Source organism: Streptomyces sp. MGP-P1, from assembly GCF_057766565.1.
In genome coordinates, this window is record NZ_JBYMEM010000007.1 from 2,164,788 (window position 1) to 2,280,130 (window position 115,343).

88 protein-coding genes, 3 rRNA genes, 5 pseudogenes and 2 riboswitches (2 of these 98 cut by a window edge) are annotated in these 115,343 nt (G+C 71.5%); of the genes and pseudogenes, 67 read left to right on the forward strand and 29 right to left on the reverse strand.

Features of this window, described 5'->3' with window-relative positions:
- From pyrF to AC3CH1_RS31310, 7 genes and pseudogenes are all read left to right on the forward strand, one after another.
- Window positions 1-301: the end of an orotidine-5'-phosphate decarboxylase gene (gene pyrF / locus AC3CH1_RS31280; protein WP_488465944.1), read on the forward strand. It extends 539 nt beyond the left edge of the window; only the last 301 of its 840 coding nucleotides appear in the window; its start codon lies off the left edge, out of view; it ends in the stop codon at window positions 299-301.
- Between the two features lie 244 nt (window positions 302-545).
- Window positions 546-869, forward strand: coding sequence for an integration host factor (locus AC3CH1_RS31285; RefSeq protein WP_003970367.1), 324 nt, complete (start codon window positions 546-548; stop codon window positions 867-869).
- Window positions 870-907: 38 nt separating this feature from the next.
- Window positions 908-1,501 (forward strand): guanylate kinase, encoded by a 594-nt coding sequence (gene gmk / locus AC3CH1_RS31290; protein ID WP_026290991.1) that lies wholly within the window; start codon window positions 908-910, stop codon window positions 1,499-1,501.
- Between the two features lie 61 nt (window positions 1,502-1,562).
- The gene (gene rpoZ / locus AC3CH1_RS31295; RefSeq protein WP_003970369.1) at window positions 1,563-1,835 is read left to right on the forward strand and encodes a DNA-directed RNA polymerase subunit omega; all 273 of its coding nucleotides are present in this window, start codon (window positions 1,563-1,565) and stop codon (window positions 1,833-1,835) included.
- 162 nt (window positions 1,836-1,997) lie between these two features.
- Window positions 1,998-3,242 (forward strand): bifunctional phosphopantothenoylcysteine decarboxylase/phosphopantothenate--cysteine ligase CoaBC, encoded by a 1,245-nt coding sequence (coaBC, locus tag AC3CH1_RS31300; RefSeq protein WP_488465945.1) that lies wholly within the window; start codon window positions 1,998-2,000, stop codon window positions 3,240-3,242.
- 199 nt (window positions 3,243-3,441) lie between these two features.
- Window positions 3,442-4,650 carry a methionine adenosyltransferase gene (gene metK, locus AC3CH1_RS31305; RefSeq protein WP_381765343.1) on the forward strand — a complete coding sequence of 403 codons (1,209 nt, stop codon included), beginning with the start codon at window positions 3,442-3,444 and terminating at the stop codon, window positions 4,648-4,650.
- A 133-nt stretch (window positions 4,651-4,783) separates the two neighbouring features.
- Window positions 4,784-6,927, forward strand: a pseudogene (locus AC3CH1_RS31310) (primosomal protein N').
- A gap of 112 nt (window positions 6,928-7,039) precedes the next feature.
- Here AC3CH1_RS31310 and AC3CH1_RS31315 read toward each other — a convergent pair.
- Window positions 7,040-7,603: a hypothetical protein gene (locus AC3CH1_RS31315; RefSeq protein ID WP_488465946.1), complete on the reverse strand. Its 564-nt coding sequence runs from the start codon at window positions 7,601-7,603 to the stop codon at window positions 7,040-7,042.
- Between the two features lie 269 nt (window positions 7,604-7,872).
- Here AC3CH1_RS31315 and fmt point away from each other — a divergent pair, with 269 nt between their 5' ends.
- The 4 genes from fmt (at window position 7,873) to AC3CH1_RS31335 (ending at window position 12,399) form a co-directional block, all read left to right on the forward strand.
- On the forward strand, window positions 7,873-8,805 hold the full coding sequence (fmt, locus tag AC3CH1_RS31320; protein ID WP_488465947.1) for a methionyl-tRNA formyltransferase: 933 nt from the start codon (window positions 7,873-7,875) through the stop codon (window positions 8,803-8,805).
- A gap of 133 nt (window positions 8,806-8,938) precedes the next feature.
- Window positions 8,939-10,372, forward strand: coding sequence for an RsmB/NOP family class I SAM-dependent RNA methyltransferase (locus AC3CH1_RS31325; protein WP_488465948.1), 1,434 nt, complete (start codon window positions 8,939-8,941; stop codon window positions 10,370-10,372).
- Between the two features lie 214 nt (window positions 10,373-10,586).
- A complete protein-coding gene (gene rpe / locus AC3CH1_RS31330) occupies window positions 10,587-11,270 on the forward strand; it encodes a ribulose-phosphate 3-epimerase (protein WP_018960548.1) in 684 nt (227 codons plus the stop codon).
- A 133-nt stretch (window positions 11,271-11,403) separates the two neighbouring features.
- Complete coding sequence (locus AC3CH1_RS31335; protein WP_018960549.1) at window positions 11,404-12,399, forward strand: sugar-binding transcriptional regulator; 996 nt, start codon at window positions 11,404-11,406, stop codon at window positions 12,397-12,399.
- 72 nt (window positions 12,400-12,471) lie between these two features.
- Here the strand turns inward: AC3CH1_RS31335 and AC3CH1_RS31340 are convergent, their stop codons facing one another.
- The gene (locus AC3CH1_RS31340; RefSeq protein WP_488465949.1) at window positions 12,472-13,548 is read right to left on the reverse strand and encodes a terpene synthase family protein; all 1,077 of its coding nucleotides are present in this window, start codon (window positions 13,546-13,548) and stop codon (window positions 12,472-12,474) included.
- Window positions 13,549-13,856: 308 nt separating this feature from the next.
- On the opposite strand from AC3CH1_RS31340, the pseudogene AC3CH1_RS31345 reads away from it, so the two are divergent.
- The 5 genes and pseudogenes from AC3CH1_RS31345 (at window position 13,857) to AC3CH1_RS31365 (ending at window position 20,294) form a co-directional block, all read left to right on the forward strand.
- Window positions 13,857-15,322 (forward strand): annotated as a pseudogene (locus tag AC3CH1_RS31345) (GuaB1 family IMP dehydrogenase-related protein).
- Between the two features lie 165 nt (window positions 15,323-15,487).
- Window positions 15,488-16,945 (forward strand): aldehyde dehydrogenase family protein, encoded by a 1,458-nt coding sequence (locus AC3CH1_RS31350; RefSeq protein WP_488465950.1) that lies wholly within the window; start codon window positions 15,488-15,490, stop codon window positions 16,943-16,945.
- Window positions 16,946-17,086: 141 nt separating this feature from the next.
- On the forward strand, window positions 17,087-17,545 hold the full coding sequence (locus AC3CH1_RS31355) for an Lrp/AsnC family transcriptional regulator (RefSeq protein WP_488465951.1): 459 nt from the start codon (window positions 17,087-17,089) through the stop codon (window positions 17,543-17,545).
- Window positions 17,546-17,753: 208 nt separating this feature from the next.
- The gene (locus tag AC3CH1_RS31360; RefSeq protein ID WP_488465952.1) at window positions 17,754-18,551 is read left to right on the forward strand and encodes a carbon-nitrogen hydrolase family protein; all 798 of its coding nucleotides are present in this window, start codon (window positions 17,754-17,756) and stop codon (window positions 18,549-18,551) included.
- Window positions 18,552-18,599: 48 nt separating this feature from the next.
- Entirely contained in the window at window positions 18,600-20,294 is a 1,695-nt protein-coding gene (locus AC3CH1_RS31365) for a flavin monoamine oxidase family protein (RefSeq protein ID WP_488465953.1), read from the forward strand.
- Between the two features lie 96 nt (window positions 20,295-20,390).
- On the opposite strand, the gene AC3CH1_RS31370 is transcribed toward AC3CH1_RS31365, so the two are convergent.
- Window positions 20,391-21,848, reverse strand: coding sequence for a uracil-xanthine permease family protein (locus AC3CH1_RS31370; protein ID WP_488465954.1), 1,458 nt, complete (start codon window positions 21,846-21,848; stop codon window positions 20,391-20,393).
- A 287-nt stretch (window positions 21,849-22,135) separates the two neighbouring features.
- Window positions 22,136-23,365: an MFS transporter gene (locus AC3CH1_RS31375; protein WP_488465955.1), complete on the reverse strand. Its 1,230-nt coding sequence runs from the start codon at window positions 23,363-23,365 to the stop codon at window positions 22,136-22,138.
- Between the two features lie 157 nt (window positions 23,366-23,522).
- Here AC3CH1_RS31375 and AC3CH1_RS31380 point away from each other — a divergent pair, with 157 nt between their 5' ends.
- Window positions 23,523-24,713, forward strand: coding sequence for an ROK family protein (locus AC3CH1_RS31380; RefSeq protein ID WP_488465956.1), 1,191 nt, complete (start codon window positions 23,523-23,525; stop codon window positions 24,711-24,713).
- A gap of 132 nt (window positions 24,714-24,845) precedes the next feature.
- On the opposite strand, the gene AC3CH1_RS31385 is transcribed toward AC3CH1_RS31380, so the two are convergent.
- Together AC3CH1_RS31385 and AC3CH1_RS31390 are read right to left on the reverse strand one after the other, a co-directional pair.
- Window positions 24,846-25,592: an SDR family oxidoreductase gene (locus AC3CH1_RS31385; protein WP_488465957.1), complete on the reverse strand. Its 747-nt coding sequence runs from the start codon at window positions 25,590-25,592 to the stop codon at window positions 24,846-24,848.
- Between the two features lie 198 nt (window positions 25,593-25,790).
- Complete coding sequence (locus AC3CH1_RS31390) at window positions 25,791-28,151, reverse strand: chitinase C-terminal domain-containing protein (protein WP_488465958.1); 2,361 nt, start codon at window positions 28,149-28,151, stop codon at window positions 25,791-25,793.
- Between the two features lie 323 nt (window positions 28,152-28,474).
- A riboswitch (FMN riboswitch) is annotated at window positions 28,475-28,605 on the forward strand.
- 173 nt (window positions 28,606-28,778) lie between these two features.
- Between AC3CH1_RS31390 and ribD the strand changes: the two genes are divergently transcribed.
- The 10 genes from ribD to AC3CH1_RS31440 all read left to right on the forward strand — a co-directional run bounded on the left by ribD (window position 28,779) and on the right by AC3CH1_RS31440 (window position 37,636).
- A complete protein-coding gene (gene ribD / locus AC3CH1_RS31395; protein WP_488465959.1) occupies window positions 28,779-29,879 on the forward strand; it encodes a bifunctional diaminohydroxyphosphoribosylaminopyrimidine deaminase/5-amino-6-(5-phosphoribosylamino)uracil reductase RibD in 1,101 nt (366 codons plus the stop codon).
- Window positions 29,880-30,488, forward strand: a complete 609-nt coding sequence (locus AC3CH1_RS31400; protein ID WP_488465960.1) for a riboflavin synthase — start codon at window positions 29,880-29,882, stop codon at window positions 30,486-30,488.
- Window positions 30,485-31,129 carry a nicotinamide mononucleotide transporter family protein gene (locus AC3CH1_RS31405; RefSeq protein WP_007453190.1) on the forward strand — a complete coding sequence of 215 codons (645 nt, stop codon included), beginning with the start codon at window positions 30,485-30,487 and terminating at the stop codon, window positions 31,127-31,129. Before AC3CH1_RS31400 ends, AC3CH1_RS31405 begins: the two co-directional genes overlap by 4 nt.
- Window positions 31,126-32,424 (forward strand): bifunctional 3,4-dihydroxy-2-butanone-4-phosphate synthase/GTP cyclohydrolase II, encoded by a 1,299-nt coding sequence (locus AC3CH1_RS31410; RefSeq protein ID WP_488465961.1) that lies wholly within the window; start codon window positions 31,126-31,128, stop codon window positions 32,422-32,424. Before AC3CH1_RS31405 ends, AC3CH1_RS31410 begins: the two co-directional genes overlap by 4 nt.
- Window positions 32,425-32,465: 41 nt before the next feature.
- Window positions 32,466-32,951: a 6,7-dimethyl-8-ribityllumazine synthase gene (gene ribH, locus AC3CH1_RS31415; RefSeq protein ID WP_488465962.1), complete on the forward strand. Its 486-nt coding sequence runs from the start codon at window positions 32,466-32,468 to the stop codon at window positions 32,949-32,951.
- Window positions 32,952-32,986: 35 nt separating this feature from the next.
- Window positions 32,987-33,259 carry a phosphoribosyl-ATP diphosphatase gene (locus AC3CH1_RS31420; protein ID WP_018960585.1) on the forward strand — a complete coding sequence of 91 codons (273 nt, stop codon included), beginning with the start codon at window positions 32,987-32,989 and terminating at the stop codon, window positions 33,257-33,259.
- 91 nt (window positions 33,260-33,350) lie between these two features.
- Window positions 33,351-34,199: an ATP phosphoribosyltransferase gene (gene hisG, locus AC3CH1_RS31425; protein WP_488465963.1), complete on the forward strand. Its 849-nt coding sequence runs from the start codon at window positions 33,351-33,353 to the stop codon at window positions 34,197-34,199.
- Between the two features lie 239 nt (window positions 34,200-34,438).
- On the forward strand, window positions 34,439-34,909 hold the full coding sequence (locus AC3CH1_RS31430; protein ID WP_488465964.1) for a PH domain-containing protein: 471 nt from the start codon (window positions 34,439-34,441) through the stop codon (window positions 34,907-34,909).
- Between the two features lie 250 nt (window positions 34,910-35,159).
- Entirely contained in the window at window positions 35,160-36,533 is a 1,374-nt protein-coding gene (locus tag AC3CH1_RS31435) for a hemolysin family protein (RefSeq protein ID WP_488465965.1), read from the forward strand.
- Window positions 36,530-37,636: a hemolysin family protein gene (locus tag AC3CH1_RS31440; protein ID WP_488465966.1), complete on the forward strand. Its 1,107-nt coding sequence runs from the start codon at window positions 36,530-36,532 to the stop codon at window positions 37,634-37,636. The genes AC3CH1_RS31435 and AC3CH1_RS31440 overlap by 4 nt, the downstream gene beginning before the upstream one ends.
- A gap of 43 nt (window positions 37,637-37,679) precedes the next feature.
- Here the strand turns inward: AC3CH1_RS31440 and AC3CH1_RS31445 are convergent, their stop codons facing one another.
- Together AC3CH1_RS31445 and AC3CH1_RS31450 are read right to left on the reverse strand one after the other, a co-directional pair.
- On the reverse strand, window positions 37,680-39,584 hold the full coding sequence (locus AC3CH1_RS31445; protein ID WP_488466781.1) for an AAA family ATPase: 1,905 nt from the start codon (window positions 39,582-39,584) through the stop codon (window positions 37,680-37,682).
- 357 nt (window positions 39,585-39,941) lie between these two features.
- Entirely contained in the window at window positions 39,942-40,571 is a 630-nt protein-coding gene (locus AC3CH1_RS31450; RefSeq protein ID WP_488465967.1) for a uridine kinase family protein, read from the reverse strand.
- Between the two features lie 187 nt (window positions 40,572-40,758).
- Between AC3CH1_RS31450 and AC3CH1_RS31455 the strand changes: the two genes are divergently transcribed.
- The 3 genes from AC3CH1_RS31455 to AC3CH1_RS31465 all read left to right on the forward strand — a co-directional run bounded on the left by AC3CH1_RS31455 (window position 40,759) and on the right by AC3CH1_RS31465 (window position 43,391).
- Complete coding sequence (locus tag AC3CH1_RS31455; RefSeq protein WP_488465968.1) at window positions 40,759-42,123, forward strand: C39 family peptidase; 1,365 nt, start codon at window positions 40,759-40,761, stop codon at window positions 42,121-42,123.
- A gap of 93 nt (window positions 42,124-42,216) precedes the next feature.
- On the forward strand, window positions 42,217-42,999 hold the full coding sequence (locus AC3CH1_RS31460) for an SAM-dependent methyltransferase (protein WP_488465969.1): 783 nt from the start codon (window positions 42,217-42,219) through the stop codon (window positions 42,997-42,999).
- 239 nt (window positions 43,000-43,238) lie between these two features.
- Window positions 43,239-43,391: an SCO1431 family membrane protein gene (locus tag AC3CH1_RS31465; RefSeq protein ID WP_488465970.1), complete on the forward strand. Its 153-nt coding sequence runs from the start codon at window positions 43,239-43,241 to the stop codon at window positions 43,389-43,391.
- Window positions 43,392-43,511: 120 nt separating this feature from the next.
- Here the strand turns inward: AC3CH1_RS31465 and AC3CH1_RS31470 are convergent.
- A pseudogene (locus tag AC3CH1_RS31470) lies at window positions 43,512-43,691 on the reverse strand (chitinase); the annotation flags it as partial.
- A 360-nt stretch (window positions 43,692-44,051) separates the two neighbouring features.
- On the opposite strand from AC3CH1_RS31470, the gene AC3CH1_RS31475 reads away from it, so the two are divergent.
- Window positions 44,052-45,224, forward strand: a complete 1,173-nt coding sequence (locus tag AC3CH1_RS31475) for an acyl-CoA dehydrogenase family protein (RefSeq protein ID WP_488465971.1) — start codon at window positions 44,052-44,054, stop codon at window positions 45,222-45,224.
- A 510-nt stretch (window positions 45,225-45,734) separates the two neighbouring features.
- On the opposite strand, the gene AC3CH1_RS31480 is transcribed toward AC3CH1_RS31475, so the two are convergent.
- Window positions 45,735-46,133: a hypothetical protein gene (locus tag AC3CH1_RS31480; RefSeq protein WP_488465972.1), complete on the reverse strand. Its 399-nt coding sequence runs from the start codon at window positions 46,131-46,133 to the stop codon at window positions 45,735-45,737.
- Between the two features lie 202 nt (window positions 46,134-46,335).
- Between AC3CH1_RS31480 and AC3CH1_RS31485 the strand changes: the two genes are divergently transcribed.
- The 4 genes from AC3CH1_RS31485 (at window position 46,336) to fxsA (ending at window position 50,757) form a co-directional block, all read left to right on the forward strand.
- Window positions 46,336-46,776, forward strand: coding sequence for an Lrp/AsnC family transcriptional regulator (locus AC3CH1_RS31485; protein ID WP_010057405.1), 441 nt, complete (start codon window positions 46,336-46,338; stop codon window positions 46,774-46,776).
- 71 nt (window positions 46,777-46,847) lie between these two features.
- Entirely contained in the window at window positions 46,848-48,494 is a 1,647-nt protein-coding gene (locus tag AC3CH1_RS31490) for an amidohydrolase (protein WP_488465973.1), read from the forward strand.
- A gap of 597 nt (window positions 48,495-49,091) precedes the next feature.
- Entirely contained in the window at window positions 49,092-49,859 is a 768-nt protein-coding gene (locus AC3CH1_RS31495; protein WP_488465974.1) for a polyprenol monophosphomannose synthase, read from the forward strand.
- A gap of 289 nt (window positions 49,860-50,148) precedes the next feature.
- Window positions 50,149-50,757: an FxsA family membrane protein gene (gene fxsA, locus AC3CH1_RS31500; protein WP_488465975.1), complete on the forward strand. Its 609-nt coding sequence runs from the start codon at window positions 50,149-50,151 to the stop codon at window positions 50,755-50,757.
- Between the two features lie 141 nt (window positions 50,758-50,898).
- On the opposite strand, the gene AC3CH1_RS31505 is transcribed toward fxsA, so the two are convergent.
- From AC3CH1_RS31505 to yczE, 4 genes are all read right to left on the reverse strand, one after another.
- Complete coding sequence (locus AC3CH1_RS31505) at window positions 50,899-51,273, reverse strand: RNA polymerase-binding protein RbpA (RefSeq protein WP_003959706.1); 375 nt, start codon at window positions 51,271-51,273, stop codon at window positions 50,899-50,901.
- 266 nt (window positions 51,274-51,539) lie between these two features.
- On the reverse strand, window positions 51,540-52,913 hold the full coding sequence (locus tag AC3CH1_RS31510; protein ID WP_488465976.1) for an MFS transporter: 1,374 nt from the start codon (window positions 52,911-52,913) through the stop codon (window positions 51,540-51,542).
- A gap of 46 nt (window positions 52,914-52,959) precedes the next feature.
- Window positions 52,960-53,721: a glycerophosphodiester phosphodiesterase family protein gene (locus tag AC3CH1_RS31515; RefSeq protein WP_488465977.1), complete on the reverse strand. Its 762-nt coding sequence runs from the start codon at window positions 53,719-53,721 to the stop codon at window positions 52,960-52,962.
- Window positions 53,718-54,437: a membrane protein YczE gene (gene yczE / locus AC3CH1_RS31520; protein ID WP_488465978.1), complete on the reverse strand. Its 720-nt coding sequence runs from the start codon at window positions 54,435-54,437 to the stop codon at window positions 53,718-53,720. Before yczE ends, AC3CH1_RS31515 begins: the two co-directional genes overlap by 4 nt.
- A gap of 102 nt (window positions 54,438-54,539) precedes the next feature.
- Between yczE and AC3CH1_RS31525 the strand changes: the two genes are divergently transcribed.
- Window positions 54,540-56,039: an SCO1417 family PLP biosynthesis transcription factor gene (locus AC3CH1_RS31525; RefSeq protein WP_488465979.1), complete on the forward strand. Its 1,500-nt coding sequence runs from the start codon at window positions 54,540-54,542 to the stop codon at window positions 56,037-56,039.
- 86 nt (window positions 56,040-56,125) lie between these two features.
- On the opposite strand, the gene AC3CH1_RS31530 is transcribed toward AC3CH1_RS31525, so the two are convergent.
- Both AC3CH1_RS31530 and AC3CH1_RS31535 read right to left on the reverse strand, forming a co-directional pair.
- The gene (locus AC3CH1_RS31530) at window positions 56,126-57,805 is read right to left on the reverse strand and encodes a hypothetical protein (RefSeq protein ID WP_488465980.1); all 1,680 of its coding nucleotides are present in this window, start codon (window positions 57,803-57,805) and stop codon (window positions 56,126-56,128) included.
- 37 nt (window positions 57,806-57,842) lie between these two features.
- Window positions 57,843-58,037 carry a hypothetical protein gene (locus AC3CH1_RS31535; RefSeq protein WP_003970432.1) on the reverse strand — a complete coding sequence of 65 codons (195 nt, stop codon included), beginning with the start codon at window positions 58,035-58,037 and terminating at the stop codon, window positions 57,843-57,845.
- A gap of 327 nt (window positions 58,038-58,364) precedes the next feature.
- Between AC3CH1_RS31535 and AC3CH1_RS31540 the strand changes: the two genes are divergently transcribed.
- The 8 genes from AC3CH1_RS31540 to AC3CH1_RS31575 all read left to right on the forward strand — a co-directional run bounded on the left by AC3CH1_RS31540 (window position 58,365) and on the right by AC3CH1_RS31575 (window position 72,518).
- Window positions 58,365-58,757, forward strand: coding sequence for an ankyrin repeat domain-containing protein (locus tag AC3CH1_RS31540; protein ID WP_018960616.1), 393 nt, complete (start codon window positions 58,365-58,367; stop codon window positions 58,755-58,757).
- Between the two features lie 290 nt (window positions 58,758-59,047).
- Complete coding sequence (locus AC3CH1_RS31545; RefSeq protein ID WP_488465981.1) at window positions 59,048-60,466, forward strand: HEAT repeat domain-containing protein; 1,419 nt, start codon at window positions 59,048-59,050, stop codon at window positions 60,464-60,466.
- 70 nt (window positions 60,467-60,536) lie between these two features.
- Entirely contained in the window at window positions 60,537-61,109 is a 573-nt protein-coding gene (locus AC3CH1_RS31550; protein ID WP_488465982.1) for a DUF4240 domain-containing protein, read from the forward strand.
- A 98-nt stretch (window positions 61,110-61,207) separates the two neighbouring features.
- Complete coding sequence (locus tag AC3CH1_RS31555) at window positions 61,208-64,939, forward strand: hydantoinase B/oxoprolinase family protein (protein WP_488465983.1); 3,732 nt, start codon at window positions 61,208-61,210, stop codon at window positions 64,937-64,939.
- A 70-nt stretch (window positions 64,940-65,009) separates the two neighbouring features.
- Window positions 65,010-66,539, forward strand: a complete 1,530-nt coding sequence (locus AC3CH1_RS31560; RefSeq protein ID WP_488465984.1) for a hypothetical protein — start codon at window positions 65,010-65,012, stop codon at window positions 66,537-66,539.
- On the forward strand, window positions 66,536-66,670 hold the full coding sequence (locus tag AC3CH1_RS31565) for a hypothetical protein (RefSeq protein ID WP_488465985.1): 135 nt from the start codon (window positions 66,536-66,538) through the stop codon (window positions 66,668-66,670). The genes AC3CH1_RS31560 and AC3CH1_RS31565 overlap by 4 nt, the downstream gene beginning before the upstream one ends.
- Complete coding sequence (locus AC3CH1_RS31570; RefSeq protein ID WP_488465986.1) at window positions 66,667-67,611, forward strand: hypothetical protein; 945 nt, start codon at window positions 66,667-66,669, stop codon at window positions 67,609-67,611. The genes AC3CH1_RS31565 and AC3CH1_RS31570 overlap by 4 nt, the downstream gene beginning before the upstream one ends.
- A gap of 134 nt (window positions 67,612-67,745) precedes the next feature.
- The gene (locus AC3CH1_RS31575) at window positions 67,746-72,518 is read left to right on the forward strand and encodes a hypothetical protein (protein WP_488465987.1); all 4,773 of its coding nucleotides are present in this window, start codon (window positions 67,746-67,748) and stop codon (window positions 72,516-72,518) included.
- A 213-nt stretch (window positions 72,519-72,731) separates the two neighbouring features.
- Here the strand turns inward: AC3CH1_RS31575 and AC3CH1_RS31580 are convergent, their stop codons facing one another.
- Window positions 72,732-73,085: a hypothetical protein gene (locus AC3CH1_RS31580; RefSeq protein WP_488466782.1), complete on the reverse strand. Its 354-nt coding sequence runs from the start codon at window positions 73,083-73,085 to the stop codon at window positions 72,732-72,734.
- A 622-nt stretch (window positions 73,086-73,707) separates the two neighbouring features.
- Here AC3CH1_RS31580 and AC3CH1_RS31585 point away from each other — a divergent pair.
- Genes AC3CH1_RS31585 through AC3CH1_RS31600 form a run of 4 tightly spaced genes read left to right on the forward strand, consistent with a single transcriptional unit; the run spans window position 73,708 to window position 78,362 of the window.
- Window positions 73,708-76,884: a nitrate- and nitrite sensing domain-containing protein gene (locus AC3CH1_RS31585; protein WP_488465988.1), complete on the forward strand. Its 3,177-nt coding sequence runs from the start codon at window positions 73,708-73,710 to the stop codon at window positions 76,882-76,884.
- Window positions 76,881-77,324, forward strand: coding sequence for a roadblock/LC7 domain-containing protein (locus AC3CH1_RS31590; protein WP_018960626.1), 444 nt, complete (start codon window positions 76,881-76,883; stop codon window positions 77,322-77,324). The genes AC3CH1_RS31585 and AC3CH1_RS31590 overlap by 4 nt, the downstream gene beginning before the upstream one ends.
- Before the next feature lie 11 nt (window positions 77,325-77,335).
- Window positions 77,336-77,773 carry a DUF742 domain-containing protein gene (locus tag AC3CH1_RS31595; protein WP_488465989.1) on the forward strand — a complete coding sequence of 146 codons (438 nt, stop codon included), beginning with the start codon at window positions 77,336-77,338 and terminating at the stop codon, window positions 77,771-77,773.
- Window positions 77,754-78,362, forward strand: a complete 609-nt coding sequence (locus AC3CH1_RS31600) for a GTP-binding protein (RefSeq protein WP_265602816.1) — start codon at window positions 77,754-77,756, stop codon at window positions 78,360-78,362. The genes AC3CH1_RS31595 and AC3CH1_RS31600 overlap by 20 nt, the downstream gene beginning before the upstream one ends.
- Window positions 78,363-78,510: 148 nt before the next feature.
- Here the strand turns inward: AC3CH1_RS31600 and AC3CH1_RS31605 are convergent.
- The 4 genes and pseudogenes from AC3CH1_RS31605 to AC3CH1_RS31620 all read right to left on the reverse strand — a co-directional run.
- Window positions 78,511-78,897, reverse strand: a pseudogene (locus AC3CH1_RS31605) (thiolase C-terminal domain-containing protein); the annotation flags it as partial.
- Window positions 78,898-78,985: 88 nt separating this feature from the next.
- A pseudogene (locus tag AC3CH1_RS31610) lies at window positions 78,986-79,452 on the reverse strand (Zn-ribbon domain-containing OB-fold protein).
- Between the two features lie 125 nt (window positions 79,453-79,577).
- Window positions 79,578-79,964, reverse strand: coding sequence for an Mpo1-like protein (locus AC3CH1_RS31615; protein ID WP_488465990.1), 387 nt, complete (start codon window positions 79,962-79,964; stop codon window positions 79,578-79,580).
- 132 nt (window positions 79,965-80,096) lie between these two features.
- Window positions 80,097-80,894, reverse strand: coding sequence for a M15 family metallopeptidase (locus tag AC3CH1_RS31620; RefSeq protein ID WP_488466783.1), 798 nt, complete (start codon window positions 80,892-80,894; stop codon window positions 80,097-80,099).
- Window positions 80,895-81,047: 153 nt separating this feature from the next.
- Between AC3CH1_RS31620 and AC3CH1_RS31625 the strand changes: the two genes are divergently transcribed.
- Window positions 81,048-81,614 carry an NUDIX domain-containing protein gene (locus tag AC3CH1_RS31625; RefSeq protein ID WP_488465991.1) on the forward strand — a complete coding sequence of 189 codons (567 nt, stop codon included), beginning with the start codon at window positions 81,048-81,050 and terminating at the stop codon, window positions 81,612-81,614.
- Between the two features lie 152 nt (window positions 81,615-81,766).
- On the opposite strand, the gene AC3CH1_RS31630 is transcribed toward AC3CH1_RS31625, so the two are convergent.
- On the reverse strand, window positions 81,767-84,127 hold the full coding sequence (locus tag AC3CH1_RS31630) for a glycoside hydrolase family 31 protein (RefSeq protein ID WP_488465992.1): 2,361 nt from the start codon (window positions 84,125-84,127) through the stop codon (window positions 81,767-81,769).
- Between the two features lie 220 nt (window positions 84,128-84,347).
- On the opposite strand from AC3CH1_RS31630, the gene AC3CH1_RS31635 reads away from it, so the two are divergent.
- Both AC3CH1_RS31635 and AC3CH1_RS31640 read left to right on the forward strand, forming a co-directional pair.
- Window positions 84,348-86,327, forward strand: a complete 1,980-nt coding sequence (locus AC3CH1_RS31635; RefSeq protein WP_488465993.1) for an acetoacetate--CoA ligase — start codon at window positions 84,348-84,350, stop codon at window positions 86,325-86,327.
- A gap of 63 nt (window positions 86,328-86,390) precedes the next feature.
- Window positions 86,391-87,314, forward strand: coding sequence for a hypothetical protein (locus tag AC3CH1_RS31640; protein WP_488465994.1), 924 nt, complete (start codon window positions 86,391-86,393; stop codon window positions 87,312-87,314).
- Window positions 87,315-87,389: 75 nt separating this feature from the next.
- Here the strand turns inward: AC3CH1_RS31640 and ptsP are convergent, their stop codons facing one another.
- On the reverse strand, window positions 87,390-89,057 hold the full coding sequence (ptsP, locus tag AC3CH1_RS31645) for a phosphoenolpyruvate--protein phosphotransferase (protein ID WP_488465995.1): 1,668 nt from the start codon (window positions 89,055-89,057) through the stop codon (window positions 87,390-87,392).
- A gap of 76 nt (window positions 89,058-89,133) precedes the next feature.
- A complete protein-coding gene (locus AC3CH1_RS31650; protein ID WP_018960637.1) occupies window positions 89,134-89,583 on the reverse strand; it encodes a PTS sugar transporter subunit IIA in 450 nt (149 codons plus the stop codon).
- A 712-nt stretch (window positions 89,584-90,295) separates the two neighbouring features.
- Between AC3CH1_RS31650 and AC3CH1_RS31655 the strand changes: the two genes are divergently transcribed.
- The 13 genes from AC3CH1_RS31655 (at window position 90,296) to AC3CH1_RS31715 (ending at window position 105,627) form a co-directional block, all read left to right on the forward strand.
- Window positions 90,296-91,821 (forward strand): 16S ribosomal RNA (locus tag AC3CH1_RS31655).
- A gap of 305 nt (window positions 91,822-92,126) precedes the next feature.
- Window positions 92,127-95,252 (forward strand): 23S ribosomal RNA (locus AC3CH1_RS31660).
- A 79-nt stretch (window positions 95,253-95,331) separates the two neighbouring features.
- Window positions 95,332-95,448: ribosomal RNA gene (rrf, locus tag AC3CH1_RS31665) — 5S ribosomal RNA — on the forward strand.
- Together the 16S, 23S and 5S rRNA genes form the textbook arrangement of a ribosomal RNA operon.
- A gap of 161 nt (window positions 95,449-95,609) precedes the next feature.
- Window positions 95,610-96,218, forward strand: coding sequence for a cardiolipin synthase ClsA (gene clsA, locus AC3CH1_RS31670; RefSeq protein WP_488465996.1), 609 nt, complete (start codon window positions 95,610-95,612; stop codon window positions 96,216-96,218).
- 109 nt (window positions 96,219-96,327) lie between these two features.
- Window positions 96,328-98,823 carry a sugar phosphate nucleotidyltransferase gene (locus tag AC3CH1_RS31675; RefSeq protein ID WP_488465997.1) on the forward strand — a complete coding sequence of 832 codons (2,496 nt, stop codon included), beginning with the start codon at window positions 96,328-96,330 and terminating at the stop codon, window positions 98,821-98,823.
- Between the two features lie 97 nt (window positions 98,824-98,920).
- Complete coding sequence (locus AC3CH1_RS31680) at window positions 98,921-99,835, forward strand: DUF881 domain-containing protein (protein WP_488465998.1); 915 nt, start codon at window positions 98,921-98,923, stop codon at window positions 99,833-99,835.
- Window positions 99,832-100,164, forward strand: coding sequence for a small basic family protein (locus AC3CH1_RS31685; protein WP_003970459.1), 333 nt, complete (start codon window positions 99,832-99,834; stop codon window positions 100,162-100,164). The genes AC3CH1_RS31680 and AC3CH1_RS31685 overlap by 4 nt, the downstream gene beginning before the upstream one ends.
- A 5-nt stretch (window positions 100,165-100,169) precedes the next feature.
- Window positions 100,170-100,979 carry a DUF881 domain-containing protein gene (locus tag AC3CH1_RS31690; RefSeq protein WP_488465999.1) on the forward strand — a complete coding sequence of 270 codons (810 nt, stop codon included), beginning with the start codon at window positions 100,170-100,172 and terminating at the stop codon, window positions 100,977-100,979.
- A gap of 190 nt (window positions 100,980-101,169) precedes the next feature.
- The gene (locus AC3CH1_RS31695; protein WP_078625830.1) at window positions 101,170-101,949 is read left to right on the forward strand and encodes an FHA domain-containing protein; all 780 of its coding nucleotides are present in this window, start codon (window positions 101,170-101,172) and stop codon (window positions 101,947-101,949) included.
- 42 nt (window positions 101,950-101,991) lie between these two features.
- Window positions 101,992-102,735, forward strand: a complete 744-nt coding sequence (gene ftsR, locus AC3CH1_RS31700; protein ID WP_488466000.1) for a transcriptional regulator FtsR — start codon at window positions 101,992-101,994, stop codon at window positions 102,733-102,735.
- A gap of 53 nt (window positions 102,736-102,788) precedes the next feature.
- Window positions 102,789-103,262 (forward strand): bifunctional nuclease family protein, encoded by a 474-nt coding sequence (locus tag AC3CH1_RS31705; RefSeq protein WP_003970463.1) that lies wholly within the window; start codon window positions 102,789-102,791, stop codon window positions 103,260-103,262.
- A 168-nt stretch (window positions 103,263-103,430) separates the two neighbouring features.
- Complete coding sequence (locus AC3CH1_RS31710; RefSeq protein ID WP_488466001.1) at window positions 103,431-104,057, forward strand: MerR family transcriptional regulator; 627 nt, start codon at window positions 103,431-103,433, stop codon at window positions 104,055-104,057.
- Window positions 104,058-104,169: 112 nt separating this feature from the next.
- A complete protein-coding gene (locus tag AC3CH1_RS31715; protein ID WP_488466002.1) occupies window positions 104,170-105,627 on the forward strand; it encodes a DNA polymerase IV in 1,458 nt (485 codons plus the stop codon).
- Here AC3CH1_RS31715 and AC3CH1_RS31720 read toward each other — a convergent pair.
- A complete protein-coding gene (locus tag AC3CH1_RS31720) occupies window positions 105,549-105,920 on the reverse strand; it encodes a PRC-barrel domain-containing protein (protein WP_488466003.1) in 372 nt (123 codons plus the stop codon). The two genes, AC3CH1_RS31715 and AC3CH1_RS31720, sit on opposite strands and share 79 nt — an antisense overlap.
- 132 nt (window positions 105,921-106,052) lie before the next feature.
- Window positions 106,053-106,150: riboswitch (glycine riboswitch) on the forward strand.
- Window positions 106,151-106,343: 193 nt separating this feature from the next.
- Between AC3CH1_RS31720 and gcvP the strand changes: the two genes are divergently transcribed.
- Complete coding sequence (gene gcvP / locus AC3CH1_RS31725; RefSeq protein ID WP_488466004.1) at window positions 106,344-109,229, forward strand: aminomethyl-transferring glycine dehydrogenase; 2,886 nt, start codon at window positions 106,344-106,346, stop codon at window positions 109,227-109,229.
- Window positions 109,230-109,332: 103 nt separating this feature from the next.
- On the opposite strand, the gene AC3CH1_RS31730 is transcribed toward gcvP, so the two are convergent.
- Together AC3CH1_RS31730 and AC3CH1_RS31735 are read right to left on the reverse strand one after the other, a co-directional pair.
- Entirely contained in the window at window positions 109,333-109,539 is a 207-nt protein-coding gene (locus AC3CH1_RS31730; protein WP_488466784.1) for a DUF5999 family protein, read from the reverse strand.
- A 334-nt stretch (window positions 109,540-109,873) separates the two neighbouring features.
- A complete protein-coding gene (locus tag AC3CH1_RS31735; protein ID WP_488466005.1) occupies window positions 109,874-110,458 on the reverse strand; it encodes a hypothetical protein in 585 nt (194 codons plus the stop codon).
- A 484-nt stretch (window positions 110,459-110,942) separates the two neighbouring features.
- Here AC3CH1_RS31735 and AC3CH1_RS31740 point away from each other — a divergent pair, with 484 nt between their 5' ends.
- Window positions 110,943-112,448: a glutamate-cysteine ligase family protein gene (locus AC3CH1_RS31740; protein ID WP_488466006.1), complete on the forward strand. Its 1,506-nt coding sequence runs from the start codon at window positions 110,943-110,945 to the stop codon at window positions 112,446-112,448.
- 404 nt (window positions 112,449-112,852) lie between these two features.
- The gene (locus tag AC3CH1_RS31745) at window positions 112,853-113,632 is read left to right on the forward strand and encodes a CPBP family intramembrane glutamic endopeptidase (RefSeq protein ID WP_488466007.1); all 780 of its coding nucleotides are present in this window, start codon (window positions 112,853-112,855) and stop codon (window positions 113,630-113,632) included.
- A gap of 108 nt (window positions 113,633-113,740) precedes the next feature.
- Here AC3CH1_RS31745 and AC3CH1_RS31750 read toward each other — a convergent pair whose 3' ends face one another.
- Window positions 113,741-114,562 (reverse strand): PhzF family phenazine biosynthesis protein, encoded by an 822-nt coding sequence (locus tag AC3CH1_RS31750; RefSeq protein ID WP_488466008.1) that lies wholly within the window; start codon window positions 114,560-114,562, stop codon window positions 113,741-113,743.
- Window positions 114,563-114,695: 133 nt separating this feature from the next.
- A protein-coding gene (locus AC3CH1_RS31755; protein ID WP_488466009.1) for an MFS transporter crosses the window boundary here: on the reverse strand, window positions 114,696-115,343 show its 3' end. The gene runs 723 nt beyond the window's last position; 648 of the gene's 1,371 nt are visible here — the last part of the coding sequence; its start codon lies off the right edge, out of view — the gene reads right to left on this strand; its stop codon occupies window positions 114,696-114,698.

Here is a 115,343-nt window from a genome sequence, read left to right on the forward strand (position 1 = left end):
CGACCACATGGCCGCCGAGAACGCCGGGGCCGTCCCGCTCGGCTCGGTCGGCGCGGTGGTCGGTGCGACGCTCGGCGACGCCGGGGTGAACCTGGCGATCAACGGGCCGCTCCTCGCGCCCGGCATCGGCGCCCAGGGCGCGACCCCGGCGGATCTTCCGGCGGTGTTCGGCGAAGCGGTGGGCAACGTGGTCCCCAGCGTGAGCCGGGGCGTGCTGCGCCACGGCCCGGACGTGTCCGGGCTGCGCGAAGCAGCCGAACGGTTCGCGGACGAGATCCGCGGGGCCGTATCCGGCAGTTGACCCTGACACGTTTACAGCGTGTTGACGAAATACTGACGAGAAACCTGGTCGATATGTCGCGAAAATCCTGGTCGGCCACAGCTGACCAGGACTTTTCGTCTGTTCTCGCTGACTACAGCGGCCCTTGCCGCTAGTCTCCGTCGAGAGCGGCCGAGCACAGTGTGTTCTCCGCTCACCTGGTGGGTGGCGTCCAGCTTCCCCGCCGGTCCGTATCCGACAGATCGACATCCGAGGTGACGTAGGCGTGGCTCTTCCGCCCCTTACCCCTGAACAGCGCGCAGCCGCGCTCGAAAAGGCCGCCGCGGCTCGCCGGGAGCGGGCCGAGGTCAAGAATCGACTCAAGCACTCCGGCGCTTCCCTCCACGAGGTCATCAAGCAGGGCCAGGAGAACGACGTCATCGGGAAGATGAAGGTCTCCGCACTGCTCGAATCCCTGCCGGGCGTCGGCAAGGTCCGCGCCAAGCAGATCATGGAGCGTCTCGGCATCTCCGAGAGCCGCCGGGTCAGGGGTCTTGGCTCCAATCAGATCGCGTCCTTGGAGCGTGAGTTCGGCGGCAGCCCCGCCTGACGTTCTCAGGCACTCCTGAGAACGGGGATAATCGCCCCATGGCTGCAACATCCCGGGGGACGTCCCCCGTACCCCCGGACGTACGTCCGCGGCTGACCGTGCTCTCCGGCCCCTCAGGGGTCGGCAAGAGCACGGTCGTCGCTCATATGCGCACCGTGCACCCCGAGGTCTGGCTCTCCGTGTCGGCGACGACACGCAAGCCACGCCCCGGGGAGCGCAACGGTGTGCACTACTTCTTCGTGGACGACGAGGAGTTCGACAAGCTCGTCGCCAACGGCGAACTGCTGGAGTGGGCCGAGTTCGCGGGCAACCGCTACGGCACGCCCCGGCGCGCCGTGCTCGACCGCCTGGAGGCCGGTGAACCGGTCCTGCTGGAGATCGACCTCCAGGGCGCCCGGCTGGTCCGCCAGTCGATGTCCGACGCGCGCCTGGTCTTCCTGGCCCCGCCGAGCTGGGAGGAGCTGGTGCGCCGGCTCACCGGCCGGGGCACCGAGGCGCCCGAGGTCATCGAGCGCCGGCTCGCCGCCGCGAAGATCGAACTGGCCGCCGAGGCCGAGTTCGATACGACGCTCGTCAACACCTCCGTCGAGGACGTGGCGCGTGAGCTGCTAACGTTGATGCTTCAGGCCTAGACCCCTGCGATCGCGCAGATCGCTCGGATCTTTGATCTACACCCCCTTCGGAAGGCAGAGAGTGTCCTCTTCCATCACCACGCCCGAGGGCATCATCAACCCGCCGATTGATGAGCTCCTCGAAGCCACCGACTCGAAGTACAGCCTGGTGATCTACGCGGCCAAGCGCGCCCGCCAGATCAACGCGTACTACTCGCAGCTCGGTGAAGGCCTCCTTGAGTACGTCGGTCCGCTCGTCGACACCCACGTGCACGAGAAGCCGCTCTCGATCGCACTCCGCGAGATCAACGCGGGCCTGCTGACCTCCGAGGCCATCGAGGGCCCCGCGCAGTAACGCAGAAGCACCACGGCACCTCACCTCAGGCCCGGCGGCCCGTCCGCCGGGCCTGAGGCGTGTCCGGGGCCGGACGAACCCGGTCCGCGCGGTGAGGCAGCATGGGACGCACACGTATGGGACGCATACGTTGCCTTACGTTGCCGAGTGCGGGGAGACGCAGTGGACAAGCCGAAGGTCGTCCTGGGGGTCAGCGGGGGCATCGCCGCCTACAAGGCGTGCGAGCTGCTGCGCCGGCTGACCGAGTCCGGCCACGACGTACGGGTCGTCCCGACCGCCGCGTCGCTGCACTTCGTGGGGGCCGCCACCTGGTCGGCGCTCTCCGGCCACCCGGTCTCCGACGAGGTCTGGCAGGACGTCCACGAGGTCCCGCACGTGCGGATCGGGCAGGGCGCCGACCTCGTGGTGGTCGCCCCGGCCACCGCGGACATGCTGGCCAAGGCCGCCCACGGGCTCGCCGACGACCTGCTCACCAACACGCTCCTGACCGCCCGCTGTCCGGTGGTCTTCGCCCCCGCGATGCACACCGAGATGTGGGAGCACCCGGCCACCCAGGAGAACGTCGCCACCCTGCGTCGCCGGGGAGCCGTCGTCATCGAGCCCGCCGTCGGGCGGCTCACCGGGGTCGACACCGGCAAGGGACGGCTCCCCGACCCCGGCGAGATCTTCGAGGTCTGCCGCCGGGTGCTGGCGCGCGGGGTCACCGAACCCGACCTCGCGGGTCGCCATGTGGTGATCAGCGCCGGCGGCACGCGCGAGCCGCTCGACCCGGTGCGCTTCCTGGGCAACCGCTCCTCCGGCAAGCAGGGGTACGCGCTGGCGCGCACCGCGGTGGCCCGGGGGGCGCGGGTGACGCTGATCGAGGCCAACACCGGGCTGCCCGACCCGGCCGGGGCCGACGTCCTCCGCGTCGGCACGGCCGTCCAGCTGCGCGAGGCCGTGCTGAAGGCCGCACCCGGCGCGGACGTCATCGTGATGGCGGCCGCGGTGGCCGACTTCCGTCCCGCCGCGTACGCCTCCGGCAAGATCAAGAAGAAGGACGGCGAGGAGGCGCCCGTCGTCACCCTGGTCCGTAACCCCGACATCCTCGCCGAGGTCGCCGGCGAGCGGGCCCGCCCGGATCAGATCGTCGTCGGATTCGCCGCCGAGACCGACGACGTCCTGGTCAACGGCCGTGCGAAGCTCCGCCGCAAGGGCTGCGACCTCCTCGTGGTCAACGAGGTGGGGGAGCGCAAGACCTTCGGCTCGGAGGAGAACGAAGCGGTCGTCCTCGCCGCCGACGGCCAGGAGACGCCGGTGCCGTACGGCCCCAAGGAAGCGCTCGCCGACACGGTCTGGGATCTGGTTTCGGGCAGGTTCCGGCCGATTTCACAATCAACCCTCCGGGCGGGCGAAATCGTTCCATAAGGTCTGAAATACGGGCCGGGAAGGGTGGATTGTCCTACTGGTTCCCTGCGTGGCGCACGTCACGAACCTCCCAAAGGGCGAGACACCTGCCCCGGTGGCCCGATGCGACCGATAAACTAGCCGACGGTACGCGCCGAGCGCAGCTCTCGGTCGTGCCACCCATGATCAGCCAGCAGCCGCTGCAACCCCAGGGAGCGATGTGTCCCGCCGTCTCTTCACCTCGGAATCCGTTACCGAGGGTCACCCCGACAAGATCGCTGACCAGATCAGCGACACGATTCTCGACGCGCTCCTGCGCGAGGACCCCTCCTCGCGCGTCGCCGTCGAGACCTTGATCACCACCGGTCTGGTGCATGTCGCGGGCGAGGTCACCACCAAGGCCTACGCCGACATCCCCAACCTCGTGCGCAACAAGGTTCTGGAGATCGGTTACGACTCCTCCAAAAAGGGCTTCGACGGTGCTTCCTGTGGCGTCTCGGTGTCGATCGGCGCGCAGTCGCCGGACATCGCGCAGGGCGTCGACACCGCGTACGAGAAGCGGGTCGAGGGTGATGAGGACGAGCTCGACAAGCAGGGCGCGGGCGACCAGGGCCTGATGTTCGGCTACGCCTGCGACGAGACCCCGGAGCTGATGCCGCTCCCGATCCACCTCGCGCACCGCCTCTCCCGGCGGCTGTCCGAGGTGCGCAAGAACGGGACCATCCCCTACCTGCGCCCCGACGGCAAGACCCAGGTCACCATCGAGTACGACGGTGACAAGGCGGTGCGTCTGGACACGGTGGTCGTCTCCTCGCAGCACGCCTCCGACATCGATCTGGACTCGCTGCTCGCGCCCGACATCCGCGAGTTCGTCGTCGAGCACGTCCTCGCACAGCTCGTCGAGGACGGCATCAAGCTGGACACCGAGGGCTACCGCCTGCTGGTGAACCCGACCGGCCGCTTCGAGATCGGCGGCCCGATGGGCGACGCCGGCCTGACCGGCCGCAAGATCATCATCGACACCTACGGGGGCATGGCCCGGCACGGCGGCGGCGCCTTCTCGGGCAAGGACCCGTCCAAGGTCGACCGCTCCGCCGCGTACGCGATGCGCTGGGTCGCCAAGAACGTCGTGGCCGCCGGTCTCGCCGCGCGCTGCGAGGTCCAGGTCGCCTACGCGATCGGCAAGGCCGAGCCCGTCGGCCTCTTCGTCGAGACCTTCGGCACCGCCGCGGTCGACACCGAGAAGATCGAGAACGCGATCGGCGAGGTCTTCGACCTCCGCCCGGCCGCGATCATCCGCGACCTCGACCTGCTCCGCCCGATCTACGCCCAGACCGCCGCCTACGGCCACTTCGGCCGCGAGCTGCCGGACTTCACCTGGGAGCGCACCGACCGCGTGGACGCCCTGCGCGCCGCCGCCGGTCTGTAGCGAGACCCGCCCGCGTACGACAGCGGGGCGGGCGCCATCGAGAACGACAGCGGGGTCCGGACACCGAACGCGGTGACCGGGCCCCGCTGCCGTGCCCCCGCCGCTGTCAGTGCTCTCTGGTAGGAATTCAGCTGTGAGCAGCGAGAACGAGCAGTCCGCCGAACCCGGTGCCGGGGAGCCGGAGCAGCTTGCGCTGATCCGGGAGACCGTGCGCCGGGCGAAGGCGCCGCGTGCCAAGCCGCGCACCTGGCGCGGCGCGGCCCTCGCCGATGAGCTGCCCGTCGCCCGCGTCCTGGTCAACAAGGGCGTCCTTCACCTCGACCAGTACTTCGACTACGCGGTCCCCGAGGAGCTGGACGCGGACGCGCAGCCGGGCGTCCGGGTGCGGGTCCGCTTCGGGGCCGGAGGGCGCAATATCCAGGGCGGGCGGCGGGAGGGCGGCGGGCTGATCGACGGCTTCGTCGTCGAGCGCCGCGCCGACTCCGACTACCGGGGGGCGCTGGCAGCCCTCGCCTCCGTGGTCTCCCCGGAGCCGGTCCTTGGGCCCGACCTGCTCGCCCTCTGCCGCGCCGTCGCCGACCGGTACGCGGGCAGCCTCGCCGATGTCCTCCAGCTCGCCGTCCCGCCCCGCAACGCCCGCGCCGAGTCCAAACCCTCACCGGACCCGCTGCCCCCGCCCCCCGCCCCGGAGCCGGGCACCTGGGAGCGGTACGGCCAGGGCCGGGCCTTCCTGCGCGCGCTGGCCGAGGGGGCGCCCCGCGCGCGGTGTGGACCGCCCTGCCGGGCCCGCACTGGCCCGCCGAGATCGCCGGGGCCGTCGCCGCGACGCTCTCCTCCGGGCGCGGCGCGCTCGTCGTCGTCCCGGACGGACGGGCCGCCGGACGGGTCGACGCGGCCCTGACCGAGGCGCTCGGCGGCGGACGGCACGCCCTGCTGACCGCCGACTCCGGCCCCGAGAAGCGCTACCGGCAGTGGCTCGCGGTGCGCCGGGGCTCGGTGCGGGCGGTCGTGGGGACCAGGGCCGCCATGTTCGCCCCCGTCCAGGACCTCGGCCTGGTCGTCGTCTGGGACGACGGGGACTCCAGCCACAGCGACGACAACGCCCCCTTCCCGCATGTCCGCGAGGTCCTGGAGCTGCGGTCGGCGCAGGGCCGCTGCGGCTTCCTCCTCGGCGGGACCAGCTGCACGGTCGAGGCCGCCCAGCTCGTGGAGAGCGGCTGGGCGCTGCCGCTCCTCGCCGACCGCGAGCGGCTGCGCCGGGCCGCGCCCCTCATCCGTACGGTCGGGGACGGCGAGCTGGCCCGGGACGGCGCCGCCCGCACCGCCCGGCTGCCCAGCCTCGCCTGGGGGGCCGTGCGCGACGGTCTGCGCAGCGGGCCGGTGCTGGTCCAGGTGCCCCGCCGGGGTTACGCCCCCCGCCTCGCCTGCGAACGCTGCCGCACCCCCGCCCGCTGCCGGCACTGCGCCGGCCCCCTCCAGGCCCCGGACCAGCAGGATCTGAACTGCGCCTGGTGCGGGAGGGCCGAGCGGGCCTGGCACTGCGCCCAGTGCGGCGCGACCCGGCTGCGCGCCCAGATCGTCGGCGCCCGCCGCACGGCGGAGGAGCTGGGCCGGGCCTTCCCCGCCGTGCCCGTCCGCACCTCGGGGCGCGACCACATCCTGGACGCGGTGCCCGACACCCCGGCCCTCGTCGTCAGCACGCCCGGCGCGGAGCCCGTGGCCGAAGGCGGCTACGCGGCGGCCCTGCTCCTGGACGGCTGGGCCATGCTGGGCCGGCCCGATCTGCGCGCGGGGGAGGAGGCGCTGCGCCGGTGGACGGCGGCGGGGGCGCTGGTGCGGGGCCAGGACGAGGGCGGCACGGTGGTGATCGTGGCCGAGCCGACGGAGCGCGCGGTGCAGGCGCTGGTCCGCTGGGACCCGGCGGGATTCGCCCGGCGGGAGCTGGCGGAGCGGGCCGAGCTGGGCTTTCCGCCGGTCTCCCGGATGGCCTCGGCGACCGGCCCCGCCGAGGCCCTGGCCGCGTTCCTCCGGACCGCCGGGCTGCCGCCGGAGGCCGAGATCCTGGGTCCGGTGCCGATTCCGTCGGCCGAGCCCGGCAGGCCCCGCCGGTCGGGGGACGCCCCGCCGGGCGAGACCTGGGAGCGGGTCCTGATCCGGGTGGTCCCGGGGCGGGGGGCGGCGCTCGCCCGCGCCCTGAAGACGGCGCTCGCGGCCCGCATGGCCAAGGGGGCGAACGACCCGGTGCGCATCAGGATCGATCCGTCCGACATCGGCTGAGCCCGCGGGGGAGGCTCCTGCGGGGGCCTCGGCCCCGGACAGCCCCTGGACCCCGGACAGGGGACTGCCCCGCCGTGCGACCGGCACGGTGGGGCAGAGGGGCGGCGCCCGGTCAGCCGTTGCGGGGGCCCGGGAAGGCGCCGGGACGCAGCTCCTCGCGGACCGGCCGGTCCGCGAGAGGCTGCGGCGGCATCGAGCGGGCCGCCGGGACCGAGGGCACCGGGGAGCCGGACCCCCCGGCGGAGGAACCGGCCGGCCCGCTCCCTACGGAGACCGGGCGCGGCACGGCCGTGCTCTCGCCGCCCGTCTCGGCGGTGGGCTGCGGCGTGGCCCGGCGCGTTCCGTAACGGCGGTGCACGGCCTGCTTGGTGACGCCGAGGGCGGAGCCCACCGCGTCCCAGGAGAAGCCCAGGGAGCGGTCGAAGTCCACCGCGGCCGTGACCAGCGTCTCGACGCTGTCCCGCAGTTCCTGCGCGAGGCGGACGGTGGGGGCCGGGGCCCTGCCGTAGACGACGAAGCCCGCGGAGGGGCCGGAGCGGCGCGGACGGTAGACGTTGCCCAGCTGGGCGGTGAGGGTGCGCAGCGCGTCCACCTGCCGCCGGACCCGCTCGATGTCCCGCACCAGAAGATGCAGACTGGCCCGCGCTTGGGCGTCGTGGGTTGCGTGGTCGGCCATGAAGAAGCCTCTCGAACCGGCGTTGAAAGGGATCGGGCCGCATCGGGGCGGCCCGCTTCGGTCAATCTCCTTTGACCAACGCCCGAGCCGGGTATGTGGTCACGCTATCGGGGCGTATGTGCATATGCACGGGGCGTGCGCGGCGCGCGTACGCCCCCCGGTCGCCGCCCCCGCGCAAGGGAGCGGCCGGGCCCCGGTCAGGAGCACACCCCTAGACTGGTGTGCTGCTCGTCACCGTACGTCTTGGCCCGAGAGGCAGTCAGCCACCCATGAAGCTCGTCTTCGCCGGCACCCCCGAAGTCGCCGTCCCCGCACTGGACGCCCTGATCGCCTCCGGCCGCCACGAGGTGGCCGCCGTCGTGACCCGCCCCGACGCCCCCGCCGGCCGGGGGCGTCGGCTCGTCGCGAGTCCGGTGGCCGAGCGGGCGGAGGAGGCCGGGATCGAGGTGCTCAAGCCCGCGAAGCCCCGGGACGAGGAGTTCCTCGCCCGGCTGCGCGAGATCGCCCCGGACTGCTGCCCGGTCGTCGCCTACGGGGCGCTGCTGCCCAAGGTCGCCCTCGACGTGCCCGCCCGGGGCTGGGTCAACCTGCACTTCTCGCTGCTGCCCGCCTGGCGGGGCGCGGCGCCGGTCCAGCACGCGGTGATGGCCGGGGACGAGGTGACCGGCGCGTCGACCTTCCTGATCGAGGAGGGTCTGGACTCCGGCCCGGTCTACGGCGTCCTCACCGAGGAGGTCCGGCCCACCGACACCAGCGGCGACCTGCTCACCCGGCTCGCCTTCGCGGGCGCCGGGCTGCTCGCCGCCACCATGGACGGCATCGAGGACGGCACGCTGCACGCCGTGCCCCAGCCGCACGACGGCGTCACCCTGGCCCCGAAGATCACCGTCGAGGACGCCCAGATCCAGTGGTCCGCGCCCGCCCTGCGGGTCGACCGGGTGGTGCGCGGCTGCACCCCGGCCCCCGGCGCCTGGACCCTGTTCCGCGGCGAGCGGCTCAAGCTGATCCAGGCCACGCCGGTCCCAGACCGCACCGACCTGGCCCCCGGCGAGCTGTCGGCCGCCAAGAACAACGTGTACGTGGGCACCGGATCGCACGCGGTCGAGCTGCTCTGGGTCCAGCCGCAGGGCAAGAAGCCGATGAAGGGCGCCGACTGGGCGCGCGGCGTCCGCATCGTCCACGGCGAGCTGCTCGGCCTGTAGGGAGCCGCACCCCGAGCGACGGCGACGGGTCCGGGCGGCGTCCGCGGGCCCCGGGCTGCCGTTCGGGCGCCCGGGGGCGGCGACGTACGCTGGGAGGGTTCGCACCTCTCACCATCAGCGGAGCACCTTTCACGTGAACGACCAGCCGCGTCGCCGTCCCGCCAAGCCCCACCGCCGTCCGCAGAAGGACCCGGTCCGTTTCCTCGCCTTCGAGGCGCTCCGGGCCGTGGACGAGCGTGACGCGTACGCCAACCTCGTGCTGCCCCCGCTGCTGAAGAAGGCCCGTGCCAAGGGCGACTTCGACGGCCGGGACGCGGCGCTGGCGACCGAGCTGGTCTACGGGACGCTCCGCCGCCAGGGCACGTACGACGCGATCGTGGCGGCCTGCGTAGACCGGCCGCTGCGCGAGGTCGACCCGCCGGTCCTCGATGTCCTGAACATGGGCGTCCACCAGCTGCTCGGCACCCGTATCCCCACGCACGCGGCCGTCTCCGCCAGTGTGGAGCTGGCCCGGGTGGTGCTGGGGGAGGGGCGTGCGAAGTTCGTCAACGCGGTGCTGCGCAAGGTCACCGCGCACGACCTCGACGGCTGGGTGGAGAAGGTCGCCCCGCCGTACGACGAGGACGCCGAGGCCCACCTCTCCGTCGTGCACTCGCACCCCCGCTGGATCGTCTCCGCCCTCTGGGACGCGCTGGGCGGCGGCCGGGCGGGCATCGAGGACCTGCTGGAAGCCGACAACGAGCGGCCCGAGGTGACGCTGGCGGCCCGCCCCGGCCGTTCCACCACCGACGAGCTGGCCGAGGCGCTCGGCGAGGACAACTCCCTGCCGGGCCGCTGGTCCCCGTACGCGGTCCGGATGGCCGAGGGCGGCGAGCCCGGCGCGCTGGAGGCCGTCCAGGAGGGCCGGGCGGGCGTCCAGGACGAGGGCAGCCAGCTCGTCGCCGCCGCCCTGGCCGCCGCACTCGTCGAGGGCCGCGACACCCGCTGGCTGGACGGCTGCGCGGGGCCCGGTGGCAAGGCCGCCCTGCTCGCCGCCCTCGCCGCCGGGCGGGGCGCCGCCCTGCTCGCCGCCGAGAAGCAGCCGCACCGCGCCCGGCTGGTCGAGCGAACGCTCGCCGGCAACCCGGGCCCGTATCAGGTGGTCACCGCGGACGGCACCCGTCCGCCGTGGCTGCCCGGCACGTTCGACCGGATCCTGATGGACGTTCCCTGCTCCGGCCTGGGCGCTCTGCGGCGTCGACCCGAGTCGCGCTGGCGGCGTCGGGCCGGGGACCTGGAAGCCTTCGCCCCGCTCCAACGAGGCCTGCTGCGCGAGGCGTTCAAGGCCGTACGGGTCGGTGGCGTGGTCGGCTACGCGACCTGCTCGCCGCATCTCGCGGAGACCCGCGTGGTGGTCGAGGACGTCCTCAAGGGCCGGGGCGGGGAGCCGGTGGAGGCGGAGTGGATCGACGCCCGCCCGCTGATGCCCGGGGTGCCGGCGCTGGGGGACGGCCCCGACGTCCAGCTGTGGCCGCATCTGCACGGCACGGACGCGATGTACCTTGCGCTGCTGCGCCGGACCGGCTGAGCCTCCCGCACACGGGCGGGCCGCCGTGCGCGGCCGTCGGTCCCGCATGGCTCGATCTCCCCCTGGATCCCGGAGAACTCCGAGTGCTCCGAGCAGGGCAAAGGAACAGTAAAGCGCTGGCAAAATGCGCAGAATGTGCGAAGTGTGATGGCCTTGTGAGGCTTCGGAGCGCATCGAGGCGGGGAACCGGCGGCAGACGTGGCAGGCTTGGGTCATGGCGCAGATCAACCCCAGCATCCTGTCCGCCGATTTCGCGCGTCTCGCCGAGGAGGCGAAGGCCGTCGAGGGCGCGGACTGGCTCCACGTCGATGTCATGGACAACCACTTCGTGCCCAACCTGACCCTCGGCGTGCCGATCGTCGAGGCGCTCAGCAAGGCCACGGACACCCCGCTGGACTGCCACCTCATGATCGAGGACGCGGACCGCTGGGCCCCCCAGTACGTGGAGGCGGGGGCCGGGTCCGTCACCTTCCACGCGGAGGCGGCGGCGGCTCCGGTGCGCCTGGCGCGGGAGATCCGGGCGAAGGGGGCGCGCGCCTCGATGGCGCTCAAGCCCGCGACGCCCATCGAGCCGTACGAGGACCTGCTGCCCGAGCTGGACATGCTGCTGATCATGACGGTCGAGCCGGGCTTCGGCGGCCAGGCCTTCCTGGACATCATGCTGCCGAAGATCCGCCGCACCCGGGAGCTGATCAGCAAGCACGGGCTCGAACTGTGGCTCCAGGTCGACGGCGGGGTGTCGGCCACCACCATCGAGCGCTGCGCCGAGGCCGGAGCCGACGTCTTCGTGGCGGGCTCCGCGGTCTACGGGGCGCAGGACCCGGCCGCGGCGGTGCGGGAGCTGCGGGCCCAGGCGGACGCGGTCACGGCCGTCGCCCCCTGGGCATGCGGACACTGAACCAAGGGCAGATGAACGCGGTCCGACAGGGCCGATCAAGGATCGCCGGATCTGACAGGATGAACGGCGTATCGGGCGTGTGAACAGCAGTGAGGAGATCGCGGTGTCTGGCATCTCGGCGGGTCGGTCAGCCATGCGGATGGGACCCGCGGAGCTGGTGCAGGCGGCGGCCATGGCCCGCCGGTTCTACCTGGAGGGCAAGTCCAAGATCCAGATCGCCGAGGAGTTCGGCGTGAGCCGCTTCAAGGTGGCCCGGGTCCTGGAGACAGCCCTCGAACGCGATCTCGTACGCATCGAGATCCGGGTACCGGCCGAGCTGGACGCCGAACGCTCCGACGCCCTGCGGGCCCGTTACGGGCTGCGGCACGCGGTGGTCGTCGAGTCCCCGGCCGAGGAACAGGAGGACGCCCCCGACCCGGAGAACCTCGGCGAGGTCGCGGCCGACCTCCTCGGCGAGCTGGTCGTCGAGGGCGATGTGCTCGGCCTGGCCTGGGGCCGCTCCACCATCCACATGGCGGCCGCCCTCGACCGGCTCCCGCCGTGCACGGTCGTCCAGCTGACCGGCGTGTACGACGCGGGCACCGCCGAGCGCGGCTCGGTCGAGGCGGTCCGCCGGGCGGCGCAGGTCTCCGGCGGCGAGGCGCACCCCATCTACGCACCGATGCTGCTGCCCGACCCGGCGACGGCCGCCGCGCTGCGCGAGCAGACCGGCATCGCCCGGGCCTTCGAGTACTTCGACAAGGTGACGGTCGCCGCCGTCTCCATCGGTTCCTGGGAGCCGGGCATCTCCACGGTCCACGACATGCTCTCCGACGCCGAACGCGCCCATTACGCCTCGCTCGGCGTCGCCGCCGAGATGTCCGCGCACCTCTTCGACTCCGACGGCCGCCGGGTCGGCCGTGACCTGGGGGAGCGCTGCATCACCGTGGAGGCGGACCGGCTGCGCCGGATCCCCGAGGTGGTCGCGATCGCGGGCGGTCTGCGCAAGGCGGCGGCGATCGGCGCCGTGCTGCGCTCCGGACTCGTCACCAGCCTGGTGACGGACACCGCCGCGGCCGACTTCCTGCTCACCGAGTCCCCTGCGGGCGTCCGTCCGGCACTGGAGCGGGCCGACCCCGACGGGGAGTGACGGGCGGGGACACACCGAGGGCCGTGCACCGCATCCGGTGCACGGCCCTCGGTGTGTCCCCGCCCGCCGCGTTCAGCCCGCCGGCGGGGCCTTGGCCACGTACGGGGCGGGGGCGGCGGTCTCGGTGCGCGCGGACGGAACGCCCAGCACGGTCTCCTCCAGATACTCCTCGGGCTCCTCGTACTGGCCCACGTCGGCGGGGTTGTAGCGCGGCGTCCGGCGGGACCAGTCCAGGTTGCCGCGCATCCAGCTCCGCATCCCGTCGAGATAGGGCACCAGCATCCCGGACAGCTCCGGATACAGCTCCAGCAGCTCGTCCTCGGCGGTCAGGAACCGCTCGGTCTCCCTCGCGAGGCGCTCCGCGACGTGGTCCAGCGCCTGCTGCTCCCCGAAACCCCGGTGGTGGCGGACCAGGTGGACCAGGTTGTGGATCTCGCCGAGCACCTGCTCCTTCTCGAAGGAGTACACGTCGTTGGCCCAGCACACGTGGTTGCACGCGGCTTCCAGGGCGGTGATGAAGCGGGGGTCGTTGTGGATCGACTCCGGCGCGTCGATGCCCGCCACGATCTCTATGAGGTCCATGCAGACGTGGATGGCCCCGGTGTGCCGCCGCTTGGCGATGTAGGTGTCCTCCGAGGGCACCACGTCCTCGGCGCGGTTCCCCGCCTCCCAGGTCGTGGCGGTCGTGAGGTAGGTGACCAGGTGCCAGGCGAACCGGGTCCGCCAATGCGGGGCGGCGTTCGGCATCGTGCGTTTCCACAGGTCGGACAGGGCCGTCACGGCTGCCGGGACGTCCTCGCCCGGCAGCGGCTCGGGGGCGGAGCCGTCGACCACCGCGCGCATCCGGTCGACGACGTCTCTCACCCGGTCGGGCGAACGCCCGAGGTGGCCGTCGTCGAGCTGGTCGTCGACCAGGAAGAGCCAGACGAACCAGTCGGCCACCAGATCGAGGTGTTCCTCGTCGGCGGTCGGATAGACCATGCCGACGAACGCCCCGAAATCGGCCTGTTCGAATCGGTTCCTCGCGGACTCGCGGTGGACCAGGCCCGTCCGTCTGGTCCAGCTGTCCAGATGCCCACGGGTGTGCGCCACGTGCGGGTTGGTCCGCTGTGGGAACGGGCAGTAGATGTCCGGCAGTTCGCTGTCCACAGGCGGATCGGGATCCTCTCCGGTCAAACGGTGTGCCCAGGGGTGCCGATGAGCCGGATCGACGCTTCGGACACCCACGGGACCTGCGGGTTTGAAGCTACCTGACCCCTTGTCACCCGGTCCAGGGATGGTGATCACCAATGATTCGAATCGTGTTCGGGTAGGGTCCGTGGGTAAGGCAGGTTCCACTTGCCCGGAGCCCCCGACCGCCTCTTCGCGCCACTTCGGAGGAAGAGACGAACGCGGGGGTCCTTTGTTGTGTCTTCGTGGAAACGACCTGCACCGTTTCGTATGAAAAAATGAGTGTTATGCGTTTTCTTGAGCCGGGCACCGGTCGCTACACAGAGTCCCCCGCGGTCCCGTACGACCTCACGTACGACGACGTCTTCATGGTCCCGGGCCGTTCCGCGGTCGGCTCCCGCCAGGGTGTGGACCTCTCGTCGCCCGACGGAACCGGCACCACCATTCCGCTCGTGGTCGCCAACATGACCGCCATCGCGGGCCGCCGGATGGCCGAAACCATCGCCCGCCGGGGCGGCCTCGTCGTCATCCCCCAGGACATCCCGATCGAGGTCGTCACCGACGTCATCTCCTGGGTCAAGACCCGCCACCTCGTCCTCGACACCCCGATCGAGCTGGCCCCCGGCCAGACCGTCGCCGACGCGCTGTCCCTGCTGCCCAAGCGGGCCCACGGCGCGGGCGTCGTCGTCGACGCCGACCGCCGTCCGGTGGGCGTCGTCACCGACCACGACCTCACGGGCGTCGACCGCTTCACCCAGCTCTCCGAGGTCATGTCCAAGGACCTGGTGCTGCTCGACGCGGACATCGACCCGCGCGACGCCTTCAACAAGCTCGACGGCGCCAACCGCAAGCTCGCCCCCGCGGTCGACGCGCAGGGACGCCTCGTCGGCATCCTCACCCGCAAGGCCGCCCTGCGCGCCACGCTCTACACCCCCGCCACCGACGCCGAGGGCAAGCTGCGCGTCGCGGCCGCCGTCGGCATCAACGGCGACGTGGCCGGCAAGGCCAAGCAGCTCCTGGACGCCGGCGCGACGTCCTCGTCGTCGACACGGCCCACGGTCACCAGGAGTCCATGATCAGCGCGGTGAAGGCCGTGCGGGCGCTCGACCCGCGGGTGCCGATCGTCGCGGGCAACGTCGTCGCCGCCGAGGGCGTGCGCGACCTGATCGAGGCGGGCGCGGACATCATCAAGGTCGGCGTCGGCCCCGGCGCCATGTGCACCACCCGGATGATGACGGGCGTCGGCCGCCCGCAGTTCTCCGCCGTCCTGGAGTGCGCCGCCGAGGCGAAGAAGCACGGCAAGCACGTCTGGGCGGACGGCGGTGTCCGGCACCCGCGCGACGTCGCGATGGCGCTCGCCGCCGGCGCGTCCAACGTGATGATCGGCTCCTGGTTCGCGGGGACGTACGAGTCGCCCGGCGACCTCCAGCAGTCCGCCGACGGCCGCTTCTACAAGGAGTCCTTCGGGATGGCCTCGGCCCGCGCCGTGAAGAACCGCACCTCGGACGAGTCCGCGTACGACCGCGCCCGCAAGGCGCTCTTCGAGGAGGGCATCTCCACCTCGCGGATGTTCCTCGACCCGACACGCCCGGGAGTCGAGGACCTCGTCGACTCGATCATCGCGGGCGTCCGCTCCTCCTGCACCTACGCCGGCGCCGGCTTCCTCGCCGAATTCGCCGAGAAGGCGGTCGTCGGCGTCCAGAGCGCCGCCGGTTACGCCGAGGGCAAGCCGCTCCACGCCAGCTGGAGTTGATCCCGGAATCACCGCAACGACCCTGCCCCCTCCGGCACTTCGCTCCGGAGGGGGCAGGGTCGTTTCCGGGGCGACGGAGGCGGCGCGGGGGTGCGCTTCAACTTCGTTGAATGGTAAGTAATATGAAGCGCACTCAGCTGCTGCCTCTCTGCGGTAAGGGATCTCATGTCCTTCTTCACTGACCTGGCCCACCAGTACATCGACGGCGAGTGGAGGCCGGGGAAGGGGTCCTGGGACATCATCGACTTCAACCCGTTCGACGGGGAGAAGCTCGCCTCGATCCCGGTCGCCACGGCCGAGGAGGTCGACCAGGCCTACCGCGCCGCCGAGCGCGCCCAGCAGGCGTGGGCGGACACCAACCCGTACAGCAGGCGGACCGTCCTGGAGAAGGCGCTGCACCTCGTCGAGGAGCGCGAGCCGGAGATCAGCGACGCGATCGTCGCCGAGCTCGGCGGCACCCGCCTGAAGGCCGCCTTCGAACTGCACCTGGCCAAGGAGTTCCTCCGCGAGGCCATCCAGCTGGCGCTGCGCCCCGCCGGACAGATCCTCCCCTCGCCGACCGAGGGCAAGGAGAATCGCGTCTACCGCGTGCCCGTCGGGGTCGTCGGCGTGATCAGCCCGTTCAACTTCCCGTTCCTGCTCTCCCTCAAGTCCGTCGCCCCCGCGCTGGCCCTCGGCAACGCCGTCGTCCTCAAGCCGCACCAGAACACCCCGATCTGCGGCGGCACCCTGCTGGCCAGGATCTTCGAGGACGCGGGCCTGCCCGCCGGGCTCCTGAACGTCGTGATCACCGACATCGCGGAGATCGGCGACACCCTGCTGGAGCACCCCGTGCCGCAGGTCATCTCCTTCACCGGCTCGGACAAGGTCGGCCGTCACGTCGCCACCGTCTGCGCCCGCAACCTCAAGCGCGCCGTCCTCGAACTCGGCGGCAACAGCGCCCTGATCGTGCTCGACGACGCGGACGTGGACTACGCCGTCGACGCGGCGGTCTTCAGCCGGTACGTCCACCAGGGCCAGGTCTGCATGGCCGCCAACCGCATCCTGGTCGACCGCGCCGTGGAGGCGGAGTTCACCGAGAAGTTCGTCGCCAAGGTCGCCTCGCTCACCGTCGGCGACCCCGCCGACCCGGCCACCCAGATCGGCCCGCTGATCAACTCCTCGCAGGCCGAGTCCATCTCCAAGCTCGTCGACCAGACCGTGGCGGCCGGGGCGACGGCGCTGCTGCACGGCCGCGCCGACGGCAACCTGGTCAGCCCCTCCGTGCTGACCGGTCTCGCCGCCGACTCGCCCGTCCTGCACCAGGAGATCTTCGGCCCCGTCGCCCTGCTGGTGCCCTTCGACGGTGAGGACGAGGCCGTCCGCATCGCCAACGACACCCCGTACGGCCTCAGCGGCGCCGTCCACACCGGCAACATCGAGCGTGGGGTGCGGATCGGCCAGCGCATCCACACCGGCATGATCCACATCAACGACGGCACCGTCCACGACGAGCCGATCGTCCCCTTCGGCGGCGAGAAGAGCTCCGGCCTCGGCCGGCTGAACGGCGACTCGATGGTCGAGGCCTTCACCACCCAGAAGTGGATCTCCATCCAGCACGGCCGCTCGCAGTTCCCCTTCTGATCGCCTCCCGCCCGGTCCCGGCCGGGCGGCGGGGCCCACCGCGCCGGGCACGCCCGCGGCGGCGGCTCATGGTCTACTGCGGGAGGCGGCACGCCCCGCCTCCCGCAAGCCGACCCACCGCAGAAAAGTGAACCGCCCGACGTGCGCCTGAACGACCTCGACGAACGCATCGTCCACGCCCTCGCCGAAGACGCCCGGCGCTCCTACGCCGACATCGGCGCGATCGTCGGCCTCTCCGCTCCCGCCGTGAAGCGCCGCGTCGACCGGCTGCGGGCCGAGGGGGCGATCACCGGCTTCACCGTGCGGGTCGACCCGGCGGCGCTCGGCTGGGAGACCGAGGGCTTCATCGAGATCTACTGCAGTCGCAACACCTCCCCGGACGCCATCAGGAAGGGCCTCGCCCACTATCCGGAGATCGCCTCGGCCTCGACGGTGACCGGGGAGGCGGACGCGGTGGTGCAGGTCTTCGCCGCCGACATGCGCCACTTCGAACAGGTCCTGGAGCGGATCGCGGGAGAGCCGTACGTCGAGCGCACCAAATCCGTCCTGGTGCTCTCGCCGCTGCTGCGGCGGTACTCGGCGGAGGGCCCGCCCGCCTGAGGCCCGCCACCCGGGAAGTTCCTCCGGCAGTGACGCACATCACCCCGCTGACCTGCGATGACGAGCGATGCAACGATTCGCCGCGCCAGGCCCGTTCCGCGCAACGAATCAACGGTTGGTGCGCAACACTCGCGCCTTGTCCGCGCCGATCGGGGCCACGTACCTTCGATACGTCTCCCCACCCCGCTCGCACCGCCCGAGGTCAGCCATGCCGTCGTTGCGCACCGCCCTGCTCCAGAGCTCCGGACGCCCGGGCGCCGTCGCCGAGAACCTGAAGGTGCTGGACGAGGCCGCCGCACGGGCCGCCGGCGCGGGGGCCCGGCTGCTGGTCTCGCCCGAGCTGTTCCTCACCGGATACGCCATCGGCGACGCCGTTCCCGAGCTGGCCGAACGCGCCGACGGCCCCGGCGCCGGGGCCGTCGCCGAGATCGCCGTACGCCACGGCCTCGCGGTCCTCTACGGCTACCCGGAGCGCGACGGGGACCGGATCTTCAACGCGTCCCAGCTCATCGGCCCCGACGGCGGGCGGCTCGCGAACTACCGCAAGACCCACCTGTTCGGCTGCTTCGAGCAGGAGTGGTTCACCCCCGGCGACCAGCCGGTCGTCCAGGCCGACCTCGACGGCATCCGCATCGGCCTGCTCATCTGTTACGACGTCGAGTTCCCGGAGAACGTACGGGCGCACGCCCTCGCCGGCACCGATCTGCTGCTGGTGCCCACCGCGCAGATGCACCCCTTCCAGTTCGTCGCCGAATCCGTCGTCCCCGTACGGGCCTTCGAGAGCCAGATGTACGTGGCGTACGTCAACCGAACCGGTCCGGAAGGCGAGTTCGAGTTCGTCGGGCTCAGCTGTCTGGCCGGCCCCGACGGCACCGTGCGCACCCGCGCCGGACGCGGCGAGGAACTCGTCGTCGGCGAGGTGGACCCGGAGTTCCTGGCCGCCTCGCGCGCCGCCAACCCGTATCTGCACGACCGCCGCCCCGGCCTGTACGGCTCCCTCGCCTGACCCCGCCCCCTCCCCGAACTTCCGTACCGCGCAAGGAGTCCGTACCCCATGACGTCCACGGTGCCCAACGCCGTCCAGCACACCGACGCGACCGCCCCGCCGATCACCATGTTCGGGCCGGACTTCCCGTACGCCTACGACGACTTCCTCGCCCATCCGGCGGGCCTCGGGCAGGTGCCGGCGACCGAGCACGGCCAGGAGGTCGCCGTCATCGGCGGCGGGCTCTCCGGGATCATCGCCGCGTACGAGCTGATGAAGATGGGCCTCAAGCCCGTCGTCTACGAGGCCGACCGGATCGGCGGCCGGCTGCGCACCGTCGGCTTCGACGGCTGCGACCCCTCGCTCACCGCCGAGATGGGCGCCATGCGCTTCCCGCCCTCCTCCACGGCGCTCCAGCACTACATCGACCTGGTGGGCCTGGAGACCCGGCCCTTCCCCAACCCGCTCTCCCCGGCGACGCCCTCGACCGTCGTCGACCTCAAGGGCGAGTCGCACTACGCCGAGACCATCGACGACCTGCCGCAGGTCTACCGTGACGTGGCCGAGGCGTGGGGCGCCGCTCTGGAGGAGGGCGCCGACTTCTCCGACATGAACCGGGCGCTGCGCGAGCGCGACGTACCGCGCATCCGGGAGATCTGGTCGCAGCTCGTCGAGCGGCTCGACAACCAGACGTTCTACGGTTTCCTCTGCGACTCCGACGCGTTCAAGTCCTTCCGGCACCGCGAGATCTTCGGTCAGGTCGGCTTCGGCACCGGCGGCTGGGACACCGACTTCCCCAACTCCATCCTGGAGATCCTGCGCGTCGTCTACACCGAGGCCGACGACCACCACCGCGGCATCGTCGGCGGCAGCCAGCAGCTCCCGCTGCGCCTGTGGGACCGCGAGCCGCAGAAGATCGTCCACTGGCCGCTCGGCACCTCGCTGGCCTCCCTGCACGAGGGCGAGCCCCGTCCCGCCGTGACCCGGCTGACCCGCACCGCGGGCAACCGCATCACGGTCACCGACGCCACCGGAGACATCCGCACCTTCCGGGCCGCGGTCTTCACCGCCCAGTCCTGGCTGCTGCTCTCCAAGATCGACTGCGACGACGCGCTCTTCCCGATCGACCACTGGACGGCGATGGAGCGCACCCACTACATGGAGTCGTCCAAGCTGTTCGTCCCGGTCGACCGGCCGTTCTGGCTGGACAAGGACGCGACCACCGGCCGCGACACCATGTCGATGACGCTCACCGACCGGATGACCCGGGGGACGTACCTCCTGGACGACGGCCCCGACAGGCCCGCCGTCATCTGCCTCTCCTACACGTGGTGCGACGACAGCCTGAAGTGGCTGCCGCTCTCCCCGAAGGAGCGCATGGAGGTCATGCTCAAGTCGCTCGGCGAGATCTACCCGAACGTCGACGTCCGGAGCCACATCATCGGCAATCCGGTCACCGTCTCCTGGGAGAACGAGCCCTGGTTCATGGGCGCGTTCAAGGCGAACCTGCCCGGCCACTACCGCTACCAGCGACGGCTGTTCACCCACTTCATGCAGGACGGACTGCCCGCCGACAAGCGGGGCCTGTTCCTGGCGGGCGACGACATCTCCTGGACGGCCGGCTGGGCCGAGGGCGCGGTACAGACCGCGCTGAACGCCGTGTGGGGCGTCATGCACCAGTTCGGCGGGGCGACCGACGCGACCAACCCCGGGCCCGGCGACGTCTTCGACGAGATCGCCCCGGTGGAACTCCCCGAGGACTGAGCGCAGGACCGGGGCGTCGCGGGTACGTCAGCGGCATGGGGGCGGGTGCCCGGGACGGGACTCGGCGGCCGTGGCCCCGGAGCGGCCCCCGCCGGATCAGGACTTCCGGGGCCCCGCGCCCTTGTCGCCGTCGCCGGAGTTCGTGACGTCCGCGCTCGTGACGTCCACGCTCTCGCCGTCCGCGCTCTCGTCGTACGCCGAAGTGCCGGAGTCCAGCAGCGGTTCCTGCGTCTTGAGGTGGGCCGGGGCGAAGGCCCGCAGCACGTGGTAACCGGTGATCACGACGATCGTGCCGAGCGCGATGCCGCCCAGCTCGAAGTTGTCGGTGATCTTCAGGCTCACCCCGCCGACGCCGATGATGATGCCCGCGGCCGCCGGGACGAGGTTGAGCGGATTGCGCAGGTCCACCCGGCCGTTCAGCCAGATCTGCGCACCGAGCAGGCCGATCATCCCGTACAGGATCACGGTGATCCCGCCGAGGACCCCGCCCGGGATGGCGGCGACGATCGCGCCGAACTTGGGGCAGAGACCGAACAGCAGCGCGAAGCAGGCCGCCGCCCAGTACGCGGCGGTGGAGTAGACGCGGGTCGCGGCCATCACGCCGATGTTCTCGGAGTACGTGGTGTTGGGCGGCCCGCCCACGGCGGTGGAGAGCATCGACGCGGCGCCGTCCGCCGCGATGGCGGTGCCGAGCTTGTCGTCCAGGGAGTCGCCGGTCATCTCGCCCACGGCCTTCACGTGCCCGGCGTTCTCCGCGACCAGCGCGATCACCACGGGCAGCGCCACCAGGATCGCGGACCACTCGAAGCTCGGCGCGTGGAAGGACGGCAGCCCGATCCAGTCGGCCGAGCCGACCGCGGACAGGTCGAGCCGCCAGTGGTCGGTGGCCTCGCCCCCGCCCACCGGTGAGTGGATCCTGCCGAACGTCAGGTCGAGGAGCCAGGACAGCGCGTATCCGAAGATCAGCCCCAGGAAGATCGCGATCCGGGAGAGGAAGCCGCGCAGGCACACCACGGCGAGACCGGTGAACAGCATCACCGCGAGCGCCGTCCACTGGTCCTGCGGCCAGTACGTCGACGCGGTCACGGGCGCCAGGTTGAAGCCGATCAGCATCACCACCGCGCCCGTCACCACCGGCGGCATCGCCGCGTGGATGATCCGCGCGCCGAACCGCTGCACGGCGAGTCCCACGAGGAAGAGGGCCACCGCGACCACGAACACCGCGCCCGTGATGGTGGTGACATCGCCGCCGCTCGCCCGGATCGTGGCCGCGACGCCGACGAAGGAGAGCGAGCAGCCCAGATAGCTGGGCACCCGGCCCTTGGTCGCCAGCAGGAAGATCATGGTCGCGACGCCGGACATCATGATCGCGAGGTTGGGGTCGAGTCCCATCAGAACCGGTGCGACGAACGACGCCCCGAACATCGCCACCACGTGCTGTGCGCCGAGGCCGAACGTACGGGGCCAGGAGAGCCGCTCGTCGGGGCGGACCACCGCCCCGGGCGCCGGTGTCTTCCCGTCGCCGTGCAAGGTCCAGCGCACGCCGAGGCTCATGGATGCTCCCTGAAGGTCTGCTCGGTGTGCCGGCCGGTCTGTGACCCGGTCTTCGGTGTTCACCTGCGGAAAAGATCAGCGCCATGGTAGTGGTGCGCGGAGCGGCGGCCGCGCTGAGGTCTCCCGCCGCGCGCCGCCGTACCGCGCCCCGGCCCGCGGTACCGCGTCCAGGCCTGCCGCCTGCCGCCTGCCGTACCCGTGCGTGCCGCCCGCCGCCTGCCGCACGTGCGTGCCGCCGTCCCCGTACCGCGCTCCCGCACCCGCGCGCGTGCCGCCGCCCCGCCCCGTCAGTTCCCGGTCGCGCTCTTCGTCGTCGTACCGCTGTCGGCCGCCGAGCCGGTGACCTTGCGGTCGGCCGATCGCAGCACCCCGGCGCCCAGCACCAGGCCGAAGGCCAGCGCCGTCACCACGCCGAACGACACCACCAGCGAGGTGGCCTCGGCCAGCGAGCCGATCGCGGAGGGGGCGATCAGGCTGGAGGTGTACGTGATGGTGGCGACGCCCGCGATGGCCTGACTCGGGTTCGGCCCGCTGCGCCCGGCCGCCGCGAAGGCCAGCGGGACCACGACCGCCACACCGAGGCCCAGCAGCGCGAAGCCGGACATCGCGGCGGCGGGGGAGGGGGAGAACACGACCAGCAACCCGCCCGCGGTGGCCATCAGCCCGCCGGCCCGCACCGTGCGGACCGCGCCGAACCGGTCGACGATCCGGTCCCCGGCGATCCGGGCCAGGGCCATCGTCAGGGTGAACGCCGTGGTGGAGGCCGCGGCGAGGCCGTCCGAGCTGTCCAGCACGTCCCGCAGGTAGACCGCCGACCAGTCCAGGCTCGCGCCCTCCGCGAACACCGCGCAGAACCCGATCGCCCCGATGATCAGGGCCGACTTCGGCGGCACCGTGAAACGCGGCGGCGGCTCCTCGTCCGGGCGGCTCTGGAGATCGAGGACGCCCCGGCAGGCGATCAGCCCCGCGGCCGTGAGCACCAGGGCGGCGATGGTGTGGTGCAGCCGGGCGTCGGTCGCGGTGTGCGCGGCCACGGTGCCCGCCGCAGAACCGATCAGCGCGCCCACGCTCCACATGCCGTGCAACCCCGACATGATCGACTTGTCGAGACGGTTCTCCACCTCGATGCCCAGGGCGTTCATCGCCACGTCGGACATCCCGGCCGTCGCCCCGTAGACGAACAGCGCCGCGCACAGCGTGACCAGGCTCGGCGCGAGCGCGGGCAGGATCAGCGCCAGCGTCCACAGCGCCAGCAGCCCCCGCAGGGCGGTCCGCGCGCCGAACCGGTGGCTGATCCGGCCGGCGAGCGGCATCGCGATCGACGCGCCGATCGCCGGGAAGGCCAGCGCCAGACCGAGCTGACCCGCGCTCACTCCGGCGTGGTCCTGGATCCACGGCACCCGGGTCGCGAAACTGCCGGTCACCGCCCCGTGGACGGTAAAGACCGCGGCTATGGCGATCCGCGCCCGCTTCACCTGTTCCGTGCTGTAGACCGTGACGGTCGGGTCGTCTCTCATGCCGTCGTGTCCCTCCCCTGGGAATCCTCGGATGCCGGCGGTCCCGGCGCCCCGTGCGACGATGCGGGCCGTAAACTATCAGGAACCCTGCCTGATAAATAGTCGTTACCGCGCGGCCCCGGAAAGCGGCGGGGCGGCGATCTGGAAGGATCCCGGTATGCCCGCATCACCGAGCACGGCTCGGGCCATCAACGACCGGCTCGCCCTGCGGCTGCTCCAGCAGGACGGCCCGCTGACGGCCACCCAGCTCAAGACGTTGACCGGACTCTCCCGCCCGACCGTCGCCGACCTCGTCGAACGACTCCAGGGCGCCGGGCTGATCCAGGTCGTGGGCGAGTCCGGGGCCGTCCGCCGCGGCCCCAACGCCCGGCTGTACGGGATCGTCGCCGACCGAGTCCATCTCGCGGCGCTGGACGTACGGCTCGGAAGCGTCAGCGTGGTCGTCACCGACCTGCTGGGGGCCACGCTCGCCGAGGGCTCCCTGCCCATCGGCAGCGACACCGGCACCGAACCGGCCGTCGAGCGGGCCGCCGCCCTTCTGGAGCGCACCGCCCGCGCGGCCGGGTCCGTCCCGCTGCACAGCGTCGGGATCGGAGCACCGGGGCTGATCGACCCCGGCACCGGCGAGCTGCGCGACAGCACCGGCCTGCCCGCCTGGCACCGGGGCCTGGTCCGGGAGCTCCAGCGGCGGCTTCCCGCCGCCGTCCTGGTGGAGAACGAGACCAACCTCGCGGCCGTCGCGGAGCACCGGGCGGGCGCCGCCCGCGACCGGGAGACCTTCGTCCTGCTCTGGCTCGGTCAGGGGATCGGGGCCGCCGTCATGCTGGACGGCAAGCTGCGTCAGGGGGCGTCCGGCGGCGCGGGCGAGATCGGTTTCCTCCCCGTCCCCGGCGTGAGCGGGCTGCCCTCGGCGGTCAACTGCGAGGGCGGCTTCTACTCCCTGGCCGGCTCCGCCGCGCTGTGCGAACTCGCCGCCGCGCACGGCCTCGTGGACCCCGGCGCGGTGACCGACGGCCGGGAGGAGGCGGCGGCCGTGGACGCGGTGCGGAACGCCCTGGGAGCAGGGGAGGCGGGCGAGCCCTTCCTGAAGGAGTTGGCGGACCGCCTCGCCCTCGGCGCCGCCGCCGTCGTCTCGGTGCTCGACCCCGGCTGCGTCCTGCTCGCGGGGGCCGTGGGCCACGCGGGCGGCCTTGCGCTCGCGGCCCGGGTCGAGGAGCGGCTGGCCGCGATGTCACCCCTGCGGACCGAGGTCCGGGCCGGTTCGCTGGGCGACGGGGCCGTGCTGCGCGGTGCGCTGATCACCGCCCGGGACGCTGCGCAGGACGCGCTGTTCGCGCCGGAGGGCTGACCGGCGGCCCACAGCTCCGCCCAGGCGGCGGCCGGCCACAGCTCCGCGTAGGCGGTGCTGGACCGGTCCGGCTCAGGCTGGGTGGCGCGGTGGCGGGCCGGTCGGGCTCAGGCCGGGTGGCGGTGGTCGGGCTCAGGCCGGGTGGCGGTGGCGGTGGTCGAGGAACTCCTCGAACGTCACGGTCCCCGTGGCGTGCCCGGGCGCCAGGTGGTCGCCGCGCCGGTAGCCCGCGTACGCCTTGCCGGCCAGCCGTACCGGTACCACCCGCCGCTTGCGTCCGGTGGCCCGCAGGAACGTCCCGGCCAGTTCCGTGAGCCCGCGGACCTCGGGGCCGCCCAGGTCGGGCACCCGGCCCGCCGGTCCGCCCAGCGCCAGGGCCGCCAGCCGGTCGGCGACCTCGCCGCTGTCGACCGGCTGGACCCGGACACCGGAGGGGACCGGCAGCACGGGCAGCTTCGCCGCGCCGGAGAGGATGCGCAGGACCAGGTCGTGGAACTGTGTGGTCCGCAGGATCGTCGAGCCGAGACCGGAGTCCTCGATCATCCGCTCCACCCGGCGCTTGACCGTGTAGTAGCCGAGCGGCAGCCGGTCCACGCCCACGATCGAGATGTAGAGCAGATGCGGCGTCCCGGCCCGCCGCGCCGCGTCGATGAGGAACCCCGCCGCCCGGTCGTCGCCGCCGCGCGGGGTCGTGGCGCAGTGGACGATCACGTCCGCCCCCTCGGCCGCCGCGTCCAGGCCCTTGCCGTCGCGCAGATCGACGGCGTACGAGGGGGAGCGGCGGCTGAGCCCGCGGACGTCGGCCCCTTCGCTGCGCAGCCGCTCCGCGACCTGCCGACCGAGGGTTCCGGTGGCGCCGGTGACCAGAATCGTCGTCATGGTGCCAGCCTGCCAGAACGGGGTCCGGGCCGCCGGAAAGCGCCCGGGGCCGGTCACCTGTCCCGGCCCCAGCTCCCCCGGGTCCTCGGCAAGCCCCCGGCCCCGGCGGTGGACGCCGGGGCCGGGGACGACAGGGCCGGTCGCCCGGTGGTGAACGGAGGGGTGGGGCCGCTCACCACCGGACGGTCAAAGAAGGGTTCAGCAGGCGCCGAGGTCCTTCCAGGCGCCCCACTGGCCGGCGGATCCGGGCGTCTCGCCCTTCGTCCACCACGAGGCCTTCCACTGGTGGCCGCCGTGGCTCACGGTGGAGCCGCCGCCGTACTCGGTGGCCGCGTTCCAGACCGGGGCCGAGCAGGTGCCGCCCGGCTGCGTCGGGGTCGGGGTCGGCGTCGGACCGGTCGGGTCCGGCGTCGGGGTCGGCGTGGGGTTGGTGCCGGTGCCGGGCTCGACCACGGTGGTGCCGCGCGCCAGGTCACCGGCGAGGGAGTAGGACTTCCCGCCGAAGGTCACGGTCCAGTTCGACGGAGTGGAGGTCGGCAGGTAGTAGACGAAGTCCAGCTCCACCGAGGCGCCGGGGGCCAGCGTCTGCCAGGCCGGGAGCTTCAGCGAGACGCGGTTGTAGTCGCCCTTGAGGCCGCCGATGTTGTTGGCGGCCTTGTGGTCGCTGCGGATGATGGTGGTGCCGAAGCCGGACTGGTCCTTGGCGTTGGCCGGGGCGGAGGTGGAGTAGTCGAACTGGAACTCCGTACCGCCGGGCAGCGTGGCCTGGGTCCGGTTGGTGATCTTCAGCTTGGGGCTGATCGGGTAGTTGGAGTCGCCCAGCGGGAACTGTCCGAAGGAGACGTCGATGTTCACGGCCTGGGTGGGCAGGTCGATCGTGGAGCGCTTCGCGCCGTACGGGGTCGCCGACTTGAAGGCGTCGTACATCGCGGTGGTCAGCGTCGAGCCGGTCTCGTACTGGCCCTTGGCCGCGTTCCACTGGTAGTCGCCCGCCAGCTCCCAGATCATCGTGCCGCCGATGCCCTTGTCCACGACGTAGGCGGCTTTGGCCTTCACCGACTGCTCGTCCTCGGTGGAGAGGAACACCTTCTTCTGGGCGTTCCACAGCCACGGCGCGACCAGCGTGGAGTCGTACTTGCGGACGTACGCGCCGGTCAGCTGGGTGTTCGCGGGGAAGCCGTAGTCGGTGACGTAGTCGCCGACGATGCCCTTCTCCAGGTTCTTCGCGTGCCACATCGGGTTGGAACCGGCAGGCGATTCCTTGCCGTTGGTGTCCTTGTCGTGCCAGAGGTTGTCGATCCCGACAGCGCCGTCACCGCACTTGGTCAGCCCCGCGCCCGCCGGGCAGTCGGTCGTGGCCGCCTTGCCCCACAGGCCGTCGGTGCCGCCCTGCACGTTCTTGAAGCCGCGGGTGTAGTACGGCAGGCCGATGTTGATCCGGCCGGCCGGCATCGAGCCGCGGAAGTAGTGGTAGGCCCAGTCGGTGTTGAGGTAGCCGGTGCCGCCGTACTGCGAGGTGGAGTACACGCTCGCCTGCGCCAGCTCGGCGTCCTTGCCGTCGTCGAACAGGGAGGCGTTCGGGCCGACGTACTCGTTCCAGGCGCCGTGCAGGTCGTAGGACATGATGTTGACGTAGTCCAGGTACTTCTGCATCTGGTACGTCTCCATGCCCCGCAGCAGGTAGCCGGAGGAGGGGGCGGCGACGGTCAGCAGGTAGTGCTTGCCGTCGGCGGCGCCCGCGCGGTCGAGCTTCTCGCGCAGCGTCTTCATCAGGGCGTCGTAGCCCTTGACCAGTCCGGCGCGGCGGCCGTTGGACAGCGAGTGGTCCAGCGGGTTGCCCGCGTCCTTCATGGTCGTCGCGTACTCGTAGTCGATGTCGACGCCGTTGAAGCCGTACTTCTTGATGAAGTCGACGGCCGAGTCGGCGAACGTGTTGATGCCGCTCTGGTTGACCGAGCCGTCGGCGTTGGTCGCCATCGAGTAGAAGCCGCCCGAGTCGACGCGCTTGCCGTCGGGTCCGAAGTAGCCGCCGGTCTCGGCCCAACCGCCCACGGAGACCAGGGTCTTCACGTTCGGGTGCTGCTTCTTGTACTTCGTCAGCAGGTTGAAGTGCCCCTTGTAGGGGAGCGCCGGGTCCATCTCCGCGCCCGCGACACCGGGCCAGGTCATGCCGGTGGAGGCGTTGTCGGCGCTGTCGGGGCCGACCGAGAGCTTGTTGGAGCCGTCGACGTGCGCGAAGGCGTAGTTGAGGTGCGTGACCTTGTCCCACGGGATGTCCGGGACCAGGTAGGCGTCCTTGCCGTCCTTGCCGGTACGCCAGTTGGTGAAGTAGCCGATCACGCGGCGCTTGTGGTCGGCGCCCATCTTCTCGCGACCGTCGGCGTCGTAGACGGAGCAGTAGGGGACGTCGACGCCGGGGGTCTGGTAGAGCCCGTCGGGGCGACAGGAGGTCTGGTCGGCGGCGGCCGACGGACCTGCGGCGAGTGAGCTCATCAGCAGTCCGGCGACGGCGGCGCCGGCGGCGAGCAGGGTGGCTCTCGCTCGGGTGGGGGACAGCATGTGGTCGTTCCTCCTGGGGAGGTCGGCAGAACACAACTGGCAAAGGGGGGTGGGTCGTGTCGGGGTCCTGGTGTGCGCACACCGCCGGACCGAACCTCGGAGGTGACGCAGAGATTAAGAGGACTAGACCAGTGCGTCAATAGGTCTGGACCTTTAAGCGTCAACTTTTCCGACGGGTTCCCTGTGACTTCCCTGTGAAGCCCCGATGACTACGTTGTCGGCTTCTCGCCAACGGATTCACGCCACGTGTTCTGTGACCCAGCCCACAGTGCTCACCCGCATGGCCGTGAGGCGTCCGTGGCAGACTGGTTCCGTACCAGTAGCAGCGCACTCCGGGGTCGGTGTAATTCCGAACCGGCGGTTATAGTCCGCGACCCGTCCGCAGCCAGCGGCCGGTTGACCAGGTGAGATTCCTGGACCGACGGTGAAAGTCCGGATGGGAGGCAGTGCGCGGCGGGTTGTCATCGGTACGCCGCCGTCGGCGGACGCATGGCCGGGAGTCTCCCGTGACGCCGTGCGTTCCTGGCGTTCCCGTTCTCGGGATCTCGGCGTTTCCGCTGGTGAGCCGCTTTATCTGTCGTCATCGACAGGCCCCGGAGTCCGTGCCCGAAGAGGCAGGAGGACCCGGTGGACACCGCAGCCGACATCACCGCCATGCGCCGAGCGATCACGCTCGCGGCGCGCGGTCTCGGCTCCACCAGCCCCAATCCGGTCGTCGGATGCGTGATCACCGACGCCGACGGAGCCGTCGCCGGCGAAGGCTTCCACCAGCGCGCCGGAGGACCGCACGCCGAGGTCCACGCCCTGTGCGCGGCCGGCGGGCGGGCCCGCGGCGGCACCGCCTACGTCACCCTCGAACCCTGCGACCACACCGGCCGCACCGGCCCCTGCTCCCAGGCCCTCCTGGCCGCCGGGATCAGCCGCGTCGTGTACGCGGTCGCCGACCCGAACCCGGGGGCCGCGGGCGGCGGCGACACCCTGCGCCACGCCGGGGTCCGGGCCGAACAGAGCCTCCTCGCGGAGGAGGCGGAGGCGGGCAACGCCGCCTGGCTGACCTCGGTGCGCCGGGGGCGGCCGTACGTCCTGTGGAAGTACGCCGCCACCCTCGACGGCCGGATCGCCGCCGCCGACGCCACCAGCCGCTGGATCACCTCGCCCGAGGCCCGCGCCGACGTCCACCGGCTGCGCGCCGAGGCCGACGCCGTGCTCGTCGGCTCCGGCACCGCCCGCACCGACGACCCCCAGCTCGCGGTACGCGGCATCGACGGGGTCACCCAGCCGCTGCGGGTCGTCGTCGACACGAACGCCACCGCCGTGAAGCCCGGCGCCCGGGTCCTGGACGACACCGCGCCCACCCTGGTCGCCGTCGCCGACGATGCCCCCGCCGGGCACCTCCCCGAGGCCGCCGTCCTGCGCCTGCCCCGTGCCGCCGCCGGACCCGGCCTCGACCTCGACGCCCTCCTCGGGGCCCTGCACGAGCGCGGCGTCCTCTCCGTGCTCCTCGAAGGCGGCCCCACCCTCGCCGGCGCGTTCGTCGCCGCGGGAAAGGTCGACAAGGTCGTCGGCTATCTCGCCCCGGTGCTGCTCGGCGCGGGCCCCGCCGCCCTCGCCGGCGCCGGAATCACCACGATCGCCGAGGCGTTGCGCCTCGATGTGACCGAGACCGTGCGCATCGGCCCCGATCTGCGCGTCACCGCCGTCCCCGCCCCTGCTCGGAAGGGAAACTGAGTGTTCACCGGAATTGTCGAAGAACTGGGTGAGGTCACCGCCGTCGAGCAGCTGGCGGACGCCTCCCGCTTCCGGCTGCGCGGCCCCGTCGTCACCGAGGGAGCCAAACACGGCGACTCCATCGCGGTGAACGGCGTCTGCCTCACCGTCGTGGACACCGGCGACGGCGAGTTCACCGCCGACGTGATGGCCGAGACGCTGAAGCGCTCCAGCCTCGGCGCGCTCACCACCGGCTCCCGGGTCAACCTGGAACGCCCGATGGCGCTCGGCGGCCGGCTCGGAGGACACCTCGTCCAGGGCCATGTGGACGGCACCGGCACCATCGTCGAGCGCACCCCCTCCGAGCACTGGGAGCTCGTCAAGGTCTCCCTGCCGGCCGAGCTGACCCGGTACGTCGTGGAGAAGGGCTCCATCACCGTCGACGGCGTCAGCCTCACCGTCGTGGACGCGGCGGCCGACCACTTCACCATCAGCCTCATCCCCACCACCCTCGCCCTGACCACGCTCGGCCGCAAGCAGCCCGGCGACCCGGTCAACCTGGAGGTGGACGTCCTCGCCAAGTACGTCGAGCGGCTGCTCGGCGACCGGGCCGGACAGGACCCGCGATGAACGCGGCGAACTGGCTCAACTCCGAGGCCTTCACCGTGTTCGGCCAGCACATCAAGTGGTCGGACATGATCGGCAACCTGGTCGGCCTGATCGCCCTGGCCCTCGGCTGGCGGCGCTCGATCTGGACCTGGCCCGCCCAGCTCCTCTCCGGCGTGATCCTGCTCGTCGCCTTCGCCTCCGCGCACCTCTCCGGCAGCGCGGGCAAGCAGCTGGTCGTCATCGTCGTCGCCCTGTGGGGCTGGTGGTCCTGGAACCGCGGCAAGCAGCAGGCACAGGACGGCTCCATAGCCGTCCGCTTCGCCACCTGGCGCGAGCGCGGCGTGCTGATCGGCGCCGCCGCTCTCGGCACCCTCGCCGTCGGCGGCCTGTTCACCGCCTTCCCGTCGCTGTCCTGGGACCCCTGGCCGGACGCGTACATCTTCGTCGGCACCGTCGTCGCGATGTACGCCCAGGCCCGCGGCATGGTCGAGTTCTGGTTCGCCTGGCTCCTCGTCGACCTGGTCGGCGTCCCGCTGAACTTCGCCAACGGATTCGCCTTCTCCGGCTTCGTCTACGTCATCTACGGCGCCCTCGTCCTGTGGGGGATGCGCGACTGGTGGCTGCGTACGCGGACACCCGCTCTGGAAGGAGCCACGGCATGACTGCCCAGCCCACCTGGCTGCACCCCGACCACGAACCACTCCCCGAGAGCCTCTCCCTGGACCCGGTCGAGCAGGCGGTCCGCGACATCGCCGCCGGCCGTCCCGTCGTCGTCGTGGACGACGAGGACCGCGAGAACGAGGGCGACCTCGTCATCGCGGCCGAGATGGCCACCCCGGAGATCGTGGCCTTCATGATGAGCGAGTGCCGCGGTCTGATCTGCGCGCCCATGGAGAGCGACGAGCTGGAACGCCTCGACCTCCCGCAGATGGTCGAGCACAACACCGAGTCGATGCGGACCGCGTTCACCGTCTCCGTCGACGCCTCCGCCGCGCACGGCGTCACCACCGGCATCTCCGCCGCCGACCGCGCCACCACCCTGCGGATGCTCGCGGGCGGCGTCGCCGGCCCCGGCGACTTCGTCCGGCCCGGCCACATCTTCCCGCTGCGCGCCCGCTCCGGCGGCGTCCTCGTCCGCAACGGCCACACCGAGGCCGCCGTCGACCTCGCCCGGCTCGCCGGACTCCGCCCCGCCGGGGCCATCGTCGAGATCGCGGGCGAGGACGGCGTCATGCTCCGGCTGCCCGAGCTGATCCCCTTCGCCCGCAAGCACGGACTGACGATCATCTCCATCGAGGACCTGATCGCCTACCGCCGCAGCAACGAGCCCACGGTCCGCCGCGAGGCCGAGACCCGGCTGCCCACCGCGTTCGGCGACTTCACCGCGTACGGCTACCGCTCCAGCGTCGACGGCGTCGAACACGTCGCCCTCGTCCACGGCGACGTCGGCGACGGCGAGGACGTCCTCGTCCGGATCCACTCCGAGTGCCTGACCGGCGACATCTTCCAGTCCCAGCGCTGCGACTGCGGCCCCCAGCTGCACGCCTCCATGCGGCGCATCACCGAGCAGGGCCGGGGCGTCGTCGTCTACCTGCGCGGCCACGAGGGACGCGGCATCGGCCTGCTCTCCAAGCTGCGCGCGTACGAACTCCAGGAGCGCGGCGTGGACACCCTCGACGCCAACCTGGAGCTCGGCCTGCCCGCCGACGCCCGCGACTACGCGGCGGGCGCCCAGATCCTCGCGGACCTCGGCGTGCGCAGCCTGCGGCTCATGACCAACAACCCCGACAAGACCGCCGCCGTCGTCCGCCACGGCCTCGCCGTCACCGGCCGGGAACCCATGCCCGTCCAGGCCGGCGAGCACAACCTGCGCTACCTGCGCACCAAGCGCGACCGCATGGGCCACGACCTGCCCTGGCTCGACGGCGCCCCCGCGTCGACCTGCGCCAACCAGTGACGCGACCCACCGAACACCACGTAACCAGCAACAGGAGAGACATGAGCGGCAAGGGTGCACCCGAACTGTCCGTACGCAACTGCGGCGACCTGCGCGTGGCCGTGATCGCGGCCCAGTGGCACGAGAAGGTCATGGACGGACTCGTCGACGGCGCCCTGCGCGCCCTGCGCGAGCTCGGCATCGACGAGCCGACCCTGCTCCGCGTCCCGGGCAGCTTCGAGCTGCCCGTCGTCGCCAAGGTGCTCGCCGGACGCGGCTACGACGCGATCGTCGCCCTCGGCGTGGTCATCCGGGGCGGCACCCCCCACTTCGAGTACGTCTCCCACGGCGTCACCCTCGGCCTCACCCAGGTCACCGTCGACACCGGTGTTCCCGTCGGCTTCGGCGTACTGACCTGCGACACCGAGGAGCAGGCGCTGGACCGGGCCGGCCTCGAAGGGTCCAACGAGGACAAGGGGCACGAAGCGGTCACCGCCGCCGTGGCCACCGCGGCCACGCTGCGCACCGTCAGCGAACCCTGGCGCTGAGCGCCCTCCCGCGACCCCGTATTCTGAGGACCATCATGGCTGACAAAACCTTCGAAGAGCTCTTCGCCGAGCTCCAGCTCAAGGCCGCCGAGGGCGACCCCGCGACCTCCCGCACCGCCGAACTGGTGGGCAAGGGCGTGCATGCCATCGGCAAGAAGGTCGTCGAGGAGGCCGCCGAGGTCTGGATGGCGGCCGAGTACGAGGGCAAGGAAGCCACCGCCGAGGAGATCTCCCAGCTGCTGTACCACGTCCAGGTGATGATGGTCGCCCGCGGCATCTCGCTCGACGACGTCTACGCCCATCTCTGAGCCGACCTCAGCGCCGTCGCCCGGGCCCGGCCCGGGCGACACCCCCGCGAAACCGCCCGCACACTCCCTCCGCACGAAGGAAGCCGACCTCATGCTGCGCATCGCCGTTCCCAACAAGGGTTCACTCTCCGGGCCTGCGATGGCGATGCTCCATGAGGCCGGCTACCAGCAGCGCAAGGAGTCGAAGGAACTGGTCCTGGTCGACCCGGCGAACGAGGTCGAGTTCTTCTACCTCCGCCCCCGCGACATCGCGATCTACGTCAGCTCCGGCAAGCTCGACATCGGGATCACCGGCCGCGACCTGCTGCTGGACTCCGGGGCCGACTCCGAGGAGATCCTCCAGCTCGGCTTCGCCCGCTCCACCTTCCGCTACGCCACCAAATCCGGCACCGCGGCGGGCCCGCAGGACTTCGACGGCATGACGATCGCCACCTCCTACGAGGGAATCGTCGCCGCCCACCTCGCCGAGGCGGGTGTCAACGCCTCCGTCGTCCACCTCGACGGCGCCGTCGAGACCGCCATCGAGCTGGGCGTCGCCCAGATCATCGCCGACGTGGTGGAGACCGGCACCAGCCTGCGCAACGCCGGACTCGAAGTGATCGGCGACCCGATCATGACCTCCGAGGCCGTCGTCATCCGCCGCAACGGCGCCCCCGCCGACGACCCCAAGGTGCAGCAGTTCCTCCGCCGCCTCCAGGGCGTCCTGGTCGCCCGGTCCTACGTGATGATGGACTACGACTGCCGCGTCGAGCACCTGGAGCGCGCCGTCGCCCTCACCCCGGGCCTGGAGTCGCCCACCATCTCCCCGCTGCACCACGAGGGCTGGGTCGCCGTCCGCTCCATGGTCGCCGCCAAGGAGGCCCAGCGGATCATGGACGACCTGTACGAGCTCGGCGCCCGCGCCATCCTCACCACGGCCATCCACGCCTGCCGCCTCTAGGGGATGTCTCGCCGATCACGCCGGGCTCGCGGGGTCTGGTGCCGCACCTCGCGGCGTTGTCGTCGGTCGCCGACGCTCCTTCCCCAAGCTCTCCACTCCGTTCGAGCAGGGGAGACCCCATCCGACTCCCTCCTGTTGCCTTGCGATGCGCGGCACCAGACCCCGCTCCCTGATCCGGCCTGATCGGCAAGACACCCCCTAGCGTCCCGGCCCGCCCGCACCCCCCGAGAGAAGACCCGATGTCCGCGCCCAGGCCCGAACAGACCACCCTGCCGGTCACCTTCCGGCCCACCCTCACCCGGGTGGTCCTGCTGAGCACGGGCCTGGCGATGTTCGTCGTCATCACCGTCATCGCGCTGATGCTGGAGCGGCTGAACCCGGGGGAGCGGATCACCTTCGTCTTCGTCGCGGCGCTCTTCTTCGGCGTCCTGGCCCTGCTCAGCAGGCCCAAGGTCACCGCCGACGAGACCGGGGTCACCGTCGTCAACCTCACCCTGACCCGCAGGCTGGCGTGGGAGGAGATCCTCCGCGTCAACCTGCGCTCCGGCGACCCCTGGGTCTACCTCGACCTGAGCGACGGAACGAGCCTGCCCGCCCTCGGCATCCAGCCCGGCCTGGCCAAGCAGCAGGCCATCCGCGACGCCCGCGCCCTGCGCTCCCTCGCCGAGTCGCGCGGCTCCGGGACCGACGACACCCCGGCCGGCGGCTGAGACGACACCCCGCCGGCCGGCAGGCAGGCCAAGCAGAGGTCACCCGAAAGCCTCTGAGCCCCTGCCCGGCGCGGGGCCTTCTTGTCTACTCTGGTGGGCGGCGGCGCCCCGCGCGTCCCGCCCCGCCCGTTCCACGGCCCCACCCCGGGCCCGCGGGGCCTTACCTGCGACCCAAGGAGTGACTCCCTCCAGCAATGGACGGATCGTCCGGTAGTACCTGCGCCGCCCCTTCCCCGGAGGCGGCGGCCTCATGACCACCCCCCTGCTGCTCCTCGGAGCGGCCTTTCTCCTCATCCTCGCCAACGGATTCTTCGTGGCGGCCGAATTCGGGCTCGTCACCGTGGAGAAGCCCGACGCCGAACGGGCCGCCGCCGAAGGCGACCGACGGGCCCGTACCGTCGTCGAAGCCCTGCGCGAACTCTCCTTCCAGCTCTCCGGCACCCAGCTCGGCATCACCATCACCTCCCTGGTGGTGGGCATGCTCGCCGAACCGGCCCTCGCCCAGCTGCTCGCCGGCCCCCTCACCGCCGCCGGACTCCCCGCGGGGGCCGTCCCGGGTGTCGGCGTCGTCGTCGGCATGCTCCTGGCATCGGCCGTGCAGATGGTCGTCGGCGAACTGGTGCCCAAGAACTGGGCGGTCTCCCGGCCACTCCAGGTGGCCCGCTTCGTCGCCGGACCGCAGGCCCGCTTCGCCGCCCTCCTGCGACCGGTGATCACCCTCCTCAACGCCCTGGCCAACCGGCTGGTGCGGCTTCTGGGCGTCGAGCCCACCGCCGAACTGGCCTCCGCCCGCACCCCGGGCGAGCTGGTCTCCCTGGCTCGGCACTCCGCCGAGGCCGGAGCACTCGAACAGGACACCGCCGACCTCTTCGTCCGGACCCTCGCGCTGGCCGGTCTCACCGCCCAGCACGTCATGACGCCCCGGGTGAAGGTCAGCGCCCTGCACTCCACCGCGACCGCCGCGGACGTCCTCAACCTCACCCGCGCCACCGGCCTCTCCCGCTTCCCGGTATACCGGGACCGCATCGACGAGGTCATCGGCATGGTCCACCTCAAGGACGCCCTCGCCGTCCCCGCCCCCGAGCGCCTGCGCACCCCGGCCGGACGGATCGCCGTACCCCCGCTCCTGGTGCCCGGGACGCTTCCGGTGGAAGCGCTGCTGCGGCGGCTGCGCCACGAACAGCCGATAGCCGTGGTCGTCGACGAATACGGCGGCACCGCCGGTGTCGTCACCCTGGAGGACATCATCGAGGAGCTCGTCGGCGAGGTCCGCGACGAGCACGACGCCGAGGGCGCGGGCCGCCCCGAGCTGACCGCCGCCCCCGCCGAGGACGGTCGCCCGGTGTGGGACGCCGAGGGCAGCTGCCGGGTGCACACCCTGCGCCGCAGCGGACTCGACGTGCCCGAGGGGCCCTACGAGACCGTCGCCGGGCTCGTCGCCGGACTGCTGGGCCGCATCCCCGCCCCCGGCGACCGGGCCGAACTCCCCGGCTGGCGGATCTCCGTCCGCCAGGTCGGCCGCAACCGCGCCGAACGGGTCCGCTTCACCCGGGCGGCCGACCCGCTGCTGCCCGACCCGCTGCCGGACAGGGCCGCACCGGTACTGCTGGAGGCGGCGCGATGAGCATGCTCCAACTCTTCCTCGCCGCCCTCCTCGTGCTGGCGAACGGCTTCTTCGTCGGCGCCGAGTTCGCTCTCGTCTCCGTACGCCGCAGCCAGATCGAACCGCTCGCCGCACAGGGCTCCGGCCGGGCCCGCACGGTCCTGCACGGGCTGGAGAACCTGCCGCAGATGATGGCCGCCGCCCAGTTCGGCATCACCGTCTGCTCCCTCACCCTGGGAGCCGTCGCCGAGCCGACGCTCGCCCATCTCCTGGAGCCGGTCTTCCACGCGGCGCACGTCCCCGACGGGCTCGTCCACCCCCTCGGCTTCGCCCTCGCGCTCCTGTCCGTGGTCGTCCTGCACCTGGTCATCGGCGAGATGGTCCCGAAGAACCTCGCGATGGCCGCACCCGAGCGGACCGCACTGTGGCTGAGCCCCGGCCTGGTCGCCTTCGCCCGCCTCTGCCGTCCGGTCACCACCGCGCTGGGCGCCTGCGCCGGCCTGGTGCTGCGGCTGTTCGGCGTCGAACCGAAGGACGAGGTGGAGGCCGTCTTCACCAGCGAGCAGCTCAACCGGCTCGTGGAGGACTCCGGACAGGCAGGCCTCCTCGGACCGGAGGCGGCGACACGCCTGGAGGACGCCCTCGAACTGGGCAGCAGGCCCGTCACCGACGTCCTGCTGGAGCGGGCGACGCTGGTCACGGTCGACCCGTCGGTGACCCCCCGCCGGATCGAGGAGCTGACCGTGCGCACCGGTTTCTCCCGCTTCCCGGTCTGCGCGGACGGCGGCGGCCCCTGTCTGGGCTACCTCCACGTCAAGGACGTCCTGGAGCTGGAGGACGCCGACCGCGCGGTTCCGCAGCAGATCTGGCGCCCGATGGCGACGGTACGGGCCGAACTCCCGCTGGACGACGCCCTGACCGTGATGCGCCGGGCCGCGACGCACCTGGCGCAGGTCGCGGACGCCTCGGGCCGGATCCTCGGCCTGATCGCCATGGAGGACGTCCTGGAGACGCTGGTGGGGGAGGTCCATGACCCGGCCCACCGGACGGTCTCGGTGCCCCGCCGCACGGTGGAGACGCCGAGGACGCCGGAGCTTCCGGCGCCCGGAGCCCTCGTGCACTGAGGTGAGGCGACGCCGCGCCGGGAGCGGACGCCCGGCGCGGCCGTCAGCCCGCGCCCGGCTCCTGCTTCCCCCGGCCCACCGGGCCGCGCCCCGACAGCACCTCGCCGTAGGCCTGCATCAGGTCCGCCAGCCGCAGCGTCGACAGGTCCTGGCGGGTCAGCTCGCCCGGATAGCCGGAGAGCCGCAGATCGCGGTAGGCACAGCTCTTCTCGTACAGCGTCCGAAGGAAACGGCCGTTGCCCAGCTCGTCGATCCAGCCCTGGTCCACCACATGGCCGCTGATCGAGCGCAGTTCGTCCACCGCCTCCTCGTCCCAGACGTCGTCGTTCTCCGCCGCCAGCACGCTCCCGATCGCGGTGAGTTCGAGCGGCCGGTAGCTGGGGAAGTCGACCCGGCTGGTGAAGCGGGAGGAGAGCCCCGGGTTGGTGGCGAGCAGCCGGTCCATGCCCTCCGGGTATCCCGCGAGGATGACGACGAGATGGTCCCGGTTGTCCTCGGCCCGCTTGAGGAGGACCTGGAGCGCCTCGTCGCCGTACGCGTCGCCCTTGCTGTAACCGGAGTTGGCCAGGCTGTACGCCTCGTCGACGAACAGCACCCCGCCCAGGGCCGAGTCGATCAGCTCGTTGGCCTTCACCGCCGTCTGCCCCAGGAACTCACCCACCAGGTCGGAGCGTTGGGCCTCGACCAGATGATCGCCGCCGAGCAGCCCGAGGGCGTAGAAGACCCGGCCCAGGATGCGTGCCACGGTGGTCTTGCCGGTGCCGGAGGGGCCGGAGAAGACGAAGTGACGCTTCGGCGGCTGGACCGGGAGGCCCTGCTCGGCCCGCAGCCGGGCCATGTTCAACTGCGCCGAGAGCGCCTTGACCTGCCGCTTGACCGGTTCGAGACCGACCATGCGCTCCAACTGCGCCAGCGCGTCGGCCAGCAGCGAGGGATCGCTGGGCCCGGCCGGGAAGGGCGGCGGCTTCCGGGCCTTGGTGCGGCGGGCGCCCTCGACGGGGGCGGGCGAACCGAGGACCGGCTCGTCGCCGAGCAGCCCCGGGTCGCTCATCGGCCAGGACTCCCGCCCGTCCACCGGATCGGCGCCGAGCAGCGCGTCGCCCTCCGGCTGCGCCGCCGTCCCCGACGCACCCGAACCGAAACCGGTCAGGGTCACGGCGGCCAGGTCAGCCGACTCGTCGTACCCGTCGCCCTCCACGAGCGCGGCGAGCCGGGCGGAGGTGTCCATGAAGGCCGGGTCGACCCGGTGCACCGCCCGGTACAGCGGCAGGGCGGCCGCGCTGCGCCCCGTGCCCTCGTGGGCCCGCGCCAGCCAGTAGCGCAACTCCTTGCGCTGCGGCTGTTCGCTGCGACAGCGCATCAGCGCGGCCGACAGCAGGGGCTCCGCCTGCCCGAACATCTCCAGCCGCACCCGCGCCATCCCGCCGAACAGACCCGCTTCGATGCCCAGCATCGGATCGTCGACGAGCTGCTCGGTGCAGCGCACCAACTGCTCCCAGTCCTTGACCAGATAGGAGCGGCAGGCGTGCAGGAACCGCACCTGCGGATCCGCGTCCACCGGCGGCAGCCCGGCCAACGCCCGGTCCAGCTCCGGCACATGGCGTCCGTCCAGCCAGTGCGAGGCGTGCGCGAGCAGCAGATCACGCCGGCTCTCCAGCACCGGCTGCACCCACCAGCCGAGCCAGTACCAGGAGTTGAGCGTACGTCGGTGGCGTGCGCGCTGTTCGCCGAAGCGGTCGCGGTGCCGGTACATGCGTAACAGGGCCGTAGTGGTGTCGATGCGGAGCGCGTGGAGGCCGAGCCAGCCGTCCGCCATGCTCGGATCGAACCGCACCGCGGCTCTGAACTCCTCCTCGGCCTGCGGGTAGGCGCCCATCGTGTAGGCGTCCATGCCGCGCAGCCAGGCGAGGTCGGCAGGGGCTCCAGCGCCCTGTGTGCCGATGTCCATCAGGTCCCCCACAAACCGTGCCCCCAGGATGTCCCGCCCGCACAGCATGCCCACCGGAGCGTGCTGAATCACGGCGTGGAGGAAGGGAATTGACCACACCGAGGTGCATCGTACCCGCGCACGGGGAGGCGGACGCCCGATGGCCGACCCCTGAGGTGGTGACCCAGGGTGAGTGAATCGCTCTGCGTGGTCGCCGGGGTGGCGGGGGGAGCACAGGGCGAAGCCCCCGATCACGGGGGAACAACCGGGGGCTTCGCGTCCATGGGGGCTCCGAAAAGCCGCACAATGAGAACGTAAGACCAGTAAGGCCCCCCGGTCAAGCGGAGTTGGGGCACTTCCGGGCCGATTTCCGACTGCTCAGTATGGCGGGACGTTCTGGCTACCGTGCGTGACGGTTCGGTTCACTCCCGCTGTCGCGCGGGGCCCCGCCAGCCACGCGTACCCCTCTGGCAACTGGCGTACCAGAGTGTCGGCGTACGGCCGTGAGGGATCCTCGGCGAAATGCCGGGCCTCGGCGAGCGTCCACCCGTCCCAGAATCCGGTGAGCCCGGTCCCGTCCCGCCGCCGGCCACGCTCCCAGGACACCTCCCGGTCCAACTCCATCCAGCAGAGCGCCGCCAGCCACGGGCGCACCTGACGGCGCCCCGCGCCGACCCCCTCCACCAGCACCACCGGCGCCGGTTCCAGGGTCCGCGCCGGGCCGAAGCGCCGCTCCGTCCAGTCGTACGGGGCGTAGCGGGCGCTCTCGCCGCGCGAGAGGGGCAGGATCACCTGCTCCCGCAGCCGTCCCGTCCAGCCGAACAGCTCCTCGTGCGTGGCGAGGTCGTCCAGATGGAGGACCGGCGCACCGCCCAGCGCCGCCGCGAGTCGGGCGGCGAAGGTGCTCTTGCCCGAACCGGCGTGTCCGTCGACCGCGACGAGCCGCACCGGCCCGCAGGAGGGGGGCAGTGCGGAGAGTTCATCGGCGTGGCGGGCCAGGTCGTCCATGGCTCCAGGGTACGTTCCGGCACGGAGGCGCCCGGGGTCCACCGCAGGTCACGCCAGTGGTCCAGACCCATATTCGGTCCTTGCGGCGACTGCGGAACACTGGCCCGATCCGGCCGCGAACCGGGATAGTTGGCGCACCGCACGGCACCCGCAGACCACCTTCCGCATCCGACCGGGGGTCACGCCCATGACCAGTCCGACTTCGCGCAGAACCGTTCTGACCGCCGCGCTCGCCGCGGCGGCGGCCGCCGGCACGGTGGGAACCACCACGTTCGCGTCCGCCGCCCCGACCTCGCCCACCGGCTCCTCCGGGGCCCCGGCGCCCCTCGTGGACAACCGTTTCTGGCACACCTACACCGACTGGCGCTTCGGCACGGGCGACGGAACCCGGGTGCTTCCGGGGCCCCGGCCCGGAGTCGTGATCGCCACCCCGGCCGGCCGCACCGACTACACGGACCCGCACACCGGCAGGACGGCCGCCTGGGACTACGCCACCTGGACCTCCCCGGTGCACCGCTCCGCCGTCCCCGCCACCGAGGTGATCGCCTCCTGGAACGCCCGCACCCCGGCCGGCACCTGGATCCAGGTCGAGCTGAGCGGCGTCTACGCGGACGGCACCGCGACCCCCTGGTTCGTGATGGGCCGCTGGGCGGCGGGCGACGGCGACATCCGCCGTACGTCCGTCGACGGCCAGGGCGACCCGTACAGCTCCGTGTGGACGGACACCTTCTCGGTGGACGATCCCGCGAGCGGCGTCCGCCTGGTCTCCTACCGGCTGCGGCTCACGCTGTACCGCACCCCGGGCAGCCGCCTCACCCCGACCGTCTGGCGGGTGGGCGCGATGGCCTCCGACGTGCCCGACCGCTTCACCGTGCCCGCGAGCACTCCCGCGCTCGCGCGCGAACTGCCCGTGCCCCGCTACTCGCAGAACATCCACATCGGGCAGTACCCCGAGTACGACAACGGCGGCGAGGCGTGGTGCAGCCCCACCTCCTCGCAGATGATCATCGAGCACTGGGGCCGCCGCCCCACCACCGAGGACCTGGCCTGGGTCAAGCCCGGCCTGCCCGACCCCCAGGTCTGCCACGCCGCCCGCCAGACCTACGACTACCAGTACGAGGGCTGCGGCAACTGGCCGTTCAACGCCGCCTACGCCGCCACGTACCGCGACCTGAACGCCGTCGTCACCCGGCTCGGCTCGCTCACCGACGTGGAGCGGCTGATCCGCGCCGGCATCCCCGTCATCACCTCCCAGTCCTTCCGCGAGGAGGAACTGACCGGCGCCGGATACGGAACGGCCGGCCATCTGATGACGGTCATCGGCTTCACCCCCGAGGGCGACGTCATCGCCAACGACCCCGCTTCCCCCGACAACGACGCGGTACGCCGCGTCTACCGGCGGCGCGAATGGGAGAACATCTGGCTGCGGACCAAGCGCTACGACGCGGGCGGCAAGGTCAGAAGCGGTACGGGCGGGGTGTGTTACGTCTACTGGCCGACCCGGACGACACCGGGACAGTGGCGCGTGCTGAGGGCGCTCGGCCTGCTGTGAGCGCGTGCGGCCGCGCGGCCGTACCCGCCGGGCGCGCGGCCAAAGTGCCATGACCGCAGGGGAGTTGCCGGAGGGCACCGCTATGTTGAACAGGTGACCGACATCAGTTCGCGCATCGACACATCCCGCCCGCACACGGCCCGGATATGGAACTACTGGACCGGCGGCAAGGACAACTACCCCGTCGACCGGCAGGCCGGAGACGAGATCCGGGAGCTGCACCCCGGGATCGGTGCGTACGCGAAGGAGGACCGCCTGTTCCTGGGACGGGCGGTCCGGCACCTGGCCGAGCGGGAGGGCATCACGCAGTTCCTGGACATCGGAACGGGGCTGCCCAGCGCCGACAACACCCACGAGGTCGCCCAGCGCACAGCCCCCGACGCCCGTGTCGTGTACGTGGACAACGACCCGCTTGTGCTGGCCCACGCCCAGGCCCTGCTGGTCGGGACGCCCGAGGGGCGCATCGACTACCTGGACGCCGATCTGCGGGACGTCGACGCGATCCTGGCGGCCGCGGCGAAGACGCTCGACTTCTCGCGGCCGGTGGCGCTGATGCTGCTCGGGGTCGTCATCTTCATCGAGGACGACGAGGAGTCGTACGGACTCGTCCGCCGGCTGATGGACGCGCTCGCTCCCGGCAGCCACCTCGTCCTGTCCCACACGGTCAGCCACCCCGACATGCCGGACGTCGACGAGGCGGTGGCGTTCTGGAACGAGCACGGGACGCCGAAGCTCACGCAGCGGACCCCGGACGCCGTGGCGCGCTACTTCGAGGGCCTGGAGCTGCTGGAGCCCGGGGTCGTGCCGTGCTCCGCGTGGCGGCCCGCGACACCGACGCCGGACGTCGCGATGTACGCGGGCGTCGGCCGCAAGTGAAGGCCGGTCCCGGTGGTCCGTCGGGCGGCGGGGCCGGTGTGGCGTGCCCCACTGCCCGCTTCCGCCCGCTCGGCCCGTCCCGGCCCGTTTTCCTTGCCGTACCTGCGGAGCGCGACGCCCGCAGAGGCTCGGCCCGCCTGGGGCCGTGACCGGGATCTCGTTTTCCGTGGCGCCGGGTGCTGGCACTCTGGTCGGGTCACGGGGGACCCCAGCCGAAGCCGTACGAAGAGCGAGACGCCATGACCGCGACCACCGCCGCAGGAAACGCCCACCACGCCCGCCGCGCGCGCACCGGCGGCCCCGAGGACGGCTCGAAGCTGATGGAGCACATCGTCGGCTGGGCCTTCGTGGTCGTGTTCGCGATGCTCGTCACCCAGCTCGGCCTGCTGTGACGGCCCGACTCCGATCACGGGTACGGGGCAGGGCGTGCGAGTGGGGCGGGCCCTGCGAAAGGGCGGGGAGCCGTCCGGCACCCCGCCCCTTTCCGTCCGTCGATCCCGCGAAGGCCGGCGGATCGCCTTGATCGGCTCGCCGTTCCCGGTGTCACCGCTCAGCTCCCGGAAGAACGTGCCTCCCAGGCCCTGTTCGTTCTCGTAGTTCATCTTGGTGCCGATGGTCTCCGGGGTGACGCAACTCCACCAGTCGGTGCAGCAGTGTGCGTACGCCGTACCGGCCCCCTTGCCCGTGGCGGGCCGGCGTGGGGGGTGCGGGTGGAGCCGCGGCCGGGAGTCCCCTTTTTGGCATGGGCACGATAGGCGTCCGATGGAACCGTAGGACTAGACCAGTTGGGCCAATGGTTCGGACCAACTCGCCGATGGTTCGCGGCCGTCGCGGACCGTCCGGCCTGCGCGGTTGCCCCCCGTGACGGGAGGCATTCGATCGGGCATACTCGACCCGCCACAGCCGATCACCGCGCCACCCGTGACCCGGGAAGGCAGGATCGGCCGGGCAGTCTGTCTTTCCCGGGCCACTTCCGGGAGATCACCTGGCGGCGCCTCTCCCACCCCGAGCGAGTGACCGCCGCAACGCCCGACAGGGAGGAGAGCGCCGTCATGTCCGACCGTGCCCCGCAGCCGGTGGAACGCCGTCTGCCCACCGAGGAGTCCCGGCAGCTCGTCGCGCTCGTCCGCGACATCGTGTCGAAGGAGATCGCTCCCCGGGCGGCCGAGGAGGAGGAAGCGGGCGTCTTCCCCCGCGAGGTCTTCACCCTCCTGTCCGAGGCCGGACTCCTGGGACTCCCGTACGACTCCAGCCATGGCGGCGGCGACCAGCCCTACGAGGTCTACCTCCAGGTCCTGGAAGAACTGGCCGCAGCCCGGCTCACCGTCGGTCTCGGCGTCAGCGTCCACTCCCTCGCCTGCCACGCCCTGGCCGGATACGGCACCGACGAGCAGCGCGCCACGCACCTGACGGCGATGCTCTCCGGGGGCCTGCTGGGCGCCTACTGCCTCTCCGAACCAGCCTCGGGCTCCGACGCCGCCTCCCTGCGCACCAAGGCCGTGCGGGACGGGGACGACTGGGTCATCACCGGGACCAAGGCCTGGATCACCCACGGTGGCGTCGCGGACTTCTACACCGTGCTCGCCCGCACCGGAGTCGAGGGCCCCCGCGGCATCACGGCCTTCCTCGTCCCCGGCGACGCCGAGGGGCTGAACGCGGCTCTCCCCGAGAAGAAGATGGGGATGAAGGGCTCGCCCACGGTCCAGCTCCACTTCGACGGCGTACGGGTCGGCGACGACCGGCGCATCGGTGAGGAGGGCCAGGGCTTCGCCATCGCCCTGTCCGCGCTCGACTCCGGGCGCCTCGGCATCGCCGCCTGTGCCGTCGGGGTCGCCCAGGCCGCCCTGGACGAAGCCGTCCGGTACGCCACGGACCGGCGGCAGTTCGGCCGCCCCATCGCGGACTTCCAGGGGCTGCGGTTCATGCTCGCCGACATGGCCACCCAGATCGAGGCCGGCCGGGCGCTGTACCTGGAGGCGGCGCGGCTGCGGGACGCGGGGGAGCCCTTCTCCCGGCAGGCCGCCATGGCGAAGCTGTTCTGCACGGACGCGGCCATGCGGGTGACCACCGACGCCGTCCAGGTGCTCGGCGGCTACGGCTACACGCTCGACTTCCCGGTCGAACGCCTGATGCGCGAGGCGAAGGTGCTCCAGATCGTGGAGGGCACCAATCAGATCCAGCGCATGGTCATCGCGCGCCACCTCGCGGGTCCCGAGACGCGCTGAACCGCAGCGGCGTCTCGGGCCACGGGGGCAGTGCCGCGGCCTGGCGCCACTCCGGGTCGCGGCTCCCCGGCAGGGTGCGGCCGTCGCTCTCCCACTGGCTGAGCAGTGCGCTGTAGATCGGCGGGTCGGTGGGGGCGCCCACGGGCGAGGTCCCTGCGGAGCGGGGCAGCGACGGTGTGGGCGTTCCCGGTTGCGGAACCGATTCTTCGGCGGCGGGTACGGAGAGCCGGCGGCGACCCGAACCGACTGTTGAATGCGGCGTGGTCATACGAGGCCAACGCGGCGGGGCGGGCCGGGGTCACTGCCGCGCCGATTCGAGCGCTCGTTCGCGGGTGCCGCCCCCGGTCGCCGACGGCCGGCGGCTGCGGTGTCTCGGGCACCGCAGCGGCCAGGGCGTGTTTAGAAAGTCCCGCCCGCCCCGCGGCACAGGGCCGCCCTCCGGGCGACGACGGGAGTTCGACGACAGGAGCTGGGCTGTCGTAGTGCTGGGCAGCGCGTACGGCGTACGGGTCAGGCGGCCTCGCGCCGCATCCCCGGCACGCGCAGCGGACGGGAGCCGGGCCCCCCGGCGTGCGAGAAGGGCTGCATCCGCCAGTCGAGTCCCTGGGGGAGCGTCAACAGCAGCCCCGCCTCCTGCTCCTGGAGTTCCAGCGTCTCGTCCGCGGGCCTGGCGTCGCTCACGCCGCGGCCGGTTCCGGCGCATACGGTGAGGACGAACGGGTTCCACGGCGTGGGGCACCGGGCGTGCTCCGGCAGGACGTCCTCGTCGGCCAGCAGCGCGATGGGCTGGGCGCAGTCCGGGCAGATCACCCGGACCATCTCGAACATGTCGTACGCGTCGTCGCTACCGTCGTCGTCCGGATCAACAGGCTCCGGTTCGGTACGTTCGGTGAGCTTCAGGCTCTGCATGGAAATTCCCCCCTCGGGTGGGCCGACAAGGCGCCACGGCCTCGACCACAGCAAGCACTTCCCGCCGTGCATCCCCGATAACCGCGAGGCGGCCCGCTACCGACCCGCGAGCATGTGGCATTCGTCACATGCGGCGCGCAGGTGCCGAACCGTGACCCGCGCGACTGTGCCGAGCGGGGCCCTGGGCCGTAGGTTGATCCACATGGAGGAGCTGGACCGTCAGATCGTTGAGTTGCTCGTCAAGGACGGGCGGATGAGCTACACCGACCTGGGCAAGGCCACGGGCCTGTCCACTTCGGCGGTTCATCAGCGCGTCCGCCGACTGGAGCAGCGCGGGGTGATCCGCGGCTATGCCGCGGTCGTCGACCCCGAGGCCGTCGGGCTGCCCCTGACCGCGTTCATCTCGGTGAAACCGTTCGACCCGAGCGCACCCGACGACATCGCCGAACGGCTCGCCGGAGTGCCCGAACTGGAGGCCTGCCACAGCGTCGCCGGGGACGAGAACTACATCCTCAAGGTGCGCGTGGCGACCCCGCTGGAGCTGGAGCACCTGCTCACCCGGATCCGCACGCTCGCCGGCGTGTCCACCCGGACCACCGTCGTCCTGTCCACCCCGTACGAGGCCCGGCCCCCGCGTATCTGAGCGGCGGGCCGCGCGACGCGGAGGAGGGGGCCGGGGGCCTGGCGGCGGCCGACAGGCGCGAGACTGGTCCCATGAGCCAGAGCACCGCCCCCCAGAGCGCCCCCGAACACCGCACCGTGCTGTTGCGCGGCGGAGACGTCCACAGCCCCGCGGACCCGTTCGCCACCGCGATGGTCGTCGAACGCGGCCATGTCGCCTGGGTGGGGTCCGAGGGAGCCGCCGACGCCTTCGCGAGCGGCGTGGACGAGGTGGTCGACCTCGAAGGCGCCCTGGTCACCCCGGCGTTCACCGACGCCCATGTGCACACCACCGCCACCGGCCTGGCTCTGACGGGGCTCGACCTCTCCGGCGCCCGCACCCTGCCCGAGGCCCTCGGCCTCGTCCGTGCGTTCGCGAACGGGCGCCCGGCCGGGGACGTCCTGCTCGGACACGGCTGGGACGCCGCCCGCTGGCCCGAACGGCGTCACCCCTCGCGCGCCGAACTCGACGAGGCGGCCGGCGGCCGGGCCCTGTACCTGCCGCGGATCGACGTGCACTCCGCGATCGTCACGACCGCTCTGCTCGACCTCGTCCCCGGCGTCACCGCGATGACCGGCTACCACCCGGACGCGCCGCTCACCGGCGACGCCCACCACGCGGTACGGGCCGCCGCCCACGGCGCGCTCCCGGCCGCCCAGCGGGAAGCCGCGCAGCGCGCCGCCCTCGACCACGCCGCCTCCCTCGGCATCGGCAGCGTGCACGAGTGCGGGGGGCCGGAGATCTCCGACGAGGAGGACTTCACCTCGCTGCTCGCCCTCGCCGCCGAGCGGCCCGGACCCCGCGTCCTCGGCCTCTGGGCCGAGGAGATCGCCGACGAGAAGGACGCCCGGCGCATCCGCGAACTGGGCGCGATCGGCGCGGCCGGCGACCTGTTCGTCGACGGTTCCCTCGGCTCGCACACCGCCTGCCTGCACCGGCCCTACGCGGACGACCCGCACACCGGCACCGCGCACCTGGACGCCGCGAGGATCGCCGCCCATGTCACCGCCTGCACCGAGGTGGGCCTCCAGGCGGGCTTCCACGCCATCGGCGACGCCGCCGTCACCGCCGTGGTGGACGGGATCCGGGCCGCCGCGGGGACGCTCGGCCTCGACCGGATCCGGGCCGCCCGCCACCGCGTCGAACACGCCGAGATGCTCACCCCCGAGACGATCGCCGCCTTCGCGGAACTGGGCCTCACCGCCTCCGTCCAGCCCGCCTTCGACGCCGCCTGGGGCGGCCCGGAGGGGATGTACGCCGAGCGCCTCGGCGCCGAGCGGGCCGCCACCCTCAACCCGTACGCGGCGCTGCTGCGGGCCGGTGTGCCGCTGGCCTTCGGCTCCGACAGCCCGGTCACCCCGCTCGACCCCTGGGGCACCGTGCGGGCCGCCGCCCACCACCGCACCCCGGAGCACCGCATCTCGGTCCGCGCCGGGTTCACCGCGCACACCCGCGGCGGCTGGCGGGCCGTCGGCCGCGACGACGCGGGCCTCCTGGTGCCCGGCGCCCCGGCCGACTACGCCGTCTGGCGCACCGCCGAACTCCTGGTCCAGGCCCCCGACGACCGGGTCGCCCGATGGTCCACCGACCCCCGGTCCGGCACGCCCGGCCTGCCGGATCTCACCCCCGGGGCCGACCTTCCCGTCTGCCTGCGGACCGTGGTCTTCGGACAAACGGTCTACGTGCGACCGAACGAGTGACGTCGGGACATTTCGTACCGCCGATCGATGGCCCGATCGCTGGTCCGCGACCTGCGGCCCGTCCGTACTGACCAGGCGATTTTGGAAGAAGTCGCAGGTCGCACGGGTGTTGACAGAAAGCGCCCACGGGCCGGTAGGTTCGGCCGGGTCCACCACAGGACGTCCGTCCGGTTGAACCTCCACGCAGTCGTCGAACGCCGCTGGGTCATGAGGTGGTGTGCCGCACCGGCCCACCACCGCCGACAGCCAGGTTCAGCGCCCGCGCCTCGGGGGCGAGGGAAGGTTCCAGCCGGACGGAGGGTGGGACCCGGGTGGGGCCCGGACGTTCAGTAGACAACGGCTTTCGGTCGACCCGCAGCCAGCGGGTCCCAGGTCGGCCCGAAGGGCGCCGGGCCCCGATCCGAAGTTCCGACGCCTTCTCCCGCGCCTTCTCCCACGTTTTCTCCCGGAGGGGGTCTCCGTGTCCCGGGCCCGTGTTCTGTCCGCAGTTCCACGGTTCTGTCCGCGCCGCGCCGCGCGCCCGCGCGACCGCGTCGGCGCCCGACGGCGGTGCGCTGGATATGGTGTCCCCCTGTGTACGGACTCTAAGGGGCAGTAGTGAACGACGGCGGTCAGAGGCAGTTCGGCCCGCTCGGCAGGGTTCTGGTGATCATTCCGACCTACGACGAGGTCGAGAACATCGGGCCGATCGTCGACCGGGTGCGTACCGCCGTCCCGGATGCCGACATCCTGGTGGCCGACGACAACAGCCCCGACGGCACCGGCAAGGCGGCCGACGAGATCGCCGCGGCCGACGACCAGGTCCACGTCCTGCACCGCAAGGGCAAGGAAGGGCTCGGCGCCGCCTACCTCGCGGGCTTCGCCTGGGGCTCCGAACACGGCTACGGCGTGCTCGTCGAGATGGACGCGGACGGCTCCCACCAGCCCGAGGAGCTGCCCCGGCTGCTCACCGCGCTGAAGGGCGCCGACCTGGTCCTCGGATCCCGCTGGGTGCCGGGCGGCCGCGTGGTCAACTGGCCCAAGAGCCGTGAGGTGATCTCGCGCGGCGGCAGCCTCTACTCCCGGCTCGCCCTCGGCCTCTCCGTCCGGGACGTCACCGGCGGCTACCGCGCCTTCCGCACCGGGACGCTCGACGGCCTCGGACTGGACGAGGTCGCCTCGCAGGGCTACTGCTTCCAGGTGGATCTCGCCCGCCGTGCGGTCGAGGCGGGCTATCACGTGGTCGAGGTCCCCATCACCTTCGTCGACCGGGAGATCGGCGACTCCAAGATGAGCCGGGACATCCTCGTGGAGGCGCTGTGGCGGGTCACCGGCTGGGGCATCAGCTCCCGCGCGAACAAGGTCCTGGGCCGCAAGACCCTCTAGGTCCTGTCGTCGAACTCCCGTCTGCCCCGCGGCGCCCTGCACGCACTCTCGCCGCACCGGGCCCACGCCCGAGTACGTCCAGTACGAGGACGTGAGCCCGGCACGCCGAGAGCACGCACCTGACCCCCCAGGGCCGCCCTCCGGGCGACGACGGCAGTTCGACGACAGGACCTGGGCCCCGCACCGGCGAACGCCGAAGCTCCGGACCGGCGAACGAGGGCCGCGGCCCGACCGGCTTCATGATCACCCGCTTACGCCGTTCGCACGCCCGTACAGGCACACTGGGGACATGACGACCGGCACTCCGCCCCCGACCCGTCCCCGGCGCTCGCGCGCCCGTAGATTCCTGCCGCTGGCCCTGGCCGCCTGGCTGGTCCTGGAGGTCTGGCTCCTGACCCTGGTCGCCTCGGCCGCCGGCGGCCTCGTCGTCCTGCTGATCCTGGTGGCCGGGGCCGCGCTCGGCGCCGCGGTCATCAAGAGCGCGGGCCGACGCGCCTTCAAGAACCTGACCGAGACCCTTCAGCAGATGCCTGGGCAGCCCGGCGCCCCGGCCACGCCGCCGACCGAGTCCGCGGGCGGCAAGGGCTCCCGGGGCAACGGGCTGCTGATGCTGGGCGGGCTGCTGCTCCTGATCCCCGGTCCGATCTCGGACGCGGCCGGACTGATCCTGCTGGTGCCGCCGGTGCGCACCATGGTCAGCCGGTACGCGGAGCGCTCGCTGGAGCGCCGCATGCGGGCCGCGACGCCCGGGGGCCTCTCGGACGCCTTCCAGCAGGCCAGGATGGCCCGACCGGACGGAAAGGTCGTCCAGGGCGAGGTCATCCGCGAGGACGGCTCCCCGGCGCCCTCCGGGCCCGACGAGGCCCCCCGGGGCCCCCGCCCGCCCCTCACGCCCTGACGGGGGGCTCCCGGCGTGCCGGGGAGCCATGCCGTCGGGACCATGCCTCGGGGCATACCGAAGAGCCGCGGGCCGTGACACAGGTTCTGTGTCACGGCCCGCGGCTCTTGGCGCTGTGTTGTGCTGTGCGGTACTACGCGGTCAGGCAGACTTCCTGCTGTCCCGCGGGTGCACGGCGATGTTCATGGCTCCGGAGCGCAGAACCGCCAGCCTCTCGGCCAGCACCTCCTCCAGCTCCTCGCGGGTGCGCCGCTCCATGAGCATGTCCCAGTGCGTGCGCGCCGGCTTGCCCTTCTTCTCCTCGGGGCCATCCCCGTCCACCAGGAGTGCCTGGGCGCCGCACGCCTTGCACTCCCACTCCGGCGGAATCTCTGCTTCTACCGAGAACGGCATCTCAAATCGATGTCCGTTCTGGCATGCGTACTCCACCGCCTGGCGCGGGGCCAGATCGATGCCGCGGTCCGTCTCGTAGCTGGTAACCACAAGTCGCGTGCCGCGGAGAGCTCGCTCACTCATGAATCGTGCCTCCCGGGCTTGTCGCCCACAGGACAAAATGTCGCTGTCGTCGTCATCCGGTCAACGTCCGGTCGGCGGTAAAGATTCCCGTTGCCGGTCATGCGTCGCCCGTCGTGCCGCTGCTTTATCTGGGTTGAGTACCCGCGCATGCCCGGTTTGTCACCTCTGGTGGAAGTTGTCACTCAACGGTTGAGCCGCTTCCACTGGCAGTAACGGTCCTTCCGGGCAGGCCAAAGACGTATACTACCGCCCTTTGACTTCAACGTCTAAATCCGTTCCGGCACGGGGTTGCCCGCGGCCTCCACCGCACGCCTCACCGGGACCCGCGCGAGCAGCACCGCGCCGAGCGCGAAGAACACGATCAGCGAGATGATCGCCTCGCGATAGCTGCCGGTCAGCTGGTACGCCAGACCGAACACCAGGGGCCCCAGCCAGCTCAGTCCGCGGTCGCTCAGCTCGTACGCGGAGAAGTACTCCGCCTCCTTGCCGCGCGGCACCAGGTGCGAGAAGAGCGACCGCGACAGGGCCTGGCTGCCGCCCAGCACCAGGCCGATCGCCGCCGCCAGAGCGAAGAAGAACGCCGGAGCGTCGGCGGGCAGCAGATAGGCGGAGATCAGGATGAGGGTCCAGATCACCAGCGATCCCAGAATGGTGCGCTTCGCGCCGTACGTCCGGGCGAGCCGCCCCATGCCGAGCGCCCCCGCCACCGCCAGGATCTGCACCAGCAGCACGGCGACGATCAGCGTCGTCTGATCCAGGCCCAGCTCCTCGGAGCCGTACAGCGAGGCCTGCGAGATCACCGTCTGGATCCCGTCGTTGTAGACGAGATAGGCGAGCAGGAAGGAGAGCGTCAGCGGGTGGCGCCGCATGTCGCGCAGGGTCGCTCTCAGCTGCTGCCACCCGGATCCGACCGCTCCCTCGCCGCCCGGCGATATCCGGCGGTCACGCAGTCGGCGCAGCGGTACGAGGGTGAACGCGCCCCACCACACCCCGGCCGAGGCGAGGCAGATCCGCACCGCGTCGGACTCCGCGAGCCCGAAGGACGCGTGGCCGGTGTACAGGATCAGGTTGAGGACCAGGACGACGGCGCCCGAGGTGTAGCCGAAGGCCCAGCCGCGCGAGGAGACCGCGTCGCGCTCCTCCGGCTCGGCGATCTGCGGCAGATAGGCGTTGTACAGGACCATCGACACGGAGATGGAGGCGTTCGCCACGATCAGCAGGAACGCGCCCAGCAGATAGCGGTGGCCGTCCAGGAAGAACATCCCCGCCGTCGCCGCGGCCCCCGTGTAGGCCGCCGCCGCCAGCAGCGGCTTCTTGCGCCCGGTACGGTCCGCCGCCGCGCCCACGATCGGCATCAGCACGACGGCCGCCACGATGGAGGCCGAGACGGAGTACGCGAACAGCGAACCCGCGCGCACGGGTATGCCCAGCGGGTGCACGAACCCGTCGGGATCGGCCGCCGCCTTGGCGATCGACGTCAGATACGGACCGAGGAAGACGGTCAGCACGCTGGTGGAGTAGACGGAGCACGCGAAGTCGTAGAAGTACCAGCCGTGCTGCTCGCGTCTGCGGGCGGCCGCCGTCCCGTCGTCCGGCGGCTGCCCGGCCGGATCGGCCTTCCCTGTGGTCCCGGTGCTCAAGCCGCGCCCCCTCGGTCGTCCCCTGTGGACGTGGACGGACCGGGCGTCAGGACCATGCCCCCCGCTCGCTCAGCACCGTACGCAGCGTCTCGATGTGATCGGTCATGATGCCATCCACGCCGAGGTCCAGGAGCGCCGCCATCCGCTCCGGTTCGTTCACCGTCCAGACGTGCACCTGGAGCCCGAGCGCGTGCGCCGTGCGGACGAAGCGGGCGTCCACCACCGGTACGCCGCCCTGCCGCTCCGGGACCTGGGCGCAGACCGCGCCCGCGCGCAGCGCCGCCCGGATGCCGTACGAACGCAGACGCAGCCCCAGGACGCCGCGCACCCCGTACGACGTGGCGAGCCGGGGGCCCGCCAGGCGGTGGGCGCGGGCCACCCGCGCCTCCGAGAACGAGCCGACGCAGACCCGGTCCCAGGCATCGGTGCGACGGATCAGGCCGAGCAGCGGCTCCAGCGCCGATTCCGCCTTGAGGTCCACGTTCCAGCGGGCCCCCGGGAACTCCTCCAGGAGATCCTCGAAGAGCGGGAGCGGCTCGCTGCCCCCGACCCGGGCCCGGCGCACCTCGCTCCAGGGCAGCGCGGAGATCCGGCCCCGGGCATCGGTGACCCGGTCCAGCGTCGCGTCGTGGAAGGCGACGAGACGGCCGTCCGCCGTGGTGTGCACATCGGTCTCGAAGTAGCGGTAGCCCGCCTCGGACGCCCGGCGGAAGGCGGTCGCGGTGTTCTCCACGCCGGCCGCGGCCCCGCCGCGATGGGCGAAGGCGATCGGCGCCGGGTGGTCCAGATAAGGGTGGCTCGGATTCACTGCGGCAGTATGGCCTGCCCGGACGCCGGGTCGGCAACGGGGCCGGAACCGGCGGGCGGCGCGGGGGTGGACGGCTCGCCCGAGGCGACGGTGACGCCCGGTCCGGCGGGCTCGGGGAGCGCGAACATCCGCAGGAAGAACTGGGCCAGCGGGCCGATGGCCAGTGCGTACAACACCGTGCCCGCCCCCAGCGAACCGCCCAGCAGGAACCCGGTCACCACGACCGCCACCTCGATCGCCGTGCGGACCAGCCGGATGGAACGCCCGGTGACCCGGTTCAGCCCGGTCATCAGCCCGTCGCGAGGCCCCGGCCCGAACCGGGCCGCGATGTAGAGACCGGTCGCCACCCCGTTGAGCACGATGCCCAGGACCATCACGGGAACGCGGAACCCGAGCCCCGCCACGTCGCCGACCACGGCGAGCGTCCCGTCCATCGCCAGCCCGACCACGAAGACGTTCGAGACCGTGCCGAGCCCCGGCCGCTGGCGCAGCGGGATCCACAGCAGCAGCACCACCGCGCCGACGACGATCGACACCACGCCGATCGATATCCCGGTCAGCTCGGCGAGGCCCTGATGCAGCACACCCCACGGCTCCAGGCCCAGTTCGGCCCGCACCAGGAGCGCGGAGCTCGCCCCGTACAGCGTCAGGCCGACGTACAGCTGGACCAGCCGCCGGGTGAGGTGAGTGGTGCTCCGGCCGGTGGTCCTGGCCACGTGGTGCCCCCTGCTGTAGTGGTAGTGGACTGCTTCGTGCCACTCTGTGGCAGGGGATCGGTCGCCAACTATGGCCAATTTGAGGAAGGTGGACTGATTTTGATGGCGCAGTGGACATCGACGGTGGGGGCGGCCCAGCTCGCCCGGCAGCTCAGGTCGCAGCAGGCCCGGCCCATCGGGCCCGGCGGCCGCAAGCCGCCCGCCTACCGCGCGCTCGCCGACGGGGTGCGGCTGCTCGTCCTGGAGGGCCGGGTCCCGGTCGCCGCCCGCCTCCCCGCCGAACGCGAGCTGGCCCTCGCCCTGGCCGTCAGCCGTACGACCGTCGCGGCGGCCTACGAGGCGCTGCGCGCCGAGGGCTTCCTGGAGTCCCGGCGCGGCGCCGGCAGCTGGACCGCCGTCCCGGCCGGCAACCCGCTGCCCGCCCGCGGCCTCGAACCACTGCCGCCGGAGTCGCTCGGCTCGATGATCGACCTGGGCTGTGCGGCCCTGCCCGCGCCCGAGCCCTGGCTGACCCGCGCGGTCCAGGGGGCCCTGGAGGAGCTGCCGCCGTACGCCCACACGCACGGCGACTACCCGGCCGGACTGCCCGCCCTGCGGCAGATGATCGCCGACCGCTACACCGCGCTCGGCATCCCGACCATGCCCGAACAGATCATGGTCACCACCGGCGCGATGGGCGCCATCGACGCGATCTGCCACCTCTTCGCGGGCCGCGGCGAACGGATCGCGGTCGAGTCCCCCAGTTACGCCAACATCCTCCAGCTGATGCGCGAGACGGGCGCACGCCTCGTCCCGGTCGCGATGGAGGAGGGGCTCGGCGGCTGGGACATGAACCGCTGGCGCCAGGTGCTGCGGGACGCCGCGCCCCGGCTCGCCTACGTGGTGGCCGACTTCCACAACCCCACCGGCGCGCTCGCCGACGAGCAGCAGCGCCGGGACCTGGTGGACGCGGCCCGGTCCGCCGGAACGGTCCTGGTCGTCGACGAGACCATGAACGAACTGCGCCTGGACGCCGACATCGACATGCCGCGCCGCGTCTGCGCCTTCGACCCGGCGGGCAGCACGGTCCTGACCGTCGGCTCGGCCAGCAAGGCCTTCTGGGCCGGTATGCGCATCGGCTGGGTGCGCGCGGCCCCCGACGTCATCCGCAGCCTGGTCGCCGCCCGCGCCTACGCCGACATGGGCACCCCCGTCCTGGAACAGCTCGCCATCAACTGGCTCATGGGCACGGGCGGCTGGGAACAGGCGGTCGAGGTCCGGCGCGGCCAGGCGCGGGAGAACAGGGACGCCCTGGTCGAGGCGGTGCGCCGGGAGCTGCCGGACTGGGAGTTCGCCGTGCCGCGCGGCGGACTGACGCTGTGGGTGCGGACCGGGGGCCTCTCCGGATCGCGACTGGCCGTGGCCGGCGAACGGGTCGGCGTCCGGGTGCCGTCGGGCCCCCGCTTCGGTGTCGACGGGGCCTTCGAGGGATACGTACGGCTGCCGTTCACGGTCAGCGGGCCCGTCGCGGACGAGGCGGCCGTACGGCTGGCCGCCGCGGTGGACCTGGTGCGTTCCGGGGCGGGCGTGGGGGCCGACGCCCCGCGCAGCTTCGTGGCCTGAGCGCTTCCGGGCCGCGCGCGGACACCCGCGGGCCGGGAGGCGGACCGTCGACGGTCCGCCTCCCGGCCCGCGGTGGTGCTCCCCGTTCAGCTCTCGGCGCCCGCCGGCTGCGCCAGCGGCTCGGACGGCCTGGCCTCGGCGACCGCCGCCTCCACCGGGACGGCCCCGGCCGGACGGGCCGCCGCCTCCACCGCCACGGGGACCTGCTCCGTCGCGGGACCCTCGTCGGCGGGCTCCCTCGCCGGAGCCGCCTCCATCGGGGGGTGCCGGTCGGGCAGCAGGTCGAGCACCGCCTGCCGGTGCGCGTCGCTCGTGGCGTCGTCGTACGGGTCCGGGGTGGCGGGCACCTGGAGCCGCAGGACCGGGCCGGCGCCCAGGCGGACGTAACCGCGTCCCGCGGGGACCTCGGGCGGCGGCGTGGTGTGCGGTTCGCTGTTGAGGACGGCCGCGATCTGCTCGCGGGAGGCAGGCCCGAGGACCGCGCGGGCGCGGGTGTGGGTCATGACGGTCTCGGTGAGGGTGTCCAACGCGTCGAACTGCTCGGCCAGCACGACGGTGATCTGGGCGGCCCGGCCGTGCCGCAGCGGGATCCGGAGCAGCTCCAGAGGATCGGGCCTGCCGTCGGCCGCCGCGAGATGGCCCAGCGCGCAGGGGCGGTCCAGCAGGATCCACAGCGGGCGCCGGATGTCGTCCGGCACGGGATGGCCGCTCTGCCGGGCCCGGTTGGCGGCGATCAGTCGGCGCTCCGTCTCGTGTGCCGCCCACTCCAGCGTGGCCAGCGCCCCGCCGAGGCCGGACTCCACGGCGAGGACGCCGCCGCGCCCCGCGAGGGCGCCGTACTCGCCGGTGCCGCTGCCGTCGACGACGATGACGTCGCCGTCCCGCAGCGCCTGGAGGGCGATCGAGCGGACCAGGGTCGTGGTGCCGCCGCCGGGCTGCCCGACGGCCAGCAGGTGCGGTTCGGTGGAGCGGCCGCCGGTCCGCCAGACCACGGGCGAGGCGTCCACCGTCATGTCGCCGTCGCGCACGGGGACGGTGCGCGAGACGGCGTCCGGGTCGGTGAAGCCGAGCACCGTCTCGCCGGGGGCGGTGACGAAGCGCTGGGCGGCGATCGTCGTGGGGAGCGCGTCCAGCACGGTCATGACGAGACGGTTGGCCTCCTCGTCCCAGCCGAAGTGGTACTCGCGACCCCGGCCGGACTTGGTGTGGAGCAGCTGCTCGATACGGGAGCGGGCGGCCGGCTCGCCGTCCGTGAAGTACGCGGGGTAGGAGATCCGCAGACGGGTGAGCCGCCCGTCGGCGTCGAAGGCGTACCCCTCGAAGGCCTTCCCCCAGTCGCCGCCGTGGGCGAACAGCGGATCGGGGTCGTCGGGCGTCGAGAAGTACGGCACGAGCGCCTCGTACAGCGACCGCAGACGCACGGTCTCCGCGTCGTCGGGCCCGGTCCTCACCGGGGTCCGCTCCCGCCCCTTCCACGCGGCAGCGCCCATCACCGTGACCAGGGCCAGGATCGGCCCGTAGGGGACGAGCGCCACCACGAGCACGCAGGCCGCGCCGAGGAGCAGCTTGGGCCCACGCCGCTCCTTGGGCGTCGCGACCCACTTCCGCCGACCGGACACGGCCAGCAGCCGCAGTCCGCGGACCACGGTGATCAGCGGATGGAGGACATCGGTGGCACTGTCGGCGGTCGTGCGCGCGATCTCTCTGCCGCGAGTGATCGAAACGCTGCCGCTGCTCAGAATGCGGGGGAGTGGTCGCCGGGCCACGTCGGTCTCCTGTAGGGGTGGGAGCGGTTGCGGAGCGTCAGAACTTGATCCCGCCCAGCAGGCCGGCGAGGCTCGCCCCGCCCGCCGTGATGCTCGGAGCGATGGCGGTGCCGGCCAGGTAGAAGCCGAACAGGGCGCAGACGATGGCGTGGGAGGCCTTGAGCCCGTCCTTCTTGAAGAACAGGAAGACGACGATGGCGAGCAGTACCACGCCCGAGATGGAAAGGATCATGAGTGGTTCTCTCCTGGTCGAAGGGGACAGTCACCATGAGTCCTTCCAGGATCACGAGAAGTATCTATATGACAAAAGGTGCAATCGAGTGAATATCCTGCACTTTCACTTGACTGGCTCACAGAAGTGGGCACCCGAGGAGCGGCATCACCCCGTCCGTGCCGGGCAGGATCAGCCGCGGTGATCCCTTGCCGTATCCGGGCCGGGTCATGTCGGCCCGGGACCAGTACCCTGTCGATTCACTCGTACGGTCCCGTGCCGTACTCCCCACCAGGTCGACCGCGGCGGTGACAGCCGCGGCAGCAGTCAAGGAAGGCGGTCCGTCCGATGAGCGAAACCCCTGATCCCGAGGTGGTCGAGCTGGCGACCAAGGTCTTCGACCTGGCCCGCGCCGGCGACACCGAGGCGCTCACCGCGTACGTCGAGGCCGGAGTCCCCGCCAACCTCACCAACGACCGGGGCGACACGCTGCTCATGCTCGCCGCCTACCACGGGCACGCCGGGACGGTCGCCGCCCTCGTCGCCCGCGAGGCCGACCCGGACCGGGCCAACGACCGGGGCCAGACCCCGCTGGCCGGAGCCGTCTTCAAGGGTGAGGACGCCGTCGTCGACGCGCTGCTCGCCGCCGGCGCCGACCCGGCCGCGGGAACCCCGTCCGCGCTGGACACGGCCCGGATGTTCGGCAAGACCGACCTGCTGGAACGCTTCGGTGCCCGCTGAGACGCCGGCGGGCGCGCCCCGTCGCGCGTCCGCCGTGGGCTCCGCTGACCGGTCCGTCGTAAATGTGGTCGCGGTGGCGAAATGGCTGGGTCATCATGACGTCGCGGGCCCGCTCAGGGCCACCGACGAGAGGCAGAGGAAGATGCTCTACACCAGGCGAAAGACGGCGGTCGGCCGATCATGTCACTGCGCGGCGTAACGGTGTCCCCCCGGACATCCCCGCGTGCCGAGAGGCACGGGGCACTGCACAGTCCCGGTTGCGTCGACAGCTTGATGTGAGGCTTTCTCCCATGTTCGATCCGTTCATAGCGCCGAGCGGCACCCTGCTCGGCCTGTTGCAGAGGGGCCGCGGCGACGGCACGCTCCACGCGCTCGCCGCACCGCGCCCCGAGGCCCTCGCGGCTCTCAACCACTGCGTCGTGAGCGACCCCCGTCACGACTGGCAGGTGGAGAACCGCTCCCTCTACTACGCGCGCCTCTACCTCGACCTCGACGGCGGTATCGAGGAGATCGAGCGACACCTCGCCGATCCCGAGGACCACCTCGATACCGACGACTCCCGGACCGGTCTGGCGCTGTCCGTCCTCGGCCACCTCGCGTCCTACGGGCGCGACGACGCCCTGGCCCTGCTCCGCCGCTACGCGGCGACCGGCGCCAACTGGGCCTGGGCCCTGGACGAACTCGCCCTGCGCGACGACGACGCCGGCCTGCGCTCCCTCGCGCTGCCCGTCCTCGCCCGCTTCCCGGCCACCGACCAGGGCTCGGCCGACCTCGCCGCCGCCGTGCGGGACTCCTTCGAGCCGCGCCCCTGGCGGCTGTGGGCCGACGACCCGCGCGCGGCGGTCGGCGCCCGGGTCAGGGCCGCCGGCGAACAGGGCTCGTTCGACCGATGGCAACGCCAGATGCGCCCCGGGGGTCCCCGCCCCGGCTGGAGCGTCCAGGCCGTCTTCGACTGGGCCCAGCAGGCCCTCGAACGCGGCAGTGAACTGCACGTCCCCGCGGCCCGCTGCCTCTCCGCCGTCGCCGGACGCGACGACCTGCCCGTGATCGTCGAGGCCGCCCGCAGCGGCCCCGAAGGCGCCCGCTGCGCCGCCCTGCACTACCTCGCGGAGGCGGGCGACCCCGCCGTCCTCGACCTCATCGAGGCCGCCGCCGTCAGCCCCGCCCGCACCGTCGCCGACACGGCCATCGCCGCCTTCGAGCGGATGACCTGCGACGACGCCGTGGAACGGGCCCGGCGCTGGGCCCACCGCCCCGACGCACTCGGGGCCTCGGCCGCCGGGGTGCTCGCCTGCCGAGGCACCGCCCAGGACGCTCCCCAAGTCCTCGGCGCGCTGCGGGAGGCCGTACGCGGCGACGGACCCGACGCCCCCCGGCTGTGGACCCTGGTCGACGGAGCGGGCCGCCTCGGCATCGCCTGCGCCGCGCCCGTGCTGCGCCACGTCTACCGCGAGACGTCCTCCTCGCACCTGCGGGGCAGGGCCGCCCGCGCCCTGGCCGCCACCGACCCGTCCTACCCGACCGGGTTCGCGGTGGAGTGCCTCTGGGACTGCGAGGAGACCACCCGCGAGGTGGCCGCCCTGCACGCCGAGACCGGAGACGTCCGCGTCGCCGAACGCCTGCGCCGACTCGCCGCCGACCCGGCCGAGGAGGCCGAGGTCCAGACGGCGGTACGGAGCCGGATCGGGCCGGACGCACCGGCTCTCTGACCGTGGGAGCCACGACCACCGGAACCCGCTACGGGTATCGATGTCAGACCCTCCTCCTAGGCTTCTCCCCATGGACATCAACGAGTGGTGGGGTCTCGTCGAGCGGGCTCGCGACGCGGCCGGGGACCGGGCGGACGACCGGGACCCGGCCGACGACCCCCTGCCCGGAGCCCTGACCGACGTGCTCGCGTCCCTGGAGCCGGAGCGGATCGCGGCCTTCGCCGTCACCGCGGTGGACGTGACCAGGTCCGCCTACCGGTGGCCCCTGTGGAACGCGGCCTACCTCATCGAGGGCGGCTGCGGCGACGACGGCTTCATGGACTTCCGCGACGGGCTCGCCCTGCTCGGCCGGGAGACCTTCACCCGGGCGGTGGCCGATCCGGACACGCTGGCCGGACTGCCGGTGGTGATCCGGATGAGCCGAGGAGAGCGCGGCTGGATCGGATACGAGTCCCTGAACGCCCCGATCGCCGAGGCCCACCACCGTCTCCGGGGCGAGAAGGCCTCCCTCGACGCCGCGGTCGAAGCGGCGCTGTGCGACCGGATACGCCCGGCGGACCCGGCGGGCGAGAGCTGGGACGCCGAGGACGCCGCCGCCAACCGCCGTTATCTGCCCCGGCTGGCAGCGCTCTTCCAGGACTGAACCCCCGAGGGGCGTTGCGCCCCTGGGAGATCCCCTGCGAGACACCTTGCGGATGCTTCGGCCCTGCGAGCCCGCGGGTGCGGGCAGAGAATGGCGCCATGACCGGACGCTGGGAGTTCTGGATCGACCGGGGCGGCACCTTCACCGATGTGGTCGGCCGCCGCCCCGACGGCCGCCTGATCACCCGCAAGCTCCTCTCCCACGACCCCGACCGCTACGACGACGCAGCCGTCGCCGGAATCCGGCTGCTCCTCGGCCTGGACCCCGGCGAACCGGTGCCCGCCGCCCGGGTCGCCGCCGTCCGGATGGGCACCACGGTCGCCACCAACGCCCTGCTGGAGCGGCGGGGCGAGCCGACCGTGCTCCTGATCACCGAGGGCTTCCGGGACGCACTGCGGATCGCCTACCAGAACCGGCCCCGCCTCTTCGACCGGCACATCGTCCTGCCCGAGTCCGTCCACGAACGCGTGATCGAGGTCCCCGAACGCGTCGACGCCCACGGCCGCACCGTACGCCCTCTCGAACTCGACCCCGTACGCGCACAGTTGCGCGCCGCCCACGCCGACGGTCTGCGCAGCGCCGCCGTCGTCCTGATGCACGGCTACCGCCACCCCGCCCACGAACGGGCCGTCGCCGAGGCGGCCCGTGAGGCGGGCTTCACCCAGGTCAGCAGCTCCCACGAGGTCAGTCCGCTGATCAGGCTCGTCCCCCGCGGCGACACCACGGTCGTCGACGCCTACCTCTCACCCGTCCTGCGCCGGTACGTCGACGAGGTCGCCGCCCGCCTCGACGGCATCCGGCTGATGTTTCTCCAGTCCAACGGCGGCCTGCGCGAAGCCGCCCGGTTCCGCGGCAAGGACGCCGTCCTCTCCGGCCCGGCCGGGGGCGTCGTCGGCATGGTCCGCACATCGCGGCAGGCCGGATACGACCGCGTCATCGGGTTCGACATGGGCGGCACCTCCACCGACGTCTCCCACTACGCCGGCGCGTTCGAACGGGAACTGGGCACCGAGGTCGCCGGGGTCCGGATGCGCGCCCCGATGATGAGCATCCACACCGTCGCGGCCGGCGGCGGTTCCGTCCTGCACTTCGACGGCAGCCGCTACCGCGTCGGCCCCGACTCGGCCGGCGCCGCCCCCGGCCCCGCCTGCTACCGCCGCGGCGGCCCCCTCACCGTCACGGACGCCAACGTGATGCTCGGCCGCGTCCAGCCCGGCCACTTCCCGGCGGTCTTCGGCGAGTGCGGCGACCTCCCGCTCGACGCCGACCTGGTGCGGACGCGGTTCGCGGCGCTCGCCGACGAGGTGGGACGTGCCACCGGGCGACGGCCGGACGAGGCGGAAGTGGCAGCGGGCTTCCTGGAGATCGCCGTGCTCAACATGGCCAACGCCGTCAAGAAGATCTCCGTGCAGCGCGGCCACGACGTCACCCGCTACGCGCTGACCGGCTTCGGCGGCGCGGGCGGCCAGCACGTCTGCGCGGTTGCCGACGCCCTGGGCATCGACACGGTCCTCGTCCCCCCGCTCGCCGGGGTGCTCTCCGCGTACGGCATCGGCCTGGCCGACGCCACCGCGATGCGCGAGCAGTCGGTGGAGGAGGAGCTCGACGAGGCCGCCCGGGAGCGCGTGGAGAGGCTCTGCGCGGAGCTGGCCGACCGTACCCGCGAAGCCCTGCGCGCCGACGGAACGCCGGACTCCGCGATCACCACACACGCCCGTGTCCTGCTGCGGTACGCGGGGACGGACGCGGCGCTGGCGGTGGACCTGGACACGGAGTCCGCCATGGCCGAGACGTTCTCCGCCGCCCACCGGGCCCGGTTCGGCTTCACGATGGACAAGCCCGTCGTCGTCGAGACGGTCACGGTGGAAGCCACCGGAGCCACTTGTGCGACCGGAGCCATCGGAGTCCCTGGTGCGACCGAAGTCACTGATGTGACCGGTGTGACCGGTGTGACCGGTGTGACCGGTGTGACCGGTGCGACCGGTGCGACCGGTGATGCCGCGCCCGCCGTCGGCTCCGGTGCGCGCGACGGCCACCGCGACACCACGCCGCGCCCGGCCGACACCGTGGACCTGTATGCCGAGGGGCGACGGCAGCGGGCCCCGCTGTTCCGTCGGACGGACCTTCGCCCCGCCGACACCGTCACCGGGCCCGCCGTCGTCGCCGAGGACGACGCCACCACCGTCGTCGACCCCGGCTGGCACGCCGAAGCGGCCCCCACCGGACATCTCGTCCTCACGCGCCGCAGCCCCCGCCCCGAACGCACCGCCGTCGGCACCCGGGTGGACCCGGTGATGCTGGAGGTCTTCAACAACCTCTTCATGTCGATCGCCGAGCAGATGGGCGTCCGCCTGGAGAACACCGCCCACTCGGTCAACATCAAGGAACGCCTCGACTTCTCCTGCGCCCTGTTCGACGCCGAGGGCAACCTGATCGCCAACGCACCGCACATCCCGGTGCACCTCGGCTCGATGGGCGAGTCGATCAAGGAGGTCCTGCGGCGCAACGAGGGGAGGCTGCGCCCCGGCGACGTGTACGCCGTCAACGACCCGTACCACGGCGGCACCCACCTGCCCGATGTCACCGTGGTGACCCCCGTGTTCGACGAGGGCGGAGCAGGAGAACCGGACCGCCTGCGCTTCCTGGTGGCATCGCGCGGGCACCACGCAGAGATCGGCGGCATCACCCCCGGCTCCATGCCCGCCTTCAGCCGGACGATCCACGAGGAAGGCGTGCTCTTCGACAACTGGCCGCTCGTCCGCGACGGCCGGCTGCGCGAGGAAGAGACCCGCGACCTGCTCACCTCCGCCCCGTACCCCTCCCGCGACCCGGACAGCAACCTCGCCGACCTGCGCGCCCAGATCGCCGCCAACGAGAAGGGCATCGCCGAACTGCGGCGCATGACCGACCAGTTCGGCGCCGACGTCGTGGACGCCTACATGGGCCACGTCCAGGACAACGCCGAGGAGTCCGTACGCCGCATCGTCGCCGGACTGCACGACGGGCACTGCCGCTACGAGACCGACAGCGGGGCCCTCGTCCAGGTACGGCTGACCGTGGACCGGGACGCCCGCGGCGCCCACCTCGACTTCACCGGAACCTCGCCCCAGCAGCCCGGCAACGCCAACGCGCCCCGGTCCGTCGTCATGGCCGCCGTCCTCTACGTCTTCCGCACCCTCGTCGGGGAGGACATCCCGCTCAACAGCGGCTGCCTGAAGCCCCTGGAGGTGACGATCCCGCCCGGGTCCATGCTCGACCCCGTCCACCCGGCGGCGACCGTCGCGGGCAACGTGGAGACGTCCCAGGCCGTCACCGGAGCCCTGTACGGAGCGATCGGCGGCCAGGCCGAGGGCTCCGGCACCATGAACAACCTCACCTTCGGCAACGACCACGTCCAGTACTACGAGACGATCGCCAGCGGCTCCGGTGCGGGGGACGGCTTCGACGGAGCCGACGCCGTACAGACCCATATGACCAACTCCCGGCTCACAGACCCCGAGATCCTGGAGTGGCGGCTGCCCGCCCTGCTGGAGGGCTTCGCCGTCCGGGACGGCAGCGGGGGAGCGGGGCGGTGGCACGGCGGCGACGGCGTCGAGCGTCGTATCCGCTTCCTGGAACCGGTCACGGTCGCGCTGCTCTCCGGACACCGCCGTGTCCCGCCGTACGGAGCGGCCGGCGGCGAGCCGGGGGCGCTCGGGGAGCAGCACATCGAGCGGGCGGACGGCGAGCTGGTCCCGCTGGAGGGCTGCGACACCGCCGAACTGGACGCCGGAGACGTGCTCGTGGTGCGCACACCGGGCGGCGGAGGATACGGACCCGCACCGACCTGACCCCCGCCCGGAGCCGGTCGCATAAACGCCGTTTCGACCGTTGTCGGTGCGAGGACCTAATCTGTCCCACGTGACTTCGCCTGCCTACCCGGACGCCCCCTCGCCGCAGCTCAGCGCGGGGCCTCGGCCTGCCCCGGGCCCCGCCGCCGACGAGGGGCTCTCGCGGCGGCTGCGCGCGCTCGCGTGCACGGCGCCGCTGCACGACCTCGACGTCCGCAAGGCGAATCTGGCCGGCGAGTACACGGTGTACGCCATGGCGGAGGTCGCCCTCGCCGCGATCGACCACGTCACGCTCAACATGGACTTCGACACCGGAGCCGACCACGACCAGATAGTGGCCAGACTGCTGCCCCGGGTCGGTGCCCAGGCCCCCGACCGCCCGGTCGCCGAGCACGAACGGGTCGCCCGCTGGGTCCTGGAGAACCTGATCAACGTCGGCAGCGTCGACCGCGGCTTCCGCGCGGTCTACGGCACCTTCGGCCCCGACGGCGTCTACGTCCGCCGGGACTACGACTTCAAGCTCATCGAGGAGGTCCCGGGCTACGGCGGCGCGGTCTACCTTCGCGCCACCGACGAGGCGGTCAACGTCCTGGTCGGCGCGTTGGACACCGATGTCACCAGCGCCCAGATCGCCGCCGAGGTCAAGCTGGAGGTCCTCATCAGCCGGGGCCGCCTCGCCGACGCCCAGCTCGCCGCCGAACAGGCCCGCTACCGCACCGTGCAGTACGCCGAGACCCTGCGCCGGACCCTGGAGGCCACCCGGCGCAACGTCCGCGCCGTCGACTGGCTCCACACCGTCCCGGACATGATCGCCGAGGCCCTGGACCACGTGGCCGACCGCTACCGCCACGAGAACGCGATCCTCACCAACATCCGCAAGGCACGCGACGAGGCCGAGGAGCCCGAGCACAAGCGCCGGGCCGCCGAGCTGGTCGACATCGTCAAGGACTGCATCCGCCGTCACACCCAGCTCCAGTCCCGGCTCCTGGAGGCGGGACCCCTCTTCCGCGCGGAGCAGGACCGGCAGGCGTTCGCCCCGCCCGCCGCCCACGCGGGCCTCGACCTGTACGGGCAGTTGCTCGCCCCGCTCCTCCCCCTCCCCGTCGAACAGTCCACCCGCGCCACCGACGCGTTCTTCGCCCACGGCACCGGACTGCGCACCCCCACCTCCGTACGGGTCGGGGACCTGGTCGACCTGCTGCTCACCCCGCCGCTGGAGCGCGAGCACCTGGGCGCGGAGATGCCCGAGCCGGACCTCATCGCCACCCCCGACGACAGCCGGTTCAGCGAGGAGCAGCTCGCCCGCGCCACGACCCTGCTCGACCTGGAGCACGACGCCCCGCGCCGGCTCTCCGGGCTGCTCGCCGAGGCCCGCGGCACCGGGGACGCCGACCTGCCGTACCTGGTCGCCCTGCTCGCCGTCCACGCCGCCAGCCCGCCGGTCGGCACCGCCTACCGCCAGGGCGAACGACGCCTGCTGTTCGCCGTGGACGACGGGGCACAGCTGGACGACCCGGAGTTCGGCGGCGCCGACCTGATCGTGGGCACCGCCCTGCTGGACGCCGTCGGCATGGCCGCCGACCGCAAGGAGGCCTCATGACCGGCCCCGTCGCCTCCGTCGTGTGCAGCCCCGCCGCGTCCATCGTGAACAGTCCCGCGCTCTGCGCCGCGACCCGGCCCGCCCTCCTTCCGCACCCGCACGATTTCCGTACCGAGGAGTCCCAGCCGTGAGCGACCACGACGCCGACCACCCCGACGCGTGGACCGAGCCCTCCGCGTACGCCGGGATCGCCGCCCCGCATGCGGGGGACTCCACGCACCCCGGCGCCGCCGCGCCCGTCGGACAGACGCCCGTCACCCCGGCGGACGCCGCCGACGCCGCCCGCCTGGTCTCCTTCGGGCTCCAGCCCAAGCTGCTGCCCGCCCGCGACGCCGAATACGCCGACCTGCTGCGGCGCTACCGCGAGGAGAGCGCCTTCGCCCGGCTCGCCGACGCCGTCGCCACCGGCCTCGGCCTCATCGTCCTGGAGGTCTCCCCGCGCGCCGGGATGGCCGTGACCGCTGGTGAGGACTCCGTCTTCGCCGTCCGCATGGGCGACTACGCCCGCCGTGCCTCGTCCGACGCCGCCGACCGCTTCCTGCACGGCCTCGCCCATCTCGCCGTCGCCGCCCTGGCCTTCCCCCGCCCCGAGGACCTCGCCGACGACGCGTACATCGGCCGCATCACGGTCAACGGCGTCGACGCCTTCGTACGCCAGGCCTGCCGGCGGCTGGAGGAGCGCGCCGAGGAACAGGGCGACAACACAGACCCGGCCAGCGACGCCCCCGGACTCGAAGCGGGCTGGCGGATCTACGCCCGCCGCAGCTCCACCGGCGCGACGAAGGACGCCCGTCGGCTCGCCGGATCCACCACCGGCATCATCGGCAAGGCCGTCGCCTTCCTCACCGACTCCGGCTTCCTCCAGCGCACCGGCGACGACGCGGGCGGCGCCTACCGCACCACCGCCCGCTACCAGCTCCAGGTCCGCGACCTGGCGGGCAGCGCCGCCATGGCCGAACTTCTGGAGCTCGGCGTCGTCCCGGTCACGGACGGCTCCGCCACCCTGCTGCCACCGCCCGACCCCGACAGCATGGAGCTGGCCGCCGACGCGGGCCTGCCCTTTTACTCCTGACCTTCCCGTCCGACCCGACCGGCCGTTCCCGACCTGACGGGCCGTTCTCGACCTGACCGGCCGTTCCCGACCGGCCCGCACGCCCCGCACCTGCCGCTCCGCCCCCGCTCACCGAACGACGAGAGTCCGCCGCCATGTACGAGTTGTCCCGGGTCCGCCTCTACTCCATCGGGCCTGCCGGTGCGCGCTACGCCGACACCGTCCTCGACCTGCGCGGCGTCGGCGCACCCGTTCCCAGCCCCGCCCCCGCCCAGGCGGAGTTCTTCGAGGACGAGCCGGTCGGCCCGCCCCGCCGACCCGCCCCCGCGGGCGTCCTCTTCCTGGAGAACGGCGGCGGCAAGTCCGTCCTGCTCAAGCTGATCTTCTCGGTGATGCTCCCCGGCCACCGCAACACCCTCGGCGGCGCCAGCTCCGGCGTGCTGCGCAAGTTCCTCCTCGCCGACGACTGCGGGCACGTCGCCCTGGAGTGGCAGCACACCCTCACCGGTGAGTGCGTCGTCGTCGGCAAGGTCAGCGAGTGGCGCGGCCGTCAGGTCTCCAACGACCCGCGGAAGTTCGCCGAGGCCTGGTATTCGTTCCGGCCCGGCCCCGGGCTCAGTCTGGACAGCCTGCCCGTCGCCGAGTCCTCCGCCGTGGGCCGCCCCGCCGAAGGCGTCTCCGGCGCACGCGGCAGGCGGCGCACCATGAAGGGCTTCCGCGACGCGCTGGTGGACGCGGGCAAGTTCTACGCCCACCTCGACGTGCACTGGGAAGAGATCCACGACCGCTGGAACGAACACCTCGGCGACCTCGGTCTCGACCCCGAACTCTTCCGCTATCAGCGCGAGATGAACGCCGACGAGGGCGAGGCCGCCGGGCTCTTCGCGGTGAAGAAGGACTCCGACTTCACCGACCTCCTGCTCCGCGCCGTCACCGACACCCGCGACACCGACGGGCTCGCCGACCTGGTCAGCGGCTTCGGCGACAAGCTGGGCCGCCGCGCCGAGCTGACGGCCGAACGCGACTTCACCGCAGGCTCCGTGGACCTCCTCAACCGGATCGTCGAGGCCACCGACGCCCGCGCCCGCGCCCGCGACATCCACGCCGGCGCCGAACGCCGCACCCGCACCCTGGCCCGCCGGCTGACCGCCCGCGCCGCCGAGGAGCGCGGTCGCACCGCCGAGCTGGCCGAACGGGTCACCGCCGCCGCCCACACCGTCACCGAGGCGGAGTCCACCCGGGGCAGCCGTTCCCTGATCGCCGCCGAACTCGCCTACCGGCATGCCTCGCTGGCCCTGACCGCCGCCGAGAAGAACGCCGCCGCCGGCCGCAAGGAGCTGGTCGAGGCCCGCACCCTGCACGCCGCCTGGCAGGCCGCCGAAGCCGTCCTGCGCCACCGGGCCGCCGCCGACCGCTCCGCCAGGGTCGCCGTCGCCATCCGCGAAGCCGAACGCGACGCCGCTCCCGCCCTCGCCGCCCGCTCCGCCGCCGCCACCGACCTCGTCCGCGCCCTGCACCGGGCCGCCGAGGAGGGCGAGCGCGTCGCCAACGAGGAGGAGGAGCGCTCCGACACCCTCCAGGCCACCGGCGAACGCGCCCACCGCGACGCAACCGTCGCCGCCACCGAGGCCCAGCGCGCCCGCAGCGAGGCCGGACACCTGCGCCAGCGCCTCGCCGAAGTGGGCCAGGAGACCGCCGAAGCCGTCAAGGCGGGCTGGCTCGACGACACCGCGCCCGACGCCGACCCGGCCCGCGCGGCCCTCGCCGCCAGCGACGCCGAACAGTCCGCCGTAGCCGCCTGGGACACCGCCCGCGAAGCCGCGCGCACCGCCGCCGACACCGCCCGCGAGGCGGCCGCAGCCGAGAGCCGCGCCGATCTGGCCGCCGCCCGCGCCGCCGACGGGGCCAGGGCGGCCGAGCAGAGTCACGAGGACGAGCTCCGCGCGGCCGAATCCATCGCCGCCGACCCCCGCCTGGGCGACCTGCTGGGCCTTCCGTCCGGCACCGGCGTCCCGCACCCCCGCAGGGAAGCCGCCGACGAACCGTCCGGACCGGACCGGGGATCCGGGGCACGCCCCGGCCCCAGGGCCGACGGCGCCACGGCCACCTCCGCCGAACCGGCCGCCGATCGCGTGGTGGCCCTCGCCGACCAGCCCGCAGCCCCCCAGCAGCCGCTGACCGCCCAGGAGTTCGACCGCAGCGCCGACGAGCTGCGCGACCTCCTCGACCAGTCCGTCGCCGCGGCCGAGCGCCGCCTCTTCGACCTGCGCACCGCCGCGGCCGACGACGCCCGCATCCTCGGCGCGCTCGGCGAGGGCGGGCTGCTGCCGCCCGGCCCCGACGTCCTGGCCACCGTCGAGTATCTGGGCGAGCACGGCATCCCCGCCCTGCCCGGCTGGCGCTATCTCGCGCAGGCCGTCGACCCGGCCGACCACGCCGCCGTCCTCGCCGCCCGCCCGGAGCTCGTCGACGGCGTCGTCATCACCGACCCCGACGCCCACACCCGCGCCCGCGAGGTCCTCGGCGGCGCGGCCCTGCTGCCCCGCTCCGCCGTGGCCGTCGGCACCGCCGCCGCCCTCCTGGCCCCCGTGCCGGCCGCCGGCACCGGCTCCGACGCGCAGCACGACGGCGTCTTCCTCGTCCCGCCGAACCCGGCCATGCACGACGAACACGCCGCCGACGAGGAGCGTCACGCGCTGCGCAGCCGCGCCGCCGCCCGCGACGAGGACATCAGGACGCTCGCCGCCCGCCTCTCCGGGGACCGCGCGCTGGCCGCCCGCATCGGCTCCTGGCGCGCCGACTGTCCGCCCGGCATGCTCACCGAACTGGCCGAGGCTGCCGCCACCGCCCGTACGGCGGCCGAGAGCGCCGAAGCCGTCCTCGCCGAGGCCCGCACCGCCCGGGCCGAGGCCGACGAGGCCGCCGCCGACACCGCCCGCGTCCGCGACGAGCGCCAGGAAGCCGCCCAGCGGGCCCGCCGCGCCGCCGACGCCCTGGCCGGACTCGCCCACCGGCTGCGGGAGCGCGCCGGCTGGCAGGTCCGACTGCGCGAACTGGTCGACGAGGCCGCCGAGTCCGAGGCCCGTGCCGCCGTCTGCCTCGAACTCGCCCGCGCCGCCGACGAGGACCGCAGGGCCGCCCAGCGCGCCGGGGACGACGCCCGCCGCACCGCACGCGCCCTGCGGGCCGAGCGCGCCGAGATCGCCGGCGTCCCCGAAGTCCTCCCCGAGGAGGACCAGTCGAAGGCCCGCACGGCCCTGCCCACCCTGCGCGAGGCCTACCGGGCCGCTTCCCAGCTCTACGAGAAGGTCGGCGTCGGCGCCGACCTCCGCGCCGAACAGGCCCGCGCCGAGAGCGACGAGAGCGCCGCCCTCGCCGAGCTGGACCGGCTCACCAACAAGGTCCGCACCCGCGCCGCCCAGCTCCTGGAGGGCACCGACGGAGCCGACGGACCCTCCCGCCAGGCCGCCGCCGCCCGCGCCGAAGCGCACGTCCAGCTCCTGGAGACCCGCGCCTCCACCGCCAGCGAACATCTGGGACGACTGCGCGGCGAGGCCGAGCGGCTCGCCCCCGACGACGAGCGACAGCACCACACCGAACTGCCGGACGACCTCGTCCCGGCCGACGCCGAAGGAGCCCAGGCCCTCCTGCGTACCGCCACCGCCGAACTCGCGGCCGCCACCGGGGCCCTGGACACCGCCCGCGCCGCCCACAGCGAACTGCTGCACGCCCACCGCACCGCCGAGGACTCCGCCGGCGGCTTCGACGAGACCGCGGCCCTGCTGCGGGACCTCCTGCGCGACCACGGCACGGAGGACGGCGCCGAGCACCCCGACCCCTACCCCGGCACCCTGGAGGAGGCCCGGCAGTCCGCCGCCGAGTCCCGCCGCTCCCTGCGAGGCTGCAACACCGACCTCTCGGCGGCCGAGAGCGCCGTCCGGGAAGCGAGCGACGTCCTCGTCCGGCACGCCAACTCCACCCGGTACGAACAGGTCCGCACCCCCGCCCGCCAGCAGATCCGCGAGCTGCCCGCCTCCGCACTGCCCGAGCACGCCCAGAGGTGGGCCGACGCCTTCGCCCCCCGGCTCCGCGTCCTCACCGACGAACTGATCCAGCTGGAACGCAACCGCGACTCGATCGTCGACCGGCTGCGCGGCCTGGTCGACTCCGCGCTCACCACCCTGCGCTCCGCCCAGCGGCTCTCCCAGCTCCCCGAAGGGCTGGGGGAGTGGTCGGGGCAGGAATTCCTCCGGATCCGATTCGAGGAACCCGACCAGGCCACCCTCACCGAACGCCTCGGCGAGGTCGTCGACGAGGCCACCCGGGCCGCCCTCAAGAAGAATTCCGACCTACGCCGGGACGGCATGTCCCTGCTGCTGAGGGGCGTCGAGGCGGCGCTGCGGCCCAAGGGCATCGCGGTGGAGATCCTCAAGCCGGACGCCGTGCTGCGCGCCGAGCGCGTCCCCGTCGGGCAGATGGGCGACGTCTTCTCCGGCGGGCAGTTGCTCACCGCCGCCATCGCCCTCTACTGCACGATGGCGGCGCTGCGCAGCAACGACCGGGGCCGCGACCGCCACCGGCACGCGGGCACCCTGTTCCTCGACAATCCGATCGGCCGCGCCAATGCCACGTACCTGCTGGAGCTCCAGCGGGCGGTGTCGGACGCGCTGGGCGTGCAACTGCTCTACACGACAGGCCTGTTCGACACGACCGCGCTCGCCGAGTTCCCCCTCGTCATCCGGCTGCGCAACGACGCGGACCTGAGGGCGGGGCTCAAGTACATCAGCGTGGAGGAGCATCTGCGTCCCGGTCTGCCGCAGCAGGACCCGGACGGAGAGACGGTCCACGGCGAGATCACGGCGACCCGCATGTTCAGGAGGAACGAGCAGGCGGCCGCCGAAACCCCGGCACCACGGCCCCGCGCCTGACCACGGGCCACCACCACCGCTGCCGGTCGGGCGGAGCCGCCCGGCAGCGGTGGCCGAACCGCGGAGCGGCCCCGTCAGCGACGACGGTCCGCGATCAGGTCCGTGGATCAACCCCGTGCTCGGGTCCGCTCAACCCCGTGCTCGGGTCCTTGGATCAACCCGAGATCAGGTCCGCTCAATCCCGCGATCGGGTCCGCGGATCAGCTCCCCGCGTCAGGCCCGGGAGAGGTCTCCGGTCTTCCGGCGGCCGTCTATGCCACCGCCTGTGCCGTCCCGCTCGGCGGCTCGCTCGGCCCGGCGGGACCGCCGCCGCTCACGACGTATCTGCCGGGCCGAACTGCTCGGCGCCGATACCACGCCGTTGCGCTGGTTCCACACCTGCCGGGTCACCCAGACGTCGAGCACCGACCAGGTGGCGACCACCGTGCTGGCCACACTGCTGAGCACCATCGGGAAGGCCAGCCAGGAGCCGGTCAAGGTGCTCAGAAAAGCGACCATCGCCTGGATGATCGTCAGCGACATGATGAGCACGGCGCGCACGGCGGCCGTCCGCACCGCGTCGGGCATCCGGCGCTTCGAGGCCGGCTCCTCCACCCACAACTGCCGCGGCACCCGTGCCCCGTCCGCGGCTTCTGTTCTCGCGGCCGCCGGTGCTCCGGCGCTCCCGCGTTCCTGCGTACTCAAGGACCTTCAACTCCCCACCACTGTCCGACTTCAGGGTGGCTGCCCGGCTCGCGCCGGTTCTACGCGGGCGGACACGTCCACCCTGCCGCGCACGACCCCACCGTGCGTCTACCCCGTACATATGGACGAACCACCCGTCCCGAAGATTCCCCTGGAAAACGCCCGCAGGGCACAGAAGGGCACGGAGCGAAGAATTCCAGCCAACTGATACGTGCTGGTGCTGACAGGTCCAGCCGGTACCCTCTGTCGCTTTCGCGAATTTCATCTCCGGGAATACCGGGACAACTCATGATCAAGTCCAAGATGGACGGCTGAAAATCATCCGGACGTGCCTTCGAGTTGTCTCGGTGTCAGTAGTAGGCTCGCGCCGTTTATTGACGCAGGACGGACCTCGCCCGCGTCCGCCCGATGCGCACCGGTGTACGCATGGTGCGCGGCGAGGCGGGGCCGAGGGACGACCGGGAGAAGACCATCCCCGCGGTGCGGGGCCGATCTGGGGGAGGCCATGCGCTTTCGCGGGAAGTCCATCCGCAGGAAGATCGTGGCGTTGCTGCTGGTGCCGCTCGTCTCCCTCACGGGCCTCTGGGTCTTCGCGACCTACATCACCGGCCGTCAGGCCGACGAGCTGATGAGCGCCGGTTCCATCGTGGAGAAGGTCGGCCACCCACTGGAGGACGCCGTCCGAGCCGTCCAGGACGAGCGACGGCAGACACTGGTCTTCCTCGCCGATCCCCGGGCCTCCGACGCGCTCCCCGTCCTCATGGGCCGGCGCGCCGCCACCGACCGCATCGTGGGCGAGGTCAGGGAGAACGCCCGGGAGCAGGACGTCCGGGAAGCGCTGAGCGCCTCGGACGCGAGCCGCCTGGACGCGATCCTCAGCGCCGTCGACGGACTGGACGCCCTGCGTGAATCGGTCGAGAAGCGCACCATCAGCCGGGCCAAGGCGCTGGACTTCTACAACGGCCTGGTCGACCCCTCGTACCGCTTCCTCACCGGACTCCACACCCTGGAGAACGTGTCGATGGACCAGCAGATGCGGGCCCTGGTCGGGGTTTCCCGGGCCCGGGAGATGCTCTCCCGCGAGGACGCCCTGATCGCCTCGGGCCTCATCGCGGGCCGCTTCACCACCTCCGAGCTGCGCCAGATATCCGGGCTCGTGGCCCAGCGCGAGCTGCTCTACGAGGTCAGCCTGGGCAACCTGCCCGCCGCGGAGCGCCGCCGCGTCGAGCAGTTCTGGGGCAGCCCCGACACCGAACCGCTGCGCACCGCCGAGGACGCCCTGATCGCCGCCGGTCCGACGAGGGGCCCCGGCGCCGTCGACGCCGACCACTGGGAGGAATCGGCCGTCACCGTCCTCGACCGGCTGGCGGGCGACGCCACGGAGATGGGCAATCGTTTCCAGGACCGCGCCGAACCGGCCGCCTACCGGGTCCTCGTCCAGGCGGGGATCGCCGGAGTCCTCGGCTTCCTGGCCCTGATCGTCTCGGTCTTCGTCTCCGTACGCATCGGCCGGCAACTCGTCCGCGACCTCTCCCGACTGCGCAAGGACGCCCACGAGGTCTCCGGCGTCCGGCTGCCCAGCGTCATGCGCAGGCTGGCCGCGGGCGAGCAGGTGGACGTCGAGACCGAGGCCCCGCACCTCAGTTACGAGCCCGACGAGATCGGCCAGGTCGGACAGGCGCTCAACACCCTTCAGCGGGCGGCCGTCGAGGCCGCGGTCAAGCAGGCGGACATGCGGCGCGGCGTCTCCGAGGTCTTCGTCAACCTCGCCCGCCGCAACCAAGTTCTCCTGCACCGCCAGCTCACGCTGCTCGACGCGATGGAGCGCCGCACCGAGAACGGCGACGAGCTGGCCGACCTGTTCCGCCTCGACCACCTCACCACCCGCATGCGCCGCCACGCCGAGGGCCTCGTGATCCTCTCCGGTGCCGCCCCCTCCCGCCAGTGGCGCAAGCCCATCCAGCTGATGGACGTCGTGCGGGCGGCCGTCGCCGAGGTCGAGGACTACGAACGCATCGAGGTCCGGCGCCTCGCCCGGATCGGGGTGGGCGGCCCCGCCGTGGCCGACCTCACCCACCTGATCGCCGAACTCCTGGAGAACGCCACCGTCTTCTCACCCCCGCACACCGCGGTCCAGGTGCACGGGGAACGCGTCTCCAACGGCTTCACGCTCGAAATCCACGACCGGGGCCTCGGCATGGCCCCCGAGATCCTCCTCGACGCCAACCTGCGGCTCGCCGAGACCCCCGACTTCGAGCTCTCCGACACCGACCGGCTGGGCCTGTTCGTCGTCAGTCGGCTCGCCCAGCGGCAGAACGTCCGCGTCTCCCTGCAGAAGTCGCCGTACGGAGGCACCACCGCGGTCGTGTTCATCCCCGCGGCGCTGCTCACCGACGCCCCCGACACCCACGGCACCGGGTTCCGCCTCGACCGTCGGGCCGAGCGGGCGATCGGCAGCGGACGGAGCTCCGACGCGGCGCAGGATGCGCCGGGCACGGCCCCGGGCGTGGAGCGCCGCGTCAACGGCCGGTCCCCGGCCCTGTCTCCGGTGCCGACCGGGCTCACCGCACCGGGCGTCCTGGACGGGCCGGTCGAGCTGGAGCCCCCGGTCGGCCCGCTGGACTTCACCGGCGACCCGCTGGACCGTTCGCCGGATCCGGAACTGGACCCGGCCCTCGGTCCCGTCCTGGACGGCGTGTCCGACCTGGAGGACACCGAGAGCGAGCGAGGCGGCATCTTCCGCGCCCGGGACCTGCGCCGCGAGGGCGACCGCGAGCCCCGCCGCGACGAGCCCGGCTCCATGCGCCGGGCCACCGACCGGGACCAGCACCAACAGGCCCGCGACCACGCCGACGAGCCCACGGCGGAGGTGCGCCCGATGCGCCCCGCAGGACCCGTCCCGCTGCCGCGCCGTAACCCGCCGACGCTGGTCACCGACCGGGGCCGCCGGGTCGACGACCCGGGCGACGACCCGGTCGAGACCCCCGGGAGGGCCACGGGCCCGGTCCCGCACACCGCCGACCAGGAGCCCGAGGCGGCCGGCAGGTCCCGGACCACCGAAGCGCCCTGGACCGTACGAGCCGCCGTGCACCGCACGACAGAGACGCACCGTGCGACAGAGACGGACCGTGCGACAGAGACGGACCGCACGACAGAGACGGACCGCGCGACGGCGCCGCCCCGTGCCGCGGAGCCGTCCCGTACCCGTACCCGTGCCACAGAGGCATCCCGCGTCACGGACGCACCGCGCGTCACGGAGGCACCGCGCGTCACAGAGCCGTCCCCGGTCCCCGGGGCACGGCACGACAGGACTCCGTCCCCCGCCGGCCCACCGGCGCCCGACACCGTGGGCGGACTGCCCCGGCGGGTCCGGCAGGCCAGCCTCGCCCGCCAGCTCCGTGAGGAATCCGCGGACCGGACCCCGCAGCGGGCGCCCGTGGACACGTTCGACGACGGCGAGCGCGACGCGGACGAGGTACGCGACCGCATGGCCTCCCTCCAGCGGGGCTGGCAGCGCGGCCGTCGGCAGAACGCCGCCGATTCCCCCGCGACCACCGATCCCACCGCGACCACCGAGCACACCGATACCGCCGAGCACATCGAATCCATCGCGAACACCGAAGACACCGGCGGCCCCGGTGGCACAGCACCAGGAACCACTCCGGGAGGGGACGGTCGATGACCGCACCGAACGCCGCAGCACACAACCCCGCACGCCAGGGCTCGGGCGAACTGAACTGGCTGCTCGACGAGCTCGTCCAACGCGTCGCGAGCATCCGCAAGGCGCTGGTGCTCTCCAGCGACGGGCTCGCCACCGGGGCGTCGGGCGACCTGACGCGTGAGGACAGCGAGCATCTCGCCGCCGTCGCCTCCGGGTTCCACAGCCTCGCCAAGGGAGTGGGCCACCACTTCGACGCGGGCCGGGTCCGCCAGACGGTCGTCGAACTGGACGAGGCCTTCCTCTTCGTGACGGCCGCCGGCGACGGGAGCTGTCTCGCCGTCCTGGCGGACGCCGACTCCGACGTGGGCCAGGTCGCGTACGAGATGACACTTATGGTCAAGCGCGTGGGGGCCCATCTGGCCAACGCCCCACGGACGACCGGTCTGCCCGCCGGAGGGTGAGGGTGGCGGGCATGAGCGCCGACTCCCCCCGGGGCACCGGCCCCGGATCCACGGACGGGTCCGTCGACCCCCAGGTCTCGCGGTGGTACGACGCGGAGGCGGGACCGGTGGTCCGCCCGTACGCGATGACCCGCGGGCGCACCAGCAGCGCCTCCCGCCACCGCCTCGACCTGATCGCGCTCGTCGTGCCGGAACCGGCCGCCGACGATCCCGGCCGGGACCAGACGCTCGCCCCCGAACACGTGACGATCGTCGAACTCTGCAGCGACATGCCCCAGTCGATCGCCGAACTCGCCGCCGAACTCGACCTGCCCGTAGGGGTGGTACGGGTCCTGGTGGGCGACCTCGTCGAGGACGAGCTGGTGCACGTCACCCGTCCCGTTCCGCCGGCCGAGCTGCCGGACGTGAACATTCTTCGCGAGGTTATCAATGGCCTTCGGGCGCTCTAGCCGCCGCAAGCAGCGGCACGTCGAGCCCGTCACCCTGAAGATCCTGGTGGCGGGAGGGTTCGGCGTCGGCAAGACGACCGCGGTCGGCTCGGTCAGCGAGATCAGGCCCCTGCGCACCGAGGAACGCCTCAGCGAGGCGGGCCGCCCGGTGGACGATCTGGCGGGGGTCGAGTCCAAGACCACCACCACGGTCGCGATGGACTTCGGCCGGATCACGCTGCGGGAGGACCTGGTCCTCTACCTGTTCGGCACGCCGGGCCAGGACCGCTTCTGGTTCCTGTGGGACGAACTGGCCCAGGGATCCCTGGGCGCGGTCGTCCTCGCCGACACCCGGCGCCTTGAGGACTGCTTCGCCGCAGTCGACTACTTCGAGCGCAGGCGGATTCCGTTCACGGTCGCGGTCAACACCTTCGAGGGCGCCGAGCGGTTCCCGACCGAGACCGTGCAGGCCGCCCTCGACCTCGACCCCGAGGTCCCGGTGCTCGTCTGCGACGCGCGGGACCGGTCCTCCGTCCGCGACGTCCTGGTCGCGGTCGTGGAGCACGCCCTGGAGCGCGCGGCACGGGCCCGCGAACCCGTCACCACCTGAGCCGGGGGTCCACGGGTACGCGTACGGCCCGTACCCCCGCCGACAGGGGTACGGGCCGCACGTCGTCCGGCGGACCGGGCCCCGAGTGTTCTGCGGCGGTGGCGCCCGGTCAAGTAAAAGGCAGGGAAAACCTGGTGGGGCGGCCGACTCAGCGGACCGCCACCACCGCCGAGCCGTGCCCGAACAGACCCTGGTTCGCCGTAATGCCGACCCGTGCGCCCGGTATCTGCCGCTCCCCGGCCCGCCCGCGCAACTGCCGGGTGAGCTCGCGGACCTGCGCGATGGCCTGGGCCGGGACCGCCTCGCCGAACGAGGCCGGACCGCCGCTCGCGTTCACCGGAATCCGGCCGCCCAGCGCGGTCGCCCCCGTCCGCAGCAGCTTCGCCCCCTGGCCGGGACCGTAGAGCCCGATGCCCTCGTACCACTCCAGCCCCAGGGCCGTGGACAGGTCGTAGACCTCGGCCAGCGAGAGATCCTCCGGCCCGGTCCCCGCCTCCTCGTACGCGGCCCGTGCGATCGAGGCGCGGAAGCTCTCCGCCCGTACGTGACGAACCCGCGCCACCACTTGCCCCACGGGTGCATCCTGGCCCCGAGGACGGCCACGTCGCCGGTCCTTCCGCCGGTCATGACCCGGTCTCCGCCGCCGCGACGGGACGCCAGTGCCAGGTCGTGTGCACGACCCCCGTCGCCCGGTCCTCGTCCAGGACTCCGGGTACGACCTTTACCGCCGAGCCGACGGGAAGATCGGCCACGCCTACCCCGGGGGCGGCCTGCCCCAGCACCACCACGCGCTCGGCGGCCGGCTCGACGGCGACCAGGGTGTACGGAGTCCAGGGCGCCTCGGGGTCGCTGACGTACGGGGGAGGGGGCCGGTAGCGCCCGTCGGTGGAGGACCACACCGTGCCCCGCTTCGACAGCGGAGCCTCCTGCAAATCGCCCCGGGGCAGCCGGGGTTGCGGCAGCGGTCGTCCTCCCGGGGGAAGTGCACCGACCGGCAGCCGGAGCACCGGGGGCCCAGCAGCCGGAAGTCCCCCTCCGCGGCGTCCTCGGTGAACCAACCGGCCACCACGGGTATGCGCGTGCGCGACAAAGCCCCTCCCGGCACCGAACCTGACGGGAGGTCAGGAGTGTGCCACGGGAGCCCTTGTCCGGCGAGGGGCCCGGCCCGCCGGACCCGGACGGGCCCGGCCGCGACCGGCCCCGACCTGCCCGTGCTCACCCCTGCCCGTGCTCACCCCCGCTGGTGCTCCCGTCCTCGCCGTGCTCCGCCAGCCACTTCGCCGCGGTCTCCGCCAGCTCCGCGTCCCGGCCCGCGAGCATCGTCCGGATCATCCGCGCGTCACCGCGCAGCGACCACGCCGGATGCCCGAACGTGGCCGGGTTGTTCTTCTCGATCAGGAAATGCGCGGGCCACGCCGTGCCGTAACCGATCAGGGGCAGGGCCGCGAGATAGCGTTTCCGGCCCCGCGCGAGCCCGTACGCGGAGATCGCGAGCCCGGTCAGGGTGCCGGTGAGATGGACCCAGCGGGTGGCGGCACGGGAGTGCATCGCGACGTAGTACGGCCAGAATTCCTCGTACGTATCGAACGTCTGCTGTGACATACGGGCACCGTAACCGCCCGGTCGGCAACCGAACACGCCCCTTTCGCGTCCGAGATGAAGAACGGGCGGCCGGAGCCCACGGGGGTGGTCCCGGTCGCCCGTTCCCCGCCCCTCGGGGCGGACTGTTTTCGGTCAGCGCCCGGCGACCGACCGGCGGTGCACCGGGAAGTCGAAGAAGGTGTCCGGGAACGGCTCCGGCCTGAACGTGAAGTGCCACCACTCCTCCGGCAGGTTCACGAACCCCACTTCGCCCAACGTCCGCTTCAGGAGCTGCCGGTTGGCGCGCTGAGGGCCCTGGATCCGGGGATCGTCCGTGTGCGACAGGGTGTCGAAGCAGTCGTAACCCGTGCCCATGTCCACCGAGTTGTCGGGGAACCGCACGTCCTTCGGCGCGAAGCAGGGAGTCAGCCCCTCGCCCGGACGGTACGGCCTGGTCGGCAGGGCGGGGAGCCGGACCAGGGTCAGGTCCACCGTGCTGCCCCGGCTGTGCCCGGACTTCTCCGCGATGTAGCCGTCCTCGAACAGCCGGTCCTTGTCGACCCGCGGATAGAACTCCCCCTTCATGGTCTGGTCGTCGAGGTCCTTCGCCCACCGCACGAAATGGTCCACCGCCCGCTGCGGCCGGTAGCAGTCGTACACCTTCAGCGAGTACCCCTGACGCAACAGCCGCTGCTGCGCCAGGTGCAGGGCACGGGCGGCGGGCCGGGTCAGGATGCAGACCGCCTGCCGGTATCCGTCCACCCGCTCGCCGAGGAAAGTGTGCGCCGTGGTGTAGCGCATCTCCTGGATGATCGTCGGGTCCACCGAGCGCAGCGCCACGAACTCCTCGGGGGCTTTCGGTTCGGGGCGCGCCTGTGCCGCGGGGGAGAGGGCGGTGACGGCGAGGAGGGCGGCGGCCGTGGCGGCCAGAGCACGCAGAGCGGTACGCATTCGTGTCATGGGCACACCGTCTATCAGCTTCGTGGCCTCCGGGAAAGAACACGGCGTCGCCTCCCCCGGAAACCCGGGACGGCCCGAGAGCCGAATGCACCGAACAGCCGGAAGCGCCGAACAGCCGGAAAGCCGGTTCGATACAGTCCGCCCGTGTCCGAACCCGGCAGCAGCCCATCCCCGACCGCCGCCCCGCAGCCGCCCCGGTACGTACGGGACTCCCACTGCGGCACCTGCGGAGCCCCGTACACCTCGCTACCGTCCGCCGACGCCTGGCCCCGCACCTGCCCGCACTGCGGAACCACCGCCTACCGCAACCCGCTCCCCGTCGCCGTGGCCCTGCTCCCCGTCACCGGCCCGGGCCCCACCGGCCTCGTCGTCATCACCCGCGCCATCGAGCCGCAGAAGGGCGGAACGGCCCTGCCCGGCGGGTTCATCGACCACGCCGAGGACTGGCGTGCGGCGGTCGTCCGGGAGCTGCGCGAGGAGACCGGCATCGAGGCCGCCGCAGAGGACGTCCGTCTCGCCGACACCCTCAGCGACACCGCCGGCCACCTCCTGGTCTTCGGCCTTCTCCCGGCCCGCCCCCTCGCGAGCCTCCCGCCCTCGGTCCCCACCCACGAGACATCCGGCTACGACGTCCTGTACGGCCCGCGCCCCCTGGCCTTCCCCCTGCACACGGAAGCGGCCGACGCCTGGTTCGCCGGCCGCCACAGCTGAGGCCGACCACAGCTGAGGCCGACCACAGCTGAGGCAGGCCCCAGCTGGGACCACCGCGCCCCGCGCCCCGCGCGCCGGACACGCACGCGCAGCGCCCCGCCGCCCCCCTGATCCGACGTGATCCAGACGAGAGATCCTGGGCGGGACCGCCCTCAGACCCGCCCTCGCCCCCGCACCCGTACCGGACAGTCGACCCCGCCCTCCGTGCCGTCCCGCTCCACCACCACGCGGTCGCCCTCCCACCGCGACACATACCGCTCGACCTCCGCCTCCGCCCACCCGTCCCCCGGGTCCCGCACCACCAGCCCGCCCCCGGTGGCCCCCGGCGCGGGCGCCCACACCTCCAGCTCCGGGCCGCCGTCCGCACCCCGCACCGGAATCACCGAGCCCGCCCTCGCCAGCACCGGCACCCGCGACAGCGGAGCGTCGACCAGGACCTGGCCCGGGCCCTCGTACGCCCGCCCGGTCGCCGTGTCGTACCACCGCCCCCGGGGCAGCCGCACCGCCCGCCGCCGCGTCCCGGCCTCCAGCACCGGAGCCACCAGCAGCGCGTCGCCCAACAGGAACGCGTCCTCGCACTCCCGCAACGCCCGGTCGCCCGGCGCACCCCACCACATCGGCCGCACATAGGGGGCGCCGGTCAGCCGCGCCAGGTGCGACAGCGTCACGAAGTACGGGCGCAGCCGCTCCCGCTCCACCAGCGCCGCCCGAGCGTGCTCCAGCACCTCGGGACCGAACTCCCACGGCTCCCGCCGCCCCGCGTCGATCGCCGCATGGGTTCGGAACAACGGCAGATACGCCCCCAGCTGGAACCACCGCAGATACAGCTCCGGCGACGGGAACCCGTCGAACCCGCCCACATCCGGACCCGAGTACGGCACCCCGCACAGCCCGAGCCCCACCACCAGCGCCAACGACGCCCGCAACCCCGGCCACCCCGTTGACACATCACCGGACCAGGTGCCCCCGTACCTCTGCATCCCCGCCCAGCCCGACCGCGAGAACAAGAACGGGCGCTCCTCCGGACGGAACCGCAGGAGCCCCTCATATCCCGCCCGCGCCATCGCCAGGGCGTACACGTTGTGTGCCTCCCGATGGTCACCACCCGCGCCCTCCAGCACATGCCGGGCCGAACGCGGCAGCGACGGATCCCCGAACGCCGCGAACGACACCGGCTCGTTCATGTCGTGCCAGACCCCCGAGAAGCCCTGCGCAAGCCGCTCCTCGTACAGAGATCCCCACCAATCCCGCACAAGCGGATCGGTGAAGTCCGGATAGACCGAGGTCCCCGGCCACACCTCCCCGACCACCACCCGCCCCCGCGCGTCCCGGACGTACGCCCCCCGCTCACCGACCGCCGCCCCCGCGTCGAACACCGCGTCGCCCGGCTCCGCCTTCACCGCCGGATCCACGATCGAGACCAGCCGCACCCCGTCCTCGCGCAGCTCCTTCGCCAGCGCGGGCAGGGCGGGGAACCGCGCACGGTCCACCGTGAACACCCGGTGCGCGTCGTAGTGGTCGATGTCCAGATGCAGCACCGACAGCGGCAGCCCCCGCTCCCGGTACCCGTCGACCACCCGCCGCACCTCCACCTCGCTGCCGAACCCCCACCGTGCATGCTGCGGCCCCAGCGCCCAGGACGGCGGCAGCGCCGGCGCGCCCGTCAGCGCCGTCCAGCCCTGGAGCACCCGGGCCGGCGTCCCCGCCACCACCCAGCAGCGCAGCGGCCCGCCCTCCATCCGCACCTCGCAGCCGCCCGGCCGGTCATGCCCCGAACCGGCGCCCTCCTCGCCCTCCCGCAGCACCACCCGGCCCGCCCAGCTGTTGTCGTGGAACACCAGATGCGTCCCCGCGTCCGACACCACCACCTGCACCGGCATCGTCAGATACAGCGGATCGTCCCCCGGACCGAAACGCCCGCCCGGATCGGTGTTCCACAGCCCGTACACCCCGTCCCGCAACCGGGGCCCGCCCGCCCGGCCCCCGAGCCCGAAGAACCGCGCGTCCGCCGGCACCTCCGAGCGCTGCACCCACCGCACCGGCCCCCCGCCCACCGGCTCCCACCAGCGCGGCGGCAGCTCCCGCCGCAGCAGCAACCCGCCCGGCGTACGCAGCTCCACCGCCCCGGTCCGCGACACCACCACCGTCAGCCGCTCCGACACCACCTGCCAGCCGCCGTCCTTGTCCGGCTCCAGCACCGCCCGCGGATCCGGCGCGGGCGCCTCGCCCGCCACCGCGTACGACGGCAGCGGCTCCGCCCCGTCCCACGCCCAGAACACCGCACCGCCCACCGACACCCGGATACGCAGCTCCGAACGGACGAACCGCACCACACCCCCGCCCGGGCCCGGCTCCGCACCCGTCAGCGCACCGGGCACCCGGGCCCGCTCCACCCCGCGCGGCGGCAGCGCCGCCGCGTCCGCGGACCGCCGCCGCCACGCCGAACGCACCGTGCGCAGCCCCCGCACCGAACCGACCAACCTCACCCGACGCACCAGGTCACGACCGTCCATGGCGCACACCCTGCCACCCGTCCGACCCGCTGAACCTCCCGTTCAACTCCCGTTCACCCATACCGTGCCCCGCGAACAGGACCCCCCGTCGCACCGGGCCACCCTGGTGCCGAAGACGATCACATGGCATCGTCCGTGTCAGCCGCTCACGCGCACATCCCGGCCCGTGCGGCACCGACACGCCCACCCCGCGTACCCGTACAGCCAGGGAGCAGCCCTCATGACCGCAGCCACGCCCGACGCCCCGCTCTGGCAGCCCGGCCCCGACCGCATCGAGGCCGCGGCCGTCACCCGCTTCCAGAACTGGGCCGCGACCCGGTACGGCGCCCCGGCCGAGGGCGGATACGCGGCCCTGCACCGCTGGTCCGTCGACGAACTCGACACCTTCTGGCAGGCCGTCGCCGAGTGGTTCGACATCCGCTTCTCCACGCCGTACGAGAGCGTCCTCGGCGACCGTGCGATGCCCGGCGCCACCTGGTTCCCCGGCGCCACCCTCAACTACGCCGAACACGCCCTGCGCACCGCCGAGGACCCGGCCCGCGCCGACACCCCCGCCCTGCTGTACGTCGACGAGACCCACACCCAGACCCCCGTCAGCTGGGCCGAGCTCCGCCGCCAGGTCGGCGCGCTCGCCGCCGAACTCCGCGCGCTGGGCGTCACCCCGGGCGACCGCGTCAGCGGCTACCTCCCCAACATCCCGCAGGCCGTCGTCGCCTTCCTCGCGACCGCCGCCGTCGGCGGCATCTGGACCTCCTGCGCCCCCGACTTCGGTGCCCGCAGCGTCCTCGACCGGTTCCAGCAGATCGAACCCGTCGTCCTGTTCACCGTCGACGGCTACCGCTACGGCGGCAAGGAACACGACCGCACCGAGACCGTCGCCGAACTCCGCCGCGAACTGCCCACCCTGCGCGCCGTCGTCCACATCCCGCTGCTCGGCACCGACGCCCCCGAAGGCGCGCTCGCCTGGGCCGCCCTCACCTCCGCCGACACCGAACCGGTCTTCGAACAGGTCCCCTTCGAGCACCCCCTCTGGGTCCTCTACTCCTCCGGCACCACCGGCCTGCCCAAGGCCATCGTCCAGTCCCAGGGCGGCATCCTGCTCGAACACTTCAAGCAGATCGGCCTGCACTGCGACCTCGGACCCGAGGACCGCTTCTTCTGGTACACCTCCACCGGCTGGATGATGTGGAACTTCCTCGTCTCCGGCCTCCTCACCGGCACCACCGTCGTCCTGTACGACGGCAGCCCCGGCCATCCGGACGTCAGCGCGCAGTGGCGGATCGCCGAACAGACCGGCGCGACGCTCTACGGCACCTCCGCCGCGTACGTCATGGCCTGCCGCAAGGCCGGCATCCACCCCGGCCGAGACTTCGACCTCTCCCGGGTCCAGTGCGTCGCCACCACCGGCTCCCCGCTCCCGCCCGACGGCTTCCGCTGGCTCCACGACGAGGTCGCCGAAGACCTCTGGATCGCCTCCGTCAGCGGCGGCACCGACGTCTGCAGCTGCTTCGCCGGAGCCGTCCCCACCCTCCCCGTCCACATCGGCGAGCTCCAGGCCCCCTGCCTCGGCACCGACCTCCAGTCCTGGGACCCGGCCGGCAAACCCCTCATCGGCGAGGTCGGCGAACTCGTCGTCACCAACCCCCTCCCGTCCATGCCGATCCGCTTCTGGAACGACCCCGACGGCAGCCGCTACCACGACAGCTACTTCGACACGTACCCCGGCGTCTGGCGCCACGGGGACTGGATCACCCTCACCGACCACGGCTCGGTGATCATCCACGGCCGCTCCGACTCCACCCTGAACCGCCAGGGTGTCCGCATGGGCTCCGCCGACATCTACGAGGCCGTCGAACGGCTCCCCGAGATCCGCGAATCCCTCGTCATCGGCCTCGAAGAACCCGACGGCGGCTACTGGATGCCGCTCTTCGTCCACCTCGCCGACGGCGCGACCCTCGACGACGACCTGCGCGACGCGATCAAGCGGACCATCCGCGAGAACCTCTCCCCGCGCCACGTACCGGACGAGGTCATCGAGGTCCCCGCCATCCCGCACACCCTCACCGGCAAGCGCATCGAGGTCCCGGTCAAGCGCCTCCTCCAGGGGACCGAACTGGCCAAGGCGGTCAACCCGGGCTCCGTCGACAACGTCGACCTCCTGCACTTCTACGCCGCCCTGGCCGCGAACCGCCGCCGTTAGGTCGCTTGTCAGTCCCCCTGATTACGCTGAGTGAGCAAGGATTCACCGCGCACAGGGGGACACATGGCGCAGACCGGCCACACCGAGAACAGCACCACCCACCACACGAAGCACAGCGCCACCATGCGACGCACCTTGCGCCGCGAAGCACCCAGCACGATCGGCCTCCTCGCCGACGCACAGGACTTCGCGGCCATGCGGCGCTACCGCACCTTCGCCTTCGACGACCACACCGTCTATCTCCAGCAGGTCGAAGGCCTGCTCAAAGCACTCGCGGCCCAAGGCGTGCACACCACCGTCGCCCTCTTCGACCCGGAGGACTACGCGGAGTTCTGTGCCGAATCGGGCCTCGACGCCGACACCGGAGCCAGCCGCAGCCGCTTCACCGCGGAGATCGCCGCCGCCGGAGCCACGGTCGCCTACACCGGCCAACGCCTGAGCGACCTCATCCCCGTCCTCGTCTCCCGAGCGGTCCGCCAGGCCACCTGGGAGTACGCCACCCTCCTCCTCGCCGACCTCGGCACCTGCGCCGACTGCGGCCAGGACATCGGACGCGCGGCCTTCGACCGCGCCTCGCACCTCCTCACGCGCCTACTGGAAGCGGCGGGACCGGGCACCCACCACCTGGTGTGCAGCACCCCGACGGACAGCGACCAGCTCCTGGCCATGCTGCACACCCACCGCGACACCGCGGGACCGGCCCGCCTCGACAGCTCGGAGGGCGCGGAGTTCGCCACCGTCCTCGCGGTGGCCATCGCCCTGGAATCGCGCGGGGGAGTCGTTCTGCGCACCAGCGCCCCCGACAGCCCGGACCGCGTCCACGGCTGGCGCCTGGCCCACGGAGCCCTCGCCCCGCTCACCGCGGGCGAGGTCTTCAACGCCTACTGCACCGACGCGGACACCGGAGAGCCCGTCTCCCCGGAATCCGGCGTGGAGTACTGCGCGGGATTCGACATCGGAGCCGACCCGGCTGAGCCCCACCGCTGACCCACCACGACCACACAGCAGGAGGGGCTTCCCGCCACCCGGCGGAAAGCCCCTCCTCGACCTGCGGATTCCCGGCTACTCGCCGGACAGCACAGCCTGAGCGGCGCTGCGCGCCTCGTCGGCCGAGTCCGCCGCACGAGCGGCGTTCGCCGCCCGCTCGCACTGCGCCAGCGTGTACTTGGCCAGCGTGGCCCGCACATAGGGAATGGACGCGGCGCCCATCGACAGGGAGGTGACACCCAGACCCGTCAGCACACACGCCAGCAGCGGATCCGCCGCCGCCTCACCGCACACCCCACAGCTCTTGCCCTCGGCACGCGCCGCGTCGGCGGACAGCGCCACGAGATCCAGCAGCGCCGGCTGCCACGGGTCCTGGAGCCGCGACACCGCGCCCACCTGGCGGTCGGCCGCGAAGGTGTACTGCGCCAGGTCGTTGGTGCCCAGCGACAGGAACTCCACCTCCTGGAGGATCGACCGCGCCCGCAGAGCGGCGGACGGAATCTCCACCATCGCACCGAACTTCGCCCGCAGCCCGGCCTCGCGGCACGCGTCCGCGAACGCCTTGGCGTCGATGCGGTCGGCCACCATGGGGGCCATGACCTCCAGGTACACCGGCAGCCCCTCGGCGGCCTTCGCCAGCGCGGTCAGCTGGGTACGCAGCACGTCGGGGTGGTCCAGCAGGCTCCGCAGCCCACGGACGCCGAGCGCCGGGTTCGGCTCGTCGGCCGGCGTCAGGAAGTCCAGCGGCTTGTCGCCGGCGTCCAGCACACGCACGACGACACGCCCCTCGGGGAACGCCTCCAGCACCGCGCGATAGGCCGCGATCTGCTTCTCCTCGGAAGGAGCCTGCTTGCTGTCGTCCAGGAACAGGAACTCGGTCCGGAACAGCCCGACGCCCTCCGCCCCCGCCTCGACCGCCGCGGGCACGTCGCCCGGACCGCCGACATTGGCGAGCAGGGGCACCTTGTGCCCGTCCGACGTGGCGCCGGGACCGGTCGAGGCGGACAGCGCCGCCCGGCGAGCGGCGGCGGCACTCTCCAGCTCGGCGCGCTTCTCGTCGCTCGGGTCGACGAAGATCTCGCCCGTGCTGCCGTCCACCGCGACGACGGTGCCCTCGGCCAGCTCACCGGCGCCGGGCAGTGCCACCACGGCGGGAACGCCGAGCGCCCGCGCCAGGATCGCGCTGTGGCTGGTCGGCCCGCCCTCCTCGGTGACGAAGCCGAGCACCAGCGTCGGGTCGAGGAGCGCGGTGTCGGCCGGCGCGAGGTCGCGCGCGATCAGCACATACGGCTCGTCGCTGTCCGGCACGCCCGGCATCGGCACGCCGAGCAGCCGCGCCACGATCCGGTTCCGCACGTCGTCCAGGTCCGCGACCCGCCCCGCCAGGTACTCCCCGGCATTGGCGAGCAGCGCCCGGTACGCGGCGAACGCGTCGTACACCGCACGCTCGGCGGTGCTGCCCACGGCGATCCGCCGATCGACGTCGGACATCAGCTCGGGGTCCTGCGCCATCATGGCCTGCGCCTCGAGCACGTGCTGTGCCTCGCCGCCGGCCAGGTTGCCGCGCGCGATCAGATCGGCGGCGACCGCTTCCACCGCCTGCCTGGCGCGCCCCTGTTCGCGACCGGCCTCCTCGGCGGGAATCGATTTGGCGGGCGGCTCCAGCACCGCCGTACCCATGTGCCGAACCTCGCCGATGGCCACACCGTGGCTCACGCCGACGCCTCGCAGCGTTGTCTCCATTTCACCCGTCTCCGGTTGTGCGGCGACCGAGTCACCGCGGTGGTTGTGCAACTGGCTGGTCACTGCGCCCGAGGCGTCACTGCCAGCCGAAAAGCGGGTCGCCGACCTTCACGTCCCCGTCCTCACGGACATCGGAGAGCGACTCGGCGGTGGCCTCCAGGGCCACGATCGGGCAGATGGGTGACTTGCCGGCGGCCTCGACGGCGACCGGGTCCCAGCGCACGATGCTCTGGCCCCGGGTCACCGTGTCCCCCTTGTTCACGAGGAGCTCGAAGCCCTCGCCGTTGAGCTGGACGGTGTCGATGCCGAGGTGCGTCAGGACTCCGTGCCCGTCCGCGTCGACCACGACGAACGCGTGGGGGTGCAGGGAGACGACGATGCCGTCGACCGGGGACACAGCCTCGGAGGGCTCACGTACGGGGTCGATGGCGGTGCCGGGACCGACCATCGCGCCCGAGAAGACCGGGTCGGGAACCGCGGCGAGTCCGATGGCGCGTCCAGCAAGAGGGGACGTCACGTTGGTCATGGGGAGCCTCCCAGGGGGTGGAGATTCAGATGTCGCCGCCGCGACTGATGGGGGACGGCGTACTGCTCAGCAGAGTAAGTCATATGAAGTCCCGGTTCCGCCCGAGACCTACCGCTTGGCGGACCTAGGGGCGCACCAGAAACGATTTGCCTCGGTCCCCGGCGGCCTGTACTGTCGTACTCCTGCCTGACCCCAACGCGACTTTGAGTCGGGGGTCGGCGGCGACCTTCAAGCCCAGATCCTAACCTTCAACCCTCCTTCGGCATGCCCGCAGGACGTGGTCAGAGGGACAGGAAAGGCCTGATAGAGTCGGACTCGCCGAAAGGGAAACGCGAAAGCGAATTACCTGGAAGCGAAAAGCGAGACCCGCTTGACCGGGAATCGGACACGAAAGAGTCTGATAGAGTCGGAAACGCAAGGCAGCAGGACAGCAAGACAAAGAAGTAAACGAAGGGAAGCGCCCGGAGGGCCCCGGTGAAACGGGACCGAAGGAAGCGTCCGTTCCTTGAGAACTCAACAGCGTGCCAAAAGTCAACGCCAGATATGTTGATACCCCGGCCTGCTTCGGCAGGTTGGTGGTTCCTTTGAAAGTCCTACGGGTCCACTTCGGTGGCCGGTAGGCAATGACACAGCGAGGACGTTGTGAACAACGGGTCTTATTCCGACCGGTTGTTCCGCTCTCGTGATGTGTGCACCCGATTACGGGTAAACATTCACGGAGAGTTTGATCCTGGCTCAGGACGAACGCTGGCGGCGTGCTTAACACATGCAAGTCGAACGATGAAGCCTTTCGGGGTGGATTAGTGGCGAACGGGTGAGTAACACGTGGGCAATCTGCCCTTCACTCTGGGACAAGCCCTGGAAACGGGGTCTAATACCGGATAACACTCTGTCCCGCATGGGACGGGGTTAAAAGCTCCGGCGGTGAAGGATGAGCCCGCGGCCTATCAGCTTGTTGGTGGGGTAATGGCCTACCAAGGCGACGACGGGTAGCCGGCCTGAGAGGGCGACCGGCCACACTGGGACTGAGACACGGCCCAGACTCCTACGGGAGGCAGCAGTGGGGAATATTGCACAATGGGCGAAAGCCTGATGCAGCGACGCCGCGTGAGGGATGACGGCCTTCGGGTTGTAAACCTCTTTCAGCAGGGAAGAAGCGAAAGTGACGGTACCTGCAGAAGAAGCGCCGGCTAACTACGTGCCAGCAGCCGCGGTAATACGTAGGGCGCAAGCGTTGTCCGGAATTATTGGGCGTAAAGAGCTCGTAGGCGGCTTGTCACGTCGGATGTGAAAGCCCGGGGCTTAACCCCGGGTCTGCATTCGATACGGGCTAGCTAGAGTGTGGTAGGGGAGATCGGAATTCCTGGTGTAGCGGTGAAATGCGCAGATATCAGGAGGAACACCGGTGGCGAAGGCGGATCTCTGGGCCATTACTGACGCTGAGGAGCGAAAGCGTGGGGAGCGAACAGGATTAGATACCCTGGTAGTCCACGCCGTAAACGTTGGGAACTAGGTGTTGGCGACATTCCACGTCGTCGGTGCCGCAGCTAACGCATTAAGTTCCCCGCCTGGGGAGTACGGCCGCAAGGCTAAAACTCAAAGGAATTGACGGGGGCCCGCACAAGCAGCGGAGCATGTGGCTTAATTCGACGCAACGCGAAGAACCTTACCAAGGCTTGACATATACCGGAAAGCATCAGAGATGGTGCCCCCCTTGTGGTCGGTATACAGGTGGTGCATGGCTGTCGTCAGCTCGTGTCGTGAGATGTTGGGTTAAGTCCCGCAACGAGCGCAACCCTTGTTCTGTGTTGCCAGCATGCCCTTCGGGGTGATGGGGACTCACAGGAGACTGCCGGGGTCAACTCGGAGGAAGGTGGGGACGACGTCAAGTCATCATGCCCCTTATGTCTTGGGCTGCACACGTGCTACAATGGCCGGTACAATGAGCTGCGATGCCGCGAGGCGGAGCGAATCTCAAAAAGCCGGTCTCAGTTCGGATTGGGGTCTGCAACTCGACCCCATGAAGTCGGAGTTGCTAGTAATCGCAGATCAGCATTGCTGCGGTGAATACGTTCCCGGGCCTTGTACACACCGCCCGTCACGTCACGAAAGTCGGTAACACCCGAAGCCGGTGGCCCAACCCCTTGTGGGAGGGAGCTGTCGAAGGTGGGACTGGCGATTGGGACGAAGTCGTAACAAGGTAGCCGTACCGGAAGGTGCGGCTGGATCACCTCCTTTCTAAGGAGCACTTCTTACCGGGCTTCGGTCTGGTCAGAGGCCAGTACACCGGCGAATGTTCGGTGCTGGTTGCTCATGGGTGGAACGTTGACTATTCGGCATGATGAGCACGGTTTCGTGAGTACTGCTTCGGCGTGGAAAACGGGAACGGGTTGATTGTGTCGGGCACGTTGTTGGGTGTCTGAGGGTACGGGCTCGTTTGAGTCTGTCCTTCGGTTGCCGGCCCCAGTGAACTCGCCTGTATGGGTGGGGTGATGGGTGGCTGGTCGTTGTTTGAGAACTGCACAGTGGACGCGAGCATCTGTGGCCAAGTTTTTAAGGGCGCACGGTGGATGCCTTGGCACCAGGAACCGATGAAGGACGTGGGAGGCCACGATAGTCCCCGGGGAGCTGTCAACCAAGCTTTGATCCGGGGGTTTCCGAATGGGGAAACCCGGCAGTCGTCATGGGCTGTCACCCGCTGCTGAACACATAGGCAGTGTGGAGGGAACGAGGGGAAGTGAAACATCTCAGTACCCTCAGGAAGAGAAAACAACCGTGATTCCGGGAGTAGTGGCGAGCGAAACTGGATGAGGCCAAACCGTATGCGTGTGATACCCGGCAGGGGTTGCGCATGCGGGGTTGTGGGATCTCTCTTTCATAGTCTGCCGGCTGTGAGACGAGTCAGAAACCGTTGATGTAGGCGAAGGACATGCGAAAGGTCCGGCGTAGAGGGTAAGACCCCCGTAGCTGAAACATCAACGGCTCGTTTGAGAGACACCCAAGTAGCACGGGGCCCGAGAAATCCCGTGTGAATCTGGCGGGACCACCCGCTAAGCCTAAATATTCCCTGGTGACCGATAGCGGATAGTACCGTGAGGGAATGGTGAAAAGTACCGCGGGAGCGGAGTGAAATAGTACCTGAAACCGTGTGCCTACAAGCCGTGGGAGCGTCGCTGTATGTGCTTGCACATGCAGTCGTGACTGCGTGCCTTTTGAAGAATGAGCCTGCGAGTTAGCGGTGTGTAGCGAGGTTAACCCGTGTGGGGAAGCCGTAGCGAAAGCGAGTCCGAATAGGGCGATTGAGTTGCACGCTCTAGACCCGAAGCGGAGTGATCTAGCCATGGGCAGGTTGAAGCGGAGGTAAGACTTCGTGGAGGACCGAACCCACCAGGGTTGAAAACCTGGGGGATGACCTGTGGTTAGGGGTGAAAGGCCAATCAAACTCCGTGATAGCTGGTTCTCCCCGAAATGCATTTAGGTGCAGCGTCGTGTGTTTCTTGCCGGAGGTAGAGCACTGGATAGGCGATGGGCCCTACCGGGTTACTGACCTTAGCCAAACTCCGAATGCCGGTAAGTGAGAGCGCGGCAGTGAGACTGTGGGGGATAAGCTCCATGGTCGAGAGGGAAACAGCCCAGAGCATCGACTAAGGCCCCTAAGCGTACGCTAAGTGGGAAAGGATGTGGAGTCGCAGAGACAACCAGGAGGTTGGCTTAGAAGCAGCCACCCTTGAAAGAGTGCGTAATAGCTCACTGGTCAAGTGATTCCGCGCCGACAATGTAGCGGGGCTCAAGCGTACCGCCGAAGTCGTGTCATTCATACACATAGGGCCAACGCCCGTATGGATGGGTAGGGGAGCGTCGTGTGCCGGGTGAAGCAGCCGCGGAAGCGAGTTGTGGACGGTTCACGAGTGAGAATGCAGGCATGAGTAGCGATACACACGTGAGAAACGTGTGCGCCGATTGACTAAGGGTTCCTGGGTCAAGCTGATCTGCCCAGGGTAAGTCGGGACCTAAGGCGAGGCCGACAGGCGTAGTCGATGGACAACCGGTTGATATTCCGGTACCCGCTTTGAAACGCCCAGTACTGAATCAGGCGATGCTAAGTCCGTGAAGCCGGCCCGATCTCTTCGGAGTTGAGGGTAGTGGTGGAGCCGATGAACCAGACTTGTAGTAGGTAAGCGATGGGGTGACGCAGGAAGGTAGTCCAGCCCGGGCGGTGGTTGTCCCGGGGTAAGGGTGTAGCCCGTGTGGTAGGTAAATCCGTCACACATATAAGGGTGAGACCTGATGCCGAGCCGATTGTGGTGAAGTGGATGATCCTATGCTGTCGAGAAAAGCCTCTAGCGAGTTTCATGGCGGCCCGTACCCTAAACCGACTCAGGTGGTCAGGTAGAGAATACCGAGGCGTTCGGGTGAACTATGGTTAAGGAACTCGGCAAAATGCCCCCGTAACTTCGGGAGAAGGGGGGCCATCACTGGTGATAGCACTTGCTGCTTGAGCTGGGGGTGGCCGCAGAGACCAGCGAGAAGCGACTGTTTACTAAAAACACAGGTCCGTGCGAAGCCGTAAGGCGATGTATACGGACTGACGCCTGCCCGGTGCTGGAACGTTAAGGGGACCGGTTAGCTGCCTTTCGGGGTGGCGAAGCTGAGAACTTAAGCGCCAGTAAACGGCGGTGGTAACTATAACCATCCTAAGGTAGCGAAATTCCTTGTCGGGTAAGTTCCGACCTGCACGAATGGCGTAACGACTTCTCGACTGTCTCAACCATAGGCCCGGTGAAATTGCACTACGAGTAAAGATGCTCGTTTCGCGCAGCAGGACGGAAAGACCCCGGGACCTTTACTATAGTTTGATATTGGTGTTCGGTTCGGCTTGTGTAGGATAGGTGGGAGACTTTGAAGCGGCCACGCCAGTGGTTGTGGAGTCGTCGTTGAAATACCACTCTGGTCGTGCTGGATGTCTAACCTGGGTCCGTGATCCGGATCAGGGACAGTGTCTGATGGGTAGTTTAACTGGGGCGGTTGCCTCCTAAAGAGTAACGGAGGCGCCCAAAGGTTCCCTCAGCCTGGTTGGCAATCAGGTGTTGAGTGTAAGTGCACAAGGGAGCTTGACTGTGAGACCGACGGGTCGAGCAGGGACGAAAGTCGGGACTAGTGATCCGGCAGTGGCTTGTGGAAGCGCTGTCGCTCAACGGATAAAAGGTACCCCGGGGATAACAGGCTGATCTTCCCCAAGAGTCCATATCGACGGGATGGTTTGGCACCTCGATGTCGGCTCGTCGCATCCTGGGGCTGGAGTCGGTCCCAAGGGTTGGGCTGTTCGCCCATTAAAGCGGTACGCGAGCTGGGTTTAGAACGTCGTGAGACAGTTCGGTCCCTATCCGCTGCGCGCGCAGGAATATTGAGAAGGGCTGTCCCTAGTACGAGAGGACCGGGACGGACGAACCTCTGGTGTGCCAGTTGTCCTGCCAAGGGCATGGCTGGTTGGCTACGTTCGGAAAGGATAACCGCTGAAAGCATCTAAGCGGGAAGCCTGCTTCGAGATGAGTATTCCCACCCTCTTGAAGGGTTAAGGCTCCCAGTAGACGACTGGGTTGATAGGCCAGATGTGGAAGCCCGGCAACGGGTGGAGCTGACTGGTACTAATAGGCCGAGGGCTTGTCCTCAGTTGCTCGCGTCCACTGTGTTGGTTCTGAAATAACGAACGGCCGTGTTTTCATCCGGTGTTGGTTAATTTCATAGTGTTTCGGTGGTCATTGCGTTAGGGAAACGCCCGGTTACATTCCGAACCCGGAAGCTAAGCCTTTCAGCGCCGATGGTACTGCAGGGGGGACCCTGTGGGAGAGTAGGACGCCGCCGAACAATTTTTCCGGGAAAGCCCCGCACCTTTTGGTGCGGGGCTTTTCTGCGTTCCAGGACCTAGGGCGTGCCTTGTTCGACCTCCACCCCCGTGCACTGGGCGGGGGAAGCTGAGGGTAGGGTCAGGGGGCATCATTGGCACATTCTTCACAGGAGGCCCCCGGGTGGAGGTCCAGGAGACTCGGGTCCAGACGGACCGGGTCCTCACCATCCCCAACATCCTCAGCATGGCTCGCCTCGTCGGGGTACCGCTCTTCCTGTGGCTGATTCTTCGCCCCGTGTTCGGAGGGCCCAACAGCGACAACTGGGCGCTCCTGGTGCTGATGCTCAGCGGCATCAGCGACTACCTCGACGGGAAGCTGGCCCGCAAGTGGAACCAGATCAGCCGCCTCGGCCGGCTCCTGGACCCGGCGGCCGACCGTCTCTACATCCTCTCCACCCTTGTCGGCCTCACCTGGCGTGAGATCCTGCCGCTGTGGGTCACCGCGGCGCTTCTCGCCCGGGAACTGATGCTCCTGGTGATGGTGGCCATCCTGCGACGCCACGGGTATCCGCCTCCGCAGGTCAACTTTCTCGGAAAAGCTGCAACCTTCAACCTGATGTACGCGTTCCCCTTGTTGCTGCTCAGCGACGGGAGTGGTTGGCTGGCCACACTGGCCGCCGTTTTCGGATGGGCGTTCGCAGGATGGGGTACAACGCTCTACTGGTGGGCAGGAATCCTCTATGTGGTTCAGGTCCGCCGGATCGTGAAGGCGGACGCAGTAGCCGATTGAGCTCGTTGAAGCGGTGCCGCGCAGTGTGGCCGGCCCGCGGCAGATGTCAAAGATGCCCCGACGGGCGAACTCGGCCGACCGTCGTCTCTTCTAGGAGGACGTTTCCGACATGAAGGCCGTCGTGATGGCTGGCGGCGAAGGCACACGCCTTCGCCCCATGACCTCGAGCATGCCCAAGCCGCTCCTGCCCGTGGCCAACAGGCCGATCATGGAGCACGTCCTGCGGCTACTCAAGCGGCATGGGCTCAGCGAAACCGTAGTGACCGTCCAGTTCCTCGCCTCCCTCGTCAAGAATTATTTCGGGGACGGCGAAGAGCTCGGGATGGAGCTCACCTATGCCAACGAGGAGAAGCCACTCGGCACCGCGGGCAGCGTGAAGAACGCGGAAGAGGCGTTGAAGGACGACACCTTCCTCGTCATTTCCGGTGACGCGCTCACCGACTTCGACCTCACCGACCTCATCGCGTTCCACAAGGAGAAGGGCGGGCTCGTCACGGTCTGCCTGACCAGGGTTCCCAATCCCCTGGAATTCGGGATCACCATCGTGGACGAGAACGGCCAGGTCGAACGGTTCCTGGAGAAGCCGACCTGGGGACAGGTCTTCTCGGACACCGTGAACACGGGCATCTACGTCATGGAGCCCGAAGTATTCGACTACGTCCAGGCCGACACCTCGGTCGACTGGTCCGGTGACGTCTTCCCTCAGCTGATGAAGGAGGGCAAGCCCATCTACGGCTATATCGCCGAGGGCTACTGGGAAGACGTGGGCACCCACGAAAGCTATGTGAAGGCCCAGGCGGACGTCCTGGAGCGCAAGGTCGACGTGGAGCTCGACGGCTTCGAGATCTCGCCCGGCGTGTGGGTCGCCGAAGGGGCCGAGGTCCACCCCGACGCCGTGCTGCGCGGACCGCTGTACATCGGCGACTACGCCAAGGTCGAGGCGGACGTCGAGATCCGCGAACACACGGTCGTGGGGTCGAACGTCGTCGTCAAGACGGGCGCCTTCCTCCACAGGGCCGTGGTGCACGACAACGTCTACATCGGACAGCACAGCAACCTCCGGGGCTGCGTGGTCGGCAAGAACACCGACATCATGCGCGCGGCCCGGATCGAGGACGGGGCCGTCATCGGGGACGAATGCCTGGTCGGCGAGGAGTCGATCATCCAGGGCAACGTCCGGGTGTACCCGTTCAAGACGATCGAGGCCGGCGCGTTCGTCAACACCTCGGTGATCTGGGAGTCCCGAGGGCAGGCGCACCTCTTCGGGGCGCGCGGGGTCTCCGGAATCCTCAACGTCGAGATCACCCCCGAACTCGCCGTACGGCTGGCCGGCGCCTACGCCACGACCCTCAAGAAGGGGTCGACGGTCACGACCGCACGTGACCACTCCCGAGGCGCCCGCGCCCTCAAGCGGGCCGTCATCTCGGCCCTCCAGGCCAGCGCCATCGACGTCCGGGACCTGGAGAACGTCCCCCTGCCCGTGGCGCGTCAGCAGACCGCCCGGGGCAGCGCCGGCGGCATCATGATCCGTACGTCGCCCGGGGTGCCCGACTCGGTGGACATCATGTTCATCGACGAGCGGGGCGCGGACCTCTCGCAGGCGCAGCAGCGCAAGCTCGACCGGGTCTACGCACGCCAGGAGTACCGCAGGGCCTTCCCCGGCGAGATCGGGGACCTGCACTTCCCGTCCAGCGTGTTCGACTCGTACACCGGGTCCCTCCTGCGGAACGTCGACGTCACCGGCATCGCGGACTCCGGACTCAAGGTCGTCGTCGACGCCTCCAACGGCAGCGCCGGGCTCGTCCTGCCCAGCCTGCTCGGGCGGCTCGGCGTGGACGCGCTGACGATCAACCCCGGCCTCGACGAGGCGCGGCCCACCGAGTCGGCCGACACCCGGCGGGCCGGTCTCGTGCGGCTCGGGGAGATCGTGTCCTCCGCACGGGCGGCCTTCGGAGTGCGGTTCGACCCGGTGGGCGAGAGGCTCTCCCTCGTCGACGAACTGGGCCGGATCATCGAGGACGACAGGGCCCTGCTGGTCCTCCTGGATCTCGTCGCCGCCGAGCGGCGCAGCGGTCGTGTCGCCCTGCCCGTGACGACCACGCGCGTCGCCGAGCAGGTGGCGGCCTACCACGGCACCCAGGTGGAGTGGACGACCACCTCGCCCGACGATCTGACCCGGGTGGGCCGTGAAGAGGACACCATCTTCGGAGGAGACGGGCGCGGCGGGTTCATCGTTCCCGAATTCAGCAGCGTGTTCGACGGGAGCGCCGCCTTCGTCCGGCTTATCGGGCTCGTCGCGCGCACCCAGCTCACGCTGAGCCAGATCGACGCCCGGATTCCCCGGGCGCATGTCCTGCGCCGCGACCTGGCGACCCCGTGGGCCGTCAAGGGGCTCGTCATGCGCCGGGTCGTCGAAGCGGCCGGGAACCGCAGCGTGGACACCACGGACGGGGTCCGTGTGGTCGAGGCGGACGGCCGGTGGATCATGGTCCTGCCCGACCGGGCGGAGGCCGTCACCCATCTGTGGGCCGAAGGCCCGGACGACGCCTCGGCCCAGGCACTGCTCGACGAGTGGGCCGCGGTGGTGGACAGCGCCGGGGACTGACGCGCCTGCGGTGCGCCGCGACGCCCCGGGCAGGGGGTCGCGGCGCACCGGTGGGGCCATTCGGCGGCAGCCGCGATGACGTGCGACGATGTGCGGCATGTCGCAGCAGTCCCCCGATCGGAGCACCGCCCCACCGCCCGCACGCCCCGACGCCTCCATGTCGCTGCTGAACAACGTGATGGACCACAGCCTCGACGACGGGTACGCGGAGGCCTCCGCACGGCGCAGGGCCGACGGGAGCGCCGGCCTGCCCCGTACGCTCAAGTCGAAGCTCGGCCTGGCCGCCGGACTGGTGGTGGCCGCCCTGGTGGTCACCCTCGGCGCCGCCGAGGCGCGGATCTCCGCGCCGGTCGTGGCCAAGGAGCGCGAGGAGCTGATCGACCGCATCGACGCGGAGACAGAGGCCGCGGACACGTTGGAGTCCGACGTCGACGCGCTCCGCCGCGATGTGAGCGAACGTCAGCGCAAGGCGCTCGAGCAGCACGGTGGGGACCAGGGGCAGCTGGTGGCGCTGTTGGCCGGAGCGACGCCGGTCGAGGGCCCCGGCGTGAAACTGGTCGTCGATGACGCGAAGGACACTGACCAGGGCGGTGGCGGCCCCCGCGAGTCGACGGGCTTCGCCGACACCGGGCGGATGCGCGACCGGGACATGCAGCGGGTCGTCAACGGCCTGTGGGAATCCGGGGCCGAGGCGATCGCCATCAACGGGCAAAGGCTGACGGCCCTGTCGGCCATCCGGGCCGCCGGCGACGCCATACTGGTCGACAACAGACCGCTCGTACCGCCGTACACGGTGCTCGCGGTGGGGGACGGCAAGAAGCTCGCGACCGCCTTCCAGGACAGCGCCGACGGCCAGTACCTTCAGGCGCTCAAGGAGAGCTTCGACATCCGCACCAGCATCTCCGACCAGGCGGAGGTGCGGCTTCCGGCCGCGCCGAGCCTGATCGTCCGCACAGCAGAGCCGAAGGCCGCCGGCAGTGGTGCGGCAGACACAGGGAAGGGCACATCGTGATCGCCGTACTGGGCCTCGTCGTGGGAGTCGTGGTCGGACTGTTGGTCCGGCCCGAGGTGCCGGCGGTGGTCGAGCCCTATCTGCCGATCGCGGTGGTCGCCGCGCTCGACGCCGTCTTCGGCGGTCTGCGGGCCATGCTCGACGGCATCTTCGTCGACAAGGTCTTCGTGGTCTCCTTCCTCTCGAACGTCGTGGTGGCCGCGCTGATCGTCTTCCTCGGCGACAAACTGGGTGTCGGCGCCCAACTCTCCACCGGTGTGGTGGTCGTGCTGGGCATTCGGATCTTCTCCAACGCCGCCGCGATCCGCCGACACGTCTTCCGGGCTTGAGGCCGATGAACAACGACGAGAATCCCCGCAGCGAACAGCCCAAGAGCGGCGCGTCCGCCGCCCCCGACCCTCCCGTGCCGCCGCCGGCCACGGAGGTGTCCGGACGGCAGAGGCTCAAGGCGGGGCTGTGGCCGCCGCGGTTGAGCCGGGCCCAACTGATCGTCGCCCTGCTGCTGTTCGGGCTCGGGCTGGGGCTCGCCATCCAGGTACGGTCCACCAGCGACGACAGTGCGCTGCGTGGAGCCCGGCAGGAGGACCTGGTCCGCATCCTCGACGAGGTCGACGACCGGACCCAGCGTCTGGAGGACGAGAAACAGCGTCTGGACGATCAGCGCACCGAGCTGGAGAACAGCTCCGACCAGGCCGAGGAGGCCCGGAAGCAGACGCTGGAGAAGGAACGCCAGCTCGGTATCCTCGCGGGCACCGCGGCGGCGCAGGGCCCCGGCATCACGCTGACGATCACCGACCCCTCGGGGGCGGTCGCGCCCGACATGCTGCTCGACGCCATTCAGGAACTGCGGGCGGCGGGGGCCGAGGCGATCCAGGTCAACGGGGTGCGGGTGGTGGCCAACACCTATTTCTCCGGTGACGCCGGGAACGTCCAGGTGGACGGCAAGGGGATTGAGGCGCCGTACGAGTTCACGGTGATCGGAAAACCTCAGGATCTGGAGCCCGCCCTCAACATTCCCGGCGGAGTGGTCCAGACGCTGGAGAAGGAGCAGGCCACCGTGCTCGTGGAGCGGTCCGACGACATCGTCGTCGACGCCTTGCGACCGGCGCAGCGGCCTGACTACGCTCGGTCGTCATCCCCGTGAGCCGGGCGAGCGTGGGGGCCGGTGGAGCGGGTCGGACGGTTGCGGGGGGTCGGCGCACCGGATTGGTGGTGCGTGGTGGAAACTGTCGGGTGGATACGGACGTTGTGAAGATGTCCGGGTCGGCAGGTGTGTTCAATCAGGGTTCGTCCTGCCCCACGGGCGGGTCTATGTCGGTCAAGGGGAATCGCCCGTGAAGTTGTTTGCGAAGTTGTTCGGGAAGAGTGCACGCGAGGACAGCAACAGTGCTGCCCGCCACCGCGCGCCGCGCCACGGTCAGGGCGAGGAGCAGGAGGCGGAGCGTCCGCTCTTCCGCGACGAGGTGTCCGGCGCCCCGGGGGGTGACGGCGTGTCGTCTGTTGACCCTGCCGGTGCCGGACGCATAGGTTTCGGCGCACCATCAGCCTCGAGTACGGGTGGAGGGTTCACCCCGGAGGGCTCGTCGATGCCGGTCTGCACGAGGTGCGGTCACCGCAACGCGGAGGCCAGCAGGTTCTGCTCCAACTGCGGCGCGCCGCTGCGGGGCGGTGTTCCCGAGCGCCCCTCGGAGACGACGTCAACCATCTCCATCTCCGGCCTCGAGGCTTACGAGGCGGAGGCGACGGGGCAGACCGCTCTGCCCTCGCTCTCCCCGGAGGCCCAGGCCGCGGTCGACGCGCTGCCCGGAGGCTCGGCGCTGCTGGTCGTGCGGAGGGGCCCGAACTCCGGGAGCCGCTTCCTGCTCGACAGCGACCTGACCACGGCCGGCCGTCACCCGCAGAGCGACATCTTTCTCGATGACGTGACCGTGTCGCGGCGTCATGTGGAGTTCCGCAGGAGCCCGGACGGTAGCTTCACCGTGGGTGATGTCGGCAGCCTCAACGGCACCTACGTCAACCGTGAGCGCATCGATTCGGTCCAGCTGTCCAACGGCGACGAAGTCCAGATCGGAAAGTACCGCCTGGTCTTCTATGCGAGCCCGCGGGGCGTGTGACCAGCCCCCGGACTCCGTCCGGGGGGACCCCGAGGAAGGCCCATGCTGCGAACACCGACGGGCGGTGCCGGACACGGCACCGCCACCGCGGAAGCGCGCCCGATGAGCATCGGTACGGTGCTCATCCAGCTGCGCGACGAGTTTCCCGAAGTCACCATCTCCAAGATCCGGTTCCTGGAGGCGGAGGGGCTCGTCGAGCCGCAGCGCACTCCTTCCGGATACCGGAAGTTCGCCCCGCGTGATGTGGAGCGCCTGGCCCAGGTGCTCCGCATGCAGCGGGACCACTACCTGCCGCTGAAGGTCATCCGGGAGCACCTGGACGCCCTGGCCCGCGGGGAGCAGCCCGTGCTGCCCTCGCCCGGCGAGCGGCGGGACCTGGCCGACGGGGTGTGGGAGACCGGTCCCGGGACGGCGACCGCCGCCCGGGTCGGACGGGCCGAGCTGCTCGCGGCGGCCGAGGTCGACGAGGACCGGCTGGCCGAGTGGGAGTCCTACGGGCTGATCGTCCCCGCACCCGGGGGCGGCTACGACGCCGAGATGGTGACCGTCGCCAAGCTGGTGGCGGACCTGGGGCGTTTCGGCCTGGAACCGCGTCATCTTCGGGCCATGCGGGCCTCCGCCGACCGGGAGGCGGGGCTGGTGGAGCAGCTGGTCGCGCCCTTGCGCCGACACCGTAATCCCCAGACCAGGGCCCATGCCGAGGCCACCGCGAACGAGCTCGCCGAGCTGTCCGTACGGCTGCACGCGGCCCTCGTGCAGAGCGCTCTGCGCAGCCGTCTGCACTGACCTCGGCGGAGCCCGACTACCCAAACATGGCGAGCACGTCCTAGGGTTGCTGTGTGAACGAGCTCGACGTTGTCGGTGTCCGGGTGGAAATGCCCTCCAACCAACCGATCGTTCTCCTGCGTGAAGTGGGAGGCGACCGGTACCTCCCCATTTGGATCGGTCCTGGGGAGGCGACTGCGATTGCCTTCGCCCAGCAGGGCATGGCTCCCGCCAGGCCGCTGACCCATGACCTGTTCAAGGATGTGCTCGAGGCCTTGGGCCAGGAGCTCACCGAGGTCCGCATCACGGACCTCCGCGAAGGGGTCTTCTACGCGGAGCTCGTCTTCGCCAGCGGAGTGGAGGTGAGCGCCCGGCCCTCCGACGCCATAGCGCTCGCCCTGCGGACCGGCACGCCGATCTACGGCAGTGACGGCGTGCTGGACGATGCGGGCATCGCGATCCCCGACGAGCAGGAGGACGAGGTGGAGAAGTTCCGCGAGTTCCTCGATCAGATCTCTCCGGAGGACTTCGGTACGAACAGTCAGTGACCGTCCCGCAGGGGTGCTGTCAGCGCATCCGACAAGCCTTTCCCGGAAACGAGACACGGGAAACCACCCTCAGGGTGATTATCACTCGGCGTGCCGAGTGTGGCGATCGTTGACGCACCCCGAGTGACTGCCTACCTTCGAGTGGGCAGGTCAAGGACGGAGGTCGGCGTGAGAAGCAGCGGCGACGGTACGGCGGCGGGTGGGCCGTATCCGCAGCACGGCAGTGGAGCCGACCACGCCATCAGGCAGCCGGTTCAACCGGCAGCGGTGGCAGCGGGCGGCGTGGCAGCGGCGAGCGATGCCGTCGACATCGGCTATCGCGGACCGACGGCGTGCGCGGCGGCGGGGATCACCTACCGCCAGTTGGACTACTGGGCCCGTACGGGACTGGTCGAGCCCAGTGTGCGCCCGGCCTACGGGTCGGGGACCCAGCGTCTCTACAGTTTCCGGGACGTGGTTCTCCTCAAGATCGTCAAGCGCTTCCTGGACACCGGGGTCGCTCTGCAGAACATCCGCACCACGGTTCAGCACCTGCGGGCCCGCGGTTTCCAGGATCTCGGGCGCATGACGCTGATGAGCGACGGGGCCACGGTCTACGAGTGCTCCTCGCCCGACGAGGTCGTCAGCCTGCTCCAGGGCGGGCAGGGGATCTTCGGGATCGCCGTCGGCGTCGTCTGGCGGGACGTGGACGCGGCGCTCTCGCAGCTGCACGGCGAGCGGGTCGACACCGGTGAGACGCTCGTCGGCCACAACCCCGCCGACGAGCTGGCGCGGCGGCGCAACCGCGCCGTCTGAGCACCCCGGAAGCGCAGCACGGCGGGCAGCACGCAGAGGACGACGGGACGGTCCGGCACCCATGGGGTGCCGGACCGTCCCGTTGTCAGTGCCGTAGGGCAGCATCGAGGGTGTGAGACCCGCGCCCACCATCCTTCACCTGGACATGGACGCCTTCTACGCGTCGGCGGAGCAGGCGGCCAAGCCGAGTCTGCGCGGCAAGGCGGTCGTGGTGGGCGGCCTCGGACCGCGCGGAGTGGTCGCCACCGCCTCGTACGAGGCCCGGCGCCTGGGCGTGCACTCGGCGATGCCCACCGCACAGGCCCGGCGGCTCGCGCCGAACGCCGCCTACCTGGTGCCGCGCTTCTCGCTGTACCGGACGGTGAGCGACCAGGTGATGGAGCTCCTGGGGCGGCTGTCGCCCCTGGTGGAGCCGCTCAGCCTGGACGAGGCCTTCGTGGACCTGGAGGCCGGCGGGACGGCCGACGACGCGGCGTCGGCCCGTGCGACGGGCGAGGGGTTGCGGACGGCGATCCGCGCGGTGACCGGCCTCAGTGGATCCGTCGGGCTGGCCGGTTCCAAGATGCTCGCCAAGATCGCATCCGAGGAGGCCAAGCCCGACGGGCTGCTGCTCATCGAGCCGGGCACCGAGCGTGAGCTGCTCGCTCCCATGTCGGTGCGCATCCTGCCGGGGGTAGGACCGGCCACCGGCGACCACCTCAGACGTGCCGGGATGACCACCGTCCACGATCTGGCCGAGGCGGGCGAGGCGGAGCTCGTACGGCTGGTCGGCAAGGCCCACGGCCACGGGCTCTACCGGATGGCGCTGGGGCTCGACGACCGGCCGGTGGTCGCCGAGCGGGACGCCAAGTCCGTATCGGTGGAGGACACCTTCGACGTGGACCTGCACGACCGGGTGCGGGTGCGGGCCGAAGTGGAGCGGCTGGCCGTCCGGTGCGTGGAGCGGCTGCGCGCCGCCGACCGGTCGGGCCGCACCGTGGTGCTGAAGGTGCGCCGCTACGACTTCTCCACCCTGACCCGCTCCGAGACGCTCAGAGGCCCCACGGACGACCCCACCGTGGTCCGTGAGGCGGCGGGGCGGCTGCTGGAGTCCGTCGACACCACGGGGGGCGTACGGCTGCTGGGGGTCGGCGTGACGGGGCTGGCCGACTACACCCAGGAGGACCTGTTCGCCCAGGCCGCAGACGCCCGGGAGCTCGCTCGGCGGGACCGGGAGGAGCACCGGGCGCCGGTGGGGGGCGACGAGGAGAACGTGGCGGCCGAGCCCGAACCGGACGGCGCGGAGCTGCTCGCCGCGCGGCGCTGGCCCGCCGGGCACGACGTGCACCACGAGGAGCACGGGCACGGCTGGGTGCAGGGGAGCGGTGTGGGCCGGGTCACCGTCCGGTTCGAGGAACCGTGGAGCGCACCCGGCCGGGTGCTGACGTTCCGCGTCGACGATCCGCTGCTGCGGCCCGCCGACCCGCTGCCGCTCGTCCGTGAAGCGGCCGACTACTCCTCCTGGCCCGCCAGCCTGCCGAAGTCGCGGTCGGGTGCCGACTCCGCCGGGGGCGGGGAGTCCAGCCCGTAATGGCGGTAGAGCTGCAGTTCCTGCTCGGGCGAGAGGTGCCGGCCGACGCCGAAGTCCGGCGCGCCCTTGATCAACGCGCGGTCGAAGGGGACGCGCAGCGCGTCCTCGACGAATTCGCTGGGCTCCAGGGGGACGAAGGCGTCCCTGCTGAACAGGCCGGTGCGGACGGCCGCCCACTCGGGCACGCCCGTCGCGTCGTCAAGATAGACCTCATCCACCGTTCCGATCTTGGCGCCCTTGCGATCGAATGCCTTGCGGCCGATCAGGCGGCGCGGATCGACATCGGTCTGCACGGTGCCTCCCACTGGTCGCAACTGCTCAGGGTGGACGCTGACGCTCCACCAGCACCACACAAGTGCAGATCCGTGGCGTCGGCCACTCGAGAACCCCGGCGCGATGGCCGCTGGTAGGCTGGCTGTGGCTGCTGACCCCGTGCGGGAGAGTCCTCCGGTGCAGAATCCGGAGGCGCCGAAGGAGCAACTCCTCCCCGGAATCTCTCAGGCCCCCGTACCGCACGGACGAGGTCACTCTGGAAAGCAGGGCGATTCCGTGCGGGCGCAGGCCCAGGCGGACTCGACCCTCACCGACGGTGAAAGTCGGCACGCCCCCGGGCGCGCCGGTGAAGCTCTCAGGTTGAGATGACAGAGGGGGAGGCCGTTCGGGCACCCGCGCCGTGGTGCCCCTCGCAGGTCGTGACAGACCAGGAGGCCTCCACCATGACCCCCCGTCGCACTCCGCTCTCCCAGCTGGAGCAGGGCATTCCGTTCGAGCAGCGCCACATAGGGCCCGACGCCGGAGCCCAGGCGAAGATGCTCGCCCAGGTCGGCTACGGCTCCCTCGACGAGCTCACCGCCGCCGCGGTGCCCGACGTGATCAAGAGCGCGGAGGCCCTGAACCTTCCGTCGGCGCGCACCGAGGCGGAGGTCCTGGCCGAGCTGCGGTCGCTGGCCGACCGCAACGAGGTGCTGGCCCCGATGATCGGCCTCGGCTACTACGGCACCTTCACGCCGCCCGTCATCCTGCGCAACGTCATGGAGAACCCCGCCTGGTACACGGCCTACACGCCGTACCAGCCGGAGATCTCGCAGGGCCGCCTGGAGGCCCTCCTCAACTTCCAGACGATGGTCGCGGAGCTGACCGGGCTGCCCACCTCCGGCGCCTCGCTGCTCGACGAGGGCACCGCGGCCGCCGAGGCGATGGCCCTCGCCCGGCGCGTCGGCAAGGTCAAGAAGGGCGTCTTCCTGATCGACGCCGACACGCTGCCGCAGACCGTCGCGGTGATCGAGACCCGCGCCGAGCCCACCGGTGTCGAGGTCGTCGTCGCGGACCTGAGCGACGGCATCCCCGCCGAGATCGCCGAGCGCGGCGTCTTCGGTGTCCTGCTCCAGTACCCGGGCGCCTCCGGTGCCGTGCGCGCCATCGAGCCCGTCATCGAGCAGGCCCACGAGCTCGGTGCGATCGTCACCGTCGCCGCCGACCTGTTGGCCCTCACGCTGCTCACCTCGCCCGGCGCGCTCGGCGCCGACATCGCGGTCGGCACCACCCAGCGCTTCGGCGTCCCGATGGGCTTCGGCGGTCCGCACGCCGGCTTCATGGCGGTCCGCGAGAAGTTCGCCCGCTCCCTGCCCGGCCGCCTCGTCGGCGTCTCCGTCGACGCCGACGGCAACAAGGCCTACCGTCTGGCCCTCCAGACCCGCGAGCAGCACATCCGCCGGGAGAAGGCCACCAGCAACATCTGTACCGCGCAGGTCCTGCTCGCCGTCATGGCCGGGATGTACGCGGTCTACCACGGTCCCGACGGGCTGCGGACGATCGCCCGGCGCACCCACCGCTTCGCCGCGATCCTGGCCGACGGCCTGCGGAGTGCCGGTGTCGACGTCGTGCACGGCGCGTTCTTCGACACCCTGACCGTACGGGTCCCCGGAAAGGCCGCGGCCGTCGTCGCGGACGCCCGGGAGCGAGGCGTCAACCTCCGCCTCGTCGACGCCGGCCAGGTCTCCATCGCCTGCGACGAGACCACCACCCGCGCGCAGATCTCCGCCGTCTGGGCCGCCTTCGGCGCCGAGGGCGACATCGAGGCGCTGGACGCGACGGTCGCCGACACGCTGCCCGAGGGGCTGCTGCGCTCCGACGACATCCTGACCCACCCGGTCTTCCACCAGCACCGCTCCGAGACCGCGATGCTGCGCTACCTCCGCAAGCTCGCCGACCGCGACTACGCGCTGGACCGCGGCATGATCCCGCTCGGCTCCTGCACCATGAAGCTGAACGCGACCGCCGAGATGGAGTCGATCACCTGGCCCGAGTTCGGCGCGCTGCACCCCTTCGCCCCGGCCGACCAGGCGCAGGGCTTCCTCTCCCTCATCCGTGAGCTGGAGGAGCGCCTCGCCGAGGTCACCGGCTACGACGCGGTGTCCATCCAGCCCAACGCCGGCTCCCAGGGCGAGTTCGCGGGTCTGCTGGCCGTCCGCGCGTACCACCGGGCCAACGGCGACGACCAGCGCACCGTCTGCCTCATCCCGTCGTCCGCGCACGGCACCAACGCCGCCAGCGCCGTCATGGCGGGCATGAAGGTCGTCGTGGTGAAGACCGCCGACGACGGCGAGGTCGACATCGCGGACCTGCGCGCCAAGATCGAGCAGCACCGCGACGAGCTGGCCGTGCTCATGATCACCTACCCGTCCACGCACGGGGTGTTCGAGGAGCACGTCGCCGAGATCTGCGGCGAGGTGCACGACGCGGGCGGCCAGGTCTACGTCGACGGCGCCAACCTCAACGCGCTGGTCGGGCTCGCCAAGCCCGGCAAGTTCGGCGGCGACGTCTCGCACCTGAACCTGCACAAGACCTTCTGCATCCCGCACGGCGGCGGCGGCCCCGGCGTCGGCCCGGTCGGTGTCCGCGCGCACCTCGCCCCGTACCTCCCCAACCACCCCCTCCAGCCCGCCGCGGGCCCGGAGACCGGTGTGGGCCCGATCTCGGCCGCCCCGTGGGGTTCGGCGGGCATTCTGCCGATCTCGTGGGCGTACGTCCGTCTGATGGGCGGCGAGGGGCTCAAGCGGGCCACGCAGGTCGCCGTGCTGGCCGCGAACTACATCGCCAAGCGGCTGGAGCCGCACTTCCCGATCCTGTACAACGGCCCGGCCGGTCTGGTCGCGCACGAGTGCATCGTGGACCTGCGCCCGATCTCCAAGGCGACCGGCGTCTCCATCGACGACGTGGCCAAGCGTCTGATCGACTACGGCTTCCACTCGCCCACCATGTCGTTCCCGGTGGCCGGCACGCTGATGATCGAGCCGACGGAGAGCGAGAACCTCGCGGAGCTCGACCGATTCTGCGACACCATGATCGCGATCCGGGCCGAGATCGAGAAGGTCGCCTCGGAGGAGTGGAGCCAGGACGACAACCCGCTGAGCAACGCCCCGCACACCGCGGCCGCGCTCGGCGGCGACTGGGACCACGGTTACAGCCGCGAGGAGGCCGTCTTCCCGGCCGGAGTCTCCGCCGCGGACAAGTACTGGCCGCCGGTGCGCCGCATCGACGGCGCCTTCGGCGACCGGAACCTGGTCTGCTCCTGCCCCCCGCTGGACGCGTACGACGACTGAGACAGGCTGAGGCAGGGCGTGCGCCGTGAGCGGTGCGCGCCGGACATGCGTCGGGGCCGGTGCGGAGATCTCTCCGGGCCGGCCCCTGTTCGTCGGCCCGTCCTCAGGCGGCCTTCACCACACGACCGGTTGCTAGAGTCCGGTGCGGAGCGATGATCTGTCCGTCGGGCAGCAGTTCGCCGGTGTCCTCGAAGAGCAGGACGCCGTTGCACAAGAGGCTCCATCCCTGTTCGGGGTGGTGGGCCGTCAGGCGGGCGGCCTCCCGGTCGGGTGATTCGGCGGTGGGGCAGGGTGGCTGGTGCTGGCACATGGATGGGTTCTTTCGCTGCGTCGAGTCGAGTGTCCTGCGGCTGGATGTGGTGTTCATGGCCGCCCCCGTATCAGTCGGTCCGGTCCCAGTGTTGCCCTACGGGGATGATTCCGCAGGGATTTGGCCGCAGCACCCGTACTCCTCTCATGACGCATCACCCGCGCGGACGGTTCACCGCAACTGCACTGTCCCTTTGGGTGGTTCGGGGTGGCCGGATGGGGCTAGTCCGGGTGGGCGGCACAGCGCCCCCGCAGCGACCCCGCCCTGCCCCGCCCGGTGTCCGGGCGGGGCAGGGCGGGGTCGCTGCGGGGGCGCTGTGCCGGAGTGGCGCCGGTCAGGCCGATCTGAGGAGCGGGCCGGGGGCCACGCGCAGCGAGATGACGGGCAGCAGATCGGCGACCCGGTGCGGGCGGTGGGCGGCGATGCCCGGCGGGGCCGGGGCCAGGGGTACCAGGACGTCCGTCGGCGCGAGCATCCCGCCGCCGGGATCGGCGTCGGTGTCGCCGTGCAGCCAGAGGGTGAGCATGTACAGCTCCGGGATGGACAGCAGCCGGGCCTGGCAGGCGGTGGACGATCCCTCCGCCTGCCGGAGGGCCAGCTCGGTCGAGGCGAGGTAGGGCCCCTCGAAGAAGTGCGAGAAGGCCCAGCCGTCGGGCGTGAGCACGGTGTCCGCCGCGGCGACCGCGCGGCCCTCGCTCCGGATCAGGAAACGCCAGGCCGCGAGGCGTGTCAGAGGTGCTGTCCTGGTGGGCGTGATCCGGTCCAGCACATGCACGGGAAGCGGTAGTTCGGGGCTCAGCGGTCCCTGGACGGACCGGAGAGCGGATGTGCGGGCCTCGCGGACGGCGGTGGGAGAACCGAGGGCCGCGAGAACACTGCGCAGGGCGGGCGCGGGAGCTGGGGGAACATGCAGCGGCATAGTGGGTCGCCTCTCACTTCGGAGACACGGTGGCGCTTGGGCGGGTGCAGACGGCGCTGTCGGCATGAGGGCCGGAGACGGCCGGTGACGGGCGAGTCGCATCAACTCTCTGCCTCGTTGAGCGGAGTTTATATGACGCGTGTTCACACAGTGTTTCCACTAGCGGTCGGAGTTATGTCGCGCAAGGCGTCATCCGGCCTTCGAATTGTGGTATTCCTGGTGATTTGAACTGCTGCCGACGACCCCGACCTGGCGTTCTTCCGGGGGAGCGGTCGGCTGAAACTGGTCGGTGTTTTCACCGCGCATACCCCGGCCGAAAATGTGGGCAACCACATGCCTCCGGAATGTGCCCCCGGTCTCCTTCCATCAGACTATCGGGTATCGGAGGCCCGTGGGGGCGTTACGGATCACTCCCGCTGGGCATTATCGATCGTGATGCGAGCGGCCTGGGCCGCGGGCCGCCCACTGGAGGAGGGACCCCTCGATGGGGGAGAAGGTCGTGGCGGAAGCCTTTGACCTGTCCGATCGACAGGCGTACCGCGCCAAGCTCAACCAGTGCCTGGAGGGGCTGGGCAGACTCCTGGAGGAGCGGAGGTTCGACCGCCCGCGGAACCTGATGGGGCTGGAGATCGAGCTGAATCTCGCGGGCTCCGACGGGATGCCCCGGATGATGAATCAGCAAGTGCTCCAGCGCATCGCGAGCCGGGATTTCCAGACCGAACTGGGGATGTTCAATCTCGAAGTGAATATCGTCCCGCACCGCCTCGGCGGCCGGGTTTTCGATCAGCTCGCGGAGGAGCTGCGGACCGGCCTCGCCTATGCCCACCGCAAGGCGGGGGAGGTGGACGCGGGGATCGTGATGATCGGAATCCTCCCCACCCTGGGCGAGCATGACGTGGTGTCCGCCAATCTCTCGGACGTGGACCGTTACACTCTGCTCAACGATCAAATGGCGGCCGCCCGGGGGGAGGATTTCCTCCTGGATATCGAAGGCGTCGAGCGACTGGTCTGCACCTCGCCCTCCATCGCCCCCGAATCGGCCTGCACCTCGGTACAGCTGCACCTCCAGGTGACGCCCGCCCGGTTCGCCGACGTGTGGAACGCCGCCCAGGCGATCACCGGCGTCCAGATCGCGCTGGGCGCCAACTCCCCCTTCCTCTTCGGCAAGGAGCTGTGGCGGGAGTCCCGGCCGCCCCTGTTCCAGCAGGCCACCGACGTGCGGCCGCCGGAGCTGGTCAACCAGGGGGTGCGCCCCAGGACCTGGTTCGGGGAGCGCTGGATCGGCTCCGCCCACGAGCTCTTCGAGGAGAACCTGCGCTACTTCCCGCCGCTGCTGCCGATCTGCGACGACGAGGACCCCCTGAAGGTGCTGGACGAGGGCGGGGTGCCGGAGCTGGCCGAGCTGGTGCTGCACAACGGCACCGTCTACCGCTGGAACCGTCCGGTGTACGGGATCGCCGACGGCGTCCCCCATCTGCGGGTGGAGAACCGGGTGCTGCCCGCCGGGCCGACGGTCACCGATGTGATCGCCAACGCCGCCTTCTACTACGGGCTCGTACGGGCGCTCGCCGAGGAGTCCCGGCCGGTGTGGAGCAGGCTGCCGTTCGAGGCCGCCGAGGAGAATTTCACCGAGGCCTGTCGGCACGGCATCGAGGCCGAGCTGCTCTGGCCGCGGTCGGGCCGCTCCGGCGGGCCGGTGAGGATCCCCGCCGTACAGCTGGTGCTGGAGGAGCTGCTGCCGCTGGCCGCCGCGGGGCTGGACGCCTGGCACATCGAACCCGCCGACCGGGACCGCTATCTCGGGGTGATCGAGGAGCGCTGCAAGCGGCGCGTCAACGGCGCCTCCTGGCAGGTGGCCACGTACCGCCGGGCCCTGGGCGCCGGGCTGGGGCGGGACGCGGCGCTCGCGGCCACCACCCGCCGCTATGCCGAGCTGATGCACGCGGGGGAGCCGGTCCACACCTGGCCGGTGGGATTCCCGGCGCCCTGAGATTCCCGGGAAGCCGGCGCCGCTGACGGGCCCGGCTCCGGCTCCCGGGCCGGTCGCTCCTGTGCGACGAGTCCGTTCTGCCCGGCCGCCGTGCGCTTCTCCGGTCGGTCCTGCCGCCCTTGACCGGGTCGCCGAGCCGCTTCGCCGGCATGAGCCGCCGGTGGTCCTGCGGTCCCGGCATCCTCGCCGCGTTGCTGTCGGGCAAGCCGGGACGTCCCATGCCGGTGGTGCCCCTCGTTGAGGACGAAACAAGGGAAAAGGGACCGAACCGCCAGCGAGGGTGGTCGTCCCCCGGCCTGTCGCGCATGATCTTCGTACCGCTATTCGAGACCCTGGTGCGGCGGCCGGTGGGATGAGACGTGATCGCAGGACAAAAGGCAGGTGTACAGGTGGAGACCGGGCGCGTGGCTGATGCTTTTCCCCAGGAGACCGTGCCACGAAGGATCTCGCGGTCCGAGGTGCTGCTGGTCCTGGCGCTCTCGCTGGGTGCCAGCGCGGTGTCCTCCCTGATCAGTTTTGTCGGATCGCTGACGAAACCGGGGGGTTTGAAGGACCAGGCGGCGACGCTCAACGGCTCGTACGCCCCGGACCGTCCATGGCTTGATCTGTCATGGCAAATGTTCGGAATCGCCACGGCCCTGGTGCCGGTCGCGCTGGTCGCGCACCTGCTGATCCGGGAAGGAGCGGGCCTGCGGACCATCGGATTCGACGTGACGAAACCCTGGTTCGACCTCGGCCGCGGAACCCTCGTCGCGGCCGGCATCGGCAGCGCCGGCCTCGCCTTCTACCTGGTGGCGCGCGCCACCGGATTCAACCTGACGGTCGTTCCCGAGTCCCTGCCCGAGGTCTGGTGGAAATTCCCCGTACTGATCCTCTCGGCGATCCAGAACTCCGTGGTGGAGGAGGTCATCGTCGTCGGCTATCTGTTGCGCAGACTCGGACAGTGGGGCTGGACGCCGATGGCCGCGCTGGTGGCCAGTTCCGTGCTGCGCGGGTCGTACCACCTGTATCAGGGGATCGGCGGCTTCATCGGCAACGTGGTGATGGGCGTCGTGTTCGTGCTGCTCTACCGGCGCTGGGGCCGGGTGGGCCCGCTGGTCGTCGCGCACGCACTCCTGGACATCGGGGCGTTCGTCGGATACGCCCTGCTCGCCGGCCGGGTCGACTGGCTGCCGACGCCGTGAGGACGGTGCCGGCAGGCCGGTGAAGGGCTGTGCCGTCAGGGCGGTGAAGGGCTGTGCGTCAGGGCGGTGAAGGGGTGCGCCGGAAGTGTCGGCGCACCCCGACGGCCGTCAGAGCGTGGTGAGCAGTTCGCCGTCGATCACCGTGACCGCCGTGCCGGTCAGCAGGGTGCGCTCGCCGCGCAACGCGGTGCGGACCAGCCCCGAGCGGGCGGACGCCTGGAGGCCGGTGAGGTCGTCGCGGCCGAGGCGGGCCGACCAGAAGGGGGCCAGCGCGGTGTGGGCGCTGCCGGTGACCGGGTCCTCGTCGATGCCGACGCCCGGGAAGAAGCCGCGCGAGACGTAGTCGTATCCCCGGGCGGGGTCCTCGGCAGCGGCGGTGGCGATGACACCGCGCCGGGAGTGGGCCGCCAGCGCGGCGAAGTCCGGGGCGAGCGCCCGTACGGCCGCCTCGTCGCGGAGCTCGACGAGCAGGTCGCCGATGTGCTCACCGGTGTCGTGCACCGAGACGGGGTCCGCCCCGAGGGCGTCGGCGAGGCCGTACGGCACCGGCTCCTCGGTCAGCGGGGAGGTGGGGAAGTCGAGGGTGAGAGTGCCGTCCTGCCGGGCGGTCGCGGTCAGGATCCCGCAGCGCGCGGTGAAGCGCACCGGGCCCGTGGCCAGACCCGTGGTGTGCAGGACGTGGGCGGTGGCGAGCGTCGCGTGCCCGCACATGTCCACCTCGGTGGCCGGAGTGAACCAGCGCAGCGCCCAGTCGGCCGTGCCGCCCGGCGGCAGCGGGTGGGCGAAGGCCGTCTCGGAGAGGTTGACCTCGGCGGCGATCTCCTGCAGACGTGCGTCGGCCGGGAACGTACCGCTGTCCAGCAGGAGTACGCCGGCGGGGTTTCCGGAGAAGGGGCGGTCGGTGAACGCGTCGACGATGCGAATCCTCATGGGACGACCGTAGATCGCCGGGGCGGAGGCGGGCCAAGGCCAATTCCGGGTGGCCGGCCCCTGGCCTTCGTGCCGGAGCGGCCGTGCCGGCGACGGTTCCCGGCTCACCGGTGACTCCCCGGGCCCGACGGAGTCACCGGGCGGACGTTCGCCCCGGCCCGACTCGGCCGGGAGCACCGCACGCCTGCGGGACCGGCAGCACCCGTCCCAGGCGAGCGAGCGGGGAGACGGCCATCAGGACCGGCGACAGCATCATGCCCGCGGCCGACACCAGGAGGCCGGTGCGCAGACCCCACCCCTGTGCGAGGAGGCCGCCGAGCAGCGAGCCGAGCGGGGTGAACCCCATCCCGACGAAGGTGATCGTCGCGGCCGCGCGCCCCTGCATCCCGTCCGGTGTGACGGCCTGCCGCACCGACATGATCGTGACGTTCACCAGCTGGCTGAACGTCCCGAACACGAAGTTGACGGCAAGGAGCGCGAGCACCGTCGCGATCGAGGAGCCGTGCAGGGCCGGTACGCACAGCAGCGCACCGTTGCCGAGCACCGCCGCGGACACGAGCACGGCACCGTGACCGAACCGGCCCGGCAGCCGTGCGGCCAGGACGGAGCCCAGGAGGGCGCCCGGACCGGTCGCCGCGAGGGCGAGGCCGACGGTGACGCCCGTCAGCCGAAGTTCGTGCGGGAGGAAGAGCAGGTAGACGGTCATCGTGGCCGCGAAGGAGAGCTGGAAGGCGGCGGAGGCGAGGCACACGGCCCGCAGCCAGGCGTTCTGGGCGACGAA

What these genes read in the sequence shown, in the direction of transcription:
- AC3CH1_RS31505 (WP_003959706.1), bottom strand. Translation starts at nt 51,273, where the DNA reads ATGAGTGAGCGAGCTCTCCGCGGCACGCGACTTGTGGTTACCAGCTAC.
- AC3CH1_RS31615 (WP_488465990.1), bottom strand. Translation starts at nt 79,964, where the DNA reads ATGTCACAGCAGACGTTCGATACGTACGAGGAATTCTGGCCGTACTAC.
- AC3CH1_RS31600 (WP_265602816.1), top strand. Translation starts at nt 77,754, where the DNA reads ATGGCCTTCGGGCGCTCTAGCCGCCGCAAGCAGCGGCACGTCGAGCCC.
- ftsR (WP_488466000.1), top strand. Translation starts at nt 101,992, where the DNA reads ATGCTGCGAACACCGACGGGCGGTGCCGGACACGGCACCGCCACCGCG.
- AC3CH1_RS31420 (WP_018960585.1), top strand. Translation starts at nt 32,987, where the DNA reads ATGGCTGACAAAACCTTCGAAGAGCTCTTCGCCGAGCTCCAGCTCAAG.
- AC3CH1_RS31590 (WP_018960626.1), top strand. Translation starts at nt 76,881, where the DNA reads ATGACCGCACCGAACGCCGCAGCACACAACCCCGCACGCCAGGGCTCG.
- AC3CH1_RS31680 (WP_488465998.1), top strand. Translation starts at nt 98,921, where the DNA reads ATGTCGCAGCAGTCCCCCGATCGGAGCACCGCCCCACCGCCCGCACGC.
- AC3CH1_RS31580 (WP_488466782.1), bottom strand. Translation starts at nt 73,085, where the DNA reads ATGCCCGACGCGGTGCGGACGGCCGCCGTGCGCGCCGTGCTCATCATG.
- ribH (WP_488465962.1), top strand. Translation starts at nt 32,466, where the DNA reads ATGAGCGGCAAGGGTGCACCCGAACTGTCCGTACGCAACTGCGGCGAC.
- AC3CH1_RS31380 (WP_488465956.1), top strand. Translation starts at nt 23,523, where the DNA reads ATGCCCGCATCACCGAGCACGGCTCGGGCCATCAACGACCGGCTCGCC.
- AC3CH1_RS31430 (WP_488465964.1), top strand. Translation starts at nt 34,439, where the DNA reads ATGTCCGCGCCCAGGCCCGAACAGACCACCCTGCCGGTCACCTTCCGG.
- AC3CH1_RS31315 (WP_488465946.1), bottom strand. Translation starts at nt 7,603, where the DNA reads ATGGCCGACCACGCAACCCACGACGCCCAAGCGCGGGCCAGTCTGCAT.
- fmt (WP_488465947.1), top strand. Translation starts at nt 7,873, where the DNA reads ATGAAGCTCGTCTTCGCCGGCACCCCCGAAGTCGCCGTCCCCGCACTG.
- AC3CH1_RS31545 (WP_488465981.1), top strand. Translation starts at nt 59,048, where the DNA reads ATGTTCGATCCGTTCATAGCGCCGAGCGGCACCCTGCTCGGCCTGTTG.
- AC3CH1_RS31620 (WP_488466783.1), bottom strand. Translation starts at nt 80,894, where the DNA reads ATGCGTACCGCTCTGCGTGCTCTGGCCGCCACGGCCGCCGCCCTCCTC.
- gcvP (WP_488466004.1), top strand. Translation starts at nt 106,344, where the DNA reads ATGACCCCCCGTCGCACTCCGCTCTCCCAGCTGGAGCAGGGCATTCCG.
- AC3CH1_RS31575 (WP_488465987.1), top strand. Translation starts at nt 67,746, where the DNA reads ATGTACGAGTTGTCCCGGGTCCGCCTCTACTCCATCGGGCCTGCCGGT.
- AC3CH1_RS31490 (WP_488465973.1), top strand. Translation starts at nt 46,848, where the DNA reads ATGAGCCAGAGCACCGCCCCCCAGAGCGCCCCCGAACACCGCACCGTG.
- AC3CH1_RS31735 (WP_488466005.1), bottom strand. Translation starts at nt 110,458, where the DNA reads ATGCCGCTGCATGTTCCCCCAGCTCCCGCGCCCGCCCTGCGCAGTGTT.
- AC3CH1_RS31410 (WP_488465961.1), top strand. Translation starts at nt 31,126, where the DNA reads ATGACTGCCCAGCCCACCTGGCTGCACCCCGACCACGAACCACTCCCC.
- AC3CH1_RS31485 (WP_010057405.1), top strand. Translation starts at nt 46,336, where the DNA reads ATGGAGGAGCTGGACCGTCAGATCGTTGAGTTGCTCGTCAAGGACGGG.
- AC3CH1_RS31480 (WP_488465972.1), bottom strand. Translation starts at nt 46,133, where the DNA reads ATGCAGAGCCTGAAGCTCACCGAACGTACCGAACCGGAGCCTGTTGAT.
- AC3CH1_RS31390 (WP_488465958.1), bottom strand. Translation starts at nt 28,151, where the DNA reads ATGCTGTCCCCCACCCGAGCGAGAGCCACCCTGCTCGCCGCCGGCGCC.
- AC3CH1_RS31535 (WP_003970432.1), bottom strand. Translation starts at nt 58,037, where the DNA reads ATGATCCTTTCCATCTCGGGCGTGGTACTGCTCGCCATCGTCGTCTTC.
- AC3CH1_RS31675 (WP_488465997.1), top strand. Translation starts at nt 96,328, where the DNA reads ATGAAGGCCGTCGTGATGGCTGGCGGCGAAGGCACACGCCTTCGCCCC.
- AC3CH1_RS31750 (WP_488466008.1), bottom strand. Translation starts at nt 114,562, where the DNA reads ATGAGGATTCGCATCGTCGACGCGTTCACCGACCGCCCCTTCTCCGGA.
- AC3CH1_RS31475 (WP_488465971.1), top strand. Translation starts at nt 44,052, where the DNA reads ATGTCCGACCGTGCCCCGCAGCCGGTGGAACGCCGTCTGCCCACCGAG.
- AC3CH1_RS31405 (WP_007453190.1), top strand. Translation starts at nt 30,485, where the DNA reads ATGAACGCGGCGAACTGGCTCAACTCCGAGGCCTTCACCGTGTTCGGC.
- AC3CH1_RS31435 (WP_488465965.1), top strand. Translation starts at nt 35,160, where the DNA reads ATGACCACCCCCCTGCTGCTCCTCGGAGCGGCCTTTCTCCTCATCCTC.
- AC3CH1_RS31640 (WP_488465994.1), top strand. Translation starts at nt 86,391, where the DNA reads ATGGCGCAGACCGGCCACACCGAGAACAGCACCACCCACCACACGAAG.
- AC3CH1_RS31335 (WP_018960549.1), top strand. Translation starts at nt 11,404, where the DNA reads ATGCGGATGGGACCCGCGGAGCTGGTGCAGGCGGCGGCCATGGCCCGC.
- AC3CH1_RS31540 (WP_018960616.1), top strand. Translation starts at nt 58,365, where the DNA reads ATGAGCGAAACCCCTGATCCCGAGGTGGTCGAGCTGGCGACCAAGGTC.
- AC3CH1_RS31375 (WP_488465955.1), bottom strand. Translation starts at nt 23,365, where the DNA reads ATGAGAGACGACCCGACCGTCACGGTCTACAGCACGGAACAGGTGAAG.
- AC3CH1_RS31445 (WP_488466781.1), bottom strand. Translation starts at nt 39,584, where the DNA reads ATGGACATCGGCACACAGGGCGCTGGAGCCCCTGCCGACCTCGCCTGG.
- AC3CH1_RS31450 (WP_488465967.1), bottom strand. Translation starts at nt 40,571, where the DNA reads ATGGACGACCTGGCCCGCCACGCCGATGAACTCTCCGCACTGCCCCCC.
- AC3CH1_RS31740 (WP_488466006.1), top strand. Translation starts at nt 110,943, where the DNA reads ATGGGGGAGAAGGTCGTGGCGGAAGCCTTTGACCTGTCCGATCGACAG.
- AC3CH1_RS31630 (WP_488465992.1), bottom strand. Translation starts at nt 84,127, where the DNA reads ATGGACGGTCGTGACCTGGTGCGTCGGGTGAGGTTGGTCGGTTCGGTG.
- rpe (WP_018960548.1), top strand. Translation starts at nt 10,587, where the DNA reads ATGGCGCAGATCAACCCCAGCATCCTGTCCGCCGATTTCGCGCGTCTC.
- AC3CH1_RS31635 (WP_488465993.1), top strand. Translation starts at nt 84,348, where the DNA reads ATGACCGCAGCCACGCCCGACGCCCCGCTCTGGCAGCCCGGCCCCGAC.
- AC3CH1_RS31465 (WP_488465970.1), top strand. Translation starts at nt 43,239, where the DNA reads ATGACCGCGACCACCGCCGCAGGAAACGCCCACCACGCCCGCCGCGCG.
- AC3CH1_RS31650 (WP_018960637.1), bottom strand. Translation starts at nt 89,583, where the DNA reads ATGACCAACGTGACGTCCCCTCTTGCTGGACGCGCCATCGGACTCGCC.
- AC3CH1_RS31730 (WP_488466784.1), bottom strand. Translation starts at nt 109,539, where the DNA reads ATGTGCCAGCACCAGCCACCCTGCCCCACCGCCGAATCACCCGACCGG.
- AC3CH1_RS31440 (WP_488465966.1), top strand. Translation starts at nt 36,530, where the DNA reads ATGAGCATGCTCCAACTCTTCCTCGCCGCCCTCCTCGTGCTGGCGAAC.
- AC3CH1_RS31525 (WP_488465979.1), top strand. Translation starts at nt 54,540, where the DNA reads ATGGCGCAGTGGACATCGACGGTGGGGGCGGCCCAGCTCGCCCGGCAG.
- AC3CH1_RS31350 (WP_488465950.1), top strand. Translation starts at nt 15,488, where the DNA reads ATGTCCTTCTTCACTGACCTGGCCCACCAGTACATCGACGGCGAGTGG.
- AC3CH1_RS31385 (WP_488465957.1), bottom strand. Translation starts at nt 25,592, where the DNA reads ATGACGACGATTCTGGTCACCGGCGCCACCGGAACCCTCGGTCGGCAG.
- gmk (WP_026290991.1), top strand. Translation starts at nt 908, where the DNA reads ATGGCTGCAACATCCCGGGGGACGTCCCCCGTACCCCCGGACGTACGT.
- AC3CH1_RS31595 (WP_488465989.1), top strand. Translation starts at nt 77,336, where the DNA reads ATGAGCGCCGACTCCCCCCGGGGCACCGGCCCCGGATCCACGGACGGG.
- AC3CH1_RS31565 (WP_488465985.1), top strand. Translation starts at nt 66,536, where the DNA reads ATGACCGGCCCCGTCGCCTCCGTCGTGTGCAGCCCCGCCGCGTCCATC.
- hisG (WP_488465963.1), top strand. Translation starts at nt 33,351, where the DNA reads ATGCTGCGCATCGCCGTTCCCAACAAGGGTTCACTCTCCGGGCCTGCG.
- AC3CH1_RS31455 (WP_488465968.1), top strand. Translation starts at nt 40,759, where the DNA reads ATGACCAGTCCGACTTCGCGCAGAACCGTTCTGACCGCCGCGCTCGCC.
- ptsP (WP_488465995.1), bottom strand. Translation starts at nt 89,057, where the DNA reads ATGGAGACAACGCTGCGAGGCGTCGGCGTGAGCCACGGTGTGGCCATC.
- AC3CH1_RS31365 (WP_488465953.1), top strand. Translation starts at nt 18,600, where the DNA reads ATGACGTCCACGGTGCCCAACGCCGTCCAGCACACCGACGCGACCGCC.
- AC3CH1_RS31585 (WP_488465988.1), top strand. Translation starts at nt 73,708, where the DNA reads ATGCGCTTTCGCGGGAAGTCCATCCGCAGGAAGATCGTGGCGTTGCTG.
- AC3CH1_RS31690 (WP_488465999.1), top strand. Translation starts at nt 100,170, where the DNA reads ATGAACAACGACGAGAATCCCCGCAGCGAACAGCCCAAGAGCGGCGCG.
- AC3CH1_RS31550 (WP_488465982.1), top strand. Translation starts at nt 60,537, where the DNA reads ATGGACATCAACGAGTGGTGGGGTCTCGTCGAGCGGGCTCGCGACGCG.
- AC3CH1_RS31370 (WP_488465954.1), bottom strand. Translation starts at nt 21,848, where the DNA reads ATGAGCCTCGGCGTGCGCTGGACCTTGCACGGCGACGGGAAGACACCG.
- fxsA (WP_488465975.1), top strand. Translation starts at nt 50,149, where the DNA reads ATGACGACCGGCACTCCGCCCCCGACCCGTCCCCGGCGCTCGCGCGCC.
- AC3CH1_RS31360 (WP_488465952.1), top strand. Translation starts at nt 17,754, where the DNA reads ATGCCGTCGTTGCGCACCGCCCTGCTCCAGAGCTCCGGACGCCCGGGC.
- AC3CH1_RS31555 (WP_488465983.1), top strand. Translation starts at nt 61,208, where the DNA reads ATGACCGGACGCTGGGAGTTCTGGATCGACCGGGGCGGCACCTTCACC.